The organism is Sulfurimonas sp. NWX367, assembly GCF_039667065.1.
Lineage (GTDB): Bacteria > Campylobacterota > Campylobacteria > Campylobacterales > Sulfurimonadaceae > Sulfurimonas > Sulfurimonas hydrogeniphila.
Genome location: NZ_JALCZM010000003.1, coordinates 1 through 115,343, shown reverse-complemented (window position 1 = coordinate 115,343; position 115,343 = coordinate 1). Strand labels below are relative to the sequence as shown.

General features: G+C 38.3%; 114 protein-coding genes and 1 tRNA gene (1 of these 115 running past the window's edge). 73 read left to right on the top strand and 42 right to left on the bottom strand.

The window, feature by feature from the left end; all coding sequences use genetic code 11:
* The 3 genes in view from MNY28_RS09280 to MNY28_RS09270 are tightly spaced (each overlapping or abutting the next) and all read left to right on the top strand, a layout consistent with a single transcriptional unit that may run on beyond the window.
* Positions 1-216 carry the 3' end of an aminotransferase class I/II-fold pyridoxal phosphate-dependent enzyme gene (locus MNY28_RS09280; protein ID WP_346389647.1) on the top strand. It extends 882 nt beyond the left edge of the window, so 216 of the gene's 1,098 nt are visible here — the last part of the coding sequence; its start codon lies beyond the left edge, outside the window; the stop codon is at positions 214-216.
* Positions 213-902, top strand: a complete 690-nt coding sequence (locus MNY28_RS09275; RefSeq protein WP_346389646.1) for an ATP-binding cassette domain-containing protein — start codon at positions 213-215, stop codon at positions 900-902. The genes MNY28_RS09280 and MNY28_RS09275 overlap by 4 nt, the downstream gene beginning before the upstream one ends.
* Entirely contained in the window at positions 899-2,896 is a 1,998-nt protein-coding gene (locus MNY28_RS09270) for a PBP1A family penicillin-binding protein (protein ID WP_346389645.1), read from the top strand. The genes MNY28_RS09275 and MNY28_RS09270 overlap by 4 nt, the downstream gene beginning before the upstream one ends.
* Here MNY28_RS09270 and leuA read toward each other — a convergent pair.
* The gene (leuA, locus tag MNY28_RS09265) at positions 2,893-4,551 is read right to left on the bottom strand and encodes a 2-isopropylmalate synthase (protein WP_151899514.1); all 1,659 of its coding nucleotides are present in this window, start codon (positions 4,549-4,551) and stop codon (positions 2,893-2,895) included. The two genes, MNY28_RS09270 and leuA, sit on opposite strands and share 4 nt — an antisense overlap.
* A 227-nt stretch (positions 4,552-4,778) precedes the next feature.
* Between leuA and MNY28_RS09260 the strand changes: the two genes are divergently transcribed.
* The gene (locus tag MNY28_RS09260; RefSeq protein WP_346389644.1) at positions 4,779-4,985 is read left to right on the top strand and encodes a hypothetical protein; all 207 of its coding nucleotides are present in this window, start codon (positions 4,779-4,781) and stop codon (positions 4,983-4,985) included.
* Positions 4,986-5,035: 50 nt separating this feature from the next.
* On the opposite strand, the gene glnA is transcribed toward MNY28_RS09260, so the two are convergent.
* From glnA to MNY28_RS09245, 3 genes are all read right to left on the bottom strand, one after another.
* Positions 5,036-6,466, bottom strand: coding sequence for a type I glutamate--ammonia ligase (gene glnA / locus MNY28_RS09255; RefSeq protein ID WP_151899515.1), 1,431 nt, complete (start codon positions 6,464-6,466; stop codon positions 5,036-5,038).
* 126 nt (positions 6,467-6,592) lie between these two features.
* Positions 6,593-8,353, bottom strand: coding sequence for a GGDEF domain-containing protein (locus tag MNY28_RS09250; protein ID WP_346389643.1), 1,761 nt, complete (start codon positions 8,351-8,353; stop codon positions 6,593-6,595).
* Entirely contained in the window at positions 8,353-10,065 is a 1,713-nt protein-coding gene (locus MNY28_RS09245) for a lysophospholipid acyltransferase family protein (RefSeq protein WP_346389642.1), read from the bottom strand. The genes MNY28_RS09250 and MNY28_RS09245 overlap by 1 nt, the downstream gene beginning before the upstream one ends.
* A 133-nt stretch (positions 10,066-10,198) precedes the next feature.
* Here MNY28_RS09245 and MNY28_RS09240 point away from each other — a divergent pair, with 133 nt between their 5' ends.
* Both MNY28_RS09240 and MNY28_RS09235 read left to right on the top strand, forming a co-directional pair.
* Complete coding sequence (locus MNY28_RS09240; protein ID WP_346389641.1) at positions 10,199-11,482, top strand: diguanylate cyclase; 1,284 nt, start codon at positions 10,199-10,201, stop codon at positions 11,480-11,482.
* Complete coding sequence (locus MNY28_RS09235) at positions 11,479-13,665, top strand: ATP-binding protein (RefSeq protein ID WP_346389640.1); 2,187 nt, start codon at positions 11,479-11,481, stop codon at positions 13,663-13,665. The genes MNY28_RS09240 and MNY28_RS09235 overlap by 4 nt, the downstream gene beginning before the upstream one ends.
* On the opposite strand, the gene MNY28_RS09230 is transcribed toward MNY28_RS09235, so the two are convergent.
* From MNY28_RS09230 to pstS, 6 genes are all read right to left on the bottom strand, one after another.
* Complete coding sequence (locus MNY28_RS09230; RefSeq protein ID WP_346389639.1) at positions 13,662-15,041, bottom strand: ATP-binding protein; 1,380 nt, start codon at positions 15,039-15,041, stop codon at positions 13,662-13,664. The genes MNY28_RS09235 and MNY28_RS09230 overlap by 4 nt on opposite strands.
* A complete protein-coding gene (locus MNY28_RS09225) occupies positions 15,042-15,701 on the bottom strand; it encodes a PhoU domain-containing protein (RefSeq protein ID WP_151899519.1) in 660 nt (219 codons plus the stop codon). It abuts the gene before it with no gap.
* Positions 15,702-15,726: 25 nt separating this feature from the next.
* Complete coding sequence (gene pstB / locus MNY28_RS09220) at positions 15,727-16,509, bottom strand: phosphate ABC transporter ATP-binding protein PstB (protein ID WP_346389638.1); 783 nt, start codon at positions 16,507-16,509, stop codon at positions 15,727-15,729.
* A 17-nt stretch (positions 16,510-16,526) separates the two neighbouring features.
* Positions 16,527-17,333, bottom strand: a complete 807-nt coding sequence (gene pstA / locus MNY28_RS09215; RefSeq protein WP_151899521.1) for a phosphate ABC transporter permease PstA — start codon at positions 17,331-17,333, stop codon at positions 16,527-16,529.
* The gene (pstC, locus tag MNY28_RS09210) at positions 17,330-18,283 is read right to left on the bottom strand and encodes a phosphate ABC transporter permease subunit PstC (protein ID WP_151899522.1); all 954 of its coding nucleotides are present in this window, start codon (positions 18,281-18,283) and stop codon (positions 17,330-17,332) included. Before pstC ends, pstA begins: the two co-directional genes overlap by 4 nt.
* A 156-nt stretch (positions 18,284-18,439) precedes the next feature.
* Complete coding sequence (gene pstS, locus MNY28_RS09205) at positions 18,440-19,444, bottom strand: phosphate ABC transporter substrate-binding protein PstS (RefSeq protein WP_346389637.1); 1,005 nt, start codon at positions 19,442-19,444, stop codon at positions 18,440-18,442.
* A gap of 225 nt (positions 19,445-19,669) precedes the next feature.
* Here pstS and MNY28_RS09200 point away from each other — a divergent pair, with 225 nt between their 5' ends.
* From MNY28_RS09200 to MNY28_RS09170, 7 genes are all read left to right on the top strand, one after another.
* Positions 19,670-20,998, top strand: coding sequence for a hypothetical protein (locus MNY28_RS09200; protein ID WP_151899524.1), 1,329 nt, complete (start codon positions 19,670-19,672; stop codon positions 20,996-20,998).
* Positions 20,999-21,141: 143 nt separating this feature from the next.
* The gene (locus MNY28_RS09195; RefSeq protein WP_346389636.1) at positions 21,142-22,122 is read left to right on the top strand and encodes an acyl-CoA desaturase; all 981 of its coding nucleotides are present in this window, start codon (positions 21,142-21,144) and stop codon (positions 22,120-22,122) included.
* 51 nt (positions 22,123-22,173) lie between these two features.
* Positions 22,174-23,103 carry a branched-chain amino acid transaminase gene (locus MNY28_RS09190; RefSeq protein ID WP_151899526.1) on the top strand — a complete coding sequence of 310 codons (930 nt, stop codon included), beginning with the start codon at positions 22,174-22,176 and terminating at the stop codon, positions 23,101-23,103.
* Positions 23,104-23,354: 251 nt separating this feature from the next.
* Entirely contained in the window at positions 23,355-24,440 is a 1,086-nt protein-coding gene (locus MNY28_RS09185) for a prohibitin family protein (RefSeq protein ID WP_151899527.1), read from the top strand.
* Between the two features lie 2 nt (positions 24,441-24,442).
* Positions 24,443-25,123 (top strand): bifunctional phosphoribosyl-AMP cyclohydrolase/phosphoribosyl-ATP diphosphatase HisIE, encoded by a 681-nt coding sequence (hisIE, locus tag MNY28_RS09180; RefSeq protein ID WP_346389635.1) that lies wholly within the window; start codon positions 24,443-24,445, stop codon positions 25,121-25,123.
* Between the two features lie 7 nt (positions 25,124-25,130).
* Positions 25,131-25,643, top strand: coding sequence for a DUF2393 domain-containing protein (locus MNY28_RS09175; RefSeq protein WP_346389634.1), 513 nt, complete (start codon positions 25,131-25,133; stop codon positions 25,641-25,643).
* Complete coding sequence (locus MNY28_RS09170) at positions 25,640-26,188, top strand: DUF2393 family protein (protein ID WP_346389633.1); 549 nt, start codon at positions 25,640-25,642, stop codon at positions 26,186-26,188. Before MNY28_RS09175 ends, MNY28_RS09170 begins: the two co-directional genes overlap by 4 nt.
* Here the strand turns inward: MNY28_RS09170 and MNY28_RS09165 are convergent.
* Together MNY28_RS09165 and purF are read right to left on the bottom strand one after the other, a co-directional pair.
* Entirely contained in the window at positions 26,185-27,144 is a 960-nt protein-coding gene (locus MNY28_RS09165; protein WP_151899531.1) for a TIGR01212 family radical SAM protein, read from the bottom strand. The genes MNY28_RS09170 and MNY28_RS09165 overlap by 4 nt on opposite strands.
* Positions 27,144-28,499, bottom strand: coding sequence for an amidophosphoribosyltransferase (gene purF / locus MNY28_RS09160; RefSeq protein ID WP_346389632.1), 1,356 nt, complete (start codon positions 28,497-28,499; stop codon positions 27,144-27,146). Before purF ends, MNY28_RS09165 begins: the two co-directional genes overlap by 1 nt.
* Positions 28,500-28,655: 156 nt before the next feature.
* Between purF and MNY28_RS09155 the strand changes: the two genes are divergently transcribed.
* Entirely contained in the window at positions 28,656-29,459 is an 804-nt protein-coding gene (locus MNY28_RS09155; RefSeq protein ID WP_346389631.1) for a DnaJ domain-containing protein, read from the top strand.
* A 10-nt stretch (positions 29,460-29,469) separates the two neighbouring features.
* Here the strand turns inward: MNY28_RS09155 and MNY28_RS09150 are convergent, their stop codons facing one another.
* The 13 genes from MNY28_RS09150 to MNY28_RS09090 all read right to left on the bottom strand — a co-directional run bounded on the left by MNY28_RS09150 (position 29,470) and on the right by MNY28_RS09090 (position 42,550).
* The gene (locus MNY28_RS09150) at positions 29,470-30,387 is read right to left on the bottom strand and encodes a DUF234 domain-containing protein (RefSeq protein WP_151899534.1); all 918 of its coding nucleotides are present in this window, start codon (positions 30,385-30,387) and stop codon (positions 29,470-29,472) included.
* Positions 30,388-30,582: 195 nt separating this feature from the next.
* Positions 30,583-30,777: a hypothetical protein gene (locus MNY28_RS09145; protein ID WP_151899535.1), complete on the bottom strand. Its 195-nt coding sequence runs from the start codon at positions 30,775-30,777 to the stop codon at positions 30,583-30,585.
* Positions 30,778-30,871: 94 nt separating this feature from the next.
* A complete protein-coding gene (locus MNY28_RS09140) occupies positions 30,872-32,659 on the bottom strand; it encodes a type II and III secretion system protein (protein WP_346389630.1) in 1,788 nt (595 codons plus the stop codon).
* Positions 32,660-32,671: 12 nt separating this feature from the next.
* Positions 32,672-33,097 (bottom strand): hypothetical protein, encoded by a 426-nt coding sequence (locus MNY28_RS09135; protein WP_346389629.1) that lies wholly within the window; start codon positions 33,095-33,097, stop codon positions 32,672-32,674.
* Positions 33,087-33,983 carry an SAF domain-containing protein gene (locus tag MNY28_RS09130; protein ID WP_346389628.1) on the bottom strand — a complete coding sequence of 299 codons (897 nt, stop codon included), beginning with the start codon at positions 33,981-33,983 and terminating at the stop codon, positions 33,087-33,089. Before MNY28_RS09130 ends, MNY28_RS09135 begins: the two co-directional genes overlap by 11 nt.
* 11 nt (positions 33,984-33,994) lie before the next feature.
* Positions 33,995-34,831: a type II secretion system F family protein gene (locus MNY28_RS09125; protein ID WP_346389627.1), complete on the bottom strand. Its 837-nt coding sequence runs from the start codon at positions 34,829-34,831 to the stop codon at positions 33,995-33,997.
* A complete protein-coding gene (locus MNY28_RS09120; protein ID WP_151899540.1) occupies positions 34,828-35,763 on the bottom strand; it encodes a hypothetical protein in 936 nt (311 codons plus the stop codon). The genes MNY28_RS09125 and MNY28_RS09120 overlap by 4 nt, the downstream gene beginning before the upstream one ends.
* Positions 35,763-37,328, bottom strand: a complete 1,566-nt coding sequence (locus tag MNY28_RS09115) for an ATPase, T2SS/T4P/T4SS family (protein WP_346389626.1) — start codon at positions 37,326-37,328, stop codon at positions 35,763-35,765. The genes MNY28_RS09120 and MNY28_RS09115 overlap by 1 nt, the downstream gene beginning before the upstream one ends.
* Positions 37,319-38,512: an AAA family ATPase gene (locus MNY28_RS09110; protein WP_346389625.1), complete on the bottom strand. Its 1,194-nt coding sequence runs from the start codon at positions 38,510-38,512 to the stop codon at positions 37,319-37,321. The genes MNY28_RS09115 and MNY28_RS09110 overlap by 10 nt, the downstream gene beginning before the upstream one ends.
* Positions 38,512-40,404 (bottom strand): hypothetical protein, encoded by a 1,893-nt coding sequence (locus MNY28_RS09105; protein WP_346389624.1) that lies wholly within the window; start codon positions 40,402-40,404, stop codon positions 38,512-38,514. The genes MNY28_RS09110 and MNY28_RS09105 overlap by 1 nt, the downstream gene beginning before the upstream one ends.
* Positions 40,405-40,417: 13 nt before the next feature.
* Complete coding sequence (locus tag MNY28_RS09100) at positions 40,418-40,693, bottom strand: hypothetical protein (protein ID WP_151899544.1); 276 nt, start codon at positions 40,691-40,693, stop codon at positions 40,418-40,420.
* Positions 40,690-41,091: a prepilin peptidase gene (locus MNY28_RS09095; RefSeq protein ID WP_151899545.1), complete on the bottom strand. Its 402-nt coding sequence runs from the start codon at positions 41,089-41,091 to the stop codon at positions 40,690-40,692. Before MNY28_RS09095 ends, MNY28_RS09100 begins: the two co-directional genes overlap by 4 nt.
* A gap of 190 nt (positions 41,092-41,281) precedes the next feature.
* Positions 41,282-42,550 (bottom strand): DNA polymerase IV, encoded by a 1,269-nt coding sequence (locus MNY28_RS09090; protein WP_346389623.1) that lies wholly within the window; start codon positions 42,548-42,550, stop codon positions 41,282-41,284.
* A 101-nt stretch (positions 42,551-42,651) separates the two neighbouring features.
* On the opposite strand from MNY28_RS09090, the gene MNY28_RS09085 reads away from it, so the two are divergent.
* The 21 genes from MNY28_RS09085 (at position 42,652) to MNY28_RS08985 (ending at position 67,385) form a co-directional block, all read left to right on the top strand.
* Positions 42,652-42,810, top strand: a complete 159-nt coding sequence (locus MNY28_RS09085; RefSeq protein WP_188110025.1) for a hypothetical protein — start codon at positions 42,652-42,654, stop codon at positions 42,808-42,810.
* A complete protein-coding gene (locus MNY28_RS09080; protein WP_346389622.1) occupies positions 42,811-43,281 on the top strand; it encodes a hypothetical protein in 471 nt (156 codons plus the stop codon).
* On the top strand, positions 43,281-44,171 hold the full coding sequence (nfo, locus tag MNY28_RS09075; RefSeq protein WP_346389621.1) for a deoxyribonuclease IV: 891 nt from the start codon (positions 43,281-43,283) through the stop codon (positions 44,169-44,171). The genes MNY28_RS09080 and nfo overlap by 1 nt, the downstream gene beginning before the upstream one ends.
* Before the next feature lie 94 nt (positions 44,172-44,265).
* On the top strand, positions 44,266-45,549 hold the full coding sequence (locus MNY28_RS09070) for an outer membrane protein transport protein (protein WP_151899549.1): 1,284 nt from the start codon (positions 44,266-44,268) through the stop codon (positions 45,547-45,549).
* Between the two features lie 8 nt (positions 45,550-45,557).
* A complete protein-coding gene (locus MNY28_RS09065) occupies positions 45,558-47,294 on the top strand; it encodes an ATP-binding protein (protein WP_346389620.1) in 1,737 nt (578 codons plus the stop codon).
* A gap of 248 nt (positions 47,295-47,542) precedes the next feature.
* Positions 47,543-47,932, top strand: a complete 390-nt coding sequence (locus MNY28_RS09060; protein WP_151899551.1) for an NAD(P)H-quinone oxidoreductase subunit 3 — start codon at positions 47,543-47,545, stop codon at positions 47,930-47,932.
* Complete coding sequence (locus MNY28_RS09055; protein WP_346389619.1) at positions 47,914-48,423, top strand: NADH-quinone oxidoreductase subunit B family protein; 510 nt, start codon at positions 47,914-47,916, stop codon at positions 48,421-48,423. Before MNY28_RS09060 ends, MNY28_RS09055 begins: the two co-directional genes overlap by 19 nt.
* A gap of 1 nt (position 48,424) precedes the next feature.
* Positions 48,425-49,231, top strand: coding sequence for an NADH-quinone oxidoreductase subunit C (locus tag MNY28_RS09050; protein WP_346389618.1), 807 nt, complete (start codon positions 48,425-48,427; stop codon positions 49,229-49,231).
* A 13-nt stretch (positions 49,232-49,244) separates the two neighbouring features.
* Complete coding sequence (nuoD, locus tag MNY28_RS09045) at positions 49,245-50,486, top strand: NADH dehydrogenase (quinone) subunit D (RefSeq protein WP_151899554.1); 1,242 nt, start codon at positions 49,245-49,247, stop codon at positions 50,484-50,486.
* On the top strand, positions 50,486-50,710 hold the full coding sequence (locus MNY28_RS09040; protein WP_151899555.1) for an NADH-ubiquinone oxidoreductase subunit E family protein: 225 nt from the start codon (positions 50,486-50,488) through the stop codon (positions 50,708-50,710). Before nuoD ends, MNY28_RS09040 begins: the two co-directional genes overlap by 1 nt.
* Before the next feature lie 9 nt (positions 50,711-50,719).
* Entirely contained in the window at positions 50,720-52,756 is a 2,037-nt protein-coding gene (locus tag MNY28_RS09035; protein ID WP_346389617.1) for an FAD-dependent oxidoreductase, read from the top strand.
* Between the two features lie 12 nt (positions 52,757-52,768).
* Positions 52,769-55,012: an NADH-quinone oxidoreductase subunit G gene (locus MNY28_RS09030; protein WP_346389616.1), complete on the top strand. Its 2,244-nt coding sequence runs from the start codon at positions 52,769-52,771 to the stop codon at positions 55,010-55,012.
* Positions 55,012-57,498, top strand: a complete 2,487-nt coding sequence (locus MNY28_RS09025; RefSeq protein WP_346389615.1) for an NADH-quinone oxidoreductase subunit G — start codon at positions 55,012-55,014, stop codon at positions 57,496-57,498. The genes MNY28_RS09030 and MNY28_RS09025 overlap by 1 nt, the downstream gene beginning before the upstream one ends.
* A 3-nt stretch (positions 57,499-57,501) precedes the next feature.
* On the top strand, positions 57,502-58,491 hold the full coding sequence (gene nuoH / locus MNY28_RS09020) for an NADH-quinone oxidoreductase subunit NuoH (RefSeq protein ID WP_151899559.1): 990 nt from the start codon (positions 57,502-57,504) through the stop codon (positions 58,489-58,491).
* Between the two features lie 11 nt (positions 58,492-58,502).
* The gene (gene nuoI, locus MNY28_RS09015) at positions 58,503-59,120 is read left to right on the top strand and encodes an NADH-quinone oxidoreductase subunit NuoI (RefSeq protein ID WP_346389614.1); all 618 of its coding nucleotides are present in this window, start codon (positions 58,503-58,505) and stop codon (positions 59,118-59,120) included.
* A gap of 12 nt (positions 59,121-59,132) precedes the next feature.
* Positions 59,133-59,699 (top strand): NADH-quinone oxidoreductase subunit J, encoded by a 567-nt coding sequence (locus MNY28_RS09010; RefSeq protein WP_151899561.1) that lies wholly within the window; start codon positions 59,133-59,135, stop codon positions 59,697-59,699.
* Positions 59,696-60,004, top strand: a complete 309-nt coding sequence (gene nuoK, locus MNY28_RS09005) for an NADH-quinone oxidoreductase subunit NuoK (RefSeq protein WP_151899562.1) — start codon at positions 59,696-59,698, stop codon at positions 60,002-60,004. Before MNY28_RS09010 ends, nuoK begins: the two co-directional genes overlap by 4 nt.
* Positions 60,005-60,007: 3 nt before the next feature.
* Positions 60,008-61,927 (top strand): NADH-quinone oxidoreductase subunit L, encoded by a 1,920-nt coding sequence (nuoL, locus tag MNY28_RS09000; protein WP_151899563.1) that lies wholly within the window; start codon positions 60,008-60,010, stop codon positions 61,925-61,927.
* A gap of 3 nt (positions 61,928-61,930) precedes the next feature.
* Positions 61,931-63,490, top strand: coding sequence for an NADH-quinone oxidoreductase subunit M (locus MNY28_RS08995; protein WP_151899564.1), 1,560 nt, complete (start codon positions 61,931-61,933; stop codon positions 63,488-63,490).
* Complete coding sequence (gene nuoN / locus MNY28_RS08990; protein WP_346389613.1) at positions 63,490-64,998, top strand: NADH-quinone oxidoreductase subunit NuoN; 1,509 nt, start codon at positions 63,490-63,492, stop codon at positions 64,996-64,998. Before MNY28_RS08995 ends, nuoN begins: the two co-directional genes overlap by 1 nt.
* A gap of 32 nt (positions 64,999-65,030) precedes the next feature.
* Entirely contained in the window at positions 65,031-67,385 is a 2,355-nt protein-coding gene (locus MNY28_RS08985) for a flagellar protein (protein WP_346389612.1), read from the top strand.
* A 1-nt stretch (position 67,386) separates the two neighbouring features.
* On the opposite strand, the gene dapB is transcribed toward MNY28_RS08985, so the two are convergent.
* From dapB to trxA, 7 genes are all read right to left on the bottom strand, one after another.
* On the bottom strand, positions 67,387-68,154 hold the full coding sequence (gene dapB / locus MNY28_RS08980; protein ID WP_346389611.1) for a 4-hydroxy-tetrahydrodipicolinate reductase: 768 nt from the start codon (positions 68,152-68,154) through the stop codon (positions 67,387-67,389).
* A gap of 37 nt (positions 68,155-68,191) precedes the next feature.
* The gene (locus MNY28_RS08975; protein WP_346389610.1) at positions 68,192-69,445 is read right to left on the bottom strand and encodes a hypothetical protein; all 1,254 of its coding nucleotides are present in this window, start codon (positions 69,443-69,445) and stop codon (positions 68,192-68,194) included.
* A complete protein-coding gene (locus MNY28_RS08970) occupies positions 69,445-69,669 on the bottom strand; it encodes a hypothetical protein (RefSeq protein WP_346389609.1) in 225 nt (74 codons plus the stop codon). Before MNY28_RS08970 ends, MNY28_RS08975 begins: the two co-directional genes overlap by 1 nt.
* The gene (locus tag MNY28_RS08965; RefSeq protein WP_346389608.1) at positions 69,659-70,099 is read right to left on the bottom strand and encodes a hemerythrin domain-containing protein; all 441 of its coding nucleotides are present in this window, start codon (positions 70,097-70,099) and stop codon (positions 69,659-69,661) included. The genes MNY28_RS08970 and MNY28_RS08965 overlap by 11 nt, the downstream gene beginning before the upstream one ends.
* Before the next feature lie 10 nt (positions 70,100-70,109).
* Complete coding sequence (gene trxB, locus MNY28_RS08960) at positions 70,110-71,051, bottom strand: thioredoxin-disulfide reductase (RefSeq protein WP_346389607.1); 942 nt, start codon at positions 71,049-71,051, stop codon at positions 70,110-70,112.
* A complete protein-coding gene (locus MNY28_RS08955; RefSeq protein WP_230973293.1) occupies positions 71,048-71,461 on the bottom strand; it encodes a hypothetical protein in 414 nt (137 codons plus the stop codon). The genes trxB and MNY28_RS08955 overlap by 4 nt, the downstream gene beginning before the upstream one ends.
* 86 nt (positions 71,462-71,547) lie before the next feature.
* On the bottom strand, positions 71,548-71,868 hold the full coding sequence (trxA, locus tag MNY28_RS08950) for a thioredoxin (RefSeq protein WP_151899573.1): 321 nt from the start codon (positions 71,866-71,868) through the stop codon (positions 71,548-71,550).
* Positions 71,869-72,000: 132 nt separating this feature from the next.
* On the opposite strand from trxA, the gene MNY28_RS08945 reads away from it, so the two are divergent.
* Positions 72,001-72,444 (top strand): globin, encoded by a 444-nt coding sequence (locus MNY28_RS08945; RefSeq protein ID WP_151899574.1) that lies wholly within the window; start codon positions 72,001-72,003, stop codon positions 72,442-72,444.
* Here the strand turns inward: MNY28_RS08945 and MNY28_RS08940 are convergent.
* A complete protein-coding gene (locus MNY28_RS08940) occupies positions 72,441-73,220 on the bottom strand; it encodes a histidinol-phosphatase (protein ID WP_346389606.1) in 780 nt (259 codons plus the stop codon). The genes MNY28_RS08945 and MNY28_RS08940 overlap by 4 nt on opposite strands.
* Positions 73,221-73,293: 73 nt before the next feature.
* On the opposite strand from MNY28_RS08940, the gene MNY28_RS08935 reads away from it, so the two are divergent.
* The 8 genes from MNY28_RS08935 to recG all read left to right on the top strand — a co-directional run bounded on the left by MNY28_RS08935 (position 73,294) and on the right by recG (position 80,793).
* Positions 73,294-73,983, top strand: coding sequence for a chemotaxis protein (locus MNY28_RS08935; RefSeq protein ID WP_151899576.1), 690 nt, complete (start codon positions 73,294-73,296; stop codon positions 73,981-73,983).
* On the top strand, positions 73,980-75,278 hold the full coding sequence (locus tag MNY28_RS08930; protein ID WP_346389605.1) for a peptidase U32 family protein: 1,299 nt from the start codon (positions 73,980-73,982) through the stop codon (positions 75,276-75,278). The genes MNY28_RS08935 and MNY28_RS08930 overlap by 4 nt, the downstream gene beginning before the upstream one ends.
* A gap of 36 nt (positions 75,279-75,314) precedes the next feature.
* Positions 75,315-75,812 carry a 5-(carboxyamino)imidazole ribonucleotide mutase gene (gene purE / locus MNY28_RS08925; RefSeq protein WP_151899578.1) on the top strand — a complete coding sequence of 166 codons (498 nt, stop codon included), beginning with the start codon at positions 75,315-75,317 and terminating at the stop codon, positions 75,810-75,812.
* Between the two features lie 24 nt (positions 75,813-75,836).
* Positions 75,837-76,316, top strand: a complete 480-nt coding sequence (locus MNY28_RS08920) for a DUF3972 domain-containing protein (RefSeq protein WP_151899579.1) — start codon at positions 75,837-75,839, stop codon at positions 76,314-76,316.
* On the top strand, positions 76,313-77,170 hold the full coding sequence (locus MNY28_RS08915) for an ARMT1-like domain-containing protein (RefSeq protein WP_346389604.1): 858 nt from the start codon (positions 76,313-76,315) through the stop codon (positions 77,168-77,170). The genes MNY28_RS08920 and MNY28_RS08915 overlap by 4 nt, the downstream gene beginning before the upstream one ends.
* 9 nt (positions 77,171-77,179) lie before the next feature.
* The gene (locus MNY28_RS08910; RefSeq protein ID WP_346389603.1) at positions 77,180-77,977 is read left to right on the top strand and encodes a hypothetical protein; all 798 of its coding nucleotides are present in this window, start codon (positions 77,180-77,182) and stop codon (positions 77,975-77,977) included.
* Between the two features lie 46 nt (positions 77,978-78,023).
* Entirely contained in the window at positions 78,024-78,908 is an 885-nt protein-coding gene (gene glyQ, locus MNY28_RS08905) for a glycine--tRNA ligase subunit alpha (protein WP_346389602.1), read from the top strand.
* A 73-nt stretch (positions 78,909-78,981) separates the two neighbouring features.
* Complete coding sequence (gene recG / locus MNY28_RS08900) at positions 78,982-80,793, top strand: ATP-dependent DNA helicase RecG (RefSeq protein WP_346389601.1); 1,812 nt, start codon at positions 78,982-78,984, stop codon at positions 80,791-80,793.
* Between the two features lie 138 nt (positions 80,794-80,931).
* On the opposite strand, the gene raiA is transcribed toward recG, so the two are convergent.
* From raiA to MNY28_RS08875, 5 genes are all read right to left on the bottom strand, one after another.
* Positions 80,932-81,465 carry a ribosome-associated translation inhibitor RaiA gene (gene raiA / locus MNY28_RS08895; RefSeq protein ID WP_151899583.1) on the bottom strand — a complete coding sequence of 178 codons (534 nt, stop codon included), beginning with the start codon at positions 81,463-81,465 and terminating at the stop codon, positions 80,932-80,934.
* A 68-nt stretch (positions 81,466-81,533) separates the two neighbouring features.
* On the bottom strand, positions 81,534-82,034 hold the full coding sequence (locus tag MNY28_RS08890; RefSeq protein WP_151899584.1) for a hypothetical protein: 501 nt from the start codon (positions 82,032-82,034) through the stop codon (positions 81,534-81,536).
* Positions 82,010-82,933 carry a type II secretion system protein gene (locus tag MNY28_RS08885; protein WP_346389600.1) on the bottom strand — a complete coding sequence of 308 codons (924 nt, stop codon included), beginning with the start codon at positions 82,931-82,933 and terminating at the stop codon, positions 82,010-82,012. Before MNY28_RS08885 ends, MNY28_RS08890 begins: the two co-directional genes overlap by 25 nt.
* Positions 82,933-83,559: a type II secretion system protein gene (locus tag MNY28_RS08880; protein ID WP_346389599.1), complete on the bottom strand. Its 627-nt coding sequence runs from the start codon at positions 83,557-83,559 to the stop codon at positions 82,933-82,935. The genes MNY28_RS08885 and MNY28_RS08880 overlap by 1 nt, the downstream gene beginning before the upstream one ends.
* Positions 83,553-87,959: a hypothetical protein gene (locus tag MNY28_RS08875; protein WP_346389598.1), complete on the bottom strand. Its 4,407-nt coding sequence runs from the start codon at positions 87,957-87,959 to the stop codon at positions 83,553-83,555. Before MNY28_RS08875 ends, MNY28_RS08880 begins: the two co-directional genes overlap by 7 nt.
* A 256-nt stretch (positions 87,960-88,215) precedes the next feature.
* On the opposite strand from MNY28_RS08875, the gene MNY28_RS08870 reads away from it, so the two are divergent.
* A tRNA-Phe gene (locus tag MNY28_RS08870) sits at positions 88,216-88,291 on the top strand.
* A 1-nt stretch (position 88,292) separates the two neighbouring features.
* Here the strand turns inward: MNY28_RS08870 and MNY28_RS08865 are convergent.
* Both MNY28_RS08865 and MNY28_RS08860 read right to left on the bottom strand, forming a co-directional pair.
* Entirely contained in the window at positions 88,293-88,700 is a 408-nt protein-coding gene (locus MNY28_RS08865) for a HepT-like ribonuclease domain-containing protein (protein WP_346389597.1), read from the bottom strand.
* Positions 88,669-89,091 carry a nucleotidyltransferase domain-containing protein gene (locus tag MNY28_RS08860; protein WP_346389596.1) on the bottom strand — a complete coding sequence of 141 codons (423 nt, stop codon included), beginning with the start codon at positions 89,089-89,091 and terminating at the stop codon, positions 88,669-88,671. Before MNY28_RS08860 ends, MNY28_RS08865 begins: the two co-directional genes overlap by 32 nt.
* A 114-nt stretch (positions 89,092-89,205) precedes the next feature.
* Between MNY28_RS08860 and bamD the strand changes: the two genes are divergently transcribed.
* The 3 genes from bamD (at position 89,206) to MNY28_RS08845 (ending at position 92,923) form a co-directional block, all read left to right on the top strand.
* Positions 89,206-89,943: an outer membrane protein assembly factor BamD gene (gene bamD / locus MNY28_RS08855; protein WP_346389595.1), complete on the top strand. Its 738-nt coding sequence runs from the start codon at positions 89,206-89,208 to the stop codon at positions 89,941-89,943.
* Positions 89,944-89,961: 18 nt separating this feature from the next.
* On the top strand, positions 89,962-92,379 hold the full coding sequence (gene lon, locus MNY28_RS08850; protein WP_346389594.1) for an endopeptidase La: 2,418 nt from the start codon (positions 89,962-89,964) through the stop codon (positions 92,377-92,379).
* A gap of 91 nt (positions 92,380-92,470) precedes the next feature.
* On the top strand, positions 92,471-92,923 hold the full coding sequence (locus MNY28_RS08845) for a YaiI/YqxD family protein (protein ID WP_151899592.1): 453 nt from the start codon (positions 92,471-92,473) through the stop codon (positions 92,921-92,923).
* Positions 92,924-92,930: 7 nt separating this feature from the next.
* Here the strand turns inward: MNY28_RS08845 and MNY28_RS08840 are convergent, their stop codons facing one another.
* Entirely contained in the window at positions 92,931-93,188 is a 258-nt protein-coding gene (locus MNY28_RS08840) for a hypothetical protein (protein WP_346389593.1), read from the bottom strand.
* A 77-nt stretch (positions 93,189-93,265) separates the two neighbouring features.
* Between MNY28_RS08840 and MNY28_RS08835 the strand changes: the two genes are divergently transcribed.
* Genes MNY28_RS08835 through MNY28_RS08820 form a run of 4 tightly spaced genes read left to right on the top strand, consistent with a single transcriptional unit; the run spans position 93,266 to position 95,670 of the window.
* Positions 93,266-93,721, top strand: a complete 456-nt coding sequence (locus tag MNY28_RS08835) for a low molecular weight protein-tyrosine-phosphatase (protein WP_346389592.1) — start codon at positions 93,266-93,268, stop codon at positions 93,719-93,721.
* Positions 93,721-94,644 carry a cysteine synthase A gene (gene cysK / locus MNY28_RS08830; protein ID WP_346389591.1) on the top strand — a complete coding sequence of 308 codons (924 nt, stop codon included), beginning with the start codon at positions 93,721-93,723 and terminating at the stop codon, positions 94,642-94,644. Before MNY28_RS08835 ends, cysK begins: the two co-directional genes overlap by 1 nt.
* On the top strand, positions 94,637-95,218 hold the full coding sequence (locus MNY28_RS08825; protein ID WP_346389590.1) for an aminotransferase class IV family protein: 582 nt from the start codon (positions 94,637-94,639) through the stop codon (positions 95,216-95,218). Before cysK ends, MNY28_RS08825 begins: the two co-directional genes overlap by 8 nt.
* Positions 95,212-95,670, top strand: coding sequence for a hypothetical protein (locus tag MNY28_RS08820; protein ID WP_151899597.1), 459 nt, complete (start codon positions 95,212-95,214; stop codon positions 95,668-95,670). Before MNY28_RS08825 ends, MNY28_RS08820 begins: the two co-directional genes overlap by 7 nt.
* A gap of 8 nt (positions 95,671-95,678) precedes the next feature.
* Here the strand turns inward: MNY28_RS08820 and MNY28_RS08815 are convergent, their stop codons facing one another.
* Positions 95,679-96,581, bottom strand: a complete 903-nt coding sequence (locus MNY28_RS08815) for a LysR family transcriptional regulator (RefSeq protein WP_151899598.1) — start codon at positions 96,579-96,581, stop codon at positions 95,679-95,681.
* Between the two features lie 127 nt (positions 96,582-96,708).
* Here MNY28_RS08815 and MNY28_RS08810 point away from each other — a divergent pair, with 127 nt between their 5' ends.
* From MNY28_RS08810 to MNY28_RS08710, 21 genes are all read left to right on the top strand, one after another.
* Positions 96,709-98,757 carry a UvrD-helicase domain-containing protein gene (locus MNY28_RS08810; protein WP_346389589.1) on the top strand — a complete coding sequence of 683 codons (2,049 nt, stop codon included), beginning with the start codon at positions 96,709-96,711 and terminating at the stop codon, positions 98,755-98,757.
* Positions 98,754-99,575 (top strand): tRNA pseudouridine(55) synthase TruB, encoded by an 822-nt coding sequence (gene truB, locus MNY28_RS08805; protein WP_346389588.1) that lies wholly within the window; start codon positions 98,754-98,756, stop codon positions 99,573-99,575. The genes MNY28_RS08810 and truB overlap by 4 nt, the downstream gene beginning before the upstream one ends.
* On the top strand, positions 99,569-99,802 hold the full coding sequence (gene csrA / locus MNY28_RS08800) for a carbon storage regulator CsrA (RefSeq protein WP_151899601.1): 234 nt from the start codon (positions 99,569-99,571) through the stop codon (positions 99,800-99,802). The genes truB and csrA overlap by 7 nt, the downstream gene beginning before the upstream one ends.
* A gap of 7 nt (positions 99,803-99,809) precedes the next feature.
* The gene (locus tag MNY28_RS08795; RefSeq protein WP_346389587.1) at positions 99,810-100,592 is read left to right on the top strand and encodes a 4-(cytidine 5'-diphospho)-2-C-methyl-D-erythritol kinase; all 783 of its coding nucleotides are present in this window, start codon (positions 99,810-99,812) and stop codon (positions 100,590-100,592) included.
* 94 nt (positions 100,593-100,686) lie between these two features.
* The gene (locus MNY28_RS08790; RefSeq protein WP_346389586.1) at positions 100,687-101,112 is read left to right on the top strand and encodes a hypothetical protein; all 426 of its coding nucleotides are present in this window, start codon (positions 100,687-100,689) and stop codon (positions 101,110-101,112) included.
* Between the two features lie 95 nt (positions 101,113-101,207).
* Positions 101,208-101,660: an SsrA-binding protein SmpB gene (smpB, locus tag MNY28_RS08785; protein ID WP_151899604.1), complete on the top strand. Its 453-nt coding sequence runs from the start codon at positions 101,208-101,210 to the stop codon at positions 101,658-101,660.
* Positions 101,660-102,526 carry a M23 family metallopeptidase gene (locus tag MNY28_RS08780; protein ID WP_346389585.1) on the top strand — a complete coding sequence of 289 codons (867 nt, stop codon included), beginning with the start codon at positions 101,660-101,662 and terminating at the stop codon, positions 102,524-102,526. Before smpB ends, MNY28_RS08780 begins: the two co-directional genes overlap by 1 nt.
* 10 nt (positions 102,527-102,536) lie before the next feature.
* Positions 102,537-103,145 carry a tetratricopeptide repeat protein gene (locus MNY28_RS08775; protein ID WP_346389584.1) on the top strand — a complete coding sequence of 203 codons (609 nt, stop codon included), beginning with the start codon at positions 102,537-102,539 and terminating at the stop codon, positions 103,143-103,145.
* Positions 103,142-103,864 carry a Nif3-like dinuclear metal center hexameric protein gene (locus MNY28_RS08770; RefSeq protein ID WP_346389583.1) on the top strand — a complete coding sequence of 241 codons (723 nt, stop codon included), beginning with the start codon at positions 103,142-103,144 and terminating at the stop codon, positions 103,862-103,864. Before MNY28_RS08775 ends, MNY28_RS08770 begins: the two co-directional genes overlap by 4 nt.
* 47 nt (positions 103,865-103,911) lie before the next feature.
* On the top strand, positions 103,912-104,625 hold the full coding sequence (locus tag MNY28_RS08765) for a C4-type zinc ribbon domain-containing protein (protein ID WP_346389582.1): 714 nt from the start codon (positions 103,912-103,914) through the stop codon (positions 104,623-104,625).
* A 2-nt stretch (positions 104,626-104,627) separates the two neighbouring features.
* Positions 104,628-105,794: a lipid IV(A) 3-deoxy-D-manno-octulosonic acid transferase gene (waaA, locus tag MNY28_RS08760; protein WP_346389581.1), complete on the top strand. Its 1,167-nt coding sequence runs from the start codon at positions 104,628-104,630 to the stop codon at positions 105,792-105,794.
* A gap of 14 nt (positions 105,795-105,808) precedes the next feature.
* Positions 105,809-106,543: an RNA pseudouridine synthase gene (locus MNY28_RS08755; protein ID WP_151899610.1), complete on the top strand. Its 735-nt coding sequence runs from the start codon at positions 105,809-105,811 to the stop codon at positions 106,541-106,543.
* Positions 106,544-106,602: 59 nt separating this feature from the next.
* Positions 106,603-107,958: a signal recognition particle protein gene (ffh, locus tag MNY28_RS08750; RefSeq protein ID WP_346389580.1), complete on the top strand. Its 1,356-nt coding sequence runs from the start codon at positions 106,603-106,605 to the stop codon at positions 107,956-107,958.
* Between the two features lie 270 nt (positions 107,959-108,228).
* Positions 108,229-108,450 (top strand): 30S ribosomal protein S16, encoded by a 222-nt coding sequence (gene rpsP / locus MNY28_RS08745; RefSeq protein WP_151899612.1) that lies wholly within the window; start codon positions 108,229-108,231, stop codon positions 108,448-108,450.
* Positions 108,451-108,452: 2 nt separating this feature from the next.
* Entirely contained in the window at positions 108,453-108,689 is a 237-nt protein-coding gene (locus tag MNY28_RS08740; RefSeq protein ID WP_151899613.1) for a KH domain-containing protein, read from the top strand.
* Positions 108,673-109,218, top strand: a complete 546-nt coding sequence (gene rimM / locus MNY28_RS08735; protein WP_346389579.1) for a ribosome maturation factor RimM — start codon at positions 108,673-108,675, stop codon at positions 109,216-109,218. The genes MNY28_RS08740 and rimM overlap by 17 nt, the downstream gene beginning before the upstream one ends.
* Positions 109,219-109,920, top strand: a complete 702-nt coding sequence (gene trmD / locus MNY28_RS08730; protein ID WP_346389578.1) for a tRNA (guanosine(37)-N1)-methyltransferase TrmD — start codon at positions 109,219-109,221, stop codon at positions 109,918-109,920.
* Between the two features lie 133 nt (positions 109,921-110,053).
* Entirely contained in the window at positions 110,054-110,413 is a 360-nt protein-coding gene (rplS, locus tag MNY28_RS08725; RefSeq protein ID WP_151899616.1) for a 50S ribosomal protein L19, read from the top strand.
* A gap of 146 nt (positions 110,414-110,559) precedes the next feature.
* Positions 110,560-111,663, top strand: a complete 1,104-nt coding sequence (locus MNY28_RS08720; RefSeq protein WP_346389577.1) for a M20 family metallopeptidase — start codon at positions 110,560-110,562, stop codon at positions 111,661-111,663.
* A 9-nt stretch (positions 111,664-111,672) separates the two neighbouring features.
* Positions 111,673-112,587 carry an ATP-grasp domain-containing protein gene (locus MNY28_RS08715; RefSeq protein WP_151899618.1) on the top strand — a complete coding sequence of 305 codons (915 nt, stop codon included), beginning with the start codon at positions 111,673-111,675 and terminating at the stop codon, positions 112,585-112,587.
* Positions 112,588-112,619: 32 nt separating this feature from the next.
* Complete coding sequence (locus tag MNY28_RS08710) at positions 112,620-115,208, top strand: M14 family zinc carboxypeptidase (RefSeq protein WP_346389576.1); 2,589 nt, start codon at positions 112,620-112,622, stop codon at positions 115,206-115,208.
* The last annotated feature ends 135 nt before the right edge of the window (positions 115,209-115,343 follow it).

Sequence of the window (115,343 nt, the reverse complement as noted above, 5' to 3'; positions counted from 1 at the left end):
GGCTTACATGTAAAGGGTTTGATTGTGCCTGTTTGTATAGGAGACAATAGACAGGTCATAGATATTAAAAACAGGCTGTTGAAATCCGGTTACAGTGTGGGGGCGATACGCCAGCCTACGGTTGCTTCTGCAATAATTCGTCTGATTGCAAGACTCGGTGAAAAGAGTGATACGCTCAGACTGGTTTGCAAAGAGTTGGCAGGAATAGAGTCATGAAAATGTCCAAACTCAAAATTATCTACAACAATAAAGCCTTGGTGGACATCTCCTTTGACATTTCCTCTTCATTGGCATTAATAGGGCAAAGCGGCAGCGGAAAAAGCCTGACAATCAAGGCGCTTCTGGGGATGCTGCCCAAAGAGATGAGAGTAGAGCTTGCAGATAATTTTGATTTTGAACTCATAGCAGGAAAAACCCTCTCTTTTGTGCCGCAGAATCCTTTTACAGCACTCTCTCCACTGACAAAAATCAAAAAACAGTTTTTCAGTGAGCCAAAAAGAGTCAGGGAACTTTTTGATGAAGTCGGTCTGCATTACGATTTGCTCGAACGCTTCGCCCCCGAACTCTCAGGCGGACAACTTCAGCGTGTTGTCATTGCAATTGCGTTAGAATCAAAACCGAGGTTACTTTTACTTGATGAACCGACAACCGCACTTGATCCCCAGACAAAAGAGGTGATACTTCAGCTTTTAAAAAAGTTGCAAAAAAAAGAGCAGTTTCAAATGCTTTTTGTGACACATGACATAGCTTCTGCCAAGGCACTGTGCGAAGATGTTGCTATTATAAAAAACGGAAGAATAGTTGAAAGCGGAAAAATGCGTGAAATAATAGAGAATCCGCAACAAGAGTATACAAAAATATTAATAGAGGCCAGTTTTGCCAACAGGAAATTCAGAACATGAAAAAACTACTAAAAAGAACATTTGTAACCATACTGATTTTAGGGTTTTTCTCACCCTTTATAATTCTTGGCTATTACCTGGTAAGCTATGATTATGATATCTCCTCCTTAGTAGACTACAAACCAAAACAGACAAGCAGAATATATGACAAAAACGGAGAAAAAATAGCAAATATTTTTGATAAACAGCATAGATATTATGCCTCTTTTAATGAGATTCCTCCAAGGGTGATTGAAGCACTTGTTGCCATTGAAGATACAACCTTTTTTGAACATTCCGGCGTTAATTTTGATGCAATTTTTCGGGCAGTTATCAAAGATATCAAAGCAGGAAAGATGGTTGAGGGTGCCAGTACGATTACGCAGCAGTTGGTAAAAAACAAATTATTGACCCGGGAGAAAAAACTTTCACGAAAAATAAAAGAGTTGATATACTCTTTTAAACTTGAAAATGCACTGACAAAAGAGCAGATTCTGGAACGGTATTTAAATGAGATCTATTTTGGGCACGGATATTATGGCATCAAAACAGCTGCAGACGGGTATTTTCACAAGAAGCTCTCTGATTTGACACTTAAAGAGATAGCCATACTTGTGGGATTGCCAAAGGCGCCAAGTACCTATGCGCCTACAAAAAACTATGATATTTCCATGGGCAGAGCCAATCGTGTCATTACAAGAATGTATACACTTGGCTGGATAGACGACGCAACATACAAAAAGGCATTGGCTGAAAATCCGGTAGTATATAATGATACACTGACACAAAACAGAGCCCCTTTTGTTGTGGATGAAGTTGCAAGAAGATTCAGAAATATGGGAATTGACGACTTAAAAACAGGCGGATATGAAATATATACAACGATTGATTTGAAACTGCAGGATATTGGAAGAAAATCACTGCAGTATGCGTATGACAAAGCTTTAGAGAGAATTGAAAAATATAAAGAAAAAGAGGCACAGGAAACAGAAGACGAAACCTTTAAAGTCCAGGATGTCAATGTGTCACAGCTTAACGGTGCTTTGGTTTCTCTTGATTCCAAAACAGGGGATATTTTGGCACTGCTTGGGAGTGTAGATTATAAAAAAAGCTCTTATAATCGTGCTACTCAGGGCAGGCGCCAGCCCGGTTCCGCTTTTAAACCTTTTATATATCAGGTAGCTATTGATTTGGGATATTCGGGTGCTACAAAACTTGTTGATATTGCCCAGACATATGCCTATGAAAAAAATGGTGAGGAGATGAAATGGCAGCCTAAAAACTATGAAAAAAACTATAAAGGTCTCATTACTCTCAGAGAAGCACTTATTCATTCAAGAAATTTAGCGACTATCAATCTTGTAAATGACATAGGCCTGTCACAGTTGTTGCGGGAACTGAAAAAATTTCATATTAAAAATCTGCCAAATGACCTCTCTATCGCTCTTGGAACCATGTCAATGTCACCGCTTGAACTTGCACAGTATTATACGTCATTTTCAAACTACGGGATTCAGGTAAAACCTCACTTGATTACAAGTATTGACCAAGGCGGCAGTACTGTTTATAAAAAAGAGGATGTTTCTTATTATATAACGGCTCCGACTCAGGCTTTTATAATGACGACGATACTGCGTGATGTTGTCACAAGAGGAACAGGACGAAGAGCAAGAGTGCGAGGCATAGAAATTGCAGGAAAGACAGGAACAACAAATAATAATATAGATGCCTGGTTTGCCGGCTATTCCCCTACTGTTGAGACGGTTGTCTGGTTCGGCAATGATGACAATACACCGATGTATCACAAAGAGACAGGAGGACGGGTTTCGGGTCCCGCCTTTGCTTATTATTTCAGAAATCTTTTGAAACTCTACCCTCAGATAAAGCGAAAATTTGATGTGCCTGAGGGAATTATTGAAGTGAAAATCAATGGAAAAAAAGAGTATTTCAGTGATATCTCAAAGCCGCCAAGAAGTGATTACAGTGATGAAACAGAATCTGAACTTCTTTTTTAGCCAAAGGTTCTGTTTAAAGCACAAAACATGGCTTTGATTGAGGCTACAGTGATGTCGTTGTCTATTCCGACACCAAAACGTGAGAGTACCTCTTTTGTCTGAATTTCTATGTATGCTACTGCCTGTGCACTGCTTTTGTCACCACACGAGTGCTCCGAGTATGACTTAACAGTAAAATCATTTTTGTACTTTTGCATCAGTGCATTCTTGCAGGCATCAATCGGTCCGTTGCCTTCGCCCTCAGATGTAATGACATCTCCATTGTATTTGTACGTTAAGGTACATGTAGCCTTCCCGTTATCTGAGGAGAGTGTAAAGTCTACAAAAGAGATATGCTCTTCAATATTGAAATAGGTATTTTTAAAAACTTCCAATATCTCTTCGGGTTCCAGTTCTCGTCCTTTTTCATCACTTAATGCCTGCACGGCACGACCGATTTCAGGATGCATGGCTTTTGGCAAATGGTAGCCGTAATTGTGTTCGAGTATATAAGCCACTCCGCCTTTTCCCGATTGTGAGTTAATACGGATGATACTTTCATACGTCCGTCCCACATCAGCCGGATCTATCGGCAGATAAGGCACTTCCCAAAAAGGGTCCTCTTTTGCCTGCTGATAGGCAAGCCCTTTGTTAATGGCGTCCTGATGGGAACCGGAAAATGCCGTATAAACAAGTTCTCCGACATAGGGGTGTCTCGGGTGTGTCGGCAGTTCTGTACATGTTTCGACAACTCGCACCACTTCGTTGATATCCGAAAAATCAAGCCCCGTATCTATCCCCTGGGAGGTCATATTTAAGGCAAGGGTGATGATGTCTACATTGCCTGTCCGCTCTCCGTTGCTCAAAAGTGTTCCCTCGACTCTGTCTGCCCCTGCCAAAAGTGCCAACTCTGTTGCAGCGATGGAAGTGCCTCTGTCATTATGCGTGTGCGTCGAGATGATGACATTTTCACGATTATCCAGGTGTCTGCCCATCCATTCTATCTGGTCTGCATAAATATTAGGCGTCGCCATCTCTACTGTTGCAGGAAGGTTTATAATCACCTTTCTGTTTTCGTTTATTCCCCAGCGAGCCGTTACTGCATTGGAAATCCGTGCCGCAAAATCCAACTCCGTTCCCGTAAAACTCTCTGGAGAATACTCTAAAAATATCTCTCCGTTATGATTGGCTTCATATTTTTTGACCAAATCAACACCCTCCAGGGCAAGGTCAATAATTTCATCCTGTGTTTTTGAAAACACTATTTTTCTCTGGGCAACCGAGGTTGAATTATACAAATGTACCGTTGCTTTTTGTACGCCTTCCAATGCTTCAAATGTTTTGGCAATCAAATGTTCTCTTGCCTGCACAAGTACCTGAATTGTCACATCATCCGGAATGAGATTGTCATTGACGAGTTTGCGCAAAAAATCAAATTCTATTTTGGAAGCAGAGGGGAATCCCACCTCTATTTCTTTGAAACCGAGTTTAAGTAAGAGTGCAAATAATTCAAGTTTTTTCTTCATATCCATAGGATTGATAAGTGCCTGGTTGCCATCGCGCAAATCGACACTGCACCATATCGGTGCTTTGGTTATACTGTTGTCCGGCCATTTTCTGTCTGGCAAGTCTATTTTCGGATAAGGCTTGTATTTGCCTTTAGGAATATTCTTCATAAAGAATCCTTGTTCTTGAATTATTTAATAGCTGCACTCTTATACAGGACTATTATGTTTGCAATTATATCGAATTTTTGATTTAATGGGCTTTTATTTGGAACCCGTACTTTCTATGCTAACGCATGACTTGTGAGAAAAACTAAATTTTTTTCTGCAGTGCGGGCTGAAAGTGTCATGAAAGTAGCAACAGTCGGCACTGAAGTACCGGTTCCGAGCAGAGGGTGTTGCTTTTCGGAACCCATCCTTCAGGGTGGGCTGAGAGTGTCATAAAAGTAGCAACAGTCGGCACTGAAGTACCGATTCCGAGCAGAGGGGTGTTGCTTTTCGGAACCCATCCTTCAGGGTGGGCTGAGAGTGTCATAAAAGTAGCAACAGTCGGCACTGAAGTACCGATTCCGAGATATTTTGTCGGAACCCATGCTTTAGCATAGAAAGTACGGGTTCCGAAAAAGCTTAGAACATATAGCCTAAGCAGAAACGCTTAGCACTGATAGGTAGTTTTGAATTCGTATGCAGTCGGGCGACCTTCGTCCGGCCATACATCACGTTCAAATTTATAGTGCTGGTATGCTTCTATAAATTCAGATGTAAATACCGGCTTTAAGAATTCGTTGTCTGCAATAAGACCTTCTAATGCTTCACGAAGTGTGTGCGGCATTTGTGGAATGTTTTTTTCACGAATTTCATCAAGAGAAAGTTCAAACAGGTCTTCATCCATCGGACCGACAGGGATTGTAGCATGTTTGATACCGTCTAGTCCCGCCATCATCATTACAGCAAAAGCAAGGTAAGGACAAGATGAAGAGTCCGGGAATCTCATTTCAATACGTGTTGCTTTTTCACCTGCACCATACGGAATACGACAGGCAGCTGAGCGGTTTTGAGAAGAGTAAGTCAAAATGCTTGGTGCTTCAAACCCAGGAATAAGACGTTTGTATGAGTTTGTTGACGGGTTTGTAAATGCAGCAACTGCAGCAGCATGTTTGAAGATCCCACCTGCATAATGAATTGCCATTTCACTTAGGTTTCCATAATTGCCTTCTTTATAGAAAAGGTTTTTGCCGTTTTTCCACAGTGACTGGTGAACATGCATTCCGTTTCCGTTGTCACCATATAATGGTTTTGGCATAAATGTAGCAGTTTTACCGTTGAGGTGCGCTATCATTTTTACAACATATTTGTATTTTTGAACATTGTCACCAGCAGTGATGATGTCACCGAAAACGATACCGATTTCACCTTGACCCTGGGCAACTTCGTGGTGTCCAAGAACAACTTCAAGACCAACCTGCTCTAACACCTGCATCATTTCAGCACGCATATCCACCATAGAATCTGTCGGTGCTACAGGGAAGTAACCGCCTTTTGTTCCCGGTCTGTGACCTGTATTGTACATTTCGTCATATCCGGTGTTTGAATTCCATTCACCCTCTTCTGTGTCTACTTTGAATCCCATTTCATTGATATTGTCAACAAATTTAACATCATCAAAGATAAAAAATTCATTTTCCGGACCAAAGTATGCAGCATCAGCTATTCCGATCTCTTCAGCATATTTAAGTGCTTTTTTTGCGATTGAACGCGGACATCTTTCATATAATTCATTTTTGTAAATGTCATATACATCACAGATAAGAATCACAGTAGGATCGGCAGTAAAAGGATCAAGAAATGCAGTCGGAACATCTGCTTTTAAAAGCATGTCCGATTTGTTAATCGGTTGCCAGTTTTCGACAGAAGAACCGTCAAACGGGAAACCGTTTTCTAAATTTTCTGCATTTACTGCACTGTAACGGTATGTAAGGTGGTGCCATGAACCTTTAATATCACTAAATCTCAAATCTACAAATTGTACATCATTTTCATTACAAAATGTAAAGAACTCTTCTATGTTATTAACGAATTTTCCCATTAATTATCTCCTGAATTTTATCTGCATGTAGTATATCTTATTAAAACAAATTTATAACTTTGAGAATGATGAAAATATAATCAATTTCTCAGATTTGTTTCATATTGTGATAAAAATGAAAGTTTTTTAAATCAAAGAACTCACAGCAAGATGTTTTGGTTCATTTTTTGCAACTTTTTTTTGACAGGAAAGAATTGTATTTATATGCTCTTCACTTATGAATGATTTTTTCTCTGGAGTGATAAGCAAGGAGGCACTTGCTGTGAGAAGCGGAAACCTGCATGTTTGCTCTTTTCTGTTTTTGGAAATGATATAGCCATTCTCTTTATCTTTTTTGTTATAAAATTCTTTTGCCGAGGAAGCAAATTTTTCCAAAATATTTTCTATCATTTTCATGTCAAAAGAGTTATGGGTAAAATCTTTATTCTCCCAGGCAACAAAAAAATCATCACCTCCTATATGGGCTTTGAAAACATCTTTTGGCAGTTCTTTTCTCATAATATCTGCAAAAAGCTGAATAATCCTGTCACCGTTTCGAAAACCGTACACATCATTAAAGGCTTTGAAATTGTCGAGGTCAAAATAGCACAGAAGATAGGATGCTGAGGATTGGGATACTTTGTATATGTATTTTTCAATCATTGTGTTTCCGGGAAGTTTTGTAAGCGGATTTTGGTCTCTGGCCTGAATCATGTTTTCCTGATGCATCATGTTGATAATTGCTTTTGCGGACAAAAATCCATAATAGCCTGAATTTTTTGTAATAATAATGCCTGAAGATTCAGGATTGTTCGCAAAAAGTTCTATAAGGGTAGTGGTGTTGCTGTTGATATCTGCATGCCCGCAGGGGTGAAGCAGGTTTTCCAGTTTTGAGTTATTCTGTTCATTTAAGAGTAAAGACATGCCGTAGGGAGAGTAAAGAAACTCTTTGATGTCAGATTCAAGCAATATTCCCACAGGCTCATTTTGGGAATTTACAAGAGGAACAATGGGAACACTCTGATTCTTTTTAAAATACTCTATGACCAGATTCATTTTTGTTTTAAGTTTTAAAGGCTGAATTTTGTCTATATTGTTTTTCAGTAAAATATTTTTGTCACTTATCCGTCTGTCAAACTTTATAATGTCAATGATATTTGTGTATTGCTGATAAATTTTTTGTGTATTTTTTGTAGGTTTCTGAATAAGATAGCCCTGTGCCAAATGGCAGCCGATGTCTTTACATGTAAGGTACTCTTCTTTTGTCTCAACACCTTCGGCAATCACCTTAATGCCCAGTTGAATGGCAAGATGTGTGATGTTGCGAACCATAAGCTTTTTTTTCATATTGGTCGCAAGTCCCTGCAGAAAAAATCTGTCAATTTTGATGATATCGGGTGTGGAATCATAAAAAAGTTTGTATCCGGAATAGCCGACACCAAAGTCATCTATTGCAATGGAAAAATCTTCATTTTTATAATGCTGGAGTATTTTTTCAAGGTCAAATTCACTGGAAATTTCCTGTCTTTCCGAAATTTCAAAACAGAGATTTTCTTTCTTTATATTGAGCTCTTTGAGAATTTTTGTTGTATTTCCTGTAGAAAAATTTTCCATTTCCAAAACCCGGTTATCCAGATTATAAAAGAGCTTTATGTTCTTATAGCTTTGTATCTGTGTGTATTTTTTTAAAGCTTTTTCTCTCAGTGCCAAATCAAAAGAGTACAAAAGTTTCTCTTTATAAACAGCATCAAAGAGTGCAAAGATAGATTTAAATCCGACATCCTGAAAATTTCTCAACAGGGCTTCGACACCGTAGAGTGTTCCTGTATGGATATTGATGATAGGCTGAAAAGCCACATCAAGAATTTTAAGATTGTTTTTCCAGTGTTGGGTGAGTTCATTATTCATTATTTTAGATATCTCTTTTTTTGGGATTCTTTTATTTTTGAAATGTCGACGATTATAAAGCTGTCTATACAGTTGGAAAAATCACTGTCTATGTTGTAGGCGCAAAATTGTATGCCGCCTTTTTCACACAGATCGGCATACTGCTTGTAAAGCGTTGGAATATTTGTATTGATACTGCCAAGCGCTTTTTTGAGTGTTTTGAAATTCTCTTTGTATTCCGGTGCACTGAACTCTTTTTTAAGATTTGCCATGAGTGTTTCATCTGTTTTAAAGTTGTAGGGATTTTTTGCCCTGACAAGATTTTGTCTGTCTTGAAAGTTTTGATCATAAAAGTATAAAATCATATCTTTGGCTGTTTTGGCATAACTTTCACTCAGTGAAACCGGACCGTACATGTAACGGATATGCGAATTGTTTTTGAGATATGCACCTATGCCGTACCACAAATAATCAAGCGCCCGGGAACCCCAGTATTTTGGCTGGACAAAACTTCTGCCGAGTTCTATGGCATCGGGGAGGTAAGACAAAAATGCTTCGTTGTAATCAAAAAGTGTTGTTGTATAAAGGGCATCAACGCCAAATTTTTTTATGATATCCGTACATTCGGCTATACGGTATGCCCCGACTATTTCAAGATCTTCCTCATCCCAGAGTATAATGTGTTTATAGTATCTGTCATATTTGTCTATATCTCTTTTTTTGTTGATACCCTCTCCGACTTTGCGAAAGGAGAGCTCTCTGAGCCGTCCTATTTCATTGATGATAATAGAGTTGTTGTCATTGCTGCTGTAGAGATAAATTTTTTTTCCGTCTTTTGTCTCTCCGAGCAGTTGTGATGATTTTAACTCTTTTTTGAGATCCCGTCTGTCTTCGGGATGGGCAATTGCTTTTTGGGTTTCAAAATAGCTCTCATTTCTTTTGAGGGCATACAGATGTTTTTTATAGAGTTTGAGGAGTTTGTCCTTTTGTATCCCCTTTGGCGTGATGTTTTCATAAGGAATGAGTTCGCCTACAATCATCTCAATAGCTTTGTGTTTTTGTTTAAACATTTCGTGTGCAAGAAGCAGGGCTGCAAGTTTTTTGTTCAGCGCTGATACGGAGTAAAAGGTTTTGGAATTCTTCCCTCCTATAAATACGGGAAGTATAGGAGCATTGCCTTTTTTGGCAAATTTTAAAAAACCTTTGTGCCAAACCTTGTCTTTTATTCCTGTCGGAGTAGCCCGGCTTACTTCGCCGGAAGGAAAAATGATGACAGCCTCTTCTGCATCAAGTGCCGCATATACCTGTGTAACGGCTTCTTTTTTTTGCCGTGCTTTAAAATTGTTGACATTGATTAAAATATTTTTTATGGGAGTGATGACTTCTAAAAAATCATTTGCAACAACTTTTATATCTTTTCTGACATTACTGACAAGTTTGATAAGTGCGAGTGCATCCAAAGAACCAAGCGGATGATTGGCAATAATGACAACGCGTCCGGAGGAAGGAATGTTTTGAAGATCCTTGTCGGAGACGGAAAAATCAAAGTTGAGGTATTGCAATGCTTCGTCTATAAACTCAAAACTGCCCAAATGCCTGTTCTTTTTGATAAATTCATTGATTTGTTTCTCATGGACTACAGAATCTGCAAATTTTGAAATTGCACCTTTGATCACCCTGGAGTTTTTAAGTTTGGGGTATTTTTTTATAATCATTTTTTCAACATCAATCATACATACTCTTTTTTGTATTGCGTTGAAAAATTATAGTAAAGAGAGGTTACACAGAGATTACATTTTTCCTTATATATAATTCAAGATAATTCTGTATACTTAATTTAGTGGAAAATATTGAAAAGGGATGCTCATGCCTGAATATGCAAAACAGATAAGGATTTTGTATGTAGAAGATGAAGATGACGTGCGCGAAGGCTATGCCCGTGCACTCAAACGGATAAGCAAAGAATTATATACAGCCAACAACGGTATTGTCGGACTCGAATGTTTTAAAAAGTATCAGCCTGATATTGTTGTAAGCGATATTAAAATGCCTAAAATGAACGGTCTTGATATGATTCGGGCCATAAAAGAGAGGGACGCGGATGTAAAGGTTATATTTACAACAGCACACAGTGAAAGTGCCTATTTGCTTGAAGCGATAGAGTTGCAGGTGGAGGGATATCTGCTTAAACCTGTGCAAAAAAAATCCTTAACCGCTTTGATAGAAAAACTTGCCAAAAATATCATTATTGAAAAAGAGTATGAAGAACAGAGAGAAATTCTGCAGTATATTATAGATTCTGAAAACAGTATATCTGTTATTGCAAATATTGAACATGTCAGTTTTGCCTCAAAATCTTTTTTGAAATACTTTGGAGTAGAGAGTGTAGAAGAATTTAATGAAAAATTTCATTCTATTATTAACATTTTTTCAAATGAAGAGGACAGTATCACTACGAAAAATATACAGGCTTTCCTGGAAAAAGGCAACAGTCTGTATGATTTTATAAACTCTTTGAATGAGACACAGAGAATTACAACGATTGTAAACACCAAACATGAGAAAAAATCATTTTTGGTCAATATTTCCAGGATTAATGAAACACAGTTTCTGATGAACTTTACAGATGTAACTGAAATAGAAAAACAAAGAGAAGCCATTACAAAAAAAGCCAACCATGATATGCTTACAGGACTCTATAACAGAAACAAGTTTGAAGAGATTTTTGCGTATGAGCTTTCTCAGGTCAAAAGATATGGCTACCCCCTCTCTTTGGCTATAGCAGATATAGACCATTTTAAACTTTTTAATGACAGATACGGACACCTGGTTGGGGATGAAATTTTGAAACTTGTCGCCAATATACTGACTTCGTGTACCCGAAGTGCCGATACTATAGCAAGATGGGGCGGAGAAGAGTTTGTTATGCTTTTGCCGCAAACAGCACTTAATGACGCACAGCTGCTTCTTGAAAAATGCAGAAAAAAAGTTGAAGAACTTCATGCTCAGGAATATGGAAAGATTACACTGAGCTTTGGTGTCACTGCTTATAAAAAAGGGGATACGCTCAAATCAATGCTCCAAAGAGCGGACGAAGCTTTATATAAAGCAAAAGCGAACGGAAGAAACCGGGTGGTAAGTAAAAAATGAAACAGAAAATAAAATTTTTACTTTTATTTTTACTTTTGTTTGTGGTAAGCCAGTACCTGAACAACTATCATAAAAATCACTTAATTCAAAGAGAGCTCTCTTCGGTTCTCAGGCATTTGAAAATAAATTATGAAATTGTAAATGAGACAGACAAGGCAGATGCAGCCTCTTTAAATGCCTTTGTGTCTAATGATGCAACGGTTTTGCGTATATTGCAGGAGGCTTTACATGTAACGGAGGCAAAAAGAGAGTTCCTGCGTAAAGAATTGTATCAACATTTGAAAAAGCAATACAGCGAAATTCGAAAACGCGGTGTTTTACAAATGCAGTTTGTACTCCCCGACAATGTCTCTTTTTTACGCATGCACAAACCGGACAGATACGGGGATGATTTAACAGGTATTCGCTATACTTTTGAGTATGTCAATAAAACACATAAAGCGATTGCAGGGTTTGAGCAGGGGCGTATTGCGCATGGTTTTCGTAATGTTTTTCCTTTGTTTGACGGGGGAAAGTATATCTGTGCCTATGAAATATCTTTTTCCTCAGAATCTTTTCAAAACAGACTTGCCAAAGTAAACAGACTCTACACACATTTTTTGGTCAATAAAAAAGTATTTGATGTGAAATGGTATAAAGACAAAGAATTTTTAGCACATTATAAAACAAGTATAGAATCAGATGACTACATGTTTGTTTATACAAAAGGGGTTCGGCCACAGTATCTGCAGTATTTGAAAGAAAATATTATTCAAAAACATCAGCAGGAGATAAAAGAAAATATGCAAAAATGCAAGGCTTTTTCTTTGTATCAAAAAACAGGAAAAAGTGTCAAAGTTGTCTCTTTTTTACCTGTTAAAAATGTAAAATCAAAGCAGACAGTAGCCTATCTTGTGTTATATGCAGATAATTCAAATATCCAGTCTATTTTGTACAACTTCAAGCTTATCAGTCTGATTTTGCTTTTAGGCTTGTTTTTGCTTGTGTATCTTTTTTATCTACAGTTTATTCGAAAAAAAGCACTTAAAGAAACAGCTCAGGAACAACAAAAACTCCTGGAACTTTTTGACAAAGGAGATATTGCTCTTTTTAGATGGCAAAATGATATTCACTGGAGTGTCGAATATGTCTCAAACAATGTTGCCTCTTTGACAGGATATACAAAAGAGGCGTTTGTAAACGGTGAAATCGAATATCCTGATTTGATAGATGCAGAGGATTTGCAAAACGCCCTCCATGAACTTACAGAAGCATTTGAAAAGAATTTAGATATTTTAAAACATCAGCCATATCAAATCACGACAAAAGATAAAACAAAAAAATGGGTAGAACAGACAACGCTTTTTATTCGTGATAAAAAAGGGAGAATAACGCACTTTTTAGGCTATTTGATAGATGTCAGCAAAAGACAGAAACTTGAGACACAACTGCAACAGCTCAATGAACACCTCATAGAAGAGATAGAAAAACGTACAAACGAGATACTGCAAAAAGACAAAATGCTCCAGGAACAGGCAAAGCTGGCTGCGATGGGGGAGATGGTCGGAGCCATAGCGCATCAGTGGAGACAACCGCTGAATTCACTCAATATCAATATTCAAAATCTTGATGATGATTATGAGGAGGGTTTAATTGACAAAGAGTTTATAGATGAATTTATTGACAAACAGACACAGACAATAAACTTTATGAGTCAAACCATAGATGATTTTAGAAACTTTTTCAGAGTCGATAAAGTCAAACAGGATTTTTGGGTAAAACAGAGCATTGAAAACACTCTTTCTTTGGTAAATGCACAGTTAAAAAGTCACAATATTGAAATATCACTGCATGGAGAGGATTTTATGCTTCATGGGCTTGAAGGTGAGTTTCAGCAGGTTATTCTCAATATTATATCCAATGCAAAAGATGCCATTGTCCACAACCGTAAAGAGTATGGAAAAATAGACATTATACTGAAAAACAAAAAGATAATTATCACAGATAACGGAGGCGGAATACCTCAGGAAATTATAAAAAGAGTGTTTGAACCCTACTTTACAACAAAAGAGCAGGGCATGGGTACAGGTGTAGGACTCTATATGTCAAAGATAATAATTGAACAAAACATGGGCGGACATTTACATGCAAGCAATACAAAAGAGGGAGCTGAATTTATCATCGACTTTACGCAGGAGAGTTAAAAGACAATAGTAAAACTGGAGCCTTCATTCAGTTTGCTTCTGATGACAAGTTTAAAGTTGTGCAGCTGAATGATATTGTTCACGAGAAAGAGTCCCAGACCCAAAGAGTTGTTCCATCGGTTCGAGTGGACTCTGTAAAATTTGTTTGTAATGCTTTGCAAATCTTTTTCAGAAATACCTATTCCTGTATCAATAACTTCGAGTGAATTTTGACTGATATTGACTATGACTTCATCTTCGGAATATTTAAAAGCATTTTCTATCAGGTTTGTAATGACAATGCCAAAAAGTGTCGGATCAATCTCTATGGCCAGGGTTTTGTCTCCATTGACAATAATTTTTTTGTTTTTATAATGCAGTCCCAGGTTTTGTGCTGTTTCTTGTACCAGATTATATAAATTTACTTTGCGTGTATTTAAAGCCTGGTGCCCGCCATCAAGTTTCATGGAGAGTCTGAGGGTATCTATAAGCTCACTGAGTTTTGTACCGTTTGTATAGATTTTTGTAAGAAATTTCTTTCGTATACTCGGGTTGATGTTTTCATCATCAAGAAGTGTCTGTGAGTAGCCGTTTACAACCGCGATAGGGTTTTTAAACTCATGGGATATCGCAGAAATAATATCATCTTTTTGTTCATTGAGTTTTTGGAGTTTTTGCGTATATTTTGTTTTTTGTTTCTCTTTTTTGACAAGAATCTGTGAAACTTTTGTAAGCAGGTTTGTTATATGGGAAAATTCCTGGGAAAAGTCAGATTTTATATAGGTATCTTTTTTCTTTTTTGTCAAAGATTTTAAAAAGTCCACTATTCTTTTTGTTTCATGTTGAATCTGTATATTTATTCTGTAGGACATGTAAAGAACGATAAGAAAAAAGAGCAGTAAAACAAAGGCTATTTTAATGCCAAGGTTGATGATTTCACTGCGGACACCTTTGATTTCACGTGCAACCCGTACATAGAGAACTCTGCCGTCGATGGTGTATTTTTTTGCCACATACTGCAGATCTTTGTCAAGGGTATGTGAGTGGCGTATGGTGTAGCCGTGTTTTTCCCTGTTTGCCTGTACAATTTCGTCTCTGTATTTATGGTTGTCCATAGTTTCTTTGTCTTTGTCAGATTCTGCCAGGATATTGCCCTCTTCGTCTATAATAGTTAGGCGCAAATGGAGCTGTTTTTTTACCTTTTTTGCAAGTGCATCAAGGTCTGTGTCTTTGTTGATAGTGAAAGAGACAAGCTCAGTGGCTTGCATAAGTGCTTCTTTTGAAGAGTGAAGATAAAATTCATATACCCAATAGTAGACTATAGCACTCACTATTAAAAAGAGTGCTAAAAAGAGTGCTAAAAACTTCTCTAATACTATTTGGGAAATTTTTTTCATTTAATTGTGGATGTTTCCACCGATTTTGATATATACCAGCAGGTTTGCCACGCTGATTGCCCTGCTGGCGATTTTTTCACTTTTTCGAAGTGCTCTGAGCATCTTGTGATATTTTTCAAAGGTACTCGAGCCTTCGGCCTGTTCTACAAGCTTTCGTTCTATCATTTCATACAGGTCATCAACTTTGTTTTCTTCGATAAGTACCTCTTCATACATCTCCTGAAGTTCATCCATGTCATCAACATTGATCATTCTTACTGTTGTTGTAATGGCTTTGACCGTTGAGGTCTGCATAAGGCTTGCATATTCGTTAATCTCTTTGACATCAAGGTCTTTGCATACATCAGTAAATCCCCGTATGAAGCTTCTTGTGTTGGAGCATGCGCGTGAGAGTTCATTGCTTATTTTAAAGTAGGCAACAACCTGTCGCAGGTCTCTTGCTTCTGGTGTATACAGAGCAAGGACTTTAATGATTGCATTGTCAATTTCATCCGCTTTTGCCGTAATGTTTTTGATGCTGTTTCTTGCATCATTAAAGGTTTTTTCATCGCAGTTTTGTAATGCCTGGAGAATGAGTGTATTGGCAGTTACAAGATTTTCTCCGATATGTGTAAGTTTTTTTCTTATTTCATCGAGGCTTGTTCTAAAAGTAGGTAACATTTTTGACTCCTTTGTTTTTTATAATTTATCCGAATCTACCTGTGATATAGTCTTCTGTTTTTTTCTCTTTAGGATTTAAAAAGATGTTTTCTGTTTTGTCAAATTCTATCAAATCTCCAAGGTACATAAATGCAGTATAGTCACTGATACGCGAAGCCTGCTGCATATTGTGTGTCACAATTGCAATGCTGACATCTTTTTTCAGTTCCACCAGCAGTTCTTCAATGGCACTTGTTGAGATGGGGTCAAGGGCGGAGGTCGGTTCATCAAAAAGAATGACTTCGGGTTTGACTGCTACTGCGCGGGCAATGCAGAGTCTCTGTTGCTGTCCGCCTGAGAGTCCCATTGCAGACTTGTTGAGCCTGTCATGGACTTCTTTCCATAATGCACTGCCCTTGAGTGCTGTCTCTACGCGGTCGGCAAGTTCACTTTTGTTTTTGATGCCTGCAATTTTCAATCCGTAGGCAACATTGTCAAAAATACTCATAGGAAAAGGTGTCGGTTTTTGAAAAATCATACCGACTTTTTGGCGGAGTTCTATAAATTCATTCTCTTTTTTAATTTCAAGAATATTTTGATATTTTCCGGTTGCTTCATTAAGTAACTCAATCTTTCCGTCATATTTATTACCGGGATACAGGTCATGTATACGGTTCATAGAGCGTAAAAGTGTTGATTTTCCACAACCGCTCGGACCGATAAGAGCAGTAATTTTATTTTTCTCTATGGATAGATTTATATTTTTTAAAGAGGGTTCGTCGACCCCAGGATAGGTAAAAGAGAATTTTTTAATATTCATTACAGGCATAATTTTTGTTTCCTTAGTTATTTGTGTTTGTTTCTTGTGATAAATCGACCCAGCAGGTTGATAACTAAAACCATCATTGTCAGTATAAATGAAGCAGCCCAGGCAAGATCACGACTCGACTCTTCAGGTTCATTGGCAAGATTATAAATACTGACAGTCAAAGAGGGAAAACTCTGTGTGAGATCGAGACTGAAATAGTTGCTTGTTTCACTTGTAAAGAGCAGCGGTGCCGTTTCACCGGCAATTCTTGCAAATGCCAAAAGAATACCTGTCATGATTCCCACTTTTGCGGCTTTTATAACGATGTCCAGGATAACACGGTATTTTGATGCACCAAGGGCAATACCTGCTTCTCGTAACTCCTTGGGGACAAGAGAGAGCATAGAGTCTGTTGTGTTGATGATGATAGGAACCATCATAATGGTAAGCGCTAAAATACCGGCAAATCCGTTGGCTCCTCCATAAGGGGCAACAGCTATGGCATAGACAAAGGCTCCGATTACAATAGAAGGTGCGGACATCATGATGTCACTCAAATCCCGAATCAGTTCCGGATATTTTCCTCTTCCGTATTCGCGTATATAAATACCTGCAAGCATTCCCAGCGGTATTCCTATAGCACCTGCCAAAGAGGCAAGAACAAGCTGTCCCACCAAAAGATTTCTGAGTCCCCCGTCAACAAGGTCATTGAGAAAGAGGCTTAAATGAAGCGAAGAGAGTCCTTTGATAAAAAGGACGGCAAGAATCCATCCTAAAAAACCAATGCCTATAAGTGCAGAAGTTACCGAAAGTGCCAAAAAGATTTTGTTTAGCAGAAGTCTCATAATTTAGCCTTTTTCAAAAAGTAAAATTTGGCAACTGAAATGATGATAAAACTCATTACAAAGAGAATCAGACCCAGATAAAAGAGTGCACTTTCTCCCAGTCCGCTGGCTTCGCCAAAGTTTACAGCCATAGCAACAGGAATGGAGATGGTAGGGTCAGTAATCTTTTCAGGCAGTGAATAGACTGCTCCAATCAAAAATGCAACAGCCATAGTCTCCCCCAAGGCGCGTCCGAGTGCCAAGATGATAGAGCCTATAATACCAACCTTTGAGTAGGGAAATATAATATCTTTGACCACTTCAAACTTTGTGGCACCAAGCGCATAGGCAGACTCTTTGAGTACATCAGGGGTTGTATTCATACTGTCACGGGTGATGGCTGCCATAAAGGGAAGAATCATAATGCCAAGAACAAGTCCGGCGGTCAACAAAGAGACCTGATAGCCGCCAAAGGTATCGGAGATAATGGGGGCAAAATAGTAGAGCCCCCACATACCAAAAATGATACTCGGAATTGCCGCCAAGAGTTCAATGGCCATACCGACAAACTTGGAGATGTTTTTTGAAGCGATTTCAGCCAGAAAAACAGCAATACCCATAGCAATAGGCAGTGCAAAAGAGAGGGCAATAAGCGTAGAAAGAATTGTTCCGACTATCGGAACAAGTCCGCCATAAAGTGTTTTTGTCTGAGACTCTTCATCTTCATCAAGAATCATATCATCTTCATCCTCGATGGCATTTTCATCTGCGATGTTTACAGCAGTGTTTATTGTGCCGGCAGCACTCTCCACAGGAACCTCTTTGTTCCATGTCGGATCAACAAGAAAATGGAGTCCAAACTCTTCAATGGCGGGCTTTGCAGCGCTAAAGAGAGTGATAAATATGCCAATAAGTATAACGAGCACAAGAGAAGCACTTGATAAAGAGAGCTTTTGAAATATTTTTTCCATATAAGAAAACCCTAGAGTAAATTTATTTTGATATTATATTGTAATTTCATTACAAAGAGATTACATTAAGGAAAGAAATTTATGCTACACAAAAAGTGTAACATAAAATAAGGAGAGAGTGAAATTTGAAATTTGTTTTTTTTTTGAAGAAAGAGATTATCTAATCCCTTTTTCTTCCCAGTATTTTCTGATTTTGTCTGTAAGTGCGTCCGGTAATGGAACAAAACCTAAACTTTTTGCAATTTCTTGACCGTTTTTGTATGACCAGTCAAAAAATGCTGTTACTTTTTTATCCATTTCAGGTTTTTCAGCAGGCACCAGGATAAATGTAGCAGCTACGATAGGATAAGAGTCGGCACCTTTGGGATCGGCAATAATAGAGTAAAAATCTTTTTTGGGATCCAGGTTTGCTTTTGCAGCAGCTGTCTGAAATGCTTTTAATTCAGGTTTGATATAGTGCCCTTCTCTGTTTTCAACCGAAGCCATTACAATGCCGTTTTTCTGTGCATCCGCATAGTCGATGTATCCGACAGAGTAGGGAGTCTGTTTGATAAGACTTGCCACACCTGTATTTTTGTTTCCACCGATATGTTGATTGCCAGGCCAGTTCAAAGATTTTTTTGCACCGTATGTATGTCGCCACTCTTTGGATACTTTGCTTAAAAAATATGTGTAGTTGAATGTTGTTCCCGACCCGTCTGCACGGTGAACAAATGTTACTTTTTCATGTGGCAGTTTCAATCCTGCGTTTGCAGCAGTGATCAACTTGTTGTCCCAGTATTTTATTTTCCCTTCAGAGATTGCAACGATTGCACTTCTGCTGAGTTTCAACTCAGAAACACCCGGAAGATTATAGCCCATTGTGATTGCACCGACAACACCCGGAAACTGATAAAGGTTGTTTTTCTTAAGTGTTTTAGGTGACAATGGTTTGTCTGTTCCCGCAAAATCAACCTGTCTTGCTTTTGCATCTTTGATCCCTTTTGAAGAACCTTTTGAAATATAGTCAACTTTGATACCAGTAGCTTTATAGTAGGCTTTTGTCCATTTTTGATATACCGAATATGGAAAAGAAGCACCACTTCCTTTGAGTACATCATTTGCACTGAGTCCGCCTGTAAGAACTGAAGCTACAAGAGCTAACTTGATTACTTTTGTCATCTGTTACACCTTTTTAATTTTAGTTATGAAAGTATAGACTTTTTTTATTACACTAAGGTTACAAAACGGCAAAAACTTTGTGACAAACCTCAAGAGTATTGTCACTTGAATTGTTTTGTATCATTTACAATTATAGTATAGGGTTGTTGCCTGTTGCCGTTTTGTAACCTTTATGTAACCTGGATATTTTATACTTCCGCCAACAAAACAAAAAGGAATTCAAAAATGAATAAAATCGTTTTATCAGCCTTAGCTGCTTTAACCCTCAGTTCAGTTGCTGTAAATGCTAATGAAATCAAACTGTATCAAGATGCTAACGGACAAGTATTTACACAGCCTGCACCGGACAGAACACTGTTGGATACAAACAGTCTTGGAAATACAAAACAAAATATTACTATAGTAGACAAGAAATCTCCAAACTTTTTATTAGGCAAGCAGACGCATATTAATATGAAATTTGTTGCACAGGACAATCCTGATATGTGGCTCAAAGCAGGTGTGCGTATTCAGGGTACATTTGAAAACAGAAGTGTGGAAGATTTGGCAACAGGTGCGACAACAAGTTATTATGATGCTTATTTGAGACGCGTTCGTTTTGAAGTGGCAGCGGGTTTTAACAAGTATGCTTCTTTTACAATGGATGTACGAAATGACAAAGCGAACTATAAAGACAAGGGAGAGCAGTCATTCAATGTCGGTGATGCCTATGTAAAAATCAAAAAACCTTTTGGTTCGTCACTGGTCAACTTTAAACTTTTCCGTGCAAAAATTGATATCTCCCGTACCGAAACGGTAAAATCAGCGCGCGTGCTACACTTTGACCGTCCTCATGTAGCGGATGAAGCGGCACAGTATATTACCCATAACCGTCGTGGTACAAATGCACAAATTTACGGTAACTGGAACAAGAAAGTACACTACCAGGTAGCTATAGGTGACGGTGTCTACTCTGGCAAACTTCATGATGCTTCGGGTGCAACTTTTGGCGGCAGTAATTTTATGCAGAAGAACTTCTTTTATGGTGGTAAAATTGTTCTTTCTCCGTTTGACGGCTGGGAAGAGAAAAAAAGAACTGAAAGTTACTTTGGGCAGGGAAAACACTTTGAAGTGGGTGCCGGTTACTGGGTAAGTCCTGATATTCAGTACACAACAACAGGTGGTGTAAATACTTCAGTGGATCACAAACTGTTAAATCTTGAAATGTCAGCACACTACAAAGGTGCTTTTGTTCAAGCAGAATATTTTGACTTTGACGGTGTAGCAAAAGACTGGGCGAGTACGACAAGAGGAAAATCCAACGGCTGGTATGCAACCGGTGAATATGTTTTTGCAGACTATGGTTTTGTTGCTCCCTTTGTCAGATATGAGTCTTGGGACAAATTTAAAGATTTGGACGGTTACGATTTGACATCCAAAATAGCCGGTGTAAACTGGTATTTAATGGGGAACTCAATCAAAGCCGGATTGACATTCCAGGAAGACAAATATGGTGCAAACATAGGAAACGAGAAAGAACGCAGAATAAAAGTTACTTCTCAGTGGTTCTTCTAAAAACAGATTTCAAATTTCATTTCTCCTTTTTTACATGTAAAGCATCACCGCTTTACATGTAATTTCTTTCTATTTTCTATTTTTTTAAAATCACAAATTTCATTTTATGTTATAATAAATAAATTTTAACAAAGTGAGTAAAAATGACGAAATCTTCGTATGATTTTGATGAATTAAAATCAAAAGTCCGTGCTTTAGGTCTTTTAGAACGTGTTCCTGTGAGAGGAAGCCTTGAAATGACAGCGATACTTTTAAGTATGGGAATTGTTTATGTGATACTTTTTTATCACAAAAATCTCATTGACAATTCTTTTGCAGCAGCTGCAGGTCTTGGTCTGTTTATGTCTCTGGTTTTTACGCGTGCCGTTTTCGTGTCGCATGATATTTTGCATACACAGTATTTTAAAAACAAGCGTCTGTCTTTTAAACTGAGCTATCCGTTTTCAGCGTTTATCCTTTCGAACTCCTCTTCCTGGTGGGATTTCAAACACAATGTCAACCATCATACCTGGTGCAATATTGTCCAAAAAGATGTTGACATATTGGCATTTGATGGAGCATTTACAAACAACAAAGGCAACAAAACATGGCTTCGCAAGAGCAAATATCTTGTTTTTTGGGGTGCTATGTTCTTTATGTATCCTGCTTTTATTGTACAGTCTTATAATTTTGTAATAAAACGTAAAAAATGGGGTGAGCTTGGATTGATGCTTTTGCATTGGCCTGTAATCTGGGGAAGCGTTTTTTATTTTTTACCTCTGACTCAAGCATTTACTGTTTACCTGACACTGAATCTTACACTTTCTGTCTGGCTGGCATTTGGTTTTATAACAAACCATCTTGGCTGTGAAGTATTTGACAAAGAAGTGGGCGAAAAACTTTCATGGATGGAGTTGCAGATGCGTACCTCACGCTCTTTAAAAGGCGGGAAATTTGTACACTGGTTTTACGGAGGATTAAATACCCAGATAGAGCATCATCTTTTCCCAAAAGCACCCAGGTTCAATCTGCTGAAAATCCAAAAAATGACAAAGGAATTTGCACAGAAAAAGGGTATTGCCTATTTTGAAACAACACCGCTGCAGGCGTATGTACAGATAAACAATGTACTCAAATCCTATTAGGTAAATAGCAATTTAGATAAAATATCACCAATTAACAATTTGGAGATTTTAATGGACGCAGCCAAATATATTTGGATGAATGGAAAATTTGTTGCATGGGAAGATGCAAAGGTACATGTACTCACACATACAATTCACTATGGAAACGGTGTAATTGAAGGAACAAAAGCTTATAAAACTGAGAGAGGGTATGCAATATTTCGTTTGAATGATCATACCAAAAGACTCAAAGAGTCGGCAAAAATGACACTGATTAATATTCCTTATACTGTTGAAGAGTTAAACATTGCACAGATCGAACTCATCCGAAGAAATGAATTTACCGGGGACAATGTCTATCTTCGTCCTTTTTCGTTTTTAGGCTATGGTATTATGGGGCTTTACCACAAAGACGCACCGGTTGAGACAGCCGTTGCCGCCTGGGAATGGGGTGCTTACCTTGGGGAAGAGGGTATGCGTAAAGGCATTCGTCTGAAAATTGTCTCCATGACAAGACCGGCAAACACATCCAATATGGGAAAAGCCAAAGCCACTGCAAACTATTTGAACTCCCAAATGGCAAAATATGAAGCGATTGACTGCGGATATGATGAAGCCTTGCTTCTGGATGATGAAGGTTATGTTGCAGAAGCAAGCGGGGCCTCGTTTTTCATGATAAAAGACGGGGAGATTATTACACCGCCAAGTGATAACGCCTTAGCTTCCATCACACAAAAAACTGTCATTGAAATGGCTGAAGACCTTGGATACAAAGTGACGCGTCGCCGTATAACAAGAGAAGAAGTCTATGTGGCGGATGAGGCATTTTTGACAGGAACGGCTGCAGAAATCACACCGGTTGCTTTGGTTGATGCCAGAGAGATAGGCAGAGGCTCCCGCGGAGAGATAACGGCAATTATTCAGAGCGGGTATTTTGACATTGTATTTGGTCGAAATAAAAAATATGAGCATTATCTTACCTATGTGGATGAGATAAATTAAGAAGACTTTCGGAACCCAGACTTTTAATGCTAAAGCATAACTTAGAGAAAACTAAATGTTTTCTGTAGTCCGGGCTGAAAGTGCCAGAAAGTTGCAATAGCCGGCACTGAAGTGCCGGTTCCGGGAAACAGCCTGTATTGGAACCCATTCTTTAGGGTCAATGCCCTTCAGTTAAGCGGTTTTTTCGGGACCCGTACTTTAGTGCGGGCTGAGAATGGCAGGAAAATTTAAAAAGTAAAAAAAGGAATACAATGGCATCAGATATGAATGACTATTTTAACAAGAAGAAAAGTGAAGGCGGAGGATTTAATAACTCTAACTCAGGCGGTGGCAGTGGTCCAAAAGGACCTCAGATGCCAAATTTGAATTTTAATTTTGGCGGGGGGAAGGCAGCACTGACATATTTCTTGATTGCTGTTGCTGTGATGCTTGTTCTGGCAAAGCCGTTTATTATTATTCAAGAGGGTGAACGGGGTATTTTAAGTACAAATGGAAAGTATCAGGACCAGGCACTGCTTCCGGGACTGCATTTTATTATTCCTGTGATTCAAAAAGTATATACGGTGGATACGAAGGTCCGTATTATCAACTATGCATCACGTGTAGAAACAAATTCAAATGCTTCGGGGATTATTTCAAAGCCTGCCATTACAGTGCTTGACAAACGTGGTCTGCCTGTCTCGATTGAACTGACTGTTCAGTACAGACTCAATGCACAGTTTGCCGCACAGACAATCTCAAACTGGGGATTCAGCTGGGAAGACAAAATAATCAATCCTGTTGTACGTGATGTTGTACGAAATGTCGTAGGAAAATATGATGCCGAATCTATTCCTGTCATGCGTAATACAATTGCAACTGCGATAGAAGACGGCATACGGGAAAGTATCAAAAGTCTGAAAAACTCTCCTGTAATCCTGCAGTCAATCCAGCTTCGTGATATTATGTTGCCGGAAAAAGTAAAAGCACAGATTGAAAGAGTACAACTGGCTAAACAACAGGTACAACAGGCAGAACAGGAAGTACAGCGTGCGAAACAAGAAGCACTCAAACGTGCCGCAGAAGCTCGCGGTATCGCTGAAAAAGCAAGAATTGAAGCACAGGGTAAAGCAGATGCTGTGACAATTGAAGCAGATGCCAATGCCAAAGCAAATATTTTAATTGCAAAATCATTGACAACGAAGCTTTTACAGCTTGAACAGATGAAAGTACAAAACAAGTTTAATGATGCACTCAGAGTCAACAAAGATGCAAAAATATTCTTGACACCGGGCGGTTCAACACCAAATATCTGGGTTGATACAAAAAATATTCAGCAAAGAACGACGGCACGATAAGCATGCAGGAAATAGTCAATAGAGTAGATTGGAAGAAGCAGGAGCTTCTGCCTGTCATTGTCCAGGACAACACGACCAATGAAGTGCTGATGATGGCCTACATGAATAAAGAGGCGTTGGAACTTTCACTCAAAACAAAGCAGGCACACTACTTTTCAAGAAGCAAACAGCGTATATGGAAAAAAGGCGAAAGCAGCGGACATACGCAGGAAATCGTCTCTTTTTTTATTGACTGCGACAATGATACGCTCCTGATAAAAGTCAATCAAAACGGAGTAGCCTGTCATACCGGGAGAAAATCATGTTTTTTTACAGAGCTGCAAAGCGGTGAAATTACCTCTGAAATAGAAGTAAATACTGAAGCGGCATACGGCGTTATTGATACACTCTATCATACGATTCAAGAGCGAAAGAGTGCAGACCCTGCCACTTCATGGACGGCAAAACTCTTAAGCAAAGGGGAAAATACAATTTTGAAAAAAGTTGTTGAAGAAGCCGGTGAATACTGTTTTGCACATAAAGACAATGATGAGAAAGAGATGGTGTATGAAGCGGCAGATTTGACCTACCATATGCTAGTGGCGCTCGCTTCTAAAAATATATCACCAGACAGAATAAAACAGGAGCTTGCCCGTAGATTTGACATGAGTGGCATCGCTGAAAAAAACGCAAGAAAAGAGTAAGTAAAATATGAAAGAGAAGCTGTTGGCATTTATTCATGGATTAATAACGTATGATTATATCCTTTTTGGTGTGTCATTTCTTCTTTTTCTTCTTTTTATTATTCTTGCACTTCTCCTTCGAAAAAAGATAATTCTTGCGCTCTTTTTTGTTCTTTTTGGATTTGCAATACTTCTTCTCGGTCCTACGCTTGGTTATATCGAGATGCACAAATATCTTTTTAAAAATTCTGTCCAGTTGCTTTCGCAAAAAAGACTTCATTTTGTGGAGGCTTTGGTGGTTAAAGGAAGTATCACAAATGAATCCAAATTCGATTTTTCCGAGTGTAAAATCACTGCAAAAGTCTACAGGGTTACAAAGAACAAGTACAAAAACTATCTTTTACGATTAAAACCATTTCAAAAAATGTCGATTCTAGAACCTGATATAGCACAAGGGCAAACAAGAGAGTTTAAAATTATCATAGAACCGTTTGCATATAAAAAAGACTATAATGTATCTCTGGAGGGAAATTGTAAATGACACTCTTTAATTACTGGCATTATATAGTTTTCTTTGTAATCTTTTTACTGAGTATTGCCGGTATAGTGAGTGCAGTGAAACAAAAAAACAAAAAACTAGTCTATTCTATGATATTTTCTATTATTTTGGTGACTGTTTTTATGGCTGTTTTTTCTGTTATGATTGTTGATAAGTATACGAAAAAGGTGCAGTTGGAAAAACTGCACAACAAAAGGCTCTTGAGCACGGAAGAGATAGCCTATTACGGTATTGTTAGAAATGTCGGAAAATTTCCTGTAGGAAAAGTGACTTTTGAAATAAAACTGGTCAACAAAGGGCATGCAACAGGAAATGTAAAAGGCGGGAATTTTTATAAACCCAGCGGTTTTATGGACTTTTTTTCCGGAGGTTTTGGAATGGGATCACGCAAACCGCAAACCGTTACGAAAAAGTTTGTTGTTGCCAGAAATCTCAAACCCGGTCAGGCAAAGGCATTTAGAGTATACTTCAGATATCCGCCCTATTTCAGAAGTACTGCGGAATTTGCAAAAGCATACGGGCATTAATACTTTAGACCGACTTTTTTAAGTGCGGCGTTAATATTTTTTATCTGTTGGTTCTTGTTGCGGCACCATTTTGGAGCTAAGAGGGAATCATCATCAATGCCTGCTGTCACTCTTTGGACATTGACATTTTTGGGTTTCATCAGAAGAGATTTTACAAGCACATCAAGATATTCCTGCTCACTGATTGGGGTAAACTCTCCACGGTTAAATTCATTTGCCAAGGCAGTGCGTTTTACAACATACAGAGGGTGATATTTTACAGAATCAATTCCCCATGAATAAGCGGCTTTGGAGGTCTCAAGCATCATCTCCTGCGTTTCTCCCGGAAGACCAAAGATAAGGTGCCCGCAAACATTCAGACCTGCCTCTTTTGATTTGATAATCCACTCTTTAACATTTTCGCTGTCATGCCCACGGTTGATTTTTTCCAGTGTTTCATCATATACAGACTGAATGCCAAATTCAATCCAGATCTCTTTATCTTTGGCAAGGCCTGAGAGGTAGGCAAGTGTCTCTTCTGTGATGCTGTCAGAACGTGTACCAATGCTTAACCCTACCACGTTCTCAAAAGAGAGCGCTTTTTCATAGAGTGCTTTGAGGGTTTCAAAAGGGGCATAGGTATTGGTAAATGATTGAAAGTATACAAGAAATTTTTTTGCGCCATACTCTCTTTTCTGGCGTTTTGATATAGCATCAAACTGCAGTTCAAGCTGTTTGAGTTGTTTTTGCAAAAAAGGATTCTCTTTTGATTCAAGATTTAAGTGAAATCCTTTGAGCTCCACAACGGCATCAGTACTGGCTGAAAAAGAGTCATTTTCGCAAAATGTACAGCCTCCTTTGGCCACGGTTCCATCAATATTCGGGCAGGTGAAGCCGGAAATATTGATGCCAACCTTGTGTACTTTTACGCCAAATTTGTTTTTTAAATAATTACCGTATGTATAAATTTGTTCCATTAAACGATATATTTTCCAGTAAAACAGGCTGTGCAGTAGATATCCTGTGTTGCATTCACACTTCTTAAGAGTGATGCTTCATCCAGATAGGCCAAAGAGTCGGCTTCTATAAAATCACAAATTTCCTGCACACCCATATTTGCAGCGATTAAATTCTCTTTGCTTGGTGTATCAACACCGTAGAAACACGGATCGGTAGTCGGAGGAGAAGAGACACGCATATGGACTTCTTTTGCTCCTGCTTCTTTCAGCATTCTGATGATTCTTCTTGACGTTGTACCTCTGACTATAGAGTCATCTATAACGACAACTCTTTTGCCTTTGATAATGTCTGTCATAGGAGAGAGTTTCATCTTCACTTTTAAATCACGCATCTCCTGTGTCGGTTCTATAAAGGTACGCCCTATGTAGTGATTGCGCATAATTCCCATTTCATAGGGAATTCCACTCTCCTGTGCATAACCGATTGCAGCAGGTACACCACCATCAGGTACAGGGATAACCAAATCGGCTTCAACAGGCTGAATTTTTGCCAGCTCTTTTCCCATCTCTTTTCTGCATTCATATACAGACTGCCCGAAGACAGAAGAGTCAGGACGGGCAAAATAGACATATTCAAAGATACAGTGTTTTGGTGTCGGTTCAAAGATTTTTACACTTTGAGGGGCTTTGCCTTCTTCAAAAATCAGAAGTTCTCCCGGTTCCACATCACGGACAAAGGTAGCCCCCACAAGATCAAAGGCACAGGTTTCACTTGCCACAATATAGCCGCCGTTGGCCAAACGCCCAAGACTTAAAGGTCGAAAACCGAAACGGTCTCGCATAGCGAACATTTTGGTTCTGCTTAAAAAGACCAGAGAAAAAGCACCTTCTATTTTTTTAACAGCATCTATAATTCTGTCTAGAAGTTTGTCCTGTTCACTTTTGGCGATAAGATGAATAAGATTTTCAGTATCCATAAATGTCTGAAAAATTGCACCGCGTTTTATCAGTCTGGCACGTACTTCATCAGCGTTTGTAAGGTTACCGTTGTGAACAATTGCCATCTCACCCAAATCGTATCTTGCAAATACAGGCTGTGCATCAAGAATGGAATCATTTCCCGCTGTAGAGTAGCGGGTGTGGCCTATAGCGCTTGATCCGCTTAAAGTAGCAAGTTTGTCTTCGTTAAAGACGCTCATGACAAGTCCGCGATCTTTGATAGTATGGAGTTTTTCTCCGTCAGATGAGCTGATACCTGCTGCTTCCTGTCCGCGGTGTTGGAGAGAATGAAGAGAAAAGTAGGCTAACTTTGAAGCCTCTTTATGACCAAAAATCCCAACAACAGCACACTTTTCATTCATATTTTCGCGCAATTTTTTTCCTTGATAAGTTGTAATTAAATTATGATGCAATTATACTCAAAATATCTATAAATATTCTCAAAGCTGTCTTAATTAATAGATATAATTTATTTTCAAAGTGGAACTGTTTTTGCTATAAATTATATATTTTCAAAAAAGGTAGGATATATGGAAATTGTTTTGCGCAATAATCTTATTCTTATCACTACAGGGTTTGATACCTTAAATACAAGTTGGATGAGAGAATTTTTAAATCATCATGCCCGTGGTATGCTCTTTTTACCTAAAGCTGTACTTGTATTTCAAAATCAGTCATTAACGCAGATCAGAGAGAATTTCATAAGAGAGTTAAGTGAGTTTCATGCGAAAACACATGATTTCAATCATGAATTTTTCTTACGTTCCATGCTAAAGTTTGGCAATCAGCCGATTAAAATAGAACTCAACAGGATGGAAGAGCCTGAAACTATAAAAGTACATCTCTATGCATATGATAAAGATACGGTGCTTATTTCACTGGACAGTCCGAATTCATGGGTGCTCAACTATATGCGCTCACAGCTTGAAGTGTATGTGGAGCGGGGAACAGATATTTCTTTGGTGGTGGATGTCAGTGATTTTAGGTCAAAAGCAAGGCTGGAACGTGCTTTAAACAAGCGTCATATCTTGCATTATCAGATTCAGTATACCTATGACAATCATTTTATGTCCAAACTCTACTCGGATTTTGCAAATTTTTCTTTCGGAGATTTATGCAAAGCCTCTTTTGATGAAGAGAAAAAACATTTTTATACGATTTTAGAATGCCCGATTGGTGCTTCGCAGGATGCTTTGAAAAAAAGCTATAAAAAACTGACAAAAGTTTATCATCCGGACAAAATTTTTCATGAAAGTCCTTATCTGGTAGAACATTACACACAAAAATTTCAGCTGCTGCAAGAAGCGTACCAGGCACTGCGTGTTGTCAGTTAATTATACTTTTTTACTTGAGAGAGCGTTTTTTAAGCAGTGCCTGAAAGTCCTCGCTGCTGTAAAGTGCCAGACCTGCACCGCTGAGCTGGGTGAGTTCTTTTGAAAATCCCCGTTTTGAGAACAAAACGATTTGGGTCGGTTCAATCCCGAGTTTCTGGCATTTGTCCCGTATTTTATGCAGCTCTTTTTTGTTGATGATGTGGTTTGTCCATTTGCATTCTCCGACATAGATACGGCCGTTTTGTGTGATGGTCAGAATGTCTATTTCTATTTTTGCATCCCAGTAGCTGCCGCTGCTGCGTATATGTGCGTCACGAAGATGATAGTTCAGCAGGACTTCGGAGAGTTCTTCGTATACCAGGCTGGTATAACTGTTGTGGCGCAGGGTAAAATCTTTGAAAAAGGCATCATATTTCTGTGCCTCAATCTCTTTGATATGGGGTATGACAAAGTAAAACCAGAACCTGACAAAAGGGTGGGTAAAAAGGACTTTGTGTGATATGCGGTGGCGTGCCTCTTCTCTTTTTAGCTTTGTGTTTGGATATTTGTCTCTAGGATGCTCTTCCCGTGAATATTCCAGTTGAATCAGGCCTTTTTCCTGCAAAAAATTGAGTGCTGCTCCGCCGTTGGCATTGTTGAGTCCGGCTTTGTTAAAGGCAGAAAAGATACGTCTGTCTCCTGTTGCAAGGGCTTTGAGAAGTTTACGGTTGAGGGTATTGTTGAGAGTGAGTTCTCTCATCTGTGCATCTATAGCTTCAAAATTGTCCAATACAAGCAGCCGGAGTAATTCTTCAATAGGCTTTGTCGTGTCAATTTCCCAGTCAAGTCCGCCAAATACTGCGAAGTAGGAGATCTGCGTCTCCATATCATCTGGGTAGTTTTTAAAATAAAAAGAGCGAAACTGCTCAAGAAGTTTTACATTTGTCATATGTTAATTGTAACATATTTTAGACTACATGTATTATTTAAGTTATAACTGTGAGGTTTGTAAACGGCTTTTCGGAACCCGTACTTTCTATGCTAAAGCATGACTTAGAAAAAAACTAAATTTTTTTCTGTAGTGCGGGCTTTGTGGTGTTGAAAACCAAAAGTTAGATTCCGAAATTATATGATTAAAATCTAATTAACGAGTTGGGGTAGCAACACCAGCACTACTTAAATTTGCATCAACTACGTTTAGTATGTTAGTTTTTGCACTTGACATGTAAGTATTTAATCCCGCTACCAGTCCAACACCGACGATTACTAATAAAAGAGCAACTAAAACTCCGCTCATACCTTTTTGTGACTTAATACGTTTGAATAGATTTTTGATCATATTCTCTCCTTCTTTGTGATAAAGTTGTGATAAGTATATCACTTTTATATAAGAAAAGCAAATAATATTTGCTTAAACCAATTATTAACCTAGCTTATAGTGTTTTTGTGTATTTTTGTGAAATCCATACACTTGCATTCAGATCTTTACATGTACGGTAACAGTCCTGTTTTACTTTTAACCAGCTTGCACCGTTGACTGTTTTGGAGATGTCTGATGTAAACTTATGCCCTTCTTTCCAAACATTAACACGCTTTCCATTTACAGGTTTTTCTCTGAGAAATATCTTTTTCGCATTGACAGCATAGGTTTGCAGAGAAGGTTTTGTCTCTTTTTTTACTGCTGTTTCTTTCTTCTTTGGCATTGTCATTGTAAGTTCATGTGTCTTTTGTGCTGCTTTTTGTGTTTTTTGTGCTATCTTCTGTTGTGTCTGTTGTGTCTGTTGTGTCTGTTGTGTCTGTTGTGTCTGTTGTTTGGCATTCTCTTCCGGTGGAGTTTGCAGACTTTCTTCTTCATCTATTATAATCGGAGCGGGAAATGAAATATGTGATACTTCTGATGGTGCCGTTTCTGTAGTGTTTTGCTCTGTATCGGGAATTTTTTTCGGAGTGTCAGTCACCTTTGCATGAAAAACAGTACTTTGCGCTTTAAAATTTTTGTAAAAGTCAGTGTCATCTATCTCTTCATTGGCATCCACAATCTCAGGGACAAGTAAAAAGATCAAATCAGTTGTGTTTAAATTTTCAACTTTATGCTTGAAAAGCTCGCCCAGTAAAGGAATATCTCCAAACAAAGGGATTTTTTCTTCACTTTTGGAATTTTCACTGTGCAGGCGACCACCCAGGGCTATAACCTGCTCAGATTTTACAACCACATTAGTCTGAATGTTTTTACTGATAAAAGAGGGAATGGAGATGCCGGTTCCAAGAGCAACATTATTGGCAGGGTTAGGGTCTATGGCACTGTCTTGAATATCTACATTGATGTGCATATAGCCCTCTGTCTGCATAAATTTGCTTGTGAGTGTAAGTTTGAGACCATACTCTTTTTCTGTCACCTGAATGGTGGGTGCCGTTCCTGTGTTTTGTATAATACCTGTCGGGATATAAAGCTCCCCGCCTACGCGAAAGGTTGCATTTTTGTCTTCTGTTGTAATGAGCACCGTGTCATCAAGTATATTGGCAACCCCTTTTGTCTGTAAAAAATTGAGTGTAGCAAGAACGGATTTTCCGGTTGCTGTTGTAAAATTTCCCAGGTTGTCAAGTAAAAAACCGCTGAATGTTGCAGAGTTTGCAGCACCCGCATTGGCTGTTGCATTGACATATTTGTTGAAAAATCCCAGTCCGGTAACACCACCCAAATCTTTTGCTCTTTGGTTGTCTACGGCAATGAGGTAGAGTTTTGTACGAATCATTTTGTTGACTCTGCGTGTTTTTGTCAAATCCATCAGTTTGTCTGTATCTACACCGCCTTTTTTCAAAATCTCATAAATTCTTTTTTTGTCATGCGGATCTTTAAATACACCGGTGATGACGGCAGAGTCGTTACCGACCATGCTGAGTGAAAGATTCGGTTCAATAATATTGATCATTTTTTGAATATAGCCGAGATTCTCATTCACATAGACATGATAATTTTCTATGGAGTTGTCCCTGTAAATGATAAGAATAGAGGTGTTGCCTGTTTTTTTACCAAATATTTTAAGCAAACTTCCTTTTGCCGTACTCTCCAAAAGAGAAACGTTAATATTTTCTCTGTTACCGACAATGAGTTTTTTGATCTTTTTTTGCAAGGGTAGGACCTGGTACTCATTGTTAAAGACAAGAATGTCGTTTGCAAAAAGATGCAGACAGATTCCAAGATATAGTAGTATTTTTTTCATTTTTTCCCCTTTTTATTGGCAGGTGCCGGTGATTGATATGTTTTGATCATGATACGAATAGGTTTGCATCTGTGTACTTAAGGTTTTGTTTTTAAAATAGTGACCGTTATGGGTATATTTTATGGTTACAATGACCTGACCAGGCAAGGTTGCATCGGCCGGAGCAGAAAAGCTTATGGTTGTTCCTTTTGGACACAGTCTGCTTCCTACTTCTGTATCGAGTGTTGCATTGAGAGTATTGCTTCTGAGATCCTGTTCGCTGTCAAGTACGGTAGAGGTCTGATTGGCTATGAGTTTGAGTTTGTAATCCTCTTGCATTACACTCCAGTAGTCTGTCATCAGTGTTATGATAAATGCCAAAGTCGGTAGAACAACAAGCAGCATCGCCATGATTTGACCCATACCGAAGGCATTGCGAAAATTGTGTTTAGTTTTCATAGGATATTTTCACTCTTTGTACATGTTTTTTTCTCTGTTTTTTAAACATTTTTTTGTCTACAAGGAGAAGTTCTTTTTGTTTTTGCAGCTTGACGTTGATCTCTTTGGGTGTTTTTATCATCCATAACTGCCCTCCGTAGTTGTGAAGATTATAGACTCGCTTACTGTTAAGCGCCTGTGTTTTATAGTAATACGCCAAAAAGTTTTTAATCTCTTTTGGTGCCATTTGGAATATGACAGTATCTGCCTTGGTAAGCATTTGCTTTTCATTGTAACTGAGAAGTTTTGTCTGTCTGTTCCCGTTGATGACAAAGGTATCTATCTTTACATGTAAAGCGACATATTTTGTATAAAAGAGATCTGGAGTTTTTTTGTTTGCAGAAGGAATGGCACAGGCTATATCTACAAAATCTCCCGAACGCAGAGATGTGTCCTGGTTTCTAAAAAGAGAGAGTGCGACTGAGAGTGTGTCTTTGGTGACCTGCTGTGGTGCTTCTGTCTTTTGAGGCTGTACCTGTTTTTCTTTTTTCTTTTGCTTTTTCGCCTCTGCTTCCTGCTCGGTTTTTGGCGGTATCGCAACAATCTTTTCAGGACGAATAGGCTCACCTTTGTAGATATCTACATTGGCATATCGGCCTATAATCTCCGCGTCTGTCAAAGGAGTAAAGCTGATATAGCTTTTGGCAAGATTTGCTTTTTTAAGTGAATCTGCATTAATAACATCCCCTTTGTGTATGTTTTTTGCCGCAACAAAAACTTCAACTTCTGCTTCCTTGTGCTCTTTTGTCTTTCCCTGTTTGAGGTATAGAAGCAGTGCTACGGAGGAGCTAAAAAGCACCAGTCCGACCATTATTCCCATGATTATTCTTGTTTTTCTGTTTTTCATATTACTCCCTTTTAAAATCCCGGCATTAAGGCATCTGCTGCCATTGGAAATGCTATCATTGCGATGACTGCCGGTAAGATGAATATAAACATGACCAGCGTAATGCCTATATTCATCGTTGCGGCTTTTTTCTCTATGTTTAGCATTTCCATTGATTTAAGCTCCTGCGCCTGATTCTCAAATATAGATTTGACACCGATTCCTGTTTCCTCGGAAAGTCGCATAAATCCGACAATAGTGGCAATTGCATCACTTCCCGTACGGTTGACAAGATTTGTAAACGCTACATCGCTTGAGTATGTTATAAACTCGTTTTTAAACTTTTTAGACTCACTTAAGAGGTCTGGACCTAAAACACTTGCACCTTCTGTTGTTACTTTGTCTATGGCATTGTTGAGTCCTCCGCCCCCTTCAAGAATGATAATCAGCAAATCTATAAAGATAGGCAAATCATTTTCTATTCTTTTGATTCTTGCCTTTATCTGTTCTTCAACATATATATAGGGCATAAATATTGCTATGGCAACACCTGACACAACTAAAAAAAGCTCAGTTAAAAAACTAAAATCCATAATAAAAATCAGCGATATCAAAGAGATGCCTGCCAAAATACTTGCAAATACTATTTCATTAAACTGTTTGCGTTTAAGTCCCGCTCTTTGAAGCTTTAATTTAAATTCTGCTTTTTTTGCACTGAAATTGTCAGTGATAATTATGTCATCCTCTTTGGCAAAAATAGCGCTTAAAAGTCTCCTGTGCTTATAATGTACATAAGCATACAAAGAAAGGAAAAAAGCGATAATGCCAAGAGAGATGAAAAGAGTAAGGTATGAAAACAGTTCTATCATTTGTGTACCCTTGTCAATACTTTATTGATCATTATGCCGGTAAATACCCAAAGAGCAATACCCAAAAGCTGAAATCTTCCGTATTGGGATTCCATAAAGTACTGATGCAGTTTCCCGTCAAAGTTCCCATTCAGCGAAAAGTATAAAAAGATGGTAATTAAAACAACGACATATGAGCCTACACTGCTTTCTCTTGTAACAACATCTACTTTTTCCTGCATTTTTTCTCTGTAGCTGATCGTTTTTTCAACCTTTTCCAAAGTATTTGAAAACTGTCCGCCGCTCGCGCGCCCTATTTTAATCGCCAAGGCAAAGATACGGAGTTCTTTGGAATGGATAAACTGGTTTAAATTGTTAAAAGCCTCCATCTCTCCGATAGTATTTTTTTCCTGGAAAAATTTTGCAAATATGTCACGAAAAAGCTTGGACCCTGAAACTGAAACTGACTTGCTGAGTGCCTGTTCAAACCCAATACCGTTTTTCATCATTTTTACAAGCACTGAAATGGCAACGGCAAGTGCTTTGTTGAATTTCTTTTTTCTGTTGTCTATAATGGCACGTAAAATCATGTAAAAGATGAACGAACCAAAGGGGATACCTATAAGATACCCGCTCCAGTGGCGTAGAAAAAGTGCAAAGAGAGATCCTGCCAGGAGAGAAAATGCGAAAAAAACAAGAACAAAAATGTAGGGAGAAAAATGAAATCCTGCCTGAAGCATCAGAGCGTTTATTTTGTTTTTCAGCGTGTTTTTGCTTTCTAAATGTTTTTCCCGTAAAATGTCATCTTCATCTACATCCACAAGTGATATGACATGCTTGATGTAATTAATGTGTTTTGTCCGTTTATACTCTGCCAAGAGAATATAGCCAAGTGCAGTAGCACTGCTTGTGATGACAAAGATAAGTAATATGTCTATTTGTAATTCAGTCATTATTTTAGGTTCGGCCATCTTTCTAATATGCTTTTGCTTGAGATATAAGAGGATTGTATAATCTCAGACATATAGTTTGTTTTCCATCCGCACATTCTTTTTGGATGAAACTCCTTAAGCTCATTTGTAAGCATCTCTTTGCTGACAACATAATCATTGTCAAAGATACGGCTCTCCATTGTGACACCGTTTTGCATCATCTTTAATATAGCACGCGAAGAACCTGAAATTGCTTTGAAATTTCCGCTTGAATCCATCGGATTGTCACTGTTGGCATTGCGTTGAAATTCAAACAGGTCCAGCATGGAAACGACACCGTTTTCTTCTATGCGTCTTTCAGGTTCAGATATTTTGACGATGCGTCTTGTTCCATCGGGAAAACGGACGATTTGTATTATCAAATCAACAGCAGAGATAATTTGTGAGCGTACAAAGGTCATATTTGCCGTAGGACGTGCTTCTAGGAACATATTTTCAATTCTTACAATTGCCTCTTTTGTATCATCCGCATGAATTGTTGTCATAGAACCAGGATGTCCCGTGTTCATGGCATTGAGCATCGTGACAATTTCTGGACCTCTGCACTCCCCGACAATAATACGTCGTGGACTTGAACGCAAAGCCGTACGTAACAGGCTCTCAATCGTGATCGCTCCTGCACCCTCTTCGTTTGGCGGACGTGCCTCAAAGGAGCGAATCGCATGGCAGGGCATTTGCGGTTTCATCTCTTTTGTATCTTCTATGGTGAGCAGCTGGTCGCCCTCGTCTATAAAACGGGTAATGGCATTTAAAAAAGTTGTTTTTCCGCTTGATGTACCGCCGGAGACAACAATGTTAAGTTTGCCTCGTATGGCTTTTATGAGAAAATATGCCATTTTCAAATCAATCATATTTGAGTCTATCAAGGTTTCAAAAAGCAGAGGAATCTCGCGAAATTTTCTCACAGTGACATAGGAGCCGGGATTGCCGTCGCTGTCAAGGTTTGCAGAAACAGGCGGTATTTGTATCTCTATACGTGAGCCGTCGGGCAGTTTTGCAGAGGCAATAGGGTGTGACTCATCGATTTTTCTGTTTGAAGCCATGAGCATTCTGTTAATAAAACGGCGCAAATCTTCTTCATTCCTGAATTTAAACGGTGTTGCTATAGTCTGGCCGTTGTAAATAACATCAATATAATCTTTTGTGTTGACTAAAATATCATTGAGCCCTTGCCCTGCAAGACGCATAATCGTTGAAATCGGACCGTAGTTGAGCAGATTGTCTATAACAAAGTCGGCTATTTCCGTTTTAAGGGCAGGTTTTGGCAAAGTAAACTCAGATATATGTTTGATGACAACTTCCCGTATCATTTTTTCTGTAAGTTTTCCGTTAATATTAAGTTTTTCGACAAAAGCATCATATATAGAACAGGCAAGCTGAAAATACTCTTCATTTCTGTAAATCAGCGGGAAACAAAACTCAGAACAGAGGTTCTCTTCAATATGTACAGTTGAGGCAGTACTCTTGATCTGTACATTCTCTTCAGTGCTATTGTGCCGTTCTTTGATTTTTTCTTTTAGAGCCATCGTTTCACCTTGGACCAGAAAGAGTGTTCGCCTTTGTGGGCATTTTCATACAAAGAAGCATCATGAATAAAAAAGTTTTCTCCAAACTCTTTGAGCTTTAGCATAAAAGGCGAATCCGGGTATTCGTCGCAGACAAGTTGCGCTTCATTCCAGCACTCTCGTAAATGAACAGCATCATTCGGCAAGGCAAAAGCAATTTCAAAGTTGTGTTTTAGGCCTTTTGAGAGTATCTTTCTTGCCTCCTCCTGGGTAACACTTCCAAAAGAGTCTGAACGGTTGGCTATGATGTGTGTTTTGGAGTACCATCCGCTTTTGTCAATGATATCTATATATGTTTTTAAAATAGACATGGAAGGAATGGAAAATTCGGTAATGACAAAAATATTGTCTGCGATCTCTTGAATATCTATCTCTAAATCGACATCTTCAAAAACCCCGACATCTATAATGATAAAGTCAAATTTTTCTTTGATAAACATGATAAAGTTTAAAAACATCTGTATGTTTTCAGGTTTTTCCAGCTCTTCTCTGTCAGTATGTTTTTGTACACCCGGGACAAAATAGAGGTTGTCATTCAGTTTTTCCAAACCGTTTTCAAAGAGTTCCTGCATATCCAGATTTTGCACACTAGATATGTCAACTATGGTTTTTTTGGGCTGCGGATAATTAAAAAACAGGTTAGAAACAGCTTTTGTGTAGGCAAAATCAAGATATAAAACATTTTTGTCTGGATGGTCCTGTGCCAGTGTTTTTGCAAGATTCATAGAAATTGTTGTTGTTCCAACTCCACCGCTGATACCTGTAAATACAGATATGTTACTGTTTCCGCGTCTTTGTTTTATAATGCTTTGTGACTTGATGATGAGGTTTGTGATAAGTCCCGAATTGGCTTCTTCTTCACTGAGGTATACATCTACACCGATTTTTCCTGCCAGCAGAGAAAATTTTGTATCATTCTTGCCTATAACAATCATATAAATATTATTGTTAAAGTGTATCTCTTCAATCTTTTCGATATCTTCAAGATTTTCAACTCTGTAAAGCAGTACCACATCGCGGTTTTTGCTAACAGCATAAAAACTGATAAAATCATTGATGGAGTTAAAGTTTTTGACATCGGTAAATTCGTCTTTTAGATCATTGTAGCACTCTTTGTCGACTTTTGATACATAGGCTATTATCATTAATGCATTCCTCCGTTTTGACTGTTACTGTTTTGGCTGTTGTCTTGGTTGTTGTTTTGATCATTTCTGTTCTGACTGCCTCGTGAGACTTTAATGATTTCAAACTCTGTTGTTGTTCCTGGAGTTGTTGCGTTAATATCTTCAATGTCTATTTTTTTCAGATGGAGAATAAGTCCTTTGTGTACTTTTTCTTTGTATTCGACAACGCTATAATCATTCTTGTCCAATAGATTGTCAAGTTGCGTATCATAATCGGCTCCATTGGAAGAGTGTCCTGATAAAATACTCACAATATTTGTAAAGGTGTCAATTATTCTTCCAAACAAACCTTTCTTTTGTCTGCCTTGATTGCGCTTACACCAGTCCAGCCAATCTTCAGTAGATACGTGAATAGTATATTCTGTTTGTGTAGAATAATTAAACGGATTGAGATATAAACAATGGTCATGATAAGTTTCGGATGTTCTTGAGAGTAGGTTATAATCAGATACAGCCGAATCATCTGCACATCTCTTGCGTGTTTTCCCACCATCCAATGTTGTGTCCGTTGGAATTCCCTGTGTAAATGTCTGATATGATGAACGCCAGCCAAAGATTCCTTTTTCATCTTTTACTGTACAAGACTGTACTTCCGTTCCATAAACACTTTCAATGCCTAAAAGTTTAAAATACTCAAAGCCTTTGACTATGCCGTTTTGTACCTGCATAAAAGTCAAAGGCATATGATTTGTAAAATCAAAGTTTACACTGACAGTTTCTGTGAGTGTTTTTGAGTTCTCTCCAAAGAAAAAGCGAAACATGGATTTTGCCATGAATATCATCGGTTTAAAAACTTCTCCGAGAATACTTACTCTTCCTGTTTGCGGATCAATTTTAGGCTGTACATAATTGGTATTGTCGAGTTTGCTTGCCAGTGTCAGCAGGGTTGTTTCTGTATCCTCTAAAACAGAGTCTGACTGTATGCTGGATTTGTTAGAATTTTCACCCAGCAGACTGGCACCGTTTCCAAAAAAAGGCATCCATTGCGTCATCCCGAAAAAGTTTTGGAATTTACATGTCAGACTGTCCGGATTGAAGGTAAAAAAGATGCCGTCACAGCCTGTTGTATCATTTATCATTAGGGCATTATAATCAAGCAAAGAGGGCTGTTTTGTAGAAAAAGCCTGATTGATACTGTTCGTATCGATAGCAGATTCTTTTTTTATACGGTAGTCTTGTTGCAGACCAAAAATAATGTTTGCCATATATCGGTTTCTGGATTCTATTTCATTTTGCGTTAAAGCATCTACTATTGTTGTATCGTTTTGCGGAGAAAAATAAGTTTTGATCAGTTGTACCATATAACCAAAAAAAGTTCTTGGTTTTTCATTGTTATAATCATTTGTATTGTCATCCTGGTAATATTTGCCGTCTCGAAAAACATCCAAAGCATAAAAAGCATCATCATGGTCAGGATCATAGTTTTGTGCGGAATCAAAAGGAATTCTATATTCACCAGTAGGCAAAATTTGTCCCATGGCATCTTTTTGCAGTTGGGGATTAGCTAAAGTTCCATCATTAATCAAAAACGGTTTTTGCCCTGAACAGCCTTCTTCCGGTAGCCCGCCGTCTTTACATGTAAAGACATTTTCTATTGTAAGTTTTACATTTGCGGCAGTTGCAATATTTGTAAAATTGGACTGGTCCTGTGCGGCATCTGAAAATTTTCCCCAAAAATTGTTGATTTTAAAATTTTGCGTATTGATTTTGACATTCTGGTACATAATCTTGTCACCATAGTCATTTTGCACGTCCTCTTCTTCATACGGTGTCTGCAACGTCACATTTGTTGTTGTCTTTGCCGAGAGTACCAGCGTCAGTACAAACAGACTTACAAGTATGATTTTTCTCATTTTTTCCCCTTTTTTAGTTTTCATCTATGTTGTTTAACACCATAATATTATGAATGTATTGACTCACTTTTTCATTTAACTGCGCATCGGTGAGACTTCTGTTTGCATCATAAAGCTCCTGCTTCTTTTGGCAGGCTGCAATAATTAGACGCTCCTGCGTATGCTGCAAATTTTCCAACTGGTTGACTTTGTGGAGGTTGTCACTCTCACCGCCCATAAACCAGATAAACCAAAACAGCAGCATAATTGCCAGGAACAATGGTACCAGTGCTGCAGAACCTCTTCTCATAATTTTCCTATTGTATAACTCAGTATTGCGGCAATGCTCATAGCCGGAGCAAAGCCATAGCTTTTCTTTTTCAGAGCAGCTAAAATCACAAGATGTATCAGCCCTGAAAATATGATAAAATACCCAACCTGTGACAAACCTACAAAAAGGGCACAAAAGGCACCAAATCGTAAATCACCGCCGCCAAAAGCCATATTTAAAATAACAGGGATGATAAATATGACAAGTACAATCAAGACCGCATATAAATCATACACAGACAGGTCTGCATCCCACCATTTTAAAATAACCAACACTGCAAATGCTGGAAGTATAATTCTGTCTGGAATAACTCTTTTTTTACTGTCAATATAAGAGAGAACAGAAGCAATAACTATAAAATAAACAAATATAATCATCACATTCCCTACACTCTTTTTTGATATTTTTGTGATATTTGAGCTATTGTATGGAAGAGAAGCTTAAATTAATTTGAAGTATGTGAAAAACAATGAATTTTAGTACAAAATAAGAAAAAATAATGATAATTGTTACTTTTCGAAGTAGTTTTTGTTTTTTTAAATATAAGTTTAGATTATGATGTTGATTTTAGAGTTCACTTGCAAATCTGAGGGCATCCATACCGTACTTTTCACGCAGTTTTTGTGTTTTACATGTAAGCGTATACATTTTTCTTTCTTCTTCAAAGCCTAAAAGTGAGAGCTCTTTTTTTGAATCCCTCGTAAAGCTTGAACAGTTGATACTCAAACGAATGACACAAAGACGCTTGTGAATGTCAGCCGCATGAAAAAGAGAAATGCATAAGGCATCAAACTTTTTTTCGGTAAATATTTCTGCCTGAGAGATGTTTTTATGAGATTTTTGATGCATTTCATAGGCAATACCCAAATGAAAAACAGTGGGAATTACCTGAAGTTTTATAATGGCAAAGCTGAGATGTCTGGCAAGAATGTGAACCCGTCTGAGCAGTTCTGTTCTGTCATAGAGCGGATCAAAAGTTCTGGATATTCCGATGGATTTTCTTTGATGGGTCGTTTTAATCTGCGCATCACTTTCTCCGTTGACACGTTTATAGAGCTCTTTTGCATACGGTCCCCATGATTCTAGAGTTCCCCGTCTTTTTCGCAGTTCTCCGAGTGTTTTGATTTGTGCACTGTGCAGTTTGTTTTTCATACTTTTGCCTATGCCTGCGAAATCTTCTACTTTGATGGGGTTGACAAATCCGTCAAATTCGTATTTTGTAATCGTTTTGCATCCAAAAGGTTTGGCATAGCCTGTTGCAAGTTTTGCGATGTAGCGTGTGGATGCGGCACCGATGGAGACAGGAAGCTGGAGCTCTTTTTTGATTTCATGGCGCAAGCTGTCTATAAACTGTGGTATCTCTTCATCATCTATCCATCCGCTTACATCTCCGTAAAATTCGTCAATAGATGCCTGCTCGACAAGCGGAATTTTGCGTGCTAGAAAGTCATGGAGTCTGTGAGAAAGCTCCTGGTACAAAGACATATTTGGTGCTTTGATGATGAGATGCGGACAGAGTTGCAGAGCCTGTCGAATACTCATGGCGGTTTTGATGCCATAGGCACGGGCTTCATAACTTGAAGTTGTGAGAATACCGCGGATACGTCCGTCTTCGTCCTGAAAACTTTTGAGATCATCCCCGTTTTCATAGGCTTTATAAAAAGTCGGTACAAACGAACCGGAATTTTCAAAATTGACTCTCTGGTTCTTTGCGTCTTTGGTAAATATTTTTGTATCGCTTCTTCCGCCGATGGCAACTGGTTTGTGTTCCAAAGAAGGCTCAAGTATACGAGCTGCACTGACAAAAAAGCAGTCGATGTCAATATGGATTTTCATAATTTAATATTAGCAGAGAAAAAAGAAATCTTTTAAAAGTATTGCAAATTGACAAAAATATATTATAATTTCATCAAATTATTTTAATAAGGAAAGCGGATATGGCACAGGTACCTGAAGATATAGGATGTGAAAATAAAGAGTGTATAGCAAAAGACGAGTGTAAAAGACAGGTGATAGCAAAAAACGGTACAGCACGAGAAATCAGAGAATTCGGCGGCACTGCAACAAAAAAGTGCGGTAAGTTTTTAGAAAAATAGATGAGATATTTTTTAGCGGTTTTTATACTTCTTCTCTTTGGGGGATGCAGTATAAAAAACTATGAACATACAAAGGCAAAAATAGTCATTATAAAATCTCCAAGACTAAAGTTTTCTGACATAGGCTATATACGGCACAGCAAAGATGCGATAGAGCTGGAACTTTTTGTTGCGGGGCATGTGCTTCAGCGCATTCATATAAATCATCTGATCTGTGTGAATGAGGGATGTATGAGCAAAAGCAGTTTTAATCAAGAGTATTTGTCTGGTGTTTATCCTCCTTCTTTGCTGCAAAACGTAATATTGGGGAAAGAGATATATGACGGTAAAAACAGCTTAAAAAAAGATAACGGGTTTATACAAAATATAAAAACTTCAGATGTAGATATAAAATATAGGGTAAACTCCCGAGAAATTTATTTTAAAGACAAAAAAAACCATATACTCATTAAAATTAAGGAACCAAACTGATGACAGGCCATAAATATGTAGGCGCACATGTAAGTGCAAGCGGCGGTGTGTACAATGCACCGCTTAATGCCAAAGCCATAGGTGCAAAAGCCTTTGCCCTTTTTACAAAAAACCAAAGACAGTGGGTTGCAAAACCTCTTGACAATGAGACGATACAAAAGTTTAAAACTGCCTTAGAGGAGAGCGGAATTTTACCAAAACATGTACTGCCGCATGACAGTTATTTGATAAATTTGGGGCACCCCGAAGCTGATAAACTTGAAAAATCACGCGTGGCTTTTATAGATGAACTGGAGCGCTGTGATGCTTTGGGACTAGACAAACTGAACTTTCACCCCGGCAGCCATTTGGCAAAACTTACCAAAAAACAAAAAGAAGACAAGGCCCTTTTAGAGGAAATCGAAAACAAATGTCTGGATGTGATAGCCGAGTCCATCAATCTGGCACTTGATAAAACAAAAAATGTCAAAGCAGTCATAGAAAATACGGCAGGACAGGGCAGTAACCTTGGGTATAAGTTTGATCATCTGGCATATATCATAGACAAGGTAGAAGACAAATCAAGAATCGGTGTCTGTATAGATACCTGTCATATGTTTACTGCGGGTTATGATATACGCACGCGTGAAGCCTATGAGAGAACATGGAATGCATTTGGTGAGATTGTCGGCTTTGAGTATCTGAGCGGGATGCATCTGAATGATTCAAAACCGCCTTTGGGGAGCAGAGTGGACAGACATCACTCACTGGGCAAGGGTGAAATCGGACTGGATGCGTTTAGATTCATCATGAACGATGAACGTATGGATGATATACCGCTTATCCTGGAAACGATAGATGAAACGATATGGGCTGAGGAGATAGCACTTTTATACTCGTTCCAGCTCTAAACCCGTACTTCAGTGCGGGCTTTATGTCTTTTATAGATATTTGAGGAAAAATAAGATAGTATTGTCCGCAGAAAATATCAAAAAGAGAAAAAATATGAAAAAAACAGTGTTTATGTCATTGATGGCAAGTTCAATAATAATGGCGGGCGGATATAAAATTCCGGAAACTTCTACAAACTCAGTTGCTCTTGGGGGAGCAAATATTGCCCATACAAAAAATGCCGATGCCGCATATGACAATCCGGCAAATATGGTTTTTATGGATGATGCACAACATGCAGAAGTGGATTTGATGTATGTAGGGTTAAGCTCTACAAACTTTAAGGGAACTTACGCAAAAACACTTACAGGCGCAGAAGAGCTCAATTCGGAAAAACAGACTTTTATTCTTCCTTCACTCCATTATGTCTCTCCAAAACTTGGTCAAAACGGTGTGCGTGTCGGTTTGAGTATCACTGTGCCTGCCGGACTGAGCAGACAATGGGAAGAGGGTTCTGCCAAACTTGTTTCTCAGGAGTTTACATTAAAGATTGTAGAAGTGAGCCCAAGTGTTGCGTATAAAATTACAAACACCCTGGCATTGGCATTTGGTTTTAGAGCGGTGCATACAAGCGGGGTTGTAAAAAGCAGTGAAAGCGCAATTGTCAATGCATCTCCTTTGGCAACATCCTATATCAGCCGTGATCTTGAAGGAAGCTCTTTGGATTTCGGGTATAATCTCGCCCTGGCATACCACCCGACAAAAGCACTGGAACTGGCTGCCACATACCGTTCGAATGTAAATTTGACGGTAGAAGGAAGCGCGAGACTCTCATCAACGGCTGCATTGGGAGGAGCCATTCCTGCAGGTTCATATAACGGTGAGGCAAGTGTGAGTATTCCTCTCCCTGCAACATTGATGCTTGCCGGAGCTTATACATTTGAGAAGACAAAAACAACAGTAGAAGTTGTTTATGAAAAAGCATACTGGTCTGCCTATAAATCTCTTGATTTTGAGTATGACGGATCACTTACAAACCCGGTTTTGATTGCTGCCTTTGATAATCCCAAACCTAAAAACTGGAAAGATACAAACACATTTCGTTTGGGTATTACGCAGGAGTTGGACAAGGTAACTTTACGGGCAGGTGCGATTTATGATGAAACTCCAACGCCGGAGTCTACACTCAATTTTGAATCACCGGGAAGCAATGCATACTCTTTTTCATTTGGCGGACGTTATCAAATAAATGATAGTATGGATATAGGCTTGTCAGCATTGTACTCCATAAAAAAAGACAGAACAATTTCTGGAACGACGAATATAAACGGACTGGACGGTACATTCAGCAACTCTAGAGCGCTGCTTGTTTCAGCCGGTTTAGGGTATAAATTTTAAGGAAATAATTGAAAACACTAGTTAACTTTTTAAACGAAAAAGAGATTGAAAAATCGGAGATATTTATCCATCTAAAATGCAGTATCAATGAAGCAAAGATACTGCAGTATATTGCGCACAGGTATATGAAAGGACAGGATGATGTACTTGTCCTAGATTTGCTGCAGGATTTGTACAAAAGTGAAAACTATGAACATTTGGTACATTTAAGAGAACTGAAAAGTCTGCTTGAACTCGGTTGGCTGCATCAGCAAAGCTTTACTCCTGTAAAAATAGCGGATGTAACACCGCTTGAACTTTTAAACACTGCAGTAGGGCTCACACCTGCTTTTTTAAAACTCTTACAGGACGGCACACTGGATTTGGATTTGCCTGAAGTAAAGCCCTACTCTGACCATCTTGAGTACCTGCAGGATCAGTTTTTCCGGATTGAACTCTATCAGAAAATGAGTGTGATTCGTCAAAATGTACATGAACATTCTCTCGGTATTGACAGACTGCAAAACAAACTCAAACTGCTTGAAAAACGTATAGAGGAGCGGGTAAAACAGAGCTCTGAAAATCTTGTGTTGGACAAATTTTTCAAACAGAAGAAAATGAGCAACTATGAGCAGGTAATTTTTATTGCACTGCTTCGTGAAGAGTACGGATCGACTGATTCTTCTTTGCGGGAGATGAATACGTTGATAGATTTGATTTCGCTTGATGAGTATGAACGTATTAAAAACCGTTCATTGTTAGAAGAGGGTTCAAACCTTTTAAGCAATGGGATTATAGATTATGAAGAGATGCTCAATCCTTTTGGCGGAATCAGCCGTTCTTTCTATATAGTAGATGATGTGCTGCAAAGAATTATTCATCCGCAAAAAACAAAAAAAGTAACACGCTTAAAACTGAATGCTTTGGTAGAAGAACAGGATATTTTTGAACTGGTAGAGCCTGAGACTTCTTTGGATGATGTCGTGCTTAATTCCAAAACAAAAGAGACGCTTGAAAACCTGATGAAACAGGTAGATAAAGAGGTTGTGAGCCGCCTTGTAAAATGGGGTATCAAAGATAAAAAAAGCGGTATAGATGCCAGAATAATTTTTTACGGACCTGCAGGAACCGGAAAAACAATGACGGCATACTCCCTGGCAAAATCACTCAAACGCCAGGTTTTGGCTTTTGACTGTTCCAAGATCCTTTCTATGTATGTAGGAGAGAGTGAAAAAAATGTCCGTAAAATATTCGATACTTTTTATGAATTGAGCGAAAAAACAAAAACAGAACCTATACTGTTACTCAATGAAGCAGACCAGTTCCTGGGTGCAAGAAGCAGCGGTAATATCACAGGCTCGGATCAGATGCACAACCAGATGCAAAATATCTTTTTGGAACAGATTGAAAATTTCAGAGGAATGCTCATAGCAACAACCAACCTGCTTGAAAATATCGATAAAGCCTTTTCCAGAAGATTTAATTATAAAATTGAGTTTAAAAAACCGGACAAAGAACAACGGGTACAGCTTTGGAAGAAAATGTTACCAAAAGAAGCACCTTATGAGGACAACTTCAATGTTGCAGCGCTTGCAGAATATTCTCTTACCGGTGGACAGATTAGTCTCATAATCAAAAACACAGCCTATAAAGTCGCTGTACGGGAGAATCCGCTCTTTACGCTTGATGACTTTATTGATGAAATCAAGCGTGAAAAAGATGCGAACTTTGACAGTGAGAAATCTATGGGATTTTTAAACAAATAATTTTAAAGCTTCTTTTAAACTAACAAAATATTTACTCGTATCAGTGTTGCGATAAGTGACATTTGGTATGAGTTATCTTCCACAAAACTTTTTTTTAATATTCATTTTGCTATAGTGCAGTAACTGTTTTTTCTAGTAACAAATGAAAATAGGTTTGCAACAAAAACCGTTTTTCATTGTTAGAAAACAAATATAAAAATCAGTTATATTTTTAATAAATATAACTTTTAAAATAAAAGGTAGGTTATATGGAGCATATAGTGACTTCAAATCCGTATTTTGGGGTATTTGTACTTTTTGTTATAACATTTGGTGCGTTTATTACAACGACTGTCGTCGCCCGATTGGCGAGTCGTGCATTGGCACGTAAAGACAGTGAAAAAATCAAACTTTCAGTGTATGAATGTGGACCTGAAATTACTAAGCAGCCAAACAGGGTGTCACCGCAGTTTTATCTGTTTGCATTGCTTTTTTTGCTTTTTGATGTGGAAATAGTATTTATGTTCCCTTGGGCAGTAGATTTTAAAGTGCTTGGTTGGTTCGGTTTTGCTGAAATGATAATGTTTATATTGTTATTGGCAATAGGTTTTGTATATGCATGGAAAAAAGGAGCGCTGGAATGGCACAACATAAAGTAAATTATACACAGGACGGTGGTTTACCGATAGCACTGACAAGTGTGGATAAAATTGTAAACTGGGGACGTTCTAATTCTCTTTGGGCATTAACATACGGTCTTGCATGTTGCGGTATTGAAATGATGGCATCAGGTGCTTCACGATTTGACTTTGACCGTTACGGAACAATTTTCCGTGCGAGTCCCCGTCAGGCGGATGTTATGATAGTTGCCGGTACACTTACCAAAAAGCATGCAGAGTTCATCAAACGTCTGTATGACCAGATGACAGAACCGAGATGGGTTATCTCTATGGGTTCATGTGCAAATACAGGCGGAATGTTCAATACCTATGCGACAGTGCAGGGATGTGACAGAATTATTCCGGTTGATCTGTATCTTCCCGGTTGCGCACCACGTCCTGAAACACTGCAGTACGGTGTAATGTTGTTACAAAAGAAAATTCGTGCAAACAAAGCGGGAAATGCACAAAAAGCAAAGAGGTTACTGTAATATGAGAGCGTATAAACCTAAAGACAATGTACAGGCAAAGGCATACTATACAGACAGATTTTATGTAGCGCCGCAGGTACCGAAAACAGCGGTAGAAGAAGATGAGGTTTTTGCTGCAGATTTAGAGGCGATTCAAGCAAAATTTGAAGTGAAAGAGGCCTATATTCAAGTGGAACAAATGGTCGTATACATCAATGCGCATGATATTTACGGCGTGCTTGAATTGATGCGCGATGAGTTGGAATATACACAGCTTTCAGAAATGTCTGCTATTGACTGGCTGGCAAAAGATGATACATTCGAAATTTTTTATCAAATGCTTTCCATGACAAAGCGCAAACGTATCCGTGTGAAATATTTTATTAAAAACGGAGAGGCTGTTGACAGTGTTGAAAAGCTTTTTAGAAGTGCTGACTGGAGTGAACGTGAAATGTTTGATATGTTTGGCATTGAAGCGAACAACCATCCGTTTATGAAAAGAATTTTAATGCCGTATGACTGGGAAGGCTACCCTCTTTTAAAAACATATCCTCTTGAAGGGGATGAATTTGCAGCATGGTATGAAGTAGATAAAATCTATGGAAAAGAAGCACGTGACATCATAGGCCCTGAACTTCGCGATACTGCAAGAGTGGACAGATATGATTCTGAGCGTTTTGCACGTCTTGGGCATGAAGTTCCAAAGGGTACAAAAATTACCGGTGACGAGCCGGCAGTTACGCATTCGTATCAGGAAGAAGGCGGCGTTTTCCTCATCAAAAAACTTGATAAAGAGTCATCAGTAGTTATTGATGATCCGCAAAGATAAGGTGGTATAAAATATGGCACAGGTAAAAAACAGATTAACACCGTTTTTTGAAAATATAACATTTGACAGAGATGACAATGAACTGATATTAAACTTTGGTCCGCAGCATCCGTCTGCTCACGGGCAATTACGTTTAATGCTGCATCTACAACAGGAACAGATTGTAAAAGCACATCCTGATATCGGGTATTTACACCGTGGTATGGAAAAAATGGCTGAAAACATGATTTATAACGAGTTTATGCCGACGACAGACCGCATGGACTATATTGCATCATCTTCAAACAACTACGGATTTGCTCTGGCTGTTGAAAAACTTATCGGGCTTGAAGTCCCTCGCCGTGCAAAAGTTATCCGTATGCTGCTTTTGGAAATCAACCGTCTTATGTCTCACCTTTTCTGGCTGGCGACGACGGCACTTGACATCGGCGCTATGACGGTTTTTCTTTTTGCTTTCCGTGAAAGAGAATACCTGATGGATATTATTGAAGGCTATTGTGGTGCACGTTTGACACATGCAGCAATTCGTATAGGTGGAGTCCCTCTCGATTTACAAGATGGATTTTTACACCAGCTCAGAGTATTTTTAAATAAACTGCCGCAGAATATCAAAGATTATGAAGACCTTTTGGACTCTAACCGTATTTGGCTGATGAGAATGGAAGAGGTGGGCGTGATTTCTACAGAGATGGCACTTTCATGGGGCTGTACAGGTCCAATGCTCAGAGCTTCAGGTGTTGCATGGGATATTCGTAAAGAAGAGCCGTATGAACTTTATGATGAAGTAGAGTTTGATGTTCCTTTTTCAGACAAAGGTGACAACTTTGCCCGCTACCGTATTTATATGGAAGAGATGCGTCAAAGTGCGAAGATTCTGTACCAATGTATAGAAATGTATGAAAAATGTGAAAAAGACGGTCAGACTGACTTGATGGCACATGCACCGAAGTATATTTCGGCACCGAAAATAGACATAATGACACAAAACTACTCATTAATGCAGCATTTCGTTCTTGTAACACAGGGAATGAGACCGCCGGTCGGTGAAGTGTATGTTCCGACAGAATCACCAAAAGGTGAGCTTGGATTCTACATCAATTCCCAAGGCGGTCCGTATCCGTACAGACTGAAACTGCGTGCGCCTTCATTCTGGCATACAGGAATCTTAACCGACCTTTTACCGGGTCACTATATTCCGGATGTTGTATCAATAATCGGTACAACGAACATAGTTTTCGGGGAGGTTGACAGATAATGAAACGATATGATTTAAGACATTTAAAAGATAATTTTGAACCTCGTATGAAAGAGATTTTAGAAGAAAAACACAAACCGACGGAGACGTTGATATTTCTTTTTGAAATAGGAGATTTTTCTCCGATCCAAAGAAGTGCTGATTTGGTAAAAGAGTGTGGGTATGAACTGTATAACTCATTAAAATTTAACGAAGTCGACTGGACTATCGTAGTGAAAAAATAGGGATTGAATGTGAGCAAAGTATATTTTTCTACTTGGAATGGTGAGCTTGTTAACAATATCGGCAAACCACAAGAAGAGTGGGAAGAGTCAGCTTATAACTTACCGGCACAATATGATGATCACCGTGATTCAAAAGCTTTTATCGGCTGGGACGGTGTTTCGTTGTTTCATGAGGATGTGGATGTTATTCGTTTAGCGATGGAATATGCTGCACAGTATCAAGTCTATTCAGAAGCATGCGGAAGATGTGCTCCTGGAAGATGGGGTGGCCGTATTTTATATGACCAGCTTGATAAAATTGCTCGTGGTGAAGGTGCATTGGCTGATTTGGACCACTTAAAAGAGATTGGTAAAAGTATGCAGATAACATCCAAGTGTGAGATTGGGAAAACAGTTCCAAATCCTATTTTGGACTTAATGACGCATTTCGAAGATACATTTCTTGAGTGTATCAATGAAAAGAAAAAATCAAAACATTATGATGAAAAAATCGGCTATATAGCAAAAATAACAGCACCGTGTACGGATGCCTGTCCTGCGCATGTTGATATACCCGGATATATTGAAGGTGTCAGAGACTTGCGTTTTGACGATTCCCTGGAAGCAACACGCCAGACAATGCCGCTTGCACATACCTGTGGACGTGTCTGTCCGCATCCGTGTGAAGATGCCTGTCGAAGAACCAATCTTGATGAGCCTATTTCAATTATGGCACTCAAACGCCTTGGTGCAGACTGGGAAACAGACCATGAATATGAGTTTTTTCACCCGATGGAGAAGAAGCCGCCGATTGACAAAAAAGTTGCTGTTATCGGTGCAGGTCCTGCGGGGCTGACGACTGCGTATTATCTTGCTGCAGAAGGCATAAAAGTCGATGTATATGAGGATCTCCCTGTTTTAGGCGGTGAAGTGGCTGTGGGTGTTCCTGAATACCGTATGCCGGTTGACAAATACAATCAGGATATAGAATGTGTCCGCGATATGGGTGTGAACTTTATTACAAATTCGAGAATCGGTGCCGACGATATGCGCAGATTTGAAAAAGAGTATGATGCAACGATGGTGGCCGTAGGGACAAGGATCTCCAAAAAAGTCCGTTGTGAAAATGAAAGACCAGAGATTAAGGGTTACTGGGGCGCTATTGATTTTCTTGACCGTGTGAATCTGTATGAAAAATACGGCATCACCATTCCTAAAGAGGTGCAGGAAGAGAATTTGCTTACTACAGACTATGTGGATCTGACAGGCAAAACCGTGGTCTGCGTGGGCGGCGGATTTACTTCAATGGATGTTGTGCGTTGTGCAATTCGGGCCAATGCCAAAAAAGTCTATATGATATACCGTCGTGATGAAAAAACGATTATTCGCAATACAACCTATGAAGAGTACCATGAAGCGGTTGAAGAGGGTGTCGAGTTTCTGTTTCACTCCGCTGTAAACAAAATTACGACAGATGAAAATGACATTTTACGAGAACTTCTGATTGACAAGTTTGAGCTTGTTCCTGATCCAAACGGCGGACGTGCACAGCTTGTAAAAATAGAGGGTGAATCCTATACCATTGAAGCAGACTATCTGATTCCTGCTGTTTCTCAGTCGGCTGATTTGGATTTACTGCCTGAAGAGTGGGACATTGAGATGACTTCATGGGCGACTATTAAGACAAACGGCAAAGACTATATGACATCACGCAAAGGTATTTTTGCCGCAGGTGACTGTGAATACGGTCCTATGACGATTGTCAATGCGGTCGGTCAAGCCAAACGTGCGGCTTCTGTTATGGCCCGATATGTACAGACCGGTGAAGTGAGCTTGACTGATGATGAGATTATGGAAGATCATCTTGTAAAACTGAAAGTTTATGATAAAAAAGAGAAAGTTACCGGCTGGTTGCCGGGTCTTCCTCGTGAGCACTCTTCTGTTTTGGATGTTGAAGTGAGAAAGCATAATAATGCGGAAGTAAATCTTGGTTTCACACAGGAACAGGCTTTAAGTGAAGCTGAGAGATGTATGCGTTGTTATTATATAGCAATGGTACAGGCATAAGGGGAGTCGTAAATGAGTAAAATTATAAATTTTAAAATTGACGGCAAAGATGTTACAGCAGTAAAAGGGGAGACAATTCTTCAGGCTGCGAGAAAAAATGATATCTATATTCCTACTATGTGTTATATTTCAAAAACGACACCCTGTGCATCATGCCGTATCTGTTCTGTCGAGGTAGAAGGTGTAGATGGGCTTGTTCTCTCCTGTAACACACCTCCGACAGAGGGTATTGAAGTCAGAACAAACTCTGCCGAGCTTGAGCTTGAACGTACAAATATCATGAAACTCTATGATGTAAATCATCCATTGGAGTGTGGTGTTTGTGACAAATCCGGAGAATGTGATCTGCAAAATATGACTTTGGAGTTTGGCGTAGCACAACAGGAATTTTCTGCAAAAGACCAGCTCAGAAAAGTGGAACACTGGGGACTGATTAATTATGACCCAGCATTATGTATTATGTGCGAAAAATGTGTACATGTATGTAATGAAGTTATAGGCGATGATGCTATTGAAGTAAAATTCGGCGGATACTCTTCTGTGATTATCCCAAAAAATGCGGATACACTGGATTGTACTTTTTGTGGTGAATGTATTGCAGTCTGTCCGGTCGGTGCTTTGGTGAGCAGTGATTTCCAGTACTCTGCAAATGCATGGGAACTCTCCCGTATTCCTTCAACATGTGCCCACTGTTCTGCCGGTTGTGCTTTGGAATATGAAACACGCCACGTCGGTATCAACGGTGAAGATTCTATTTACAGAGTGAAAAACAATTATGAATTCAATTCATTATGTGGAGCAGGGCGTTTCGGATTTGATTTTGAAAATCGCGCCTCTAAAGACGAAGAAGCATTTAACAAGGCAGTTGAAGCGATTCAAAATGCAAATGCTATACGCTTTTCTTCAATTATTACAAATGAAGAGGCACATATTTTACAGCTTTTAAAAGAGAAACTTGGGATAAAACTTTTTAATGAGGACGCAAGACTGTATGCTGAATTTATGAAATCTTATTCTTCAGTAAGCGGTAAACTGCATCACAGTGCTTCGATGGATGCCGTCAAACAGGCCGATGCGATTATTATTATCGGTACACGTCTGGCGACGGATAATCCGATGGTACGCTATGCTGTGCGAACAGCATCCCAGCATAATGGTGCAAAAATAGTATATGCGCATCCGCTTGAAGATGCGCTTATGAAAAATACCGCTACACAGTTTATGAAATATGAAGTGGGTACAGAAGAGGGTGTCATGGCACTTTTGGCAAATGAGCTTCTTCAAAACAGTGATGTGGACGAACAAACCAGATCATTTTTAGATGATTTGGATTTGGGCTACCTTGAAGCTGAAAGCAATGTGGGCGATGATGAACTTAAATTAATGACGAAGTCATTCAAGCGGGCACAAAAGCATGTACTTATCATCGGAAGTGATGTATTTGCACATAAGCGTGCAAAAAATATTGCGAAACTTGCAGCTTTGATTGAAAAATATACTGAATTTTCATTACTGATTATTCCTGCAGAAGTAAATACTGCAGGGGTTGCCCTTACATGTAAACTCGACACTGATGAAAATATAGGCAACATTGTTGCTTATAATGCAGAAGGTGACTTTATAATGTCATCTTTAAAAGATTCAGATTTAGCGATGCCGGCACTTAATCAAGTGGAAGGAACAGTTGTCAATGTTGACAATCAGGTACTTCCGTTGAATGTGGCACTTCCTTTTGAAGGATATACTTTGAATGATATAGCAAATGCTCTTGGTCTGAAAAAAGAAAATACTATTGACTATACAAAAGAGCTCGACACATCAAAAGGTTTTAAAGCAATTGCTTTTGATGATTTGGAGAATTTTTTAACACCTTACGGTGAAGACAAAAGGGGCTATATTTTAGATGAAGTTGTCTGTGAAGCAGATTCAGAAGTAGCACCGATTGAAGAGTTGCCTGAGTTTAACGGAAGTGTAATTTATAATTGTAACCCTGTTTTGCAGTTTAATGCGTTTACAAATAAAACACATCAGTTGGAAAAAGACACAACATTAAGAGGCTCGGCTCAGTTTGCGGCAGCTGCAAAGATTGCAGATGGTGATGTAGTTGAAATAAGCTTTGCATCAAGAACAATACAAAGAGTTTTTAAACAAGATGAAGAACTAAAAGGAACTATAGCACTCAATCCTACCTTCGATTTAGGTCAGGATTTTAGCAGATATAGATTTGAAAAATCCAAAATAGCGAGAGTAATATAATGAGTGAAATTACCATAAACATTGACGGAAAAGATGTTCAGACAAAAGAGGGTGAGTATTTGTTAAATGCTGCCCGTGCAAATGACATATTTATTCCTGCAATATGTTATTTAACAAGATGCAGCCCGACTCTAGCCTGTCGTATATGTCTTGTTGAAGCAAATGGAAAACAGGTATATGCCTGTAATGCAAAAGCAAAAGAGGGAATGCAGGTAGTAACATCGACTGAGTCTATAGAAAAAGAGCGCAGAATCATCATGGAAGTATACGATGTGAACCATCCGCTTCAGTGTGGTGTATGTGACCAGTCAGGTGAGTGTGAACTGCAAAATTATACACTTGAGATGGGTGTTGATTCACAACATTATTCCATTAAAGATGTAGACAGAAGTTCTCATGACTGGGGACATTTACACTATGATCCGGGCCTTTGTATCGTGTGTGAACGTTGTGTTACTGCCTGTAAGGATATGATAGGTGACAATTCACTTAAAACAATTCCGCGCGGTTCTGATCCTATCAATGCAGATTATAAAGAGAGTATGCCAAAAGACGCATATGCAATGTGGAACAAACTCAACAAGTCTGTCATTGGTTTGACAAACGGAACTGATGTTCTTGACTGTACCTCATGCGGCGAATGTGCAGCAGTCTGTCCGGTCGGAGCACTTGTTGATACCCAGTTTATGTATAAGTCCAATGCCTGGGAGTTAAAACAGGTTCCTGCAACCTGTGGACACTGTTCTGCGGGATGTCAGATAACTTATGATCTGAAACATACAAGTATTGACAATCCTGAAGATAAAATATACCGTGTTATGAACGAATGGAACTATGTTTCACTTTGTGGTGCAGGCCGTTACGGATTTGATTATCAAAATGCCGGTGTTACAAAAGACGAGACTGCATTTGCAAATGCAGTAGAGGCCTTTAAAAAGGCAGATACAATAGCTTTTACATCTACAATTACCAATGAAGAAGCCTACCTGCTTCAAAAAATGAAAGAAAAATTCGGATACAGACTTGTCAATCCGGAAGCAAAAGCATTTCAGGATTTTTTAAACAATTATGCACAAATCAGTGGACATAAACTCTATAAAGGCGATCTGGAAAAAGTGCATAGTACAAACTTTATAGTCTCTGTCGGTTCGGCACTCAAAACTGACAATCCAAATGCACGCTATGCATTAAATAATTCGTTGACAGTAAAAAAAGGCGCAGGAATTTATTTTCATCCTGTAAAAGATCCGATTATCGAGGGTATAGGGAAGTCTATCATGACAGTTGCCCATGCTCCTCTTCAAGAAGAAGCAGCATTATATCTTCTGCTTGATCTTTTTGCAGACAAATCAAAAGTGCCTTCTGATATTGTGGACTACCTTGCTTCTTTTCATTCACAAAAAACCGTTACAGTTGAAGAAGTTGTGAAAGAAAAAGTTGTGGAACTTGTCAAAGAGACAAAAGTCAATGAAGAAACAGGGGAAGAAGAAGAAATTGAAGTAGAAAAAACCAAAATGGTTTCTACAAAGATTGCAAAAGAAATAGAGGTTGATGATAACAGACTCTTGGAAATACTTGGTCTTGATGATAGTTTTATGCAAACACTTGAAAAGAACCTGAAGAAAAAAGAGACTTTTGCGCTTATGGTTGGACCAGATTTGTATATGCATCCAAATGCAAAAAACCTGGCTCGTCTGGTTGCTTTGCTGGAAAAATACTCAGCTTTTGAAGTTACCATGATTCCAACACTTACAAACTCATTGGGTGTAGCGCTGATCTGTGACCTTGATGATGAGAAAGGCTCTTATACGGTTGCGTACAATACTGATGGCGATTTTGTACTCTCCGGGCTTGGCGACGGTGATTTGGATATGCCGGCGATCAATCAGCAGGAAGGAACATTGACATCTGTAAACAAACGTGTCAACCCTACAAATGCGGCTATCGGATATGAGGGATATGAATTAAACGATATTGCAAAAGCGCTTGATTTTGAAGCAGAAAATATTATAGATTACACTGTAGAACTTCCTGTTGCGAGAGGATTTAAAGCAGAAGAATTCGATAACCTGCCAAATCATTATGAAAATGACGGTACAGAAGTAAGAGGTTATGTGTTAGAAAATGTAGCAGTAGAGGCCAGTGAAGATGAAAGTGTAGAAAAATTCAGTGAAGATAAGTTAGAAGGGTGTATAATCTATTTAGCAAATCCTGTAAGACAGTTTACGGAATTTACCTACAAGACAACAAATCTTGACGAAGTAAGCGGTATTTACATGAGTGAAGAGTATTTATCCAAAACTGATTACAATGAGGGTGATACAGTCACAGTGAAAACTAAAAAAGGTGAACTGACTGCAAAAGTTGTGTGTGACAATAAAATTGCAGGTGATATAGTGGTTTTACCTACATTTGATAAAAAATTAAACTCAGAAGCACTCTTTGACGGCTACCGTTTTAGTACAGCTTCAATCCAAAAGGGGTAATATATGGATACAGCATATTTAATTGAAACGATCATAAAAGTCGTTGTAATTCTACTTATATTTTCTGCATTGGCAGGTATCGGTACATATTTTGAGCGGAAGATACTTGCATTTATGCAACGTCGTTTAGGGCCGATGTATGTCGGACCATACGGGTTGTTGCAGGTGGCAGCAGACGGTATAAAACTTTTTACAAAAGAAGATATTATTCCTACAAACGTAGTGGGTCCGGTATTTAAAATTGCACCTGTAATTACTGCGGCAACTGCATTTATGGCAGCAGCAGCGATTCCGTTTTTTCCACAATTCACAGTGTTCGGTTATACAGTACACCCTATTGTAGCTGATTTGAATATCGGTATTTTGTATATTCTGGGTGTAATGGCAGTCGGACTTTACGGACCTTTGCTTGGCGGTATGGCTTCGGCAAATAAATTTTCCCTGCTTTCAGCAGCGCGTACGGCAGCTGTTTTCATCTCTTATGAAGTTGTCAGCGGTTTAGCTATTTTGGCGCCGATTATGATGGTGGGTTCTTTGTCTCTGATTGATTTTAACAATTATCAGGCAGGCGGTATCAGTGACTGGATTATATGGTCTCAGCCTGTAGCCTTTGTTTTATTTTGGATCGCGGCTTTTGCTGAAACCGGACGTACGCCGTTTCACCTGATAGCAAATGACCATGAAATTATTGACGGTTTTGGAACAGAGTACTCTGGAATGAGATGGGGTCTTTTCTTCATTGGCGAGTATGCAAATATGTTCTTTATCTCCTTTGTGATTCCTCTTATCTTTTTAGGCGGATACGGTGACGGAAGTATGCTTGGCGCATTGGGGCTGATAGGAAAAGTGGCATTTTTCTTTTTCTTCTTTTTGTGGACAAGAGCTGCCTGGCCGGATGTAAGACCGGATCAGTTGATGTGGTTGTGTTGGAAAGTACTAATGCCATTGGCCGTGATTAATGTTGTAATCACCGGCTTTGTGATGATGTTTTAAGGGGATAATGAATGAAAATGGAACAATTTAATGATAGAAATGTAGCTGACAACGGTTACTTTTTAGTTGATATTGAAGATTATCCTACTGATGGTTGGGGTAAATTTAAACGTGTCGTAAAAAGAACTTTCAGAGCCGAACTTTTTGTAGGTTTATGGGTAGTGCTTCGTGAAATGATCAAATTTGATATTCATACGGTACAGTATCCGCAGGAGAAACTGCCTATAGGTCCTCGTTATCGTGCCGTGCATGAAATGAAAAGACTTTGGGAAAGTGATACTGAACGTTGTATCGGATGTGGACTTTGTGAAAAAATCTGTATATCTGACTGTATTCGTATGGATACAAAGATAGATGAGAATTCACGAAAAGAAGTAACCGAATATACAATTAATTTAGGGCGTTGTATTTTTTGCGGTTACTGTGCGGAAGTTTGTCCTGAACTTGCTATTACTCATGGCGGAGAGTATGAACAGGCATCAGAACAGCGTGAGCATTTTGTTGACTATGCGTATATGTTGACGCCACTTGACAAAATGAAAGCCGGAACTCAAATGGAGTTTGAAGGTTTTGGTGCGATTACACCACATGAAGATGAGCGTGTTAAAAAAACACCTCTAGCATATTAAGGAGTTTGGATTATGTTTGAAGCGGTAGCATTTTACTTGTTTGCATTTCTGACGATAACGATGTTTTTCATCACAGTAACAACATCACAGGCGTTATATGCATTAAGTGCATTGGCAGCGGGAATGATTTTCATATCAGCATTTTTCTTTATTCTGGGTGCTGATTTTTTAGGTGCAGTGCAAATAATTGTTTACACTGGTGCAGTAATGGCTTTATATGCTTTTGGTATGATGTTTTTTGACACGACAAGAGAAGTTAAAGAGAAACAGGGGAACAAATACATCATTGTCGGACTCTCAACACTGGCAGCAGTTCTGGTAGTTGTTATTTTTGCAGCGCCGATGGTATCTGAAAATATTGTTGCTCTTTATCCGGCAATTGAAGGAGTAGGCAATACTCAAGAAGTAGGACTGATTTTATTTACAAAATATCTAGTACCATTTGAAGTGGCTGCAATTATGCTGCTTGTTGCAATGGTAGCAGGTATCGTCCTAGCAGGGAAGAAAATGGATCTTTCAATTACACTGATGAATGATGCTGAAATTGAAGAACAAAATAACACAAAGGTACTTTCATGATGGAAATAGGTTTAAATCATTATCTTGTTTTATCTACTATTTTATTTGCTATTGGTTTAGTAGGTGTTATGCGTAGAAAAAACCTTCTTTTACTGTTTTTTGCAACCGAAATACTCTTAAATGCAGTTAATGTTGCTTTTGCAGCAATTTCGCATTATTATGGCGATTTGACTGGTCAGATGTTTGCATTTTTCGTAATTGCTATTGCAGCTTCAGAAGTTGCAGTCGGTCTTGGACTTCTGATAGTATGGTATAAACGCCACAGTTCAATTGACTTAGATGCGTTAACAGCGATGAAAGGATAAAGAATGGAAAAATATTTATACATAGCACTCTTTGCTCCGCTTGTAAGTTCTTTGTTTTCAGCGTTGTTTACAGCGACACCAAAGAAACTGTTTACGGGTATTGTTGCCAGTCTTATGATATTGACATCATTTGCAGCAAGTACAGTCCTGTTGATTTATATACTCAAAGGCGGAGAGCCTGTACATGTAGAGATGATGACATGGATGGCAACCGGAGATCTTTACATTCCTTTTGGTTTTGTTGTTGATCAGATTTCGGTAACTATGATGATGGTTGTTACCTTGGTTTCAACTATCGTACATATTTACTCTATCGGTTATATGGATCACGACAAAGGTTTTAACCGTTTCTTCGCATGGCTGTCAGCATTTGTGTTTTCAATGATGGTTCTTGTCATGAGTGACAACTTCGCAGGACTTTTTATAGGCTGGGAAGGCGTTGGTCTGTGTTCATGGGGTCTTATCGGTTTTTGGTATCATAAACAAATTGCCACATGGGCAGCCAATGAAGCGTTTATCATGAACCGTATCGCCGACCTTGGTATGCTTATCGGTATCTTTTTAGTCTATTGGAATACAGGTACACTGCAGTATGATGAAGCATTTGCCGTTATGCCATTGCTGGATACTGCCACATTGACATGGATAGGTATATTTTTATTTATCGGTGCAATGGGTAAATCAGCACAGTTTCCTCTGCATACATGGCTTGCAGATGCGATGGAAGGGCCTACTCCTGTATCGGCTCTTATTCACGCGGCAACAATGGTTACAGCGGGTGTTTATCTTGTAGTGCGTTCGAATGAGCTTTACAGTTTGATTCCTCATGTCGGATTGTTTATTGCTTCACTTGGTGCATTTGTGGCATTGTTTGCAGCTTCTATGGCCCTTGTGAATCGTGACATGAAGAGAATTATTGCCTACTCTACACTTTCTCAGTTAGGGTATATGTTTGCCGCAGCTGGTCTTGGCGCTTACTGGGTTGCACTTTTTCACTTGATGGCACATGCGTTCTTTAAAGCACTGTTGTTCCTTGGTGCGGGAAATGTAATGCATGCGATGCATGATGAACTTGATCCGTTTAAGATGGGTGGACTGAAAAAAGTAATGAAGTGGACATGGATTATGATGACAATTGCCTCATTGGCTTTGGCGGGAATCTTTCCTTTTGCAGGATTCTTTTCCAAAGATACGATTCTTGAAGCGGCATTTGCTGAGCATCACTTTGTGATTTACGGGGTACTGCTCTTTACGGCAGGTCTGACAGCATTTTATTCATTTAGACTTGTGGCACTGATCTTTCACGGTGAAGAACGTTACAAGATATTTGGTATTCATCCGCATGAAGCCTATAGATTTATGCTGATTGCAATGAGTCCGTTGCTTATTCTTGCAATGATTGCCGGAATTTTCCAAGAACCGTTCTTTGGCATGATCGAAGAAATTTTACGTGCGCATGAGTATCATATCCATTCCCATACAACACTATGGATTATGTTGGTCGGTACGCAGCTTTTTGTAGCACTTGCTATTTTGTATGCATATAAAAAATATGCTTCATGGAGCAGTGTTCCGGATGGCACAAGTCCGATAGAAAATTCATTTATCTATAAACTGCTGTTTAATCAGTACTATATTCCGTATTTTTACGAAGAGTACCTTGTAAAACCGTACAGAGAGGCTTCTGAACTTTTCTGGACAAAAGTAGATATGAAAATTGTGGATGCTACTGTTGACGGGATTGCAGGTATTGTGTATGGTACCGGTAAGAAAACTAGGAAAATGCAAAGTGGTAACTTATCTACTATGCTTAAATGGATGGTAGCAGGTTTAGTTGGTCTGCTCTCACTCGCTGTGGTGTTTGGGCTTGCAGCAAGATATTCTGATGAGATTGTACTATTCTTATCAGCTCTAGGAGTTTAGTATATGTTAGATCATATTTTATCGTTATTAATTTTCTTTCCGGCACTCGCAGCCGTATTTGGTTTTATGATACAAAAAGAGAGTATGCGTGCATACGGTATCTCTGTCGCTGCTATAGAGTTTGCACTTTCGCTGTGGCTGTGGTATGTATTTGATGGCAATGTGTCCGGAATGCAGTTTATGGAGAGCCTGCCGCTTGTTCCTTCTTTTGGAATCAATTATATACTTGGAGTGGATGGTATATCTTTGTTTATTGTTATTCTTGCAGCTTTTTTTACTATGATAGGAATAGCCAGTTTAACAGATACGCCTAATGTAAAATATATGATTATTACATTGTTGTTTTTACAAATGACAATGGTCGGTGTTTTTGTGGCACTTGATGCAATAGTCTTTTACATTTTTTGGGAACTTTCGCTTGTACCTATGCTTTATATCATCGGTGCATGGGGCGGACCGTTGCGAATATATGCCTCTGTTAAATTTTTCCTGTATACTTTTACAGGTTCGCTTGTGATGCTTGTCGGTATGCTTTTTATGGCATATTTTTACTATCAGGCAACAGGTGTCTGGAGTTTCGCTATTTTAGACTGGTACAGACTGATTTTACCTGAGTCTTTCCAGCTTTGGCTTTTTGCAGCATTTTTTATCGGTTTTGCTATTAAAGTACCGATGTTTCCGTTTCACACATGGTTACCGTATGCGCACGGACAGGCACCGACTATTGGTTCTGTAATACTTGCAGCAATTCTGTTAAAGATGGGAACATACGCGTTCATTCGTTTCTCTTTACCAATGTTTCCGGATGCTTCGGCATTTTTTATGGTTCCAATCGCAATCATCGCAATTATTATGATTGTGTATACCGCAATGGTTGCCTATGCGCAAAAAGATATCAAACAGGTTGTTGCCTACTCCTCAATCTCGCATATGGGTGTTATTATTCTGGGAACATTCGCACTGAATGTGGAAGGTATCTCGGGATCAATCTTTTTAATGATAGCACACGGTGTTGTTTCGGGAGCTCTGTTCCTGCTCGTAGGTGTTATTTATGACAGACGCCATACGAAGATGATGAGTGAATTTGGCGGCTTGGCACAGGTGATGCCAAGATATGCAACAATATTTGGTCTCATGTTAATGGCTTCTGTCGGAATGCCTTTGACAATCAACTTTGTAGGTGAGTTCTTGTCGCTTCTCGGATTTTACCAACAGTCTCACATTTTGACACTTTTAGCCGGAACAGCGATTATTGTCGGTGCCATCTATATGTTGGCAGCATACAAAAAAATGTTTTTTGGTGAGGTAACAAAAGAAGAGAATAAAAATCTTAAAGATGTCAATAAAAGAGAATGGGTTGCCCTCCTGCCACTTGGAGTAATTACCATATGGCTGGGTATATATCCCAAACCTGTGTTGGAACCGATTAACAACAGTGTGAAATCAATTGTACAGTTAATGCACAATAAAGCTACAACAGAATTAGGTAAAGAAAGAATTCCAAATTTAGTGAAACCTAAAGTTGTAATTATAGAAAAAACTATTATAGAGGAGGTTCACTAATGTTAGCGCCGATAAATATTTCAATGGAGTCGTTAAATGTAATGACTCTGGCGCCTATGCTGATACCGGTAGTAGGTGCATTGTTAATCTTAGTGATTGATGTTATCAAGGGTGGGCTTCACAAATCACTCTACGTCGTACTGAGCCTGCTCTTTTTGGCAATGGACTTTTTCTCTTTGCTTGATGCCTCAGAGATTTTTACCCAAAACGGTACAGTACTGGGTATGTTTGATGTAATGCTGATAGACGGTCTGGCTTTATTGGCTCAGTTTATTATCGTTATAGCATCAATGCTCTTTATTCCACTGGCTTTGACAAACAAACGCTTTCATGAGTTTTCCTATCCTGAGTTTTTTGCACTCTTTTTATTTATGATTGCAGGTTTCCAGTTTATGGTTGCTACAGATAATCTGATCTTGATATTTGTCGGTTTGGAAACAGCGTCTTTGGCATTGTACACGCTCATAGCTATGCATAACCGTGACAAATCTTTTGAAGCTGCTGTGAAATACTTTACAATGGGTGCCTTGGCCGCAGGTTTCTTCAGTTTTGGTGCCATGGTCTTTTATGCATTGACGGGTTCGGTAGAAATTAATAAAATTGCCTTGGTTCTTGCTGCAAACGGGTATGCTGACATCGGATATGTCCTTGTAGGTGTTTCGTTTTTGCTGGCAGCCTTTGCTTTTAAATTATCACTTATTCCATTTCATACATGGGCTCCGGATGTGTATGAGGGATCTTCTGCACCAATGGCCGGTTATATGTCAATCGTACCAAAAATAGCTGCTTTTGTCGTGGCTATGAGATTTTTTGAATTTTTAGTCCACAGCGGTATCGTATGGCTTGATATTGTTTTATATGCCTTTGTCATTATTACGATGACAGTGGCAAATATGTGGGCTCTTGTACAAACTGATGTGAAGCGTATGCTGGCATACAGTTCGATTTCGCATGCAGGTTTTGTGATGGCTGCTATTTTAATAGGAACAACACAGGCAAACAGCGCACTCTTTTTATACTGGGTTCTGTTTACATTCACAAACCTCGGGTCGTTCTCAATGCTATGGATCTCCCGTCAAAAAAGCTTACCGGATCATCAAATGTCAGACCACTCGTATGACAAATTTGCGGGGATGATTAAAACCGCACCGGTACCGGCAATGATTATGGGACTGTTTATGCTGAGTTTGGCAGGAATCCCTCCGTTTGCACTGTTTTGGGGTAAAATCTATCTGATCAGTTCTGCGGTAACAAGCGGTTATACAATCCTTGCACTTATTATGGCACTTAACTCAGCAATAGCAGGGTATTACTATTTAAAACTTATTGTATATATGTTTATGAAAGAACCGGTTGTCGGTGCGAGCGGACAGATATATGTTGCCAATGCGACATTGGCGCTCAAAACTATTATCGGTATAGCAGCAGTAGGAACCATATTTGCTTTTGTTGCTATAAACCCGCTTTTAGAGTTTATTACAGCTTTTGTATATAACAGTGGATATTAATAGTCTAAAATCTTAAACAAGGGGGAGAAAATTTGCTAAAATGGATACTCCTGGCCTTTGTTCTTACAAATTCTTTTGCACTTGAAATTTCCATAGAGAGTGCAAAAGACAACTTCATAAAATACTCTACACTTGATATCCGAAACACTGAACGCTTTACATGTAAAGAAATTAAAAATGATCTTGACACAGTTTTGGAAATTCGATGTATTTTTTTAAAAAGACCAGTGCGAAAACTCAAGCATATTCAAAATGATTTTTTTAAAGTAAATACAGTTTTTAAAGATGAAAAATTTATTGTTACAATCAAGCCTTTTTACAAAATAAAATTGATTCCGGAAATATTTGATCTCACAAAAGACAATGAAGTTTTTAATGCAAATGTAACATATTCAGACCATTGGAGTGTTCTAGGGTACAAAAAAACATTTCCTTTGTTTAAGCAGGAGGAAGCCTCTTCACTTGCATTGGATTTTCCTTTTTACCTTGACAAAGACAAACTGCCGTATGTAGGAAGTCTGGACCTGCAGGGAAACCCGGTATATATCAAAAATGTAGAAGATGTGAAAGAGTACTTGAAAATAAAAAAGTATTATAAACACAAAGAGTATGAAATGTGTCTTGAAAGTATAAATGACATATTGAATGATTATCCAAATACGCTTTTTAAAGCAGAGCTGCTCTATTATAAAATTAAAGTGTATGCAAAAATAAAAGACTGGGATAATGTAGTAAGTGTAGCAAAAGAGTTTTTAAGAGAATACTCTTCTGATGAGAATGTAGCAGAGGTCCTTTCCCTGGTAGCAAAAGCATATGCCAAACTCGGTGAAAATTCAAATGCTGACTACTTTTATGACCGATTGTTTACAGAACATCCAAAAAGTAAATTTACACAACTGGGATATATATACAAGGGAGAGATGCTTGAAGAGTCAGGTGGTACAAAACAAGCGCTAAAGTATTATAAAAAAGCATTGTATGAGACGAAAGATTTAGAGGTGGCAGCAAATGCCGCATACCATTTAGCCTCTTTGTATCTTTCTTACAAGCCAAAAGAGGCTTCGCAGTATGCGATGAAAATTATTCAGGCAGATCCTGGCTTTTTTATGGAAGATTTTAAAGCATCACAAAAGATGATGGAGGAATTTGCAAATCAGGGGTATTATAAAGTTGCTGCAGCTATAGCAGATACTCTGCTGCAGGAGATCGATGCCACATATGATGAATATGAAGAGTTGCTTAAAAACAAAGCTTTATGGCTTGCCCAAACAAAAGAGAAGAAAAAGGCTTTGGCCGCTCTCAATGAATATTTGAAAAAGTTTCCTGACGGAGACTATGTGGATGCTGTTCAGGTTGCCAAAGACGCACTCTTTTTTGAAGTTTCTGATTTAAATACAACAGCAAAACTGGCAGAATTTGACAAGCTTATTCAAGAGTATCAAAACGATACTATAGGCAAACGTGCACTGTATGAAAAAGCAAAATTACTTTTAAAAGAGGGAAAATACAAAGAGGTGCTCTCTTTAAAAAAATCCCTGGAATCTCTGGATGGGACAGAGTATAAAGATATCCAAAAAATTATACAGGATGCTGCTATCGGAGAGATGAAACAGTCTCTGCGTAAGAAAAACTGTAAACAGGTTTTAATCATATCAAATGAATATAACATTACGCTTTCGGATAAATGGGATGACGGTATATATGAATGTGCGATGAAAGGCGGAGATTTTCAGCTTTCAAAAAGTATAGCACGTAAAAATTTAAAGTCCAAAGATTTGGATAAGCGAAAAAAATGGCTTTTTCGCTACATAAAAGTTGATTTTGCTACGGGAAATTACAGTGATGTACTGGATGCAGCCAAAGATTTAATTACTTTGATAGAAGATGACAAAAATTCAAAATACAAAGAGGTTTACAGATATCTGTTTGATACATATGAACGATTAGAGCAAAAAGAGAAGATGATTGATGCAATGGCAAAAATCGAAGAAGTCTTTGGCCTCGACTATAAAGATATAGAACGTTATGTTGCAATGGTAACACTCGGAAACGAACGATATGATGACAATTTGATAATAAAATATGCAAAAAAAGTAATGCAGATACAGAACAAATCAAATTCCTATGCGCAGAGTCCTTATGTGGAATTTGCACTGTATCAGGCATATATGGATAAAAAAGAGTACAACAAGGCTTTGGAAGTTATAAAATCATTAGATAAACTGGGACTAAAGCCTACATTACGTGCGCGGCAAAAATATCTTTTAGGCAGTGTACTTGATAAACTATGGAGAGATGATGCAGCGAAAAAAGCATATAAGGAAGCAATAGCCGCTGACCCAAAATCTTCCTGGGCCAAACTGGCAAAAAGTGCATTGGAACTTTAAATTAAAGTTCCAAACAATCACTGATACTGTAGAGACCGGCTTCTTTGTCTGCAAGCCATTTTCCGGCACGAAGGGCACCTTTGGAAAAAGTATTTCTTGAAGTTGCTGTATGGTTGAGTTCTATAAATTCTCCGTCATTGTAAAAGCCGACAGTATGACGTCCTACGATGTCACCGCCACGCAGAGCCATAACTGCTATTTCATCTTTGCTTCTTTCGCCGATGTTCCCGTCTCTGCCGCTGATGCGTACTTTGTCAAGATCCAATCCTCTTGCGGCTGCTGCTGACTGGCTGAGTGTCAATGCCGTACCGCTTGGCGCATCTTTTTTGTGTCTGTGATGCATTTCTACAATTTCTATATCAAATCCCTCAAGGGCTGCTGAAGCCTGATAAACAAGTTTGTTTAGAAGTGCTACACCCAGGGACATATTTGTGGCATAAAGCACTGGCATACGCTCACTTGCCTCTTTTAAAAGATTGAGTTGATGTGTATTGAGTCCTGTTGTTCCGATGACTAACGGTTTGGGAGTTTTCATTGCCTCTTCGAGAAGTATCTCACAGGCATCCGGTAGTGAGAAATCTATAATAATATCAGCCGCATGCAAAAATGCCTGCATATCAGAAGTAACCAGAACTGAAGGATCTATGGAAAAATCAAGTGAATTTCTGACAAAAACCGTACTCAAACTCATTGCATCTGTTGTTTTTAAATCTTCTATTAAAAGTCTGCCAACTCTACCGCTCGCACCGAATACGCCTACTTTTATCATAATATATCCTCATTTTTTTTCTTATAATAGCAAAATATTACTCAAATACTACTTTCTTTTTCATATACTCATTGTAATATTTTTGCGCTTTGAGTATATTGAGCAGGAGCAGCAGGGACGAAAAGAAAAAGAGTATAGCAGCGGGTATTAAAAAAATACGCGAATAAGCCGTAAAAAGAAAAAGAAAAAAGGAAAGATAGTACAAATTGATCTGATACTGCATCTTTTTTTTTGGTATTACATTGCCCATTTCCGCATCAAAAACCATATTTGAACTTAAATGAAACCAGGTCAAAAAAGGGATGATTTTATAAAGCATTGCATTGATTAAGGCATATACAGCGCCAAAGAGAGTAAAAAAACCAATAGCAAAGGAAAGGTTTACATGTAAAATATTTGCACCTGTAAAAAGGAGAGACGCAAGAACAGCATTGCCCATGGCAAAATACCAAAGCTGGATGCTGGCATCTTTTCTTGCCCGTTTTCTTTTTCGTAAAATTTGTATACTCAACAGAGCAAAAATGATGACTGGTACGCAAAGCAGTATCTGTGTTAAAGTGAGAAGCAGCATTTTTTCTTGAAGTTGTGCATATGCAAATAAAAGTAAAAATACAAGTTGTGCAGGATAGAGTTTTTTTTGTAAAAATATCGGAAACTCTTTTGCAACAAAAAACATAGGAATAATTTTATACGATACGGAGACTATAAGTAAAAAGACCCAGCCAAAAAGCATAAAAGCAATATGAGTGTTTCCATAACGCAGTGTGTCAACAAATCCAAAATGTCCAAGCAGTGCCAAAGCTCCAAACAGAGCTGCTGCAAAAAGAGCTATAAAAGAAGCTGCAAAATTTTGTACCAGCGTGTTTTTTTCCTGGCTGAGCAAAACTGTTTTAAAAGAGAGTATTGCAAAATAGAAAAAGGTTCCGCTCAGCACTGCTCCTGCAAGATAGAGCAAGAGTGGCGTATTTGTGAGAAATCCAACAACAAAACTCAGAATTCCGGTATTTAAAGCAATGTGAACGATTGTTGCATTTTTTATGACATTTGTATAGGGTGTTGCCAGCATAACAGGCAACATTTGAAAGAGTGAGCCGAACATGACATGTGTGATAAAACCCAGAGTCAGCAGATGTGTCAAAGCAATAACTTCATAATCAAACCGTGAACCTATAGAAAATCCGTAGATTACAATGGCTACTGAAAGAAGTATAAGATAAAAGGCACCACTGAGATAAAATTTTATTGGAATTGCATAAGGGGGTGCCTGTTCAAGACTCAGACCTTGAAACATTATTTATAGATCCTCATTTCAAACTCATTTTCATTTTCTTTCGTAATTTCATATTGCAAACCAAGGGACAAAATGTTTTGAAAAAGCATTTGAGGGTTCATCCGATGGCGAAATATCAGCACTTCATCATCCTGTAAAATATTAAGAGCATTGATGGCTTCTACCAGAGGGTAGGGCGCTTCAAGCTCACTGACATCCAGAATAATCTCTTTTTTAGTTTTCATAGTTTTGTAGTTTTTGAACGATTTCTTCTGCATTTTCTGCCAGGGCACTGTTCATCATGGTGTAGAGCATCTGCTCTTCTTTGAGATTGTGCTGTTGCAGGAGAATATTCATGGATTCTCCAAGAGAAAAAGCTCTTTCTTTGTCTTTGGCATTATAGGCTTCATCCATTTTTTCAAAGAGTGATTTTGCCTGTGCATGCTCCATTCGCATAACATTTGTCGGTCCCATACTTCCCATCCCTGATTTTTCTTCAAGCATAGGAAAAAGATACTCCTCTTCCATTGTGAAATGCAGGAGTGTTTCATTTTTAAAGGCTGAATATTTGGAAAGAGCTTCGTCAAACTCTCCGCTTTCAAGAAAATCTTCTGCCTGCGTCAAAAGATGATCACACTCTCTGTGTTTACTTGTCATAAAATCTTTTATAGTCATATCGGTACTCCTAATTTAGTAATTCATCAACATATGAAATGGCAGAAAGCGCAGCAACAGCGCCGTCTCCGGCTGCTGAAACAACCTGTTTCGGTGCTTCTATCCGTATGTCACCCGCAGCGAACAGTCCAGGAACAGAAGTTTTCATGCTTAAGGTTACAATAACCTGTCCCTGCTCATTCACATCACACAGATAAGTTCCGTCTTCTTGGATAAGTGTCTGATTATTGACATTGTTCCCCACAAACACAAAAACACCGGGAACCTGTATATCTTTTATATTTCCATCTTTGTCTTTGACTTTCAATCCGTTTACTCCGCTTGCATCGCCATAAACTTCATCAGGAACAGAGTTGAGTACAAGTTCTATTTTTTCATTTTCTTTGACTCTTTTTACTGTATTTGGTGCTGCACGAAAGCTGTCGCGTCTGTGAACAAGATAGACTTTTGTGCATATTTTTGCAAGGTATAAGGCTTCTTCAAGAGCAGTGTCTCCGCCTCCTATCACTGCCACTTCTTTTCCTTTGTAAAAAAATCCGTCACAGGTTGCACAGGTACTGACCCCTTTGCCAAAAAATTCGTCTTCTCCCCTGAAACCTGCACGGCGGGGAGAGGAACCGGTACAAACAATAACACTGTGTGCCTCAATGCTTGTTCCGTCTGATTTGAGTACATGAAAGAGATCGCCATCTTTTGTTATACGGTTTACTTCTGCCATATCATGTTTGAGTCCAAATTTTTGACACTGCTCGGGCCATGGCATCATCAGGTCCATTCCGGTTATCTCACCTGTTACACCCGGATAGTTTTCTATTTCGGAACTCTGTGTAATCTGCCCGCCAGGCATACCTTTTTCAAACATTGTAACATTTTCAAGTCCGCCGCGTGTAGTGTATAGTCCTGCAGTAAGACCCGCCGGTCCCCCACCTATAATTGCACAGTCTAAAGTCATGATTTTATCTCCTCTAATTGGTCTAAATTGTCAAGCTTACGTATCATACTATTTTGCTTATAAAGGGAATCTTTTATTCTCTTTATGAAAAAAATAGATGGTGAGTTGTAGATATTGAAGCGCTGTATGAATTTTAAAGATGTGTTGGTCCCACTTCTTAAAAAAGTAGTTGTTTTTGTGTTTTCCCGGACCCTGTTATAGTAGTCAATGGCAAGTATCGGCAGGTTTAAATCTAAATTTGCAAGTCTGTTCATTGTGTGTTTATCTCTTGAAGAATAAAAAATGACGATATACTCTTCACTTACTGGCGTGAAAACATCATTTTTTTCATAATAAACGAACTCTTTAAAATTAATAAACTTATACTCTGAAAATTTGTAGTTGAAATAGGCAAAAGCACCTGCTATCATTGCAGCACCAAAGAAAGATGCTAGAAGAGTGGAAAGAGAAAAGAGGCTTTTGCCTCCCTTTCCGGCCACTTTTGAAGTCCTTGAAATTACGCTAAAAGAGCGTCAAGTTTTTCTGCAAGAGCCTGTTTTGACTGTGCGCCTACGATTTGGTCTACCATTTCACCGTTTTTGAAAAACATAATAGTAGGGATTGAACGAATACCGAATTTTACAGCAATATCCTGCTCTTCATCAGTATTGACTTTACAGATCTTAGCTTTTCCGTCATAATCTTCCGCCAATTCTTCAATAACAGGAGCAATCATACGACACGGCCCACACCATGGCGCCCAAAAGTCTACCAGAGATACACCCTCTGCAAGAGTTGCTTCAAAATTTGCACCAGTTAGTTCTATATATTTACCCATTAGTAAATCCTTTTTATTTTGTTTGTTATAAAAGTATTATACAAGTGCTATCATTAATCCAAACTTTAAATTTAGTTATAGCAATAATTTGTATAATTCTCTATAATGAACTACATGTAAAGGAAAAAAGTTTTGAAGTTAGAAATTACAGCTGGAAAAATTGATGTACGACCTCCTGTGGCAAAGCCTCATCCGGGTTTTTTTAATGAAGTGGGAGAAGAAAGGTTTAGAAAACTGGTGTTTGAACATTATGAATCCATCAAGAGCAGTGATATTGCTTTTTTATTTCCTGTATTTGATGATGATGATTTTGCAGAGGCACAAAAACATGCAGCTGATTTTTTGATAGAAATTTCAGGTGGTCCTGATTATTTTACACAAAGCAGGGGAGAGCATCAAATGGTTGGGCGTCATGCACCCTTCCGCATAGATGAAAATGCGCGAAGAGTCTGGCTGGAACTTTACATTCCGCTTTTGAATGCGCTTGCAGAAGAAGGTATTTCTCCCAGGTATATAGAATCTTTTTGGAACTATTTGGATCTTTTTTCTATGTGGGTGGTGAATACGAAGAACTAAAACTGTAAAAACCTTCGCTCTCTGTTTATAAAGTAAGCACACTCTGAATAGCCGATATCTTTGGCAAGCTGTGTGACTTCTTTGTCAAACATAGCCACCTGTTCGGGTTTGTGGGCGTCAGAACTGAAAGTGATAGGTATATTGAGTTTATATGCCTCTTCAAGGAGTTCTTTTGAGGGATAAGCCTCACCGACAGGCTTTCTGTAGCCGGCTGCATTGATTTCCAACACCATGTCGGCATTTTTTATGGCATGCAAAGCATTTTTTGCTATCTCTTTGATGTCTTGCGTCGGCATAAATTTAAATACTTTTATAAGGTCCAGATGTCCGACAATGTCAAATAGTCTACTGTTGGCCATAGCCTCGACAGCATTAAAATATTTCTGCCATATCAGATTGATATCTTCATTTTGGTACTCTCCTATAAACTCCGGATTGTCAAAACCCCATTCGTCTATAAAATGTACAGAACCAATGAGGTAGTCAACATCGGCAGTGAGCACTCTTTTGTCCATATGCCCCTCAAGGTAGTCAACTTCATAGCCAAGCAAAACAGTAATCGTATCAGCATACTTTTTCTTTGCATCGAGAATGTCTTTTTCATATTTTTGCATCTCTGAAAATGACATTCTGTATTTTGGATCAAAGTCCATAGGCGCATGGTCGGAAAAGCCAAATATTTTCGTATTGTTCCTGATGGCAGCATTGATATACTCGTCTATTGTGCCCTGGGCATGGTTACACAATGGTGTATGGTTATGGAGGTCTACTTTCATATTTGTTCTCGTATTATATAATTTATGCTATTATAGTGTGAATTAATAAATTATTCAATTACGGAGACTGTTTATGACGCAAGAAGAACTGGACGCCTTAATGAGCGGTGGTGTGGATATGGATGATATGTCTGAAGAGGATGAGCATACCCAAGATGATGAAAATTCGCAGGACAAGGAAGATGAATCTTCCAAAGACCCGATAACAGCAGGCATTGAAGCAGCCGAACTTCCGCTTCCTGCGACAAATGAAAACAAAATGGTGCATCAGCTTGACGATGTTACCAAAGAGAGTGAAGAAAAAGCGAGTGAGATTTTTGATATTATTGACAATATCAGCAGCAATTTGATGGAAAAAGAAGAAAGTCTCAATATAGTAAGTGAAATTCTTCATTCAAATATAGAATTGTTTACAAAATTGTGTGAAAAATTCCCTGATGTGCAAACCTTCCAAACACAGCTGGAAAAAAATGAAACAGCTCTGAATGAAATCAACGGTGTCATAGAAGTTTTGCAAGAGAGCGGAGATGCTATCATGAGTGTTATGGATATCATGCAGTACCAGGATATTCACAGACAGAAAATTGAGCGGGTTATCAATGTCATGCGTGCATTGTCAAAGTATATGAATACGCTCTTTGAGGGTAAAATTGATGATGACAAACGTGTCTCTTCCGCCATACACATTGCGGGAGACACGCACAACGAGCTGGCTTCTACAGATGACATAGAAGCGCTTTTGGAACAGTTTTCAAAACAATGAATAATAAAAAAGTAGAATTGCTTTCCCCCGCAGGGACCTTGGAAAAATTAAAAATTGCACTAGATTTTGGTGCAGATGCCGTATATGGCGGAGTCAGTCATTTCTCACTGCGTATTCGCTCCGGAAAAGAGTTTAGTTTTGAAGATTTTGAAGAGGGTATCAAATATGCTCATGAACGCGGAAAAAAAGTCTATGCAACCATAAACGGATTTCCATTTAATTCCCAGCTTGATTTACTGAAAAAACATATTGTGAAAATGGGTGAACTGGGGCCCGATGCTTTCATCGTAGCGACACCGGGTGTGTTGAAACTGTGCCATGATTTGGTACCCGATATGCCTCTGCATCTCTCAACACAGGCAAATGTTATGAATGTGCTTGATGCACAGATTTACCATGAAATGGGTGCGACACGCATTATTACTGCACGAGAAATTTCTCTGCGTGACTTAAAAGAGATTAAAGCGGCTTTGCCTGATTTGGAACTAGAAGTTTTTGTGCACGGTTCTATGTGCTTTGCCTACAGCGGACGCTGTCTGATCTCAACCCTGCAAAGCGGGCGTGTGCCAAATCGCGGAAGCTGTGCCAATGACTGCAGATTTCCTTATGAAATATATGCGGCAAATCCGGAAACAGGTACGCTTTTCAAGCTTGAAGAGGACCCGGGTGTCGGTACCTACATTATGAATTCAAAAGATCTGAATTTGGCTTCACACATACAAGAGATTTTAGACAGCGGTGCTGTGGATTCCATAAAAATAGAAGGACGTACAAAAACAGCATATTATGCAGCCACTACGGCAAAAGCATACAGAATGGCAATAGATGACTACTATGCCGGAAAAATGGACAGTGAACGGTATCAGTATGAACTGCAGTCTCTGCAAAACCGAGGATATACGGATGCCTATCTTGTCTCTCGTCCATTTGAAAGACATGATACCCAGAGTCTGGACTTCACCATGCAGCTTGGCACGCATCAGGTCAGCGGTGTTGTCAATGCCGAGGGCACACATTTTTTATGTAAATACAAAACATTTCCCGGTGATGAGATGGAAGTCGTTTTTCCTTTGGGCAGTGAAGTGGAAAAGGTTGATAACGATATAGGCTCGACATATGAAAGAGACGGGAAATTTTTTATGAAACTCAAACAGCTTAAAGCACAAAACGGAAAAATCTGGGAAGAAATTCACAGCGGCAATGTCAACCCTATAGAGTTGCCGACAAAATTTCCGCCCTATACATTCTTTAGAATACCGGCGAGTGCAGATATGAATACAGCTCCAAAAAAATAATGCAGAGTGTTAAAATTAAAAGAAAGGTAAAATAATATGAAGTTTGTATCTATAGTAATAGGCTCAAAAAGTGATTATGAAGTAATGAGATCGTGTTCTGACACATTAGAGGCATTTGGAGTCAGTTATGAGATGGTTATCTCATCAGCGCATCGTTCCCCTGAGCGTACAAAAGAGTACATAGAAGAAGCTGAAAAGAAAGGTGCGCAGGTCTTTATAGCTGCAGCAGGCATGGCTGCCCATCTTGCAGGTGTATTAAGTTCAAAAACCATCAAACCTATAATAGGCGTACCGATGTCAGCATCTGCACTGGCAGGCATAGATGCACTGCTCTCAACTGTGCAAATGCCTGCAGGTATGCCTGTTGCTACTGTTGCCATAGGCAAGGCAGGGGCTATTAATTCGGCATATCTGGCTATGCAGATACTGGCGCTTGACAATGAAGAACTCAGTATAAAACTCAAAGAAGACCGTATTGCAAAAGCAAAAAAAGTAGAGATGGATTCTTTAGAGATAGAAACTATTATAAAATAGCTACAGCAAAAGAGAGGTTTGGCAATGAAGTGGATGAGTGATGAGGAATACAGTCAACTGACGGGATTGGATATAACTTCTATTGAAGATTTGATTGAGAGGGGCAAATTAAGTGTAAAAATTGAAGACGGCATTCGTTACATTGATCCGTCAAAAGGTGCGACAGAAGCCGTTGTGCCTGCCAAACTTAAGGAACTTGCGAAAAAAAACACCCATGAAATGCTTGTTCAGCCTGAGTTCGTTGAAAAAACCATCGGGACTATCATCAATCTGCATGAAAAAGTTTTGGATGCAAAAGATGAAACACTCGAAGCCGTCCGGGTGGAAAATGAGTTTTTACGTGAAGCATTGGCTTCTTTGCAGGAACTCTATGATGAAGACAGAAAAACCATACATACTCTGCAAGAACAGCTCAAACTCTCACAGCAGGAAGTTGAATTTATGCGCCGCAAATATAAACTTATGTGGAACAAGGCTATTGATGAACATACTGGAAAAGCATGACCATAGATAATGAATGTGTCGGATGTATCATCAACCAAAGTGTGAAAGTCGCTGATGCAATTGGTGCAGATAAAACTTTAAAAAACAGACTCAGAACAATTGTGGAAAGCATGAGTAAAGATTTTTCTTTTTCAAAAACTCCTCCTGAAATTGCTGCAGATGTGTATGAAAAAATGTCAGAGATTGCAGATAAAAAAGACCTGTATGATGAGGTCAAAGAACTCTCAACAAAAAAAGCCCTGTCCTTTATTCCGTTTTTAAAAGAAAAACTCTTTACATGTAATGACAAACTTTTGACAGCCACAAAAATTGCTGTAGCAGGCAATGTTATAGATTTGGCTGCTCAGGTAGAATTTGATTTGCAGGAAGAACTTGAGAAAATCTTTCATACAGAATTTTCTCATAATGATTTTGAAGCGTTTGCAAAAGTATTGCAAACTGCAAAAAACATTGTAATTCTTGGCGATAATGTCGGCGAACATATTTTTGACTATTTGTTTATAGAGACTTTACAGGAACTCTATCCAAAACTTACATGTACTTATATGGTACGGGGTAATCCTATAATCAATGACGTTACATGTAAAGAAGCAAAAGAAGCCGGCTTTGAGAAACTCTGCAATCTGGTTGACAGCGGTGTCAATACTCCGGGATTTGTTTACGAACGTGCTGCAAAAGAGGCACAAAAGCTTTTTGATGAAGCGGACTTGGTGATAAGCAAGGGCATGGGAAATTATGAATGTCTCAGTCCAAGCCACAGAGATAATATCTGTTTTTTGCTCAAAGTAAAATGCAATGTTGTTGCCAACTCATTAGGCAAAGAAGTCGGTGATATAGTTTGTAAACTTGTATAAGGAATCAAAATGTTAAAAAAACTGACGATAGGTATGCTGTTAGTTAGTTCAGCGGTATTTGCAAAAGTAAGTTATGAATATGCCATAAATATTGTTGGTATGAGTATGGATTATAAAGAGTCCGAAAATGGAGTTTTTTTGGATAGTGAAGAATCAGATTTTGCAGATTTAAAAGGTCTAGAAATTCAATATAAATATATAAAGCAAACAGAAACTTCACAAGATTTTGATACGGTATCAATAAATATCATGGCTGTAGGTGGCAATACAGAATACAAGGGTGCATACATTGGTTCTAACCTTGGATATGGAAGTTTAGTAAGTATAACTTCAAATCAAATTTATGATATGGAAATAGATTTTGCACACACATATGAAGATAGATCTTCCTTTACAACTACTATCTCTCTAGGTGTTGGGTACAGATTTTGGCGCAGGAAGCTGTCAGCTCAACAAATAGAAGACTATACATGGTTTTCTCTTCGACCAAGTGTTTCATTTTCTTATATGTATTATGATTTGAGAATTGCCCCGAAATTTGAGTTTCAATATGGGTTAGGACCTAGAATGAGTGCTACAGGTATTAGTGATGATTTTAAGCTAGGTTCTGCAAATATTATGGAGTTTACACTGCCTATAAAATATGCAATTACACAAAAATTTTCTTTATATGCTGCATATACATATCAGTATCAAAAAATAGAGGAATCTAATGTTGTATATGATAATACAGGTACAGGGTATTTGGAACCGGAAAGTAAAGTATATAACGAATACATTAAATTTGGAATTGTTTTTAAATACTAAAAAAGTCTCTTTGGCTATAATAGCAAAAACAAATTGAAGGCAAAAAATGATTACTTTTAGCGAAATGTTACTCAAATTACAAGAATTCTGGATGAAACAGGGGTGCAATATTGTACAGCCTTATGATATTCCTGCCGGAGCAGGAACTTTTCACCCTGCTACATTTTTGCGCTCACTTGATTCTACGCCCTGGGCAACAGCGTATGTCGCTCCCTCTCGCCGCCCGACAGACGGAAGATACGGAGAAAATCCCAACCGTCTTGGTTCCTATTACCAGTTTCAGGCACTTATAAAACCTTCACCGGATAATATTCAAGAGTTGTATCTGCAGTCTTTAGAGTATCTGGGACTTGACCTGGCAAAACATGATATTCGTTTTATAGAAGACAACTGGGAATCTCCGACGCTCGGTGCGTGGGGGCTTGGCTGGGAAGTATGGCTCAATGGTATGGAAGTGACACAGTTTACCTATTTTCAACAGGTCGGCGGGATTGAGTGCGATCCGGTTGCAGTTGAAATCACATACGGAACGGAGCGTCTGGCAATGTACTTGCAAGGGGTTGATACGGTCTTTGACATCGTGTGGAATATTGCACCAGACGGCAGTAAAACGCTCTATAAAGATGTACACAAAGAGAGTGAAATAGAGTTTTCGAAATACAACTTTGAAGTAGCCGATACAGAAATGCTTTTTGCTGATTTTAACGCCAAAAGCAAAGAGTGTTTACGCACACTTGAGGCCGGTTTGCCTTTACCTGCCTATGATTTATGTATGATGGCATCAAATACGTTTAATGTTTTAGACGCAAGAAAAGCAATTTCACAAACAGAAAGACAAAACTATATTTTAAAAATTCGAGAACTTTCAAAAGGGTGCGCAGAACTCTATAAAGAACAGGAAGAGGAACGTATTAAAAGAGTAAATACTTAATTTTATTTCAATTTGTCATATTTTATAAAAGTTTTTTTCTTTTTCTTTATAATTTAGTTTGAAAAGGGAAATTATGAATTTATCAAAGGATGAAGAGGTAAAGTTTCGTAAGCTTGGAATTAATTCTGTTTTGGAACTTGCCTTGCTGGTGCCTCATACCTATGAAGATTACAGACTTCATGAAAAATTACTTCCACAAAAAGCACAGCTCATAGATGCGACGGTTGAGTCTGTCTATAAAGCCCCAAATTCTATTCAAATTACTTTTTTTGCACACAATCTCGGGCATACTGTTCAGGGAGTGCTTTTTCGCCCCAAACCTTACATGTTACATCAGTTTAAAGTAGGAGAGAGGGATTGTTATTACGGTGTTATAGACTGCAAGCAGGGGCACTGCAGTATGAGTATGCCAAAAAAAGTCTCTAAAGTGGGGATGATTACTCCAAAATATAAAACGGCACTCAGAAGCGATGTTATGCAACGGCTTGTACAGAATTGTCTTACTAAAGAAAACCTGTTACATGTAAAGCTGCGTGAAGATATTGCCGAGGAGCTGTTAGCACTTCATTTTCCAACAGATGAATTTTTACAAAATAAAGAGTACAGTGAAAAAACACGCAAGGCATTAAAATACACGGAACTTTTTTCCTATATGCAGATGTTAGCTGGAAAAAGACGTTATTTTGAATCACTCTCTTCACAGGCAAAAGAGTATACGCCATGGAGTAAAACGCTCCCTTTTGTGCTGACAGAAGAGCAGTTGAAAGCTATAGAAGATATTTATCAGGATTTGAAAAAAGATGTAGCGGCAAAACGGATGGTTGTCGGGGATGTGGGGAGCGGTAAAACAATGGTGATTCTGGCAGCTGCCTATATGAATATGCCAAACCGATCTGTCTTAATGGCTCCGACAACGATTTTGGCAAATCAGCTCTTTGAAGAGGCACAAAAATATCTTCCTCAACTCAAAGCTGCACTTGTAACAAATAAAACAAAAAAAACAGACTTGAGTCCTTATGACTTTATCATAGGAACGCATGCGCTTCTGTATCGAGAATTGCCGCAGGCTTCACTGATTATGGTGGATGAACAGCATCGTTTTGGAACTCTACAAAGAAATATGCTTGAAAAATTGGTGACAGAACAGGCATTAAAACCGCATTTTATACAGTTTTCAGCCACTCCGATTCCAAGAACACAGGCAATGATTGAGAGTGCACATATAGATGTCAGCCTCATTACTACTACGCCTTTTACAAAAGATATTTCTTCAAAAGTCATTCACAGAAATGATTTTCAAGCATTGCTTTTACATGTAAAGGCGGAAATTGCAAAAAACAATCAGGTTTTACTTGTCTACCCTTTGGTGGAGCAGAGTGAAGCTTTTGATTATCAGAGTATAGACGAGGCACGGGGCTACTGGGAGAAAAATTTTAAGAATGTTTATGTGACTCATGGAAAAGACAAAGACAAAGAGCAGGTACTGCTTGATTTTAGAGAAAAAGGCGACATATTGATAGCGACTACAGTTGTAGAAGTGGGTATATCTTTGCCTCGTCTGAGTACGGTAGTAATAGTTGGAGCAGAGCGTTTAGGGCTTTCAACGTTGCATCAGCTTCGTGGAAGGGTGAGCCGTACCGGTTTAAAAGGCTACTGCTTTTTATATACAAACAAAAAAAAGTCTGAGCGTTTAGATGAATTTATACATACCAAAAGCGGATTTGATATAGCAAATTTGGATTTGAAGTTTCGAAAGAGTGGTGATCTGCTCAAAGGAATTGTACAAAGCGGGAGCCGGTTTAAATGGGTGGATTTTGCGCAAGATGAAGAAATAGTTAAAATGGTAAAAAAAGATTTAAAAGCTGTTTCTAAACCTAAGTGTTAACCTGGGTATTAGTCTTTAAAGACACAAAGCCCGCACTGAAGTACGGGTTCCGAAAACCCCTGGAACCGGTACTTCAGTGCCGGCTGTAACAACTTCTTTGTTATTCAAAGCCCGCGCTTGAAAGTACGGGTTTCGGGTTTAATAGAGCCCGAATTTTTTGTTCCCCATTTTAAAAAGAACACGTGTTTTGTTTTCATTGTCTAAAAAGATTTCAAATGTTTTATCACTGTTTTTAAGATCTTCTAAAACATCTTCGACTTCACGAGGCTTGTAGAGTTCAAGTTCTACCGGAATGATTTCATCTTCCATTGCTTCTGCAGCAGCTTTTACATCGACTTCTTCCGCTTTGACTTCATTTAAACCGACTTTTTGATGGTCTGTTACTTTGTCATGGAGACGACGGAGTGATTTTTGTGCTCTGTTGGTTGCAAGGTCAATAGCAGCATAGGCATCCTCATCATTTTGCTTGATTACTATAGTATTTTTATGTGCAAGATTGATGACAAACTCAACAATAGCGTGTTCTTTGCCCTTTTTTGTCTGTGTAGAGACAACAACATTTACCGAAATAATATCTAAATTAAATTTTTTTAGTGTTTCGATAGAAGCTGAAATATGCTCTTTTAAAGCATCAGTAAGTTCTACATTTCTTCCTGTCATGCTGATATTCATGATTAAATCCTTTTTTATTCTATTGGAAAAAAATTATACCATTAAAAAGTTTAATCAAGAGTATGAATTTATAATTTTTGCAGAGTTCTTTTGAAATATCTGACAGGTTCACTGGCAACTGTTGTATCATTTACATCTACAGTTACATCCATAAGGACAGAACCGTTTTGTTCGGGTGTGGTAACAGTTGTATAGAGTATGCCTCTGTTGGCAGCAGGTATAGCATTGCAAACAGCTTGTGCTTCATTGACTAAAGGTGTATTTGGATCATCATAATATATGTATTGTAGTTTGATTGTTATATTGTAAAGTGTGTCTTGCGTGAATGTTGTATCTAAATCAGTACAAGGTGGAGTTTGCGAAATCCGCAAAAGTGCATATTCTGCTGCACTGTGCGCAAGAAGTACAGACTGCTCATACAGATAGACATCGGTCGTGCGTTTGGTTGTTTGGGAAGTAAGAGAAATGGCTAAAGCCATTATGGTTGCAATAATGACAATAACAGCAATCGCCATAATCATGGCAATACCTGAACGCTTCCCTTTTAAAATACTGTTTTTTCTTTGCATAAAGAGTACTCCTCTGCCAAGTCTGTTTTCGTGCATACCTGAATCTTCATAATAGAACCTATAGCAGTAAATCGGAAGGTACTGACATTTTGCATAAGTAATGATTTGTGGAGGCTGTCATTGTTGTCATCATATTGTTCTCCCTGCCATGGCTGATAATTGTGATATAGATATAAATTACCCATTTTTGTAGTTGAATTATAGTCTTCCATAGCTACGGCATAGGCAGTCCATGCTAATTTGTAATACTCGTAAATATCGACACCGCTGAAGTCTGTACCTGTAGAAGATGTAAACTGTGTCGGTTGTCCGGCTACACTTTGGACAGGGTGCATAGCACCTTTTTGGGCATTTATTATCGTTGTATTTGTATCCCATCCATAGCCGGTACGGATGTCACTGTCTGCCCCTGTAAAGAAGATGGCGCTGTCATTTATTCCTGCAGTACCACTTGAGAGTATAGCAATCAAAGTATTTGTTTTTGTGGTATTGGTCTCCGGAGATACCAATGTATTGCTGTTTCCTGCATCCAGATCTATAATGCCACTCCAATTAGGAAGATGGATTGCAGTGGTATCTGAAATACCGCGAAAGCCGTCCGTATCACTGCCAATCCATTCTAACACTGCATAGGTCTTTGAATTATTTACGTCTCCGATCGGATCAAAATTTTTATTTGCTTCTCTGGCAATCACAGAATCCTTTATGCGACCTTCGAGCCGTTTTGCTATGAGTTCAACCGCAGCTTCACTCTTTGACTGGAGTTCATGATTTATTTTTGAGAATATAAAACTGTTATAGGCCTGTGCCAAAAATTCCACGCCGAATTTTCCTATAATTCCCATAATGACAATGACAAATATTAATTCAAGCATAGTAAAAGCAAAACGATTCTTCATTAATAGGACCTTTTGTAGTAGTCTATGCCGCCGATATTTGCAACATAGGTAAATAAAGAAGTAACAACATTACCTTCTTCATCTTTAACGGTAATGGTTAATTTTTTCATATTAGGTCTTTGAATTCCGTCAAATACAGGGTTATAGCTGATGACAAGTGAAGAGTTAAAGTCTTGCTTGTACCCTTCCTGCCCCGGTGTTAAGTTTAAAAATATATTTCTGTATCCATGTGCTTTGTCTTCAACTGCATCAACGTCCGGGTTGGTATTGGAATGGAGTGCTGTTTGATTTAAATTGTTTAAACATTTTCTATGAAGCGGTTCCAGAATATGTCCGGGTTTTAATCGGTAGCGTTGACTGGATTGATTGTTTTCACATAAGCCGTCGAGGTTTATAACCTGACTGACAGTTGTACTTGCGTTTTCATCTATGGAAGCTTCGTCCCATTGGGCAGTTGTTGCTTCATTGAGTTCTGTTGCTGCTGCAAAAATGGCTTCTTGCAGCAGATTTGAATCAATTCCTTTTGAAATGGACTGATTCATCATTGGCAAAGAGATGACAGTAATTGCAATCACGACGATGGCAAAAATAAGCTCTATGAGCGTAAAAGCGCTTTTTTTTACCACATAAGTCTCCTGTTGGTATTATCAGAAGCATTTTTATTGGTTGTGGCATTTGTTTCATATATGCCGGCCCAGTTTGCATTAGGATTGACAAAGTCTACCTGAAACTCATTGGTTGCGGCATTGGCATTGTATTTGTTATAAATGAGCCAGCCTGAGGCATTGTTTTCCATTGTTGCCTTGTACGGATATCCGCTGCTTCCATTGTAGTGTACTCCAATATAGTCAGGATGATTTCCGTTGGCTTCTCTGGTAATACTTACATTTACACCATTCTTTTGCACTGTGGCTGTTTGTGCAGCCGTTCCTGCATCGCTAGTATGGTTGGTATTGACAAACCAACGCGGATCATCTGTTGATGTTGAACTGTTCCCGTCTTGAAGTAATGATTTGTTACATGTAGCTCCGTTGCAGAATACTTCATAGTATACAGAAACATTGCCGTCAGAACCTAAAACAGTCTGTCTCGGTGCATTTGTGCGCCCGTAATAGTGCCTGACGGGTATTGTCGAATTTAAATCTTTAATCCCTTTTGTTGTCTTGCTGTTTATAAGGTCAGCATTAAAAGTACAATCAGCTACCGCATTTGTACAGTTGACCTGATACTTTATAAAGGTGAGTGTTGTCGGATTGACAGCAGTGTCTTTTTCTCTCATATAGTTCATATTTAAGCGTGTCTGCATAGTACCGTTTAAATTTTTAGGAAAATATGTTTGAGCAGTTTGAATGCGTATGTCATTAGACTGCAGTGCGGGATTTGTTTCTGTAAGATTGATATCCAATGCATTTATAATACTGCCACTCGAATTAATGTCATGAAAACGTATTCTGTAGGGAACATGATTCCCCTTTGAGTCATTCAAGTCTCTGTTGCTTGTAGAAATGTTTATATCCAAAGGTACTGCATAACATTGGTCTACAAAGTTTGAAAGGGTGACATTGTTTTCACCTAAAGCTGTAATGCTCCCGTTTAAATGGTAGGACATATTCTCATCCAGTGTATTGTTAATGTCTGCCATATAGATATACGGTGTGGTGCCTGGCACAGGAGTAAACAGCAAGCCGATAGTAGGAGTAACAGCTGTTCCTCCTGCAGTTGCATTGAGATCAAATCTGTAAGGGTGATAAAATACAAGCATATCCTGAAAATCTTGGGAATAGTCATTATTATGATGCACCGAAGATATGTTACAACCATTCTTGGAAGCAGAACTTTCATCTTCGACTGCAGATGAGTTTTGTATACAGTCCGCTCCTGTTTGAAAATACGGAGCTGTATGATGATCAAGATAGAGAGAATCAACCGCTGTCCATTTTGTATCAATAATATGAAGTTTGTATGATCCGACATTGTTCCATGTTGTGTTCGTTTCTGCAACACCATTGACAAAAGGATGTTCGAGTGTAATATTGCTTTCATCGTTACAAACAAGTGAAGAAGTTCCCTGCCATGTCATATTTGCATCAAGACTACTTGTGGTGTAACCGAGGACAGGTGTATTGTTAAGATGGTCCGTTGCATTCATGGTCAAGAGGTAATTGTACCCCGCAGCCAAGTGGGCAGTTTTTATATTACTGCCGTTATTGTCTATGATAAAGCTTTGCTGTAACGGATTTGAGTGATTATAGTCTGTAAATTTAAAAGAGTAGCTTTCCGGGCGAATGGCAAAGTTGTCTCTTGAACAGATGCTTTTCGTATTGTTGTTTTCATCTGTATAAATAATTCTAAAGGCCGCATTTTGAGAGGCTTTGGAAAAGACTGCTGCAGTACGCATTGCATCTTTATCAATACTGACGGTTGTATCATTAATATTAAAGTGTGTGCTTACAGGCGTGCCTATCACAATACTGTTGTCAGGATCTGTACAGGTTGCATTGGTATAATGAAAACCTGACATATTTACCATTGTAATATTGACATCCTGTGCCTTGCTGACAGCTTTTGATTTGTTTAAATCATTGGGATCCATTGATTCTAATAAAAAGTTCCCCACTCTGTTGACGACCTGTGTTGGAATATTAAAATAATAGTAAGGATCATCACTTTTTGTTTCTCCGGCTTGAACAATATTGAAAATATCCGGAACCGGTTCGTAGCCTGGAGTCGGCTGGCAAGGATCCATGTCGCTTAATTTAGTGCTGTATGTCCCTAATCCAATACCGTCAACAGTCAAATCATAGCGAAACTCTATGTCAACCGGTACTTCTGAAAGAGTACTTTGATTCAGGTCTAAACTATAGTAGAGATAAAAATAATCCAAACTTCCAAAGCTACCAATAGGGATGTTCTTAACATAACTTTTGTCCGATGCAATATCTAAAATATTATCATCAATATTTGTCACAGTGGTATCTGTTTTAGCTATTTTTGTAGAGTTTAAATGATAAACGGCTTCTTTAAGGTTTAGTATATCTATGTTCAGGTTGTTAATAGTAGTGTCAGAATTTTCTCTGTTTCTGAAATAGACTTTAAGGTCAAGTGGTGTACTTTTGTTGAAAGTTCCATCAATAAGTGCAGGTTTGATACTTGGTGCTGTAGTATAGTATCCGTTTTGTCCATAGGTATAATCGTAACAGATATCAAGGGTATAAAGGTTTGTTGTGAAAACAAACATACTAGGATAGTATGAATCTCCACTTGATGTAAAGCGTACTGTAGCACTGGTGTCTTTGTATCCTAGCAAGTCTGCTCCGGATGTACCGATATCTATATTTTGAATATCTATACCAAAATTGTTTGTTAAGCTTGGCTCTTTCTCAAATCCGCTGGTATGTGAGTACATGACATTGTTGGAGTTTCCAATTTGAGAGCCGTTAAAATAGAGTTCATCTCCAGTATAGGCTATATCCCCTTCCCCTGCAAAGAAAGAAAAAGTAGAGTTGATATCTCCTGCTTTCGGGGTTAAAAAACCGCTTAAATCTATGGTCTCTTCTCTGTTGTATGATGAAATGTTAGTATAGCCATCAAACACAGTAATGTTACGAAAGCTTTCACTGCTGTCTTTATATATAACAACAAGTGTCCATGCTCCAAAATAGCCCAAGGATGTATCTTTTCCTTCGCTAGCCTTGATATTTGCACCTGTCCACCAGCCGTTTATCTCACTCCCTTTTTTTCCAATGAGAGCATTGACGGTACTAAAGGTTGAATAGGTGTAGCCAACCCACTGTAAGGAATCAATCACTTCCGGATACAGCGGGAAAAGAGTGTTGTCCGGTGCTATAAGGTACATGGGCTGAGAGTTGAGATCTGCTCGAACTGTTTCTAGCGATTCATTTGTATATCCTTGGGCATAAAATCCTGCCCACACTACCTCTGCAGTATCCGGAATACCGCTTATTTTTGCTTTTGAAGCATTGGTGAAACCATCTAGCTCTTTAATGTAACTTAAAGTAGTGTCATTGTTTGGATCAGAGGTTTCCTTGCATTGACCATTACTGTCTTTTTCACATAGAACAGTGTTTCCGATGATTTTGACATTACCTCGAATATTTCTGGTGTCATCCGGATTTCTAATGGTAAAAGGACGACCATCTGAAGTCTCGTTTGTATCATTTTTACATTGTGAAAGTTTTCCACTGTATGTCGTGCCGTCTTTTGTATATGTTGCCAATAAATCATAATCGTTACTGTTTAAAAAACTAAAGAGTGATTCAACATAAGCGCTTTTTGAATTGTTTGATATAAGTGTTTGTAAATCATATGTGACACCACTGTTAAAGGCTGTAAAAGTATTGAAAAAACTCAAATCACTTGTTTGTGAACATGTTTCACTGCCGTCACCATCTAAAACATCACAGTTTGAAAAAGCTGAAAAAAGCGAATCAGATGCCAGAACTACCTGTACATCAGATAAATCACCATTTGAAATATTTCTGATAGGAATAGTTGTTTTGCTGAGAACATTTATAAATCCAAAATTTAGTCCACTGACTGAGATACTGTCATAGCATATATCATTACTGATAGAAGATGAGGAAAATGAGGAAGAGAAGGAAAGATTGAGCGTAAAAGAATCATCATCATCGGTATAATTTCTTATAGGGAGATAATAGGTTGTTCCAGCAGAGAGTGTGTAGGTAATGTATATGTCATTGTTATTACGTGTATCTGAAGCAACCGTGCTTCCCCACCAAGATACGCATTCATCTATATCATCATAGAGCCAGGCGTTACTGTCATTGTCCATGTCAGTAGTTTGGATAACAATTTCTCCATTTGAGGAGGGGGTAAACTTGTAATAAGTATAGAAATAATGGCTACCCATACTCCAAGTTCTGTTTTGCAAAGAAGTATCAGTTTCACTTGGCAGAGAAAGCTCTATAGCATTTGAACAGCTATCTCCTGCTGCATTTAGTAATGTCGTCAAAAATAAAATTGAAAGGAATAACAACTTTTTCATAACATCCCCTTTTTTGTAGGAAAAATCACGGCACCCACAAAGGGGGCTCATGTTAAAAAGAAACAATTGTCTACGTTTCAATTGTCGTACTTTATTGCTAAATTTTAGCTGAAATATCTTTAAAAGAGGTTATTGTGCTATGTTTTTTATGGTATTTTTAAAATTTATGAGAAAATGTGTTAAAAGTGACAAAAAGAGAGTGGATTTTATAAGTTTATATTCAGCTCATAAAGGTATAATTTCGTTTCTTCAATTTGGCCTGTTAGCTCAGTCGGTAGAGCAAGTGACTGAAAATCACTGTGTCCTTGGTTCGATTCCGAGACAGGCCACCACTTATTCAGATATATTTTCTTTAATCTCACGTATAAAATTTTTGAAGTCATCAATAGAATTTAAAAAATCATAGAGTTTTTTTATGTCAATTGTCGTATATTCATGGATAAGAAGATTTCGAAGTCCTATCATTGCAATATACTTTTGGCTATGAAATTTGTTTAGGTAGTCATTTTTACTAAGAATTTCTATGCATTCTTTATAATTTTCAGGCTTCCCCAGGTTAAAATAATTTGTCACTTTACAGCTGACATCTATCATTATTTGTATTGATTCAAAAAAACCATATCGAAGTTCCCATTCGTAACGTTTATTTGCCGCAATGTCTTCAACTTGCATCTCTTGTTTCAGTTCTTCTAATATTTTTATATTTTCTTCAAGCTGTTTGAGTTTTTGCAATATTTCCATTACTTATCCTTTTGCTAAATGCCAGGTTTTGCTCATCAAGTATATGCTTAAAATCAAGATAGTAATGGAGAGCATTTTCTTTGAAGATATCATATTTTTTTTTATTATTCAGTATAAGAATCGTATGGTTTTTGTAGATATTATAGGCAAGAAGTGGTGATGTTTTATAAAGTTCATTAAATATTACAAAATCTATTTTATGATTTAGTTCCGTCTCAAGGCTTGCGATAATATCACCCATCTCAAATAAATTGAGTTCACGGCTTGTTTGCACTGCAATATCCATGTCACTCATGTTGTGCTGGGTATTTGTTGCATACGACCCAAAGAGTAATGCATTTTCGACAGTGTCATATCTTTGTAAAATACGCTTTATTTGATTTATATCCATCTTGTTGAACCTTTTATTTATTTATTATAACACATAAATTTTTTTAGTTTAATCCCTATTATATAACTTTTGGATAAAATAACATTCAATTTAATTTAATTAGGATATTTTCATATGAAATCAAAATTCTCTTTTGTATTTGCTCTCTCTTTTATCATTTTATTTGCTTCGTGTTCAAAAGAGGTGGAGGAATACAACAAGCCGGCTGTTTACTGGTATGGCAAAATTGTGGAGTCTATTTCATCCGGAAATATTGAGAAAGCGGATGATTACTATTCCTCTTTACAGGGGGAACATATCGGGTCACCTCTTTTGCCTGAGGCAACCATGATTCTTGCAATTGCGCATATGCACAATGAAGAGTATCTGCTTACTGAACACTTTTTAAATGAGTATGTCAGAAGATATGCAAATGCCAATGAGAGAGAATTTGCGGAATTTTTAAAGATTAAAGCAAAATATATGGCCCTTCCAAATCCAAGACGTGATCAAGGGCTTATACTTGAGGCCATAAAAAATGCAAAAACATTCAAGCAAAATTATCCGCACTCTATGTACTACTCTTTGGTGGATACGATGCTGACAAATTTATATCTTGCTGATGCCTCTTTAAACAAGGAAATTGTCGATTTGTATACCAGACTTGACAAGCCGGAATCGGCAGCATATTATCGCACCTTAAGAGTAGAACCATGGATAAAATGGGATGAAGTTGAGCGTGCAAAAATACCATGGTACAGAGAAATATTTGAAGGAGACGGTACATCCAGCTGGTATGCTTTTATGATTCCGGATACACAGAGTGTCGTCTCTAGAAATACAGTTAAATCAGACAATAATAAAACAAAATAATATAAGGAAACTATATTTATGAAATTAAGCAACTACGGAGAATTTCCTGCTGACATCCCGGTGATAGCAGAAGATGAACTTTTTTTATATCCTTTTATGATTTCACCGCTTTTTTTAAGTGATGAAAAAAATATTAAGGCGGCAACAAAGGCCATTGAAAACAATTCTTTGGTGATAGTCTGCCCGACTAAGCCAGGACATGAAGGTGAAAGAGAGTATGACGCACTGTATGACGCAGGTGTGGTAGGTTCAATTATGCGAAAGGTTTCGCTTCCTGACGGACGGGTCAAAGTACTTTTTCAAGGGCTTGCCCGTGCAAAATCTTTATATAAAGTTGCAGAAGATCCGCTTATAGCCCATGTAGACGTGATGCAGTCAACAGAGGTTGATTCTTTAAAAATTGATGCAATACTTGAAGTCGTGCGTGAAAAAGTGAGAGCTTTGGCTGCTGTAAGTAACTACTTCCCGCCTGACCTTTTGCGAACCATAGAAGAAAATCATGATCACAACCGTATCATTGACCTGATATGTTCAACAGTAAAACTCAAAAAAGAGCAGGCTTATAAGCTTTTTGTAGAAACTGATACAGAAAAAAGATTTTTGGATCTTATCGATCTGTTGATTGACGAGATAGAGGCAAACAAGCTTCAGCGCGAAATTCGTTCAAAAGTACATACACATATAGAAAAAGTCAACAAAGAGTACTTCTTAAAAGAGCAGCTCAAACAGATTCAAAAAGAACTTGGAACGGACACATCCCGAGAAGAAGAGATAGAAGAGTACAGAAAAAAGCTTGAAGCCAAAAAAGAAAAAATGGGAGAAGATGCCTACAAAGAGATAAGCAAACAGCTTGAACGATTTGCACGTATGCACCCGGATTCTTCGGATGCTTCTATGACGCAGACATATCTTGACTGGGCTTTGGATCTTCCTTTTGGCGATTTGGCAAAAAAACCGCTTCGCATAGAGAGTGTGGAAGAACAGCTCAACAAAGACCATTTTTCGCTAAAAAAACCAAAAGAGAGAATCGTAGAGTATTTTGCTGTAAAAGAACTGCTTGAACTTCGCGGTGTTTCAGCGAAAAAAAGTGCTGGAGCGATATTGTGTTTTTCGGGTCCTCCGGGTGTCGGAAAGACTTCTTTGGCAAACTCAATAGCAACAGCACTCAAACGTCCGCTTATCAGAATAGCACTGGGCGGTCTTGAAGATGTGAATGAATTGCGCGGACATCGCCGTACCTATGTTGGGGCTATGCCGGGACGTATAGCACAGGGGCTTATAGATGCGAAAAAAATGAATCCTGTGATAGTGCTTGATGAGATCGATAAAATTACCCGCTCACAAAGAGGGGACCCGACAGCGGCTCTTTTAGAGATTTTGGATCCTGAACAAAACAGCGAGTTTCGCGATTATTATCTGAATTTTGATTTGGATCTGAGCAATGTAATTTTTATAGCAACAGCAAATGATGTCGGGCGTATTCCTGCTCCTTTGCGTGACAGAATGGAATTTATCACCTTAAGTTCATATACACCGCAGGAAAAGTTTGAGATAGCCCGTCGTTATCTGTTGCCGCAGGAGATTAAAAAACACGGACTCAAAAAATCTGAACTCAGTATTTCAAAACCGGCGTTAAAAGAGCTGATACACAGTTATACACGTGAAGCAGGTGTGAGAAATTTACGCCGCCGTATAGCTGAAATGGCGAGAAAAGCAGCTATGGAACTGTTAAAACACAAAAATGTTGCAAAAGTATCAGTGACACTGAAAAACTTAAAACAGTTTTTTGATAAAAGTGTCTTTGAGATTGAAAAAACAGACAAAGTCCCTGTTATCGGTGTAGTCAACGGCCTGGCATGGACAGCAGTAGGCGGAGATGTTTTACGAATAGAGAGTATCCGCATCAAAGGCAAAGGCAATCTGCAGCTTACAGGCAGTCTGGGTGATGTTATGAAAGAGTCTGCAAGAATTGCCATGAGTGTTGTAAAAACACTTATAGACAAACGAAAGCTGAGAATTTCTCAAGACAATATTCCGCTGACCTTTAAAGAAAAAGAGGAGATTATAGAGGTTGATCCGAGTGAGGTTTACAAGCGGTATGATTTACATGTACATGTACCGGACGGTGCAACGCCAAAAGACGGACCGAGTGCGGGTATAGCCATGGTAACAGTTATATCTTCCATACTCGGTTCCTATAAAGTGCGCTCTGATGTCGCTATGACAGGAGAAGTTTCATTAACAGGGGATGTTTTGCCGATTGGCGGATTAAAAGAGAAGCTTATAGCTGCATATAAAGCCGATATGACTAAAGCTCTGATTCCTGCAAAAAATTATGAAAGAGATTTGGAAGATATTCCAAAAGAAGTAAGAGAAGCACTTGAGATTGTACCGGTCAAACGGGTAGAAGAGGTATTAAAACAGGTTCTTGTGTAGAACCTGAAAATCCAAATTTATAATTACATGTAACGATACGCCCTTTTTGAATGTTTGTTTATTTGTTATAATGTTTAAAAAGAGAAATATAATGCTGAGAATATATATAGACGGCGATGCCTTTCCTAACCTCTTAAAACCGATTATTTTTCGTCAAATAGAAAAGTACGGCATAAAAACCTGTGTGTTTGCAAATAAAAAAATCAATATTGGAAAATCAAAAAATATAGAGTATGTCATTGTAGATGCAGGTGCAGATGAGGCTGACAATAAAATTGTACAAAAAGTACATTCGGGGGATTTGGTTATCACTGCAGATATTCCCTTGGCGGACAGAGTTATAGATAAGAATGCCCATGCAATAGATCACAGAGGCGAACTTTACAGCAAAGACAACATCAAACAGTATCTTGCAATGCGGAATCTCATGGAGAATATCAGAGAAATGGGAGAGATGACGCAAGGTCCGAAGCCTTTTGGTTCAAAAGATGCCGAACTTTTTGCAAATCAGCTAAACATGTTTTTGCAAAAACATATGCGATGACACTGTTTTAGATTTCGTCATTTTTCCAGGAAAAAATGGCATCATTTAAACTTTCAAATCCACTTTCTTTGCCGATAATGAAAATTTCATCAAAAACATAACAGGTGACTCGTGTATTTGGTTCAAGCAAGAATACGGCATATTCTTCATTCTCTTTTTGATTGACAGATAAAACACGCATGTCATCAACTATATCTCCAACCTGTGGCGTTACATCAAACTCAACATTAAGTAATTTTTTGCCGTCGCTACTGTAGATTGCCATGATTGCCTCTATTTTTTTGTATAATAAGTATTGCTTTAAAATAGCAATACTTATTATACTCAAAGAATAGGAAATATATGAAATCCGTTATATTTGTATGTCTTGGCAATATCTGCCGTTCCCCGTTGGCAGAGGGGATTGCCAAAAAAATAGCACAAGAACATAAAATAGATATAAAAATAGACTCTGCAGGGACAGGAGACTGGCATATCGGCGAACCCCCATGTGAGGGTTCTATCAAGGTGGCACAAATGCACGGCATAGATATCAGCCATCTTAGAGCGAGACAGTTTACAAAAGAAGATATTGATGTATATGAGTTGATAGTTGTACTTGATGAAAACAACAGGCTGCATGTCAAGAAACTGGGTGCCAAAAATATAGAAAAGCTGGGATGTTTCGCATTTAATTGTCAGGATGTTCCGGATCCGTATTTTTTTGACGGATTTGACGGATTTTTAGAAGTCTACAAAATGATAGAAGTTTGTGTAAATAATCTTTTTAGTGTAAAATTACTTCAAGAGGAAAAATAATGAAAATTGCAAAAAATATAACTGAATTAGTAGGCAACACGCCATTGGTAAGGCTGAATGAGGCATCAAAGCTGACAGGTGCCACGATATTGGGAAAATGTGAGTTTATGAATCCGACAAGTTCGGTCAAAGACAGAATAGGATTCAATATGATCCGCAGGGGTATAGAATCAGGACGTATTCAAGCAAATACAACGATTATTGAACCTACAAGCGGAAATACAGGAATTGCTCTGGCAGCCAACTGTGCAGCTCAAAATTTAAAACTTATTTTAACTATGCCTGAGTCTATGAGTGTAGAGAGAAGAAACCTGCTCAAAGCTTTAGGCGCTGAACTGGTACTGACTCCGGCTGCAAAAGGGATGAACGGAGCCATTCAAAAAGCACAGGAAATTCAGGAAAATACACCGGACTCTATAATCTTACAACAGTTTGAAAATCCGGCAAATCCGGAGATACATGAAATCACAACGGCACAGGAAATCCTCCGTGATACAGAGCAAAATCTGGATGCTTTTGTGGCAGCTGTAGGGACGGGAGGAACGCTTAGCGGAACTTCGAAGGTCTTGAAAGAACATATTGCAGATATTGCTGTTTTTGCAGTAGAGCCTGAAGCTTCGGCAATTCTCTCAGGAGAGAGCCCGGCTCCACATAAAATTCAGGGAATAGGCGCAGGTTTTGTTCCTGCAATTTTAGATACCTCCTGTTACCGTGAAGTGATAAAAGTGAGTAATGAAGATGCCATAGCAACAGCCAGAATGTTGGCAAAAAAAGAGGGATTGCTTGTAGGTATATCTTCAGGGGCAAATGTATATGCTGCTATGCAGGTGGCTTCACGGGAAGAATTCAAAGGCAAAACGATTGTGACCGTTTTATGTGACACGGGAGAAAGGTACTTAAGTACAGAACTTTTCAGTGAATAAAATTCAATATTTAGAAACAATCAAAGCAGTTGATGCAAAACTGTTTCATCTTGCATACCATCAAAAACGGCTTGAGAAAACAGTTGGGCATTCCGGCATTATACTACAAGATATTTTACATCCTCCCGCATCAGGATTTTTCCGGTGCAGGGTTGTATATGATGGCGAAGAGTACAGCATCACATACCATCAGTATAAAAAAAAGAGTATTCAAACTCTGAAACTTGTTTTTGATAATGAGATAGAGTATTGTAAAAAATATTATGACAGAAGCAAAATAGAGAAGCTGCTGGAAAAAAAATCTTTTTGCGATGACATACTTATTGTAAAAAATTCTCTTATTACAGATACATCCATTGCCAATATCGCTTTTAAATATAAAGATGAATGGATAACACCAAAAAGCCCTTTGCTTGAAGGAACGACCAGAGCAAGGTTGCTCGAGAGCGGGAAAATCAGAGAAGATGATATATCTGTAGAGGATTTAAATCATTTCGAACAGGTTGCACTGATGAATGCTATGATAGATTTTGATATAATACCAAATGAAAACATAAGGGATATAATTTGTTAGAAAATATAATACAAGACAGAGATTTTGCACACTTAATGAAAAAAAATATTCAGGAGTTGATTGTTCTGCTGTTTGAAAAAGAGCAGAATTTCGGTATTTTATGTAAAATCGAAGATGTGAGTTTTGCACCGGCACTACCGGAAAGTATAAACGCTGAGTTTCGTCCGTTGACACTTTTCTTTTTAGCAGGATATACATTTGAGACTGCCAGAATAGAGGATGATATTTTAATTTTTGAGGCAGGTTTTGGCAGTGAAAATTTTGGAAGTGTTGTACATGTACCCTTGCTGAGTATTTTACAGATTATTATCGATGAAACTCCGGTTTTGATTAATATATCTGCATATAAAGAGGAAACAAAGAAACAAGAAGCTGATATAGACGAAAGCGGAGTGAAAAACTCCATGGCATCTTTTCTCTCAAATCCGGAAAACTCCAAGTTTATAAAATAAGACGCTATCTACACTCTGTTAAGCGAGAGCAGATAATTGACTACATTGTCTACAAAAGCATCATGTTTTCTGTCTTTTAGATAGGCTATGTAAAAACTTCTTGTAATTTTATGGTTTTTTAGTCTGGCTTCATAAAGTTGGCCGTTTTCGATTTCTGACTTGATGACATGACGGGACATAATAGAGACAAGAGGTCGTTCTGCGTTCTTGTCTGCATGTAAAATAGACTCCTTGATGGAAGTCGGACTGGCAAGAACACCGATAACATTGAAATTATTACACTGCACTCCCATCTCTTCAAAAACTTCTGATGTCAGTTTTCTTGTGTGGGAGTCCTCATTGCGACAAATCCAGTCGAAATCGAGTAAATCATCTGCACTGAGATGTTTTTTCATCGGCTGGTTTGAAAAAACGACCAATTCATCTTCCACCCATTCTCTGTAAATGACACCATCTCTGAAAACAGGAGATTCGATGAGTGCGACATCTATTTTTTTATCTTCAAGCTGGTCAATAATGTTTGAAGAGAGATCCACATTCATAAAAACTTCATTGTTGATGCGTTTTTTTATTTCACTGAGATAATTCGGAAGCACATAATTACCGATTGCAAAAGAAGAACCCATGACAAAAGTGAACTCTTTGTTGATTATTTTTAACAACTCTTTTTCACTGCTGTGTATAGCTTTTTCAAGTCTTAAAGCGATTCTGTAGAGATCTTCACCCTCTTTTGTGAGGATAATTCCGTTTTTCTTTCTATCAACGATTTTTGTATCAAGATAATCTTCAATGAACTTGATTTGCTGCGTGACAGCGGGCTGGGAAATCCCAAGTTTTGCTGATGCTTTAGAGAAGCTTTTCTCTTTTATAACCATCAAAAAAGTATGTAATTTCGCAAAATCTTTTAACATAATAATTCCTATAAGTATCAATAATAGTAAAATTATAACTCATAATTATAATTATTGCAATAGTTTTGTAATAATTTATGACATTTTAGCTATAATAAGTAGAAATACAACTTAGTAGTGAACATATATGGAAAAAATTTTTAATCATTTAAATGAGTCTCAAGCAGCAGCAGTAAAGCAAACAGAAGGACCTGTCCTGATTCTTGCAGGAGCGGGAAGCGGAAAGACGACAACAATTATTTCACGCTTGGCGTATCTTATTGAGGTTGTGGGTATTCCCGCTTCAAATACACTTACCCTGACGTTTACAAACAAAGCTGCAAAAGAGATGAAAGAGCGTTCTCTCTCTATGATAGAAAATGTCGCCTATCCTCCTCTTCTTTGTACCTTTCACAAGTTTGGACTTCTTTTTTTAAAATTCAATATACATCTTCTGGGCAGAGCCAATAATTTTGTTGTGATAGATACAGATGATAAAAAGAGAATCATTAAAAAAATAAATTCTGAGCTGCCGACACCGCTTATCGCGAGTGAAATTTCCAGATACAAAAACTCTTTAATGAGTCCTGATGATGCCTACAAGCAGACTGAACTGTTCAGTTACAAGCAGATTGCCGAAGTTTTTGCAGAGTATGAAAAATATTTACTGGAAAACAATCTTGTTGATTTCGATGATCTCATCGCGCTTACCTATAAACTTTTGGATGAAAACCCTGAGTTGTCAAAGGCTACCTCGCAGAAATATCAGTACATTATGATTGACGAGTACCAGGATACAAACGAACTGCAGTTTAAGCTGTTACAAAAACTTTGTACAGTGCATAACAATTTGTGTGTAGTCGGTGATGACGATCAGAGTATATACGGCTGGCGTGGTGCGCATATTCGCAATATTATGGAGTTTGACCAGGATTTTTCAGGCACACATGTCTTTAAACTCGAAGAGAACTACCGTTCACGTGCGCCGATTTTAAAAGTTGCCAATGCGCTTATCGAGCACAACCGGTCCCGTTTGGGAAAAAAACTCATAGCAACGCGTGGCAACGGGGATGATGTGACAACACTGAATTCTAATGATGAAAACGAAGAGGCAAGAAAAGTTGCCGCAAAAATACAAAAACTGCTTGAGAGCGGAGTACGTGCCAGAGAAATAGCTATTTTGTACCGTGTCAATGTTCTGTCACGTTCTGTAGAAGAAGGCTTGAACCGTTACGGGATTAACTATAAACTTGTGGGTGGTTTGCGATTTTATGACCGGGCAGAGATAAAAGACCTTATTTCTTATATCAGGGTGATTACAAATCATCATGATGACTTCTCCTTGAAACGTATAGTCAACAAGCCGAAACGCGGACTGGGCAAAGCAAGTTTGGATAAAATTGAACTTGCAGCTCAGAAAAAGGGAACTTCTATTTATGAATATATCACTCAGGCATCCATGGAAGAACTTGAAGGCCTGGTCAGAAAGAAAAATGCTGCAACGCTCAAAGAGTTTGCTAAAAACATTCAAGAGGTTGCCGGTATTGCGCAGGCGTCTACTTATGAGTTTATAGATGCTTTGGAAGAAACTTTTTCTTTGAAAGATATTTACAAAAATATGCAAGACTCACAGGAAAGAATTCTCAATATAGATGAGTTTTACGGTCTTTTTAGAGATTTTGTAAAAAAATCACCACAGAGTTCTTTGGATGAGTTTTTAAACGAACTGACGTTGCAAAGTGAGCAGGACCAGGTGGAGGGGGAGAGTATCTACATGATGAGTATACATGCCTCCAAAGGTTTGGAGTTTGAACATGTTTTTGTCATAGGAATGGAAGAGGGCTTTTTGCCACTGACAGGAGACGGAAGTGATTTGGAAGAAGAGAGACGACTTGGGTATGTTGCGTTTACCCGTGCCAAAGAGACCTTGACGCTTTGCCATGCCGGGAGCAGATTTTACAAAGGGCGCAGAAGTGATTTGGAAAAAAGCCGTTTTTTCAATGAAGCCGGACTTTGCAAAGGCTCTTTAAAGTGTGAAAAAAACACAGCATTTAAAAAAGGTGATCTGGTACGGCATAAAATCTTTGGAACAGGGCGCATTATCGGTGTGAGTAAGTCGGGAAGAGAGTTTAAACTCAAGATTAATTTTGCAGGAACAAAACGCGATATTCTTGCATCATTTGTAGAGAAGTTATGAATCGTCTTTTTGTTGCATACAAACCTTCGGGAGTAGGCTCAAACAAGTATCTTTACAGTCTGAAAAAAAAGTATAACAATAAAAAAGCAGGTTTTGCCGGAACACTGGATCCTTTTGCCAAAGGCGTGCTTTTGGTAGGTTTTGGCTCACATACGAAACTTTTTAGATTTTTGAACAAAACACCTAAAAGATACAAAGCGACTTTGTGGCTTGGTGCAAAGAGTGATACCCTTGATACAGAGATGATCGAAGAAGTTGTACTTCCTGAACCTTTACATGTAAAGGAGATTGAAGCGGTGCTTTTGTCTTTAGAGGGTGAATTAGAGTATAAACCGCCGATTTTCAGTGCAAAACGGATAAACGGACAGCGAGCGTATGATTTGGCACGTGCGGGAAAAGAGGTTGTTCTCAATACTGTCAACTCAACTGTTTATGAAATGAAACTGATTCACTACTGCCATCCCTTTGTGACCTTTGAAGCAAGTGTAAGCGAAGGGACTTATATACGTTCTCTGGGAGAGATGATTGCGCATAAACTTGGTATAGCGCATGGAAGTTTAAGTATGCTTGAGCGACTGAATGAAGGACAGTTTGTTTATGAGGATGAAAAAGCCTTGAATATCAAAGAATCTTTAAACATTCCCCAGAATTACTATTTGGGTGAAAGCGATAATGTAAAGTATGGAAGAGTTCTTGCTTTAGAAGATTTAGAGTTGCAGGATGACGGCACATACTGGCTGGATAATGGCGAAAGCATCTCCATTATTACAGTAAATGAGGGCAGAGTAAAATATGAATTAGGCAGGATAGAATGTTAGTACTTGCAAGAAAAGCAGATGAATCTATAGTTATTGGTGAAAATATTGTTGTAAAAGTTATCTCTGTAGAAAACGGTGTCGTAAAACTCGGAATTGACGCGCCAAAAGAGATTTCCATCATTAGAAATGAGCTTATCGAAGAGGTCAAAGCGAGTAACAAGGCGGCTTCTTTGGGGACTGTAGACGAAAATGATATTCTGTCTTTGAACAAAATACTGGGAAAATAAAAAGCGGATGAAAAAGTATAAGGCCTATGCCAAAGTAAATATTTTTTTAAAAATAACAGGCAAGAGAAACGAGTACCATGAGATAGTCTCTCGATTTATGAAAGTCAATGATTTGTATGATGTCCTCTCCTTTGTATCAAAACAAGATGTTCAAGCCAAAGCAAATGAGTTTAAAATAATTGGTGATTTTGATTGTGATACAAAACAAAATACCATTTATAAAGCATATGTAGCCTTGAAAGAGGCTACATCAAGCGCTGCACTTGAAAAACTTATGCAAACGTATGCGGTGGCTGTTGAAAAACACATTCCCGCATTTGCAGGTCTTGGCGGAGGCAGCAGTGATGCGGCAACGTATCTGAAAATGTGCAATGAAGTACTGCATTTGGGTCTGAGTCTCAATGAACTCGCACAAATAGGTTTACATGTAGGGGCGGATGTGCCGTTTTTTATTTATGGATACAATAGTGCCAATGTCAGCGGAATAGGGGAAGTGGTAGAAGCCTTTGAGGAAACACCGCTCTCATTTGATATGTATACACCCAAGATACAAATCAGCACTCCAAAAGTCTATAAAGCATACAGAGAAAAATTTTACAGACCCATAGACGGATTTCAAGCCGATGCATTGAAAAAGAAATCTTCAGTAGAAATCTTGCAGGAACTCGATGCAAAAGAAGCAAATGATCTTTTTGCGCCTGCATTGCAGGAGTATACAGAATTGGAAAAACACTATAAAGAGGGCTACTTCTTCAGCGGCAGCGGCAGCAGTTTTTTTAGAGTAATTTAATAGTTTGCACCATTTTATTGGCATAAGAGAGTGTTTTTTGTCAAAGTATTCAATATTATGATACAATAAAAATTGTCAAAATAAGGGGGGCAAGATGAGAAAATTATTACTAATAAGTGTGTTTGCATTGACGTTGTCAGTTACTTCTGCATCAGCATATAATCTTAAGTCAAATATGATACTTTTAAACACAGAATTACGAGAAGTTCAACAAGGCTTTATAACTAGTGATAAAGAGGGTATAAAAGTTTCGATTGAACGGTTTGCAAAACACGCCAATGATTTATTGGCTGATAAAGAAAAATTTGAGGAGATGCTTCCTGAAAACAAGAAGCATAAAGCCAACGAAGCGATTATGAGTGCACAGATTATTGCACATAATGTTCAGATTATATTAGACGCTATTGCGAATAAATATAACCAGTCGGGTAAACTTCGAAGAGAAGAGTCTCAAAGAGCTTATACCTATATTGAGCATGCCTGTTTTCGCTGTCATAATATAGTTCGCGACGAAAACTAAAACAATAAACATCTCTTTAACAATCCAAACCTTAATGAATGCATGCTAAAATAGCAGAAATATTTTAGGCTATACAGTTTAGAAGGAAGTGGATTATGGGTGAAACAATAGCAAAAAACAAAAAAGCGTATCATGATTATTTTATTGAAGAGAAGTTTGAAGCAGGGCTGGTTCTTACAGGGAGCGAGGTCAAAGGCATACGTGCGCATCGCGTTAATCTTAAAGACAGTTTTATCCGCTTTGTCAACGGAGAGGCTTTTTTGTTTAATGCGCATATCGGCAGACTCGAGACGACGCACCATTATTACGGGCATGAAGAGCGCGGGGCAAGAAAACTGCTTTTGCATAAAAAAGAGTTAGAGAAAATGCAAAAGGCTGTAGCACGTGACGGGTATACCATTGTGCCTTTGCAGCTCTATTTTAACAAACGCAACATTGCAAAGCTGCAAATTGCCATAGCAAAAGGAAAACTGCTGCATGACAAAAGAAATGATTTAAAAGAGAAAGACCAAAAGAGAGACATTCAAAGGGCGATGAAGGATTATTGATGAAACTTTTGCTTTTTTTGTGCTTTTTTGTCTCCTCTCTTTTTGCTTTACATGTAAAGATAGTCAATGATGAGGTAGGTAACGGCAAGACAGTACTGGTGAAGTTTGCAAAAGAAAAAGGCATTGAATACAAAGCACTCTTTTTTGAAGAAAAAAAGATAAAAATTTTTCCGAATCCTTTGAACAGGAGTGAATATTATGCCTTGATTCCCGTCTCCTATTACGACAAACCTGTTCAAAAAACCGTGAAAGTTATTTATCTGCAAAACGGGATAAAAAAACACAAAGAGCTTTCTCTTACAATCAAAGATGCAAAATACAAAAAAGAAACCATCCGTGTAAGCGCTTCGAAAGTAAATCCGACGCTGCCCAAGATAAAAAAAAGAATCGCAAAAGAGTACAAGGAAGCTATGAAAATTTATCATACAATAACAAACAAAAGCTATATGCATTCAGATTTTATCTTGCCGGTGGAGAGTAAAATTACAAGTGCTTTTGGTACAGCAAGAATTTATAACGGAGCTTTGAAAGGGTATCACAGCGGGACGGATTTTCGGGCGAAAACAGGCACACCGATTAGAGCGTCCAATGACGGAAAAGTCGTTTTGGTCAAAAAAAGATTTTATTCGGGAGGCACTGTTGTCATTGATCACGGTGAAGGCATTTATACCTGTTATTTTCATATGAGTAAATTCAATGTCAAAACAGGTCAGCTTGTCCAAAAAGGAGAACTTTTGGGCTTATCAGGAAAAAGCGGCAGGGTAACAGGTCCTCATTTGCATTTTTCAGCTAGAATTGCCGGTGTACAAGTTGATCCGTTGCAACTTATAACATTACTTAATAATAATTTAATTTTAAATAAATAGGAAAACAATTATGACACTTTTTCAGTTACTTATGCTTGGAGCCTCTGCTTTTTTTGCATACAAAATTTACGAACATATACAAACACTTAAAGATCCGCAGGACCAACAGCACACAGGTGCTCAAGGTGAACGAAGTGCTGAGGCATTTTCCCCTTTTGATGCCTCCTCTTTGGTGGAAAAAGCCGATGAAGAGATGCAAAAGGGAGATTTGCAAAAAGCGCTTGCCATTTACAGCGAGGCAAATATTAAAGATCCAAAGAACCCTGAAACACTCTTTAAAATGGGTTATACACTTGCACAGCAAAACAGGGATGATGAGGCTATGGAGTATTACAAAGAAGCGTTGGAACTGGACCCGAACAATACCTATATCCATCAGGCGATGGCATCCCTGTATAGAAAAGCGGGTGAATATGCGAGTGCAAGAAATCATCTCAACAAGTCGCTTGAAATTGATGCCACAAACCCTATTACCTACTATAATTACGGGAATCTGCTTGTTGATATGAAGCATTTTGATGAAGCAAAAGGAATGTATGAAAAAGCGATAGAACTTGACCCTGAATTTAAAGAAGCAAAAGAGGAACTGAAAAAAATCAAGAAGGGAGAATCGCTGTGAAAATATTGGAAATATACAAATATCTCAATGAGCTTTCTCCTTTTGATATTCAGGAGTCATGGGATAATTCCGGTCTTTTGATAGGTGATTTCAAAGATGATATTTCAAAAATTGCTTTGAGTATTGATGTAGATGAAAAACTGATTGATTCTTTGGATGAAAATACGCTGCTTATTACGCACCATCCGATTATTTTTGGCGGACTCAAACAACTTGAGTTCTCTCAATATCCTGCAAATTTGATTCAAAAAATGATTAAAAAAAATATTTCAAATATTGCGATGCATACAAATTTTGACCAGACACACTTAAACGAATATGTTGCAAAAGAGATACTCGGATACGAAATTTGTAAAAAAGACGGTTTTGTTGCATACCTGGAAGTGAATGAAGATTTTGATATATTCGCAAAACATGTTTCAAAAGCATTTGGACTTAAATGTGCAAGAACAGTTAAGTGTGCGCAAAGAGTAAAAAAAGTGGCCCTGACAACAGGATCGGGATGTTCTTTGATGAAGAGTCTGGATGCTGACTGCTTTTTGACAGGTGATGTAAAATATCATGATGCAATGGAGGCAAAAAGTATAAAATTGTCTTTAATTGACATCGGACACTATGAAAGTGAGTACTTTTTTGCACAAATTATGCAAAAGCATTTGAAAATTTTAGGTTTAGAAGTTATAATTGCATCATCAGAAAACCCATTTACATATATTTAGGTCTAATAATACAGGTAATGGTAGAAGTAAACCCCTAAAGGATCCCAATGAACAAGCACTTAAAACAATTAATCGATCTGTCAATTATAGATAAAGAGATAGACGCATTTGAACCTCAGATTGAAGAAGCAAATGCAAATTATGAAGCGGCTCTTGCAAAAACAAAGAGCATAGAGTCGGATATTGAAAATTTAACGAATGAAATCAAAGACGAAGAAGTTAAAAAAGCAAAAAACGAACTGCATCTCTCGGAACTTTCACAAAAACTTGAAGAGAATGTAAAAAAAAGCTCTGAAGTAAAAACAGAACGTGAGATGAAATCGCTGCAGCTTGAAGAAGAGATTGCCAAAGAGCAGGTCACATTTGCAAATGAAGAGATTCAAAGACTTGAAAAAATCATTGAAGCAAAAAAAGAGCAGATTGAAGCTGCAAAAAATGCTCTGGAAGAGTTAAATGCAAATTTGGAAAGTGTAAAAGCTGATGTAGATACAAAACTTGAAAAAATACACAAAGAGAGACAAGAGGTTTTCAAAAGAAAAGAGACTCTTTTGTCAGATATCAATCAAAAAGGGCTTGCTTTTTATCAAAAAATCCGTCGTTGGGCAAAAAACACAACAGTGGTTCCTGTTGAAGAACAGGCATGTATGGGATGCCATATGATAATAGGCGATAAGGTTTATGCTGATGTCATAAAAGGTGAAGATATCACTACATGTCCCCACTGCGGACGCATCCTTTATGTGAAAGTTAACGAAGAGTAGGCTTGAAGCCGTTTTTCCTTTTCTATTATGTACTGAGTGTAATGCTGTTTATAACAGCATTGCCTCTTTTGATATTGCTTGCTTTTAAAAAAAAATACAAAGAATCAATTCCTGCACGTTTTTTTCTTTTTAAGAACCCTCCGTTTCGCAGTACAAATGCAATTTGGTTTCATGTCTGCTCTTTAGGCGAAGCCAGAGCTCTTAAACCGCTTCTGGATCTATTGGCAAATAAAAAGATACTTGTGACAACGATTACACAAACCGGACACAATGAAGCAAAAAAATATAATGCAGAGGTACGTTATCTTCCGTATGAAATGTATCTGCCGTTTTGGGTCAAACCGCAGAAAAAGCTTATTGTACTTGAGGCGGAATTTTGGTATCTGCTCTTTAGCATAGCGCGTTCACGCGGTGCAGAAGTTATTTTGCTTAATGCCAGAATTTCAGATAAAAGTGTCAAAAAATATATGAAGTTTGCCTGGTTTTATAAAAAACTTTTAGAGAATGTAGATATGGTTTATGCTCAAAGCGAAAGTGACAAAAACAGATTTTTGGCCTTGGGTGCAAAACACATTGAGGTGATTGGCAATATAAAATTGGCAGGTGAAATCAAAAAAACAAAAGAATACGAAAAGCCCGATGCGGAAGTAATTGTAGCTGGAAGTACCCATCCTGGTGAGGAACAAAGCATTTTAGAGGCATTTTTTGCCTATGAAAAGAGCAAAGAGGCAAAACTTGTAATTGTTCCCCGTCATCCGGAACGTTTTGCAGAGGTATATAGCTTAATGGAACGATACGGCAGGCAAAATAATGCCACTGTTTCCCGTTTTTCAGAAGGAAAGAGTTTTGCAGGTGATTTGATTTTAGTCGATATGATGGGTGAACTCAACAATATTTATGCCATCAGCGACATAGCCATATTAGGGGGTGCTTTTAAAAATGATGTCGGTGGGCACAATCCGCTCGAACCGGCTTATTTCGGATGTAAAATCATTACAGGAAAGCATTTTTTTCACCAAAAAGAGTTGTTTAAATATGTCCATCACGTGCAGTATGTTGAGCCGGATGAAATAGCCGATGCACTTGAGATGACAAAGGAGTTGCCGCCTTCAATGGTAGAAGAGCAGATAAACCTGGAACCCGTGGTTCAAAAAATATTAAAAAATTAAAAGGAGCTGGTAAAATGGCAACAGAAAAAGCGTATAAATTATTGGCACAGCAAGAGGGAATTTCCAATTCCAATGCAAAGTCTATGATAGACAGAGGACTTGTGTATGTCGGCAACAAAAAAGTGATGATTGCCCGTGGTGAAATTGATGAGCGAACGATATTCAGAGTAGAAAAAGTAGAACACGTTAAGCCTATTTTTGAAAATGATGACATTGTTGTAGTCGATAAGCCGGCACATGTAAACTCGGACGAGATAGAGCGTCAATTTAAACCGGCGGTACTGTTGCACAGACTCGACCGCGAAACAAGCGGTGTTTTAATGCTTGTAAAAAATGAGGAATTTCGTCAGCGTGCTATCAAAGAGTTTCGTGATGACAAAGTTTACAAAGAGTATATCGCCTGGGTTGAGGGAATAATGACCGAGCCGATTGAAGTAGACAAAGCAATTACAACACAGAAAAAAAACAACAAAGCCTACTCAAATGTTTCTCCAAAAGGAAAACCGGCAAGAACGGAGTTTTTTCCTGATATTGTCAGTGCCAAAAAAACAAAAGTCAAATGTATTATTCACAATGGGCGCACACATCAGATAAGAGTCCATGCACGTTATATTGACCATCCTATAGTCGGTGACGAGCAGTATGGCGGGCGTCGTGCAAAACGCGTGATGCTCCATGCCCATAAAGTCAGACTTCTTGGAATGGAGTTTGTGGCAAAAGAGCCCAAAAGCTTTGTTACATTTGAATAATTAAGAAAAACTTAGTTACAATTTCGAAAAAATTTATATAGAATAAAAGAGGTGTTTTCATGTTCGGTACTTTAACAGATAGCTTTACAAATGCAATAAAAAAGATTCGTTTCCATGACGATGATAAAGCACTCTCAAAAGCACTGAATGAATTAAAAAAGAATCTTTTAAAAGCAGATGTCAATCATAAGGTTGTCAAAGAATTGATTCAAAAAGTGCAGATACGCACAAAAGAAAAAGGTATTGGAAAGGATCAGTTCCTTGAAGCTTTGCGTGAAACCCTTAATGAGCTGTTAGATATAGGCGGCAACCGAGGATTCGTCTTTGCTCCCAACCCTCCGACTGTGATTTTGATGACAGGACTGCAGGGGTCTGGTAAAACAACTACAACCGGTAAGCTTGCAAATTATCTTAAAAACAAAGGCAAAAAAGTACTTGTTGTTGCAGCTGACTTGCAACGTCTTGCCGCGGTAGAACAATTACGCCAGATTACCGCACAAATTGAAGTTGAATTGTATGAAGATGAAGCAACAAAAAATCCTGTAGATGTTGTACAGTCTGCATTAGAGTATGCTGATTCCAAGATTTTCGATGTTGTGCTTATAGATACGGCCGGTCGTCTGGCTATTGATGAAGAACTTATGGATGAGCTTGAAAATGTAAAAAAAGCGGCAAATCCTGATGAAATCTTTTATGTGGCCGACTCTTTGACAGGGCAGGATGCCGTACGCACAGCAACGAGTTTTAAAGAAAAAATCGGGATTGACGGCGTAATTCTTTCTAAATACGACGGAGATGCAAAGGGCGGTGTTGCTTTGGGTCTTTCATCTCAGGTACAGGTACCGCTTCGTTTTATCGGTCTGGGTGAAAAAATGGAAGATTTGGAAGTCTTTTTACCGGAGCGTATTGTCAACCGTCTGATGGGTTTTGGTGATGTAGAAGGACTTGCGGAAAAAGTAACGAATGTTATTGATGAAAAACAGGCGAAAAAACTGACAAAAAAAATTCAAAAAGGCAAATTTAACTTTAATGATTTTTTAGAACAGATGGAACAGATGAAAAAAATGGGAAGCATGAGTTCTATCATAGGAATGATTCCGGGCATGGGCAATATGTCCAAAGCGATTAAGGATTTTGATTTTGAAAACTCCGGAGAGCTTAAAAATATCAAAGCCATGGTTGCTTCAATGACAAAAAAAGAGCGAGAAAACCCCGACCTGTTAAATAACTCAAGAAAGCAAAGAATTGCAAAAGGGTGCGGCCTTGATATCGTTGAAATAAACAGAATGATCAAGCAGTTTAAAAATGCAGGGAAAATGGCAAAGAAATTTTCCGGCAAAAACGGTATGAAGCAGCTTCAGTCGATGATGGGTCAGGCAGGCGGACCAGGAGGTATGGGTGGCCTGCCAAGATAGAGATTGTAATTTAAGAAAAAAGTGGATATAATTCCATTTCAAATAAATCTTTTTAAACAATACCTCTGTGATAAAAAGATTTGTAGCCTGTTTACCGGTTACATGTGTACATCCAACTATAGAGATGGTAAGAGGGAAGCAAAATTATTTAAGAGAAAAAAGACTCTTCTACATTTATACCTTCCCAAAAAAACTTAGCATTTATAGTAATAAACTCTCAATATGTATACATGTAACCGGTAACAGGTAAATAAAAAAACAGGAAACAAAATGACAGTAATTAGACTTACTCGTATGGGAAGAAAGAAAAGACCATTTTACCGTATCGCGGTAACAGACAGCCGTAAACGTAGAGATGGCGGTTGGATAGAACTTATCGGATATTACAATCCAATGACAAAAGAGCTGAAAGTTGACAATGAAAGAGTTGATTACTGGTTGGGTGTCGGTGCTCAGATGAGTGATCGTGTGAAAAAGATCACTGGTCGTTAATTATGATTGCTGATTTTGTCGCACAATTTGCAAGACTGATAGCATCACACCCCGATGATATCAGAGTTGAAGTTCAAGAGGGCGATGAAATAACAGAAATAGTTCTCTACGCAAACCAGGCAGATATAGGGAAATTAATAGGAAAAAGCGGTAAGATGATTGGTGCTATTAAAACTGTGATTTCCGGATGTAAAGCAAAAGATGGTGTGAGTTACCGTATCAATGTCGAAGCAGTCTAGTAAAGAAAAGTTGTTGCATATAGCAACGATTGGTAAAACCGTCGGCATTCATGGAGATATGAAATTGCATCTTAAGTGCGATTTTCCTGAACAGTTTGTTAAGGGAGCCACTTTTTTAATCAATAAAAGTGAGCGCATTACTTTAAGTGATGTTGATTTGAATCGTGGATTGGTTCGCATTAACAGCATTGCAAATCCTGAAGATGCCAAAAAGTTTACAAATGCAAAACTTTTTACCACCTACGAAGAGACAAGAAAAAACTGTCATTTGGAAGAGGATGAGTATTTCTGGTTTGATTTGGAAGATTGTGAAGTCTATGAAGATGACAAATGTCTTGGCAGAGTAAAAGAGATAGAGAGATTCAATACTACCAATTATTTAAGTATTGTTACGGATGAAAGTTTAGTCGAAAGCGGTTTGGCCAAGAGCTTTTTGGTTCCTTTTATTGAACCGTTTAAAGTGGAAGTTGACATTGAGAACAAACGCATCACACTCAGTGGTGCTGTTGATATCCTGGAAGCTTCTTGAATGCGCTTTACTTTTGTTACTCTTTTTTCTGCTCTGATTGAAGGCTATTTTAAAGATTCGATTTTGAAACGGGCCATTGAGAAGGATATCATAAAGATAGACTATTTGAATCCTCGGGATTACTCAAAGAACAAACACTCTAAAGTTGATGATACGGCAGTAGGCGGCGGTGCGGGAATGGTAATGAATCCACAGCCGCTTTTTGATGCACTGGATGATTTGAAAAATAAAGATGAAAATGTTCATATCATTTTTTTGACTCCGGTTGCCAAACCTTTTGTACAGAATGATGCAAAGCGTTTGGCAAAGAAAACCCATATAGCTTTTGTGAGTGGAAGATATGAGGGAATAGATGAAAGAGTTATTGAAAAATATGCGGATGAAGTATTTTCTATCGGTGATTATATTTTAACAGGAGGCGAACTGGCCTCTCTGGTTATATGTGATGCCATAAGCAGAAACAAAGAAGGTGTTCTCGGAAATGCCCAGTCTTTGGAGATTGAGAGTTTTGAAACGCCGCTTTTGGAAGCACCGTCATTTTCAAAACCACAAAACTATGAAGGTTTAAGTGTTCCATCAGAATACTTAAAGGGAAATCATGGTAAAATTCGCTCACTAAAATTAGCCTTGTCTGAAGCAAAGACCAAATTCTTTAGACCAGAACAGCTATTAAAGCACAAATCGGAAGAACGATTACGCTAAATCGCACCAGTGCGATGGGCTTTTCGCCGAGAAAAACAAAGTGTTAACGTAGAGAAAGGAATTATTTCCATTCTCGTTATAAATCAAATGGAGGGTTTCCTTCATTTATGAAATAAATTAAGGATCTAGTCTTATGAGAAATAAGTATATTGAAAACTTTGAAAAAGCACAAACTGCTGAGAAAAATATTCCAGATTTTCGTGCCGGGGATACTGTAAATTTAGCAGTAACAATTAAAGAAGGTGACAAAACTCGTGTACAAAACTACGAGGGTGTTTGTATAGCTAAGCGTGGTCAGGGAACAGGGCAAACTATTACAGTACGTAAAATCGGTGCTAACGGTGTTGGTATTGAGAGAATTTTCCCAGTTTATTCTGACTCAATCAATGAAATTAAAGTGATTCGTCGCGGTCGTGTTCGTCGTGCGAAACTTTTTTATCTTCGTGCACTTGCCGGTAAAAAAGCCCGTATTAAAGAACTTAGAAGAAAATAATTCTTCTGGGCTCTTGCCTTCTTCATATTTTATAACATTCCCACATTACACATATTTTTTAAACTCCGTAAAAATTAATCTAACTTTTTAGCATAAATAACAAATTCATAGTATAATCAATAAAAATAGACATTATTTGGATAACAATGAACTACATAGCAGACTTAAAAAAGGTCGTAGAAATAAATTCCTATACAAAAAACACAGAAGGTGTGAACCTTGTCGGTGAAATTTTTGATGAATGGTTTGGGGCATTGGGTTTTGAAACTGTCATTTACAAACGCAACAATGTCGGTGATCATCGTTACTACAAGTCTTTACATGTAAAGAATTCTCCAAAATTACTTTTGCTCGGACATATTGACACGGTTTTTCCTCCCGGAAAATTTGAATATTTTACAGAAGATGACACCTGGGTATACGGACCGGGTGTATGTGATATGAAAGGCGGCAATATTGTACTGCTTGAAGCACTGCGCCAGCTTACATGTAAAGGCGTGAAAATTCAAAATATTGATATTCTTTTGGTCAGTGATGAAGAGACTGGGAGTGATGATTCCAAATATCTGACTGCTGAACTTGCCAAAGAGTATGCGTATTGTTTTGTGTATGAAGCGGCCGGTGCGCATTTGGAACTTGTAACCGGACGAAAAGGTGTAGGAACTTTCTTTGTTGACATAGAGGGCAAAGCAGCCCATGCAGGCAATCATTACAGTGAGGGCTGTGATGCAAATTTAGAACTTGCATACAAGCTGCAAAAACTTGTGCAGTTGACAGACCTGGACAAAGGTACAACCGTTAATGTCGGAAAAATTATGGGGGGAATAGGGGCAAACACTGTCTCTCCGCAGGCACAATTGGTTTTTGAATTGAGATACAAATATTCTGCTGAGAAAGAGAGAGTGTTGGCAGCCATAGAAAAGATTGTGCAAACCTCTGTTGTTGATGGCGTAAAAGCAACATTAAGCGGTGGTATACAAAGAGATGTGATGCAGACAACAGAGGATTCAATCGCTCTACTTAAAAAAATAGAAAAGATTACACAACAGCAAATATCCGCGGAAGAAAGAGGCGGTGTGAGTGATGCAAATATTGTCAGCGCATGTGGTGTTGTGACACTTGATGGTTTCGGACCGTTTGGTGACGGAGATCATACAGTAAAAGAGCGGGCGAGCAAGGAGAGTTTTGTCCGTCGCATAGAGATGAGCAGAAAGCTCTTTGGGTATTTTATAAAAAATTTAAAATTTTAGGGGATGTCAATGAAAAAAAGAAAAATCGGCATGTGGTTATATAAGAATGGCGGCGGAGACAAAATAGCAAAAAAAATAATTAAAAAACTCAAAGAAAGAAACATTGAAGTATTAAACGATATTAATTTGCGTCATGCGATTGCAAAAAATGCGCATATACTCTATCACGGAAAAGAGTATCATGGAGAAAAACTCGATACACTGGATCTATTTTTTTCCTATAATGCAGGGGAACAGACACAGTATCAAATGTACCTGTATCAGGCATTAAACCGAATTATTCCGATGATTAACTCTTATGAGTCTTTTGCTTTGACAGAAGATAAGTTTCAGACCTCGTTTGTTCTGAGAAACAGCGGTGTGAAAACAGCTGATTATAAGCTGTGTCATCGGGATGATGGGCATGAACTTAAAAAAATCATTAAAAAATGGGACAAAATGGTCTACAAGCCTACTGATGGCTGGGGTGGTGTGGGACTTACCAAAATCGAGAATGAAGCAAGCCTGGATATGCTTATGCCTTTTTTAAATCAGATGGATCTGCGCTATTTTTATGTAGAAAAATTTATTGATTATGATAATACGGATTTTAGAGTTGATATTGTTGACGGAGAATTTGTTTCGTGTTACGGAAGAAAAGCCAGCGGAACTGACTGGCGTACAAATGTGACAAGCGGCGGCAGTGTTTTTGTACGTGAAGCAAATGACGAAGTTGTCAGTATTGCAAAAAAAGCATGCAAAGCAACAGGTGTGGATATTGGTGGCGTAGATATTATTTATGACAGAGAAAAAGAAGAGTATATTGTTTTGGAAGTAAACGGTATTCCTGCTTTTGCTACTCCTGAACAGGAAAAAATGGGATTAAACTTTAATGACAAAAAAATTGATTTAATTGTGGATTTAATTGACAGAAAAACGAAGTAAGAGTATCATTTCAAAAAAATGAAGGCAATGGCTTGAGACAACAATATAGTTCATATGATGAATGTATAAATTTTTTTAATTCTGCTCAAAAGAGACATCCAAATCTTGTTAAAGTAGAAACAATAGGACAAACATGGGAAAGCAGAGATATTATTGCTGTCTCAATTACTAAAAATGTAGAGGCACATCTGAAAAAACCTGCACTTTTTTACACAGGTACAATTCATGCAAGAGAATGGATTGGAATAGAACTTTCTCTTGCTTTTGCAAAATATATTTTAGAACATATTGATTATGAACCACAACTTAACAAAATATTGGACAATACAACACTCTATATGGTCCCCTGTGCAAATCCGGATGGTTTCGAATACTCAAGAAACCATTTTTCTTTTTGGAGAAAAAACCGGAGAAAAAATCCTGACGGAAGTTACGGGGTTGATTTAAACAGAAATTTCAGTGTAGGTTTTACTCCGAACAAAAATTATACTTCGAATGTCTACTCTGGTCCGAAACCGTTCAGTGAACCGGAAACCGCAGCCATTAGAGATTTTATACTCGAACGCAAAAATATTACAATTGCTTTGGACTACCATTCTCAGGGCAATGTATTTTTTCCTGCACACAATTTTATTCATGAAGATGCGGAGGATGCTGTCGACTTGAATCTTCTGGCGGGAAATATGGCAGAAGAAATAAGAAAAGAGTCTTCTCGTGAATACGGCATTCATATGGGAAAACCGCCTGTGCATCTCATTTCAGGAAGCGGACGCGAGTTTTACTATTCTCAGGGAATCCTTTCGCTTGTAGCAGAAGTCGGAACGAGAAACATCAGTGACTATATTGAGAATATGAGTGAGAATATCCAGGAAAATATTCCAGCTTTGATTATGGCTCTCTCCGAAGTAAACAATTACAAAAAAGAAAACAATTTACAACGTGTTGAAAATTTTGTGGCAACAGGTATTGGGGCAAAAGAGGTAGAACTCAGCTGGGAGTATATAGAAGACGAAACAATTTATTTTGAAATTTATCGTTCAACAAAACTCAAAGGGTTTGCGCAGGCCTCCAATCGAATTGCCATGACAAAAATGAAAAGTTTTACAGATTCCAATTTAAAGAGTTCGACAAATTATTATTATTATATTCGTGCGGTCTGCAAGGACAAGTCAATTAAATCACCTTATGCTCAGCTTGTTGCGGTAAGAACAAAACCGGCTGAAAATATGTTTTCCAAAATTTTATATCCCATTGCAAGCAAAATAGGATATGTCGGAGAAAAGACACAAAAGAACAAAGATCATTTTGGGAACAATTCTCTGTTTGTCGGAATTTCAGAACAAAAAGGGGAGTGTTACGGAGTGTGTGGATTTTCCTTAATGACAATTCCGGAAAATGCGATTATTACAGCAGCAAAAATTTCATTTTATCCGATGAACCGGGTTGCTGTACAGGTTGAGCGCTATGGTCAGTGGCGGGTTGGACAGATGGATGAGCGTACAATAGACAAAATAGACAGTTTTGATGATATAAAAAATGCAAAAATGCTTTCTTATATAGATCGACCAACCTCTTCACATCAATTGGCTCAGGGTATATGGAGAGAATATCAATTTGCAGAACAGGAAATAAAAGTTCTTGAAAAAGCTTTAAAAAGACGAGAAGCATATTTTAGAATGCAAGGACCGACCTCTTTGCCGCTTGACAGGTCTTCTCAGTTGATGCAGTGGGATATCGGATATGGAAAATTCAGTGGAGGATTAACCTACAGACCAAAGCTTGATATTTCGTATACCATACATGAAGCAAAACTGGATATTCAATCTTCTTATGAGTTTACAGTCAATCATGACAATATAAAAGATAATGCGCTTAAATCCGGATATGACGCAAGTGGCAACCTGAAATATGCATGCATTGAATTTGATTTATTGAATTTACCGGATATGGAAAATACCGTAGTATCTGATGCGTATATAGATTTACAGGCATATCAGGTGAATGCAAAAGAGAATAATTTACGTTTTCATATAGAACTGGTGGAACCGATTACAGGTGAAATTACCTATGAGAAGATAAAAAACAGAAACATTATTGAGAGAATCGGATATGACGTAAGTATTACAGAGATCAAGAGGTCTTCAAAACAGAGATTTGTTTTTGATACATATGCAATTCAGGAAATGCTTGAGTTGGCAAAAGAAAAGAAGAAAGCCTTTTTTGTAATTTCCGCTTCATCAGAAACTGAGATGTCCAAAAATGCTGATGTAAACTGGATAGACAATAAAAAAATAGATAAACCGGTTTTAACTCTGGATTACATCCGTAAAAGGAAAAATCCGCCAAAACAGGTAGAGAACTTACGGGCAAGTATGGAAAACGGAATAATAAAACTGCAGTGGGAAAGTCCTGAAGACGATGGCTACAGAGGTGTGATTGTTGTAAAAAACAGATTCAAGGTTCCATGCTCTCCTTATGATGGACAAAAACTCTATGGCGGCAGTGATAATTATACGTATGATAATTTTGGTGATTTGAATGTTCATAAATATTATGCAGTATTTTCATATGATGATGTTCCAAATTTTTCTGAACCTGTATATATTGAAGTAAACAGTTAGAAGTTTGTTTGCGTCAAACTTCTATAAAAAGTAACAAATAAAAAACTTCAAAAACTTTTTAAAAAACCCACCAAACATTAAGCAGTCTCTAAGCAATACTCCCCTATAATTCCCATCCACAAACAGAGAGACCTT

What these genes read in the sequence shown, in the direction of transcription:
- MNY28_RS09275 (WP_346389646.1), top strand. Translation starts at nt 213, where the DNA reads ATGAAAATGTCCAAACTCAAAATTATCTACAACAATAAAGCCTTGGTG.
- MNY28_RS09270 (WP_346389645.1), top strand. Translation starts at nt 899, where the DNA reads ATGAAAAAACTACTAAAAAGAACATTTGTAACCATACTGATTTTAGGG.
- leuA (WP_151899514.1), bottom strand. Translation starts at nt 4,551, where the DNA reads ATGAAGAATATTCCTAAAGGCAAATACAAGCCTTATCCGAAAATAGAC.
- glnA (WP_151899515.1), bottom strand. Translation starts at nt 6,466, where the DNA reads ATGGGAAAATTCGTTAATAACATAGAAGAGTTCTTTACATTTTGTAAT.
- MNY28_RS09250 (WP_346389643.1), bottom strand. Translation starts at nt 8,353, where the DNA reads ATGAATAATGAACTCACCCAACACTGGAAAAACAATCTTAAAATTCTT.
- MNY28_RS09245 (WP_346389642.1), bottom strand. Translation starts at nt 10,065, where the DNA reads ATGATTGATGTTGAAAAAATGATTATAAAAAAATACCCCAAACTTAAA.
- MNY28_RS09240 (WP_346389641.1), top strand. Translation starts at nt 10,199, where the DNA reads ATGCCTGAATATGCAAAACAGATAAGGATTTTGTATGTAGAAGATGAA.
- MNY28_RS09235 (WP_346389640.1), top strand. Translation starts at nt 11,479, where the DNA reads ATGAAACAGAAAATAAAATTTTTACTTTTATTTTTACTTTTGTTTGTG.
- MNY28_RS09230 (WP_346389639.1), bottom strand. Translation starts at nt 15,041, where the DNA reads ATGAAAAAAATTTCCCAAATAGTATTAGAGAAGTTTTTAGCACTCTTT.
- MNY28_RS09225 (WP_151899519.1), bottom strand. Translation starts at nt 15,701, where the DNA reads ATGTTACCTACTTTTAGAACAAGCCTCGATGAAATAAGAAAAAAACTT.
- pstB (WP_346389638.1), bottom strand. Translation starts at nt 16,509, where the DNA reads ATGCCTGTAATGAATATTAAAAAATTCTCTTTTACCTATCCTGGGGTC.
- pstA (WP_151899521.1), bottom strand. Translation starts at nt 17,333, where the DNA reads ATGAGACTTCTGCTAAACAAAATCTTTTTGGCACTTTCGGTAACTTCT.
- pstC (WP_151899522.1), bottom strand. Translation starts at nt 18,283, where the DNA reads ATGGAAAAAATATTTCAAAAGCTCTCTTTATCAAGTGCTTCTCTTGTG.
- pstS (WP_346389637.1), bottom strand. Translation starts at nt 19,444, where the DNA reads ATGACAAAAGTAATCAAGTTAGCTCTTGTAGCTTCAGTTCTTACAGGC.
- MNY28_RS09200 (WP_151899524.1), top strand. Translation starts at nt 19,670, where the DNA reads ATGAATAAAATCGTTTTATCAGCCTTAGCTGCTTTAACCCTCAGTTCA.
- MNY28_RS09195 (WP_346389636.1), top strand. Translation starts at nt 21,142, where the DNA reads ATGACGAAATCTTCGTATGATTTTGATGAATTAAAATCAAAAGTCCGT.
- MNY28_RS09190 (WP_151899526.1), top strand. Translation starts at nt 22,174, where the DNA reads ATGGACGCAGCCAAATATATTTGGATGAATGGAAAATTTGTTGCATGG.
- MNY28_RS09185 (WP_151899527.1), top strand. Translation starts at nt 23,355, where the DNA reads ATGGCATCAGATATGAATGACTATTTTAACAAGAAGAAAAGTGAAGGC.
- hisIE (WP_346389635.1), top strand. Translation starts at nt 24,443, where the DNA reads ATGCAGGAAATAGTCAATAGAGTAGATTGGAAGAAGCAGGAGCTTCTG.
- MNY28_RS09175 (WP_346389634.1), top strand. Translation starts at nt 25,131, where the DNA reads ATGAAAGAGAAGCTGTTGGCATTTATTCATGGATTAATAACGTATGAT.
- MNY28_RS09170 (WP_346389633.1), top strand. Translation starts at nt 25,640, where the DNA reads ATGACACTCTTTAATTACTGGCATTATATAGTTTTCTTTGTAATCTTT.
- MNY28_RS09165 (WP_151899531.1), bottom strand. Translation starts at nt 27,144, where the DNA reads ATGGAACAAATTTATACATACGGTAATTATTTAAAAAACAAATTTGGC.
- MNY28_RS09155 (WP_346389631.1), top strand. Translation starts at nt 28,656, where the DNA reads ATGGAAATTGTTTTGCGCAATAATCTTATTCTTATCACTACAGGGTTT.
- MNY28_RS09150 (WP_151899534.1), bottom strand. Translation starts at nt 30,387, where the DNA reads ATGACAAATGTAAAACTTCTTGAGCAGTTTCGCTCTTTTTATTTTAAA.
- MNY28_RS09145 (WP_151899535.1), bottom strand. Translation starts at nt 30,777, where the DNA reads ATGATCAAAAATCTATTCAAACGTATTAAGTCACAAAAAGGTATGAGC.
- MNY28_RS09140 (WP_346389630.1), bottom strand. Translation starts at nt 32,659, where the DNA reads ATGAAAAAAATACTACTATATCTTGGAATCTGTCTGCATCTTTTTGCA.
- MNY28_RS09135 (WP_346389629.1), bottom strand. Translation starts at nt 33,097, where the DNA reads ATGAAAACTAAACACAATTTTCGCAATGCCTTCGGTATGGGTCAAATC.
- MNY28_RS09130 (WP_346389628.1), bottom strand. Translation starts at nt 33,983, where the DNA reads ATGAAAAACAGAAAAACAAGAATAATCATGGGAATAATGGTCGGACTG.
- MNY28_RS09125 (WP_346389627.1), bottom strand. Translation starts at nt 34,831, where the DNA reads ATGATAGAACTGTTTTCATACCTTACTCTTTTCATCTCTCTTGGCATT.
- MNY28_RS09120 (WP_151899540.1), bottom strand. Translation starts at nt 35,763, where the DNA reads ATGACTGAATTACAAATAGACATATTACTTATCTTTGTCATCACAAGC.
- MNY28_RS09115 (WP_346389626.1), bottom strand. Translation starts at nt 37,328, where the DNA reads ATGGCTCTAAAAGAAAAAATCAAAGAACGGCACAATAGCACTGAAGAG.
- MNY28_RS09110 (WP_346389625.1), bottom strand. Translation starts at nt 38,512, where the DNA reads ATGATAATAGCCTATGTATCAAAAGTCGACAAAGAGTGCTACAATGAT.
- MNY28_RS09105 (WP_346389624.1), bottom strand. Translation starts at nt 40,404, where the DNA reads ATGAGAAAAATCATACTTGTAAGTCTGTTTGTACTGACGCTGGTACTC.
- MNY28_RS09100 (WP_151899544.1), bottom strand. Translation starts at nt 40,693, where the DNA reads ATGAGAAGAGGTTCTGCAGCACTGGTACCATTGTTCCTGGCAATTATG.
- MNY28_RS09095 (WP_151899545.1), bottom strand. Translation starts at nt 41,091, where the DNA reads ATGATTATATTTGTTTATTTTATAGTTATTGCTTCTGTTCTCTCTTAT.
- MNY28_RS09090 (WP_346389623.1), bottom strand. Translation starts at nt 42,550, where the DNA reads ATGAAAATCCATATTGACATCGACTGCTTTTTTGTCAGTGCAGCTCGT.
- MNY28_RS09085 (WP_188110025.1), top strand. Translation starts at nt 42,652, where the DNA reads ATGGCACAGGTACCTGAAGATATAGGATGTGAAAATAAAGAGTGTATA.
- MNY28_RS09080 (WP_346389622.1), top strand. Translation starts at nt 42,811, where the DNA reads ATGAGATATTTTTTAGCGGTTTTTATACTTCTTCTCTTTGGGGGATGC.
- nfo (WP_346389621.1), top strand. Translation starts at nt 43,281, where the DNA reads ATGACAGGCCATAAATATGTAGGCGCACATGTAAGTGCAAGCGGCGGT.
- MNY28_RS09070 (WP_151899549.1), top strand. Translation starts at nt 44,266, where the DNA reads ATGAAAAAAACAGTGTTTATGTCATTGATGGCAAGTTCAATAATAATG.
- MNY28_RS09060 (WP_151899551.1), top strand. Translation starts at nt 47,543, where the DNA reads ATGGAGCATATAGTGACTTCAAATCCGTATTTTGGGGTATTTGTACTT.
- MNY28_RS09055 (WP_346389619.1), top strand. Translation starts at nt 47,914, where the DNA reads ATGGCACAACATAAAGTAAATTATACACAGGACGGTGGTTTACCGATA.
- MNY28_RS09050 (WP_346389618.1), top strand. Translation starts at nt 48,425, where the DNA reads ATGAGAGCGTATAAACCTAAAGACAATGTACAGGCAAAGGCATACTAT.
- nuoD (WP_151899554.1), top strand. Translation starts at nt 49,245, where the DNA reads ATGGCACAGGTAAAAAACAGATTAACACCGTTTTTTGAAAATATAACA.
- MNY28_RS09040 (WP_151899555.1), top strand. Translation starts at nt 50,486, where the DNA reads ATGAAACGATATGATTTAAGACATTTAAAAGATAATTTTGAACCTCGT.
- MNY28_RS09030 (WP_346389616.1), top strand. Translation starts at nt 52,769, where the DNA reads ATGAGTAAAATTATAAATTTTAAAATTGACGGCAAAGATGTTACAGCA.
- MNY28_RS09025 (WP_346389615.1), top strand. Translation starts at nt 55,012, where the DNA reads ATGAGTGAAATTACCATAAACATTGACGGAAAAGATGTTCAGACAAAA.
- nuoH (WP_151899559.1), top strand. Translation starts at nt 57,502, where the DNA reads ATGGATACAGCATATTTAATTGAAACGATCATAAAAGTCGTTGTAATT.
- nuoI (WP_346389614.1), top strand. Translation starts at nt 58,503, where the DNA reads ATGAAAATGGAACAATTTAATGATAGAAATGTAGCTGACAACGGTTAC.
- MNY28_RS09010 (WP_151899561.1), top strand. Translation starts at nt 59,133, where the DNA reads ATGTTTGAAGCGGTAGCATTTTACTTGTTTGCATTTCTGACGATAACG.
- nuoK (WP_151899562.1), top strand. Translation starts at nt 59,696, where the DNA reads ATGATGGAAATAGGTTTAAATCATTATCTTGTTTTATCTACTATTTTA.
- nuoL (WP_151899563.1), top strand. Translation starts at nt 60,008, where the DNA reads ATGGAAAAATATTTATACATAGCACTCTTTGCTCCGCTTGTAAGTTCT.
- MNY28_RS08995 (WP_151899564.1), top strand. Translation starts at nt 61,931, where the DNA reads ATGTTAGATCATATTTTATCGTTATTAATTTTCTTTCCGGCACTCGCA.
- nuoN (WP_346389613.1), top strand. Translation starts at nt 63,490, where the DNA reads ATGTTAGCGCCGATAAATATTTCAATGGAGTCGTTAAATGTAATGACT.
- dapB (WP_346389611.1), bottom strand. Translation starts at nt 68,154, where the DNA reads ATGATAAAAGTAGGCGTATTCGGTGCGAGCGGTAGAGTTGGCAGACTT.
- MNY28_RS08975 (WP_346389610.1), bottom strand. Translation starts at nt 69,445, where the DNA reads ATGTTTCAAGGTCTGAGTCTTGAACAGGCACCCCCTTATGCAATTCCA.
- MNY28_RS08970 (WP_346389609.1), bottom strand. Translation starts at nt 69,669, where the DNA reads ATGAAAACTAAAAAAGAGATTATTCTGGATGTCAGTGAGCTTGAAGCG.
- MNY28_RS08965 (WP_346389608.1), bottom strand. Translation starts at nt 70,099, where the DNA reads ATGACTATAAAAGATTTTATGACAAGTAAACACAGAGAGTGTGATCAT.
- trxB (WP_346389607.1), bottom strand. Translation starts at nt 71,051, where the DNA reads ATGACTTTAGACTGTGCAATTATAGGTGGGGGACCGGCGGGTCTTACT.
- MNY28_RS08955 (WP_230973293.1), bottom strand. Translation starts at nt 71,461, where the DNA reads ATGATAGCAGGTGCTTTTGCCTATTTCAACTACAAATTTTCAGAGTAT.
- trxA (WP_151899573.1), bottom strand. Translation starts at nt 71,868, where the DNA reads ATGGGTAAATATATAGAACTAACTGGTGCAAATTTTGAAGCAACTCTT.
- MNY28_RS08940 (WP_346389606.1), bottom strand. Translation starts at nt 73,220, where the DNA reads ATGAAAGTAGACCTCCATAACCATACACCATTGTGTAACCATGCCCAG.
- MNY28_RS08935 (WP_151899576.1), top strand. Translation starts at nt 73,294, where the DNA reads ATGACGCAAGAAGAACTGGACGCCTTAATGAGCGGTGGTGTGGATATG.
- MNY28_RS08930 (WP_346389605.1), top strand. Translation starts at nt 73,980, where the DNA reads ATGAATAATAAAAAAGTAGAATTGCTTTCCCCCGCAGGGACCTTGGAA.
- purE (WP_151899578.1), top strand. Translation starts at nt 75,315, where the DNA reads ATGAAGTTTGTATCTATAGTAATAGGCTCAAAAAGTGATTATGAAGTA.
- MNY28_RS08920 (WP_151899579.1), top strand. Translation starts at nt 75,837, where the DNA reads ATGAAGTGGATGAGTGATGAGGAATACAGTCAACTGACGGGATTGGAT.
- MNY28_RS08915 (WP_346389604.1), top strand. Translation starts at nt 76,313, where the DNA reads ATGACCATAGATAATGAATGTGTCGGATGTATCATCAACCAAAGTGTG.
- MNY28_RS08910 (WP_346389603.1), top strand. Translation starts at nt 77,180, where the DNA reads ATGTTAAAAAAACTGACGATAGGTATGCTGTTAGTTAGTTCAGCGGTA.
- glyQ (WP_346389602.1), top strand. Translation starts at nt 78,024, where the DNA reads ATGATTACTTTTAGCGAAATGTTACTCAAATTACAAGAATTCTGGATG.
- recG (WP_346389601.1), top strand. Translation starts at nt 78,982, where the DNA reads ATGAATTTATCAAAGGATGAAGAGGTAAAGTTTCGTAAGCTTGGAATT.
- raiA (WP_151899583.1), bottom strand. Translation starts at nt 81,465, where the DNA reads ATGAATATCAGCATGACAGGAAGAAATGTAGAACTTACTGATGCTTTA.
- MNY28_RS08890 (WP_151899584.1), bottom strand. Translation starts at nt 82,034, where the DNA reads ATGCAAAGAAAAAACAGTATTTTAAAAGGGAAGCGTTCAGGTATTGCC.
- MNY28_RS08885 (WP_346389600.1), bottom strand. Translation starts at nt 82,933, where the DNA reads ATGAAGAATCGTTTTGCTTTTACTATGCTTGAATTAATATTTGTCATT.
- MNY28_RS08875 (WP_346389598.1), bottom strand. Translation starts at nt 87,959, where the DNA reads ATGAAAAAGTTGTTATTCCTTTCAATTTTATTTTTGACGACATTACTA.
- MNY28_RS08865 (WP_346389597.1), bottom strand. Translation starts at nt 88,700, where the DNA reads ATGGAAATATTGCAAAAACTCAAACAGCTTGAAGAAAATATAAAAATA.
- MNY28_RS08860 (WP_346389596.1), bottom strand. Translation starts at nt 89,091, where the DNA reads ATGGATATAAATCAAATAAAGCGTATTTTACAAAGATATGACACTGTC.
- bamD (WP_346389595.1), top strand. Translation starts at nt 89,206, where the DNA reads ATGAAATCAAAATTCTCTTTTGTATTTGCTCTCTCTTTTATCATTTTA.
- lon (WP_346389594.1), top strand. Translation starts at nt 89,962, where the DNA reads ATGAAATTAAGCAACTACGGAGAATTTCCTGCTGACATCCCGGTGATA.
- MNY28_RS08845 (WP_151899592.1), top strand. Translation starts at nt 92,471, where the DNA reads ATGCTGAGAATATATATAGACGGCGATGCCTTTCCTAACCTCTTAAAA.
- MNY28_RS08840 (WP_346389593.1), bottom strand. Translation starts at nt 93,188, where the DNA reads ATGGCAATCTACAGTAGCGACGGCAAAAAATTACTTAATGTTGAGTTT.
- MNY28_RS08835 (WP_346389592.1), top strand. Translation starts at nt 93,266, where the DNA reads ATGAAATCCGTTATATTTGTATGTCTTGGCAATATCTGCCGTTCCCCG.
- cysK (WP_346389591.1), top strand. Translation starts at nt 93,721, where the DNA reads ATGAAAATTGCAAAAAATATAACTGAATTAGTAGGCAACACGCCATTG.
- MNY28_RS08815 (WP_151899598.1), bottom strand. Translation starts at nt 96,581, where the DNA reads ATGTTAAAAGATTTTGCGAAATTACATACTTTTTTGATGGTTATAAAA.
- MNY28_RS08810 (WP_346389589.1), top strand. Translation starts at nt 96,709, where the DNA reads ATGGAAAAAATTTTTAATCATTTAAATGAGTCTCAAGCAGCAGCAGTA.
- truB (WP_346389588.1), top strand. Translation starts at nt 98,754, where the DNA reads ATGAATCGTCTTTTTGTTGCATACAAACCTTCGGGAGTAGGCTCAAAC.
- csrA (WP_151899601.1), top strand. Translation starts at nt 99,569, where the DNA reads ATGTTAGTACTTGCAAGAAAAGCAGATGAATCTATAGTTATTGGTGAA.
- MNY28_RS08795 (WP_346389587.1), top strand. Translation starts at nt 99,810, where the DNA reads ATGAAAAAGTATAAGGCCTATGCCAAAGTAAATATTTTTTTAAAAATA.
- MNY28_RS08790 (WP_346389586.1), top strand. Translation starts at nt 100,687, where the DNA reads ATGAGAAAATTATTACTAATAAGTGTGTTTGCATTGACGTTGTCAGTT.
- smpB (WP_151899604.1), top strand. Translation starts at nt 101,208, where the DNA reads ATGGGTGAAACAATAGCAAAAAACAAAAAAGCGTATCATGATTATTTT.
- MNY28_RS08780 (WP_346389585.1), top strand. Translation starts at nt 101,660, where the DNA reads ATGAAACTTTTGCTTTTTTTGTGCTTTTTTGTCTCCTCTCTTTTTGCT.
- MNY28_RS08775 (WP_346389584.1), top strand. Translation starts at nt 102,537, where the DNA reads ATGACACTTTTTCAGTTACTTATGCTTGGAGCCTCTGCTTTTTTTGCA.
- MNY28_RS08765 (WP_346389582.1), top strand. Translation starts at nt 103,912, where the DNA reads ATGAACAAGCACTTAAAACAATTAATCGATCTGTCAATTATAGATAAA.
- MNY28_RS08755 (WP_151899610.1), top strand. Translation starts at nt 105,809, where the DNA reads ATGGCAACAGAAAAAGCGTATAAATTATTGGCACAGCAAGAGGGAATT.
- ffh (WP_346389580.1), top strand. Translation starts at nt 106,603, where the DNA reads ATGTTCGGTACTTTAACAGATAGCTTTACAAATGCAATAAAAAAGATT.
- rpsP (WP_151899612.1), top strand. Translation starts at nt 108,229, where the DNA reads ATGACAGTAATTAGACTTACTCGTATGGGAAGAAAGAAAAGACCATTT.
- MNY28_RS08740 (WP_151899613.1), top strand. Translation starts at nt 108,453, where the DNA reads ATGATTGCTGATTTTGTCGCACAATTTGCAAGACTGATAGCATCACAC.
- rimM (WP_346389579.1), top strand. Translation starts at nt 108,673, where the DNA reads ATGTCGAAGCAGTCTAGTAAAGAAAAGTTGTTGCATATAGCAACGATT.
- trmD (WP_346389578.1), top strand. Translation starts at nt 109,219, where the DNA reads ATGCGCTTTACTTTTGTTACTCTTTTTTCTGCTCTGATTGAAGGCTAT.
- rplS (WP_151899616.1), top strand. Translation starts at nt 110,054, where the DNA reads ATGAGAAATAAGTATATTGAAAACTTTGAAAAAGCACAAACTGCTGAG.
- MNY28_RS08720 (WP_346389577.1), top strand. Translation starts at nt 110,560, where the DNA reads ATGAACTACATAGCAGACTTAAAAAAGGTCGTAGAAATAAATTCCTAT.
- MNY28_RS08715 (WP_151899618.1), top strand. Translation starts at nt 111,673, where the DNA reads ATGAAAAAAAGAAAAATCGGCATGTGGTTATATAAGAATGGCGGCGGA.